This window comes from Metabacillus sp. GQ13 (genome assembly GCF_059758525.1).
Genome location: NZ_JCAXET010000013.1, coordinates 57,672 through 173,014 on the forward strand (window position 1 = coordinate 57,672; position 115,343 = coordinate 173,014).

Here is a 115,343-nt window from a genome sequence, read left to right on the forward strand (position 1 = left end):
TGACATATTCACTAAAGTTCATCTTTGCTTGTTCTTTAAATAAAACGCTAAAATAACTTGGGTTTAAATGCACATAATTTGCTACTTCCTTCAAGGTTAGTGGCTTATCTATGTTTGCATCAACATAGTTTATCGCCATTTGAATAGGTGAATCCTCAACACGATCATCTACTTTCACATCTACCAATATATCGTCAACAATTTTGTGGATCTTTCCTTGACGCTCCTTCTTTTCTTGAACCACAATCGCTTGTTCCACTGCCTCTATTAATTTCTCTTTGCCAATTGGTTTTAGTAGATAATCTAACACGCCTAGTTGGATTGCCTCTTGTGCATAGTTGAATTCCGAATAAGCAGAAATAATAATAACAACTGGATATTGTTGCTGGATTTTCAACATTTTCAACATTTCTATCCCACTTATTTCAGGCATTGATATATCTGTTATTAAAATATCTATCTTTCTTTCACTTAATATTTTAATCGCAGCTGCAGCACTGTCTTCACTAATAACCTCATAACTCCCATCTGACCAACCCTCTAAAGTTTTCTTTAAGCCTTGTCTTGTTTTAGGCTCATCGTCAACAATTAGAATCACTTTGTTCATCATTAGACCATCCCCCATTAATTGGTATCTCAAAAGTAAAACAAGTCCCTTTGTTTATTTCACTCTGAATGTCTATATTATTCATCTCATCACTTTTATAATAGAGTTGTAAGCGTTTATGAACATTAGCAATCGCCATCCCATTTCCTTTCATAGAGGAAACCTTTCCTGTTTCAATTAAACTCCTAATTTTCGCGATCTTATCTTTGTCCATCCCAGGTCCATTATCTTTTACTGATATAACTAAGTTATTTTTAAATTTCGAAGCCTCTACGATAACCTTTACATAACCCTGACCTATTTTATTTCCGACTCCGTGTAAAATAGCATTTTCAACGATTGGTTGAATGAGTAGTTTTGGAATTTTAATCTGTTCGAATTTAGCAGGTAATTCCACACTCCATGAGAAACGTTCACCAAACCTCATTTTCATTAGCTGCATATACAATTCAACATGCTCAATTTCTTGTTTCATTGCCATCCATTCATTCTGATTTTTGTTGCTAATCGTATAGCGGAATAGCTCTGACATAGCAATAACAGATTCCGCTAGTTCATCTTCTCCTTTTTCATCGAGTGACCAATAAAGTGCATCCAATGTATTAAATAAAAAGTGAGGATTGATTTGTGCCTGCAATGCTTTTAATTCTGCCTGACTCTTTACAATTTCTTTTTCATATACCACTTGAATTAAATGATTGGTGTTTTCAACCAATTCATTATAGGTTCGATTTAATTCATTTATTTCAATTGTTGACGAGATTTCAGGATTTAATGTTAACTCCCCATCACTTGCTCTTTTCATTGTTTTTGTCAATTTTAAGATCGGGTTCGTGATCATTGTAGTAAGTAAAAATGATGAAATAACGAATATAAGAAACCCAAATGCTCCTGATAGGATAATAGCACCTCTTAAAACAGATATACCTTCCATCAATACATTAACTGGGGTTAAGATGTTCAAAGTCCAACCTGTTATTTCAGATTCTTGTTTTATTAACATGTAATCGTTTTCATCTAATGTCAATAATGCCCCATCCTCAGAGATAACCCGATCTATATCACCTTGATAATTTGATGTGATTTGTTTATTACTTTTGTCCAGTAATAACATATAATTATCATCTTGGCTTGATTCCGTGAATTGGAAATAATTTTTGTTAATTTGTACGACTAAATATCCACCATTTGAAAACCAACGATCCATTAAACTAATCCTTCTGATTGCAAGGAAAAACTCCGGCTCCTTTGGATCTTGTCCAATCCATACCAACTTTCCCCCTGCTTTATCAGCTTCATCTATCCATTTTGAATGGACACGGCTGATCAATCCCTCATCGTCTAATGGGACGAGTTTTCGGTATTTTGCAGAAAAAATCTCAAATGAATTTATTCCGTTTGAATACGCTTGATACCTGTTACCAATCTTTGATAACCTTTGTCTCTCCGTAAAATCGGCTAATTTCCCTTGTATTTCGGTTAATAAAACTTGTTGAACATACGAATCTGTTGAGATTTGCTTTGTTAGCATATCAATTTGTTGATATAAGGACTCCATACGTCCATTCGCTTCAATCGCTGTTTGTTGAATTTGTTTTTCTGCATTATTTTTCAATAAGCCTGAGACAATGTTATATGTCATTACCCCAACAAAACAAAGGACAATAATCATCACACTCAAAAATATCAGCAAAATTTGATTACGTAGTGTATTATATTTACCTAACATTACTATCATATAAAAACTCCTTTGGAGAAAAATCCAAGAAGGGCACAAGCACCCTATTCAGCTCCGACAAGCATTGACCCTCAAGAATAAAAAATGTTCTTTACCTTCTATTCCTAGGTGACTTATGACCTAGGAGGAAGATTTTGAATTTCCCCACTCTCTAGACATTCTCATTTTTCAAAGACGAACTATTGGAGCTAGACATCATACTACTGACAAAACAAATATAAATTTAGATACTATGACAGAACAACACATGTCAATTATGAAAATGTCGGTCATATTAGAACGAAGCTGATACACCAAAATATCTATCCATCCACAAACTAGTAGTAGGATAATAGTTATAGAACCTCTTTTCTTTATCATACAATATTAAACGCTATCATAGTTAATTAAATAGAAAAAACGATTAAAAAAAGGGGCTGTCCTATTAGTGGCCCCCCCCTCAAATGTAATAATCAAAAATGCTGATAAATCAGGGTTTTGAAATATTAAAAGGGGTATCCAAAAGTCGAAAATACGACTATCTGGACAGCCCCCTTAAAATTCAAAATTTTTAAAGTTGTTTTTTGATTAACATTTTATAATATTTATCATACAAGTAATCAACTATTCTTTTTTTTAGCTAAAAAAAGTGATATCTAGAGATATCAAAGAGCCTATTCTTTAAGTGATTTTTGATCAACGTTAAACTCAATTAAATTCAAATCAGGATCCATACAAAAAATCTGTGCGAAACCACTATCACTATTTGGTTTTTCTTTTAGTTTAATTTTAAGTCCTTTGAGATGATTTAATGTTTCATAATAACTCTTTACTCGAATCGCAAAGTGTCCCTCTTTTGAATTTATTTCATTATCACTTCGTAATGTCGCTGATTTTTCGTGTACGATTAAGTGAAGTTGTTGGTTTCCCACACGATACCAAGCACCTGGAAAGTCAAAATCAGGACGTTTTAACTCCTCGAATCCCAACATTGTTCCGTAAAAATGCTTTGCCTTTTGTAAATTGGTAACAGAGAGGCTAATATGGTGTAAACTTTCTAATTCAATCATATTTGAGGACTCCTTCCAATGTTTGAATTCTTTGATAAACACTATGTTATTTATTCTATCAAAACTCTAAATCGTTGCCTATTATTTATATTCATTCTCTAAAAGGGTAAATGAAATTGATTTTTCCCCATAGCATTTTACATTATGCCTAATACCAAGTATGTTTTTTACTGTAGCATATTGAAAAAGGACTGCCTAAAATAAAGGTCTGGACCCGATAATCCCTAATTTAATAGAACTATTCCTAAGAAAGTCATTCAATTAAATTTGCAATTTATTGGGTATAGACCTATATTAGACAGTCTGTTATTTCAGTGTTATAGAGTCTCTACACTATCTTTTTCTGGGAAATTTTCTTTGTTTTCTTCAAGCCATAAAATACTTGTTACACCTCGAGGGTAATATTTACTTCCAGTAATTTCCCCAGAAATAATTTGATCACTCCAACTCCATACAGATAATGTCGGGTGAGTTAGCCATTTTACATGAGCCTCATCAGATTTTGCTCCTTTTTCATCCCAGCGTACATGAAGAATTTGTCGAGCAATAAATTGCGATAAGTAAATCTTACTTAACCATGAATTATTACTTGTAGAGGAAATTTTCCAACCACCGTCTTCAAAAAGACATACTCCATCTACTAAAACAACTTCCAGGTGTTTTTTCAACACTTGTACATATGTTCCAAAACGACCTTCCGGATCTAGTGCTTCTTTACAATTGGTGAAATAAGGGAAAAGTAGGCCTTCAATTGCAGGAATAATTTTGGAGTCATTTCCTTCGCCAACAACAGCGGGAATATAGCCATCGGGTGTTACAAAACCTACGATACTTCCAGCACACTTATCTGCTTGCTCTCCTGCCAGCTGTGCACTATCTACCATACCATTTTCGTTTAGAACTTTTTCCAGAGCGACGTAGGCTGCCCATGATTTACCTGCTAAGTAAATATTATTTCTAGCTTGACCAAGAGATACATCAAGACTATCATAAGTTGTTATTTCTGCCCCGCCCATAACTCGAGAAGAATCCAAGCTCATAATTCCGTTTCTTTTTTCAGGCTCTGGATGGTCTCGGTTTACCATACTCGTTAAGCATTGTACAAATATATCTAAATTTTCTTCTAACCACTTTTCATCACCTGATTGTTGCACATACACTGATGCAGTTAACACCCAATTAACAAGTTGTTCAGAAGTCATATGAGAAAAACATCCATCAATACCATACATTTCATATGAAGAATAATGTGGACGAGAAATAGTGTTAGCTACACCCATATCATGAGTAAAACTAATACCACCAGGATATTCTTTGTCATCATTTTGAAAACGTACCCGGTCATAATAACTAAATTCATTGACGAACATATCCAATTCATTTTTTACTGTCCAGGGATTCATTTTTAATTCAAAAAAAAGTTGATCCACGGTTAAATCGAACGTATTCATCATTCGATATTCACCTTCATTAACTACCCAAAAAGGTTCACCTGCGACATCAAGCAACTGTGTACATCCATAATAACTACGAATTGAATGAGCCATCATAAACTTTTGATCCTCAGATAGGTGCTCCACATTTAGTAGTTCATTAGATTTAAGCGCACGTTGCTTTAATAATTCAAAGTTATCCAACGTAAAACGTGAAACATCCTCGATATTCTTAAAATAATTTGTATAGTAATAAGTTGAATCTAAACCTGCTGTGACAAAGCCAGCACGGAAAAAGCTTATCGCAAATTGATACGTTTTCTTTTGTCCTGCAGGAACGTCCATAACCATAGCACCCAATGGGCCTAAACCAAAGGTCCAATTTTCTTCAAGTTCTGTGGTTAAAATATTTTCTAAGCTAAAGTGAAGAGCCGATTTAACTTCTATGTCTGAAGAAGTTAATGCTGTAAGTCTTCCCTGACCTACACCTGATAGACTTTCGCAAGTATCATCAAGTCGTCTCATTGAACTATAAACATCACTACCTTCATATCCGAAAAAGGCACGACGTGTTTTTGTTCCTTTTATATTATCTATGGTAACTTCTGCTAGTACGGCAGGGACTAAGGCTAACATCATTTCTCTATCTGTAGCAGTCCCTGGTTCTGGGATAGACGATGCTTGAGAATAGATCGTGAATGTTAGATCCCCGGCTTTCCATGTATCAGTACCAAGTTTAAATTCTCGTTCAACGTGTCTTTTATCATAAGGAAAGATGATTTTTTGTTTATTTTGATCTGGGTCAGGATTTTCAATATCATAACGTTTACTTTCATCCTCACCTAAATCAAAAAAAGGTAAAGCATCATATACCCCTTCTTTTTCTGAAGATTCCACCCCTACATAGACACTTTTTTTGGGTGAACGACCTAGTTCTAAGTCTAGTCCTCCACCACTTCCAGGAAAACCTAGTGTAAAACTTGAAAATGATCCAATTGGAGAATGATGTGCATTAAAAAATTGATTTTTCGTCATTTTATAATACTCCTTTGAATTTATTAACCTTTTACAGATCCAGCCGCAATACCGTCTACAATACGATTACTTAATAGAAGAAAGGCAATCAAAATCGGAACAATACTAATCATTAAGGTAGCTCCTATTGCACCCCAATCGGTCAAATATTGTCCAACAAAGTTATTAACACCAACAGTTAATGTCTTCCACTTATCAGAGCTTATAAATGTGTTAACAAACACAAATTCATTCCAGTTATAAATCATATTAATGATTGCAGTAGTTGCGATTACTGGTGTTGTCATTGGAAGAGTAATTCGGAAAAAAATCCGATGAATAGAACAACCATCCATAACAGCAGCCTCTTCAATTTCACGAGGAAGTGCCTGATAAAACCCTGATAAGATCATAATTGTTAATGGTAAATTAAATGCAGTATAAGATAAAATAATTGATAGTGGATTGTCAATTAAATTCAAATTATTATAAAAACTAAATAATGGAATTAATGTTGAATGCAAAGGGATCATTATACCCACCATAAACAATCCAAGCACAAGCTTACTAAACTTCCAATACAATCTAGTAATTGCAAATGTTACAAAGCTTGCTAAGATAATAGTTAAAAATACAGCTACAATCGTGATCCACACACTATTAATAAAATAGAGGCCAATATCTCCCTGTGTCCAAACTTTTACGTAATTTCCCCATTGAGGATCTTTTGGTAAAGCGAACGGGGACATACCAAAGACTTCTTGATTTGTTTTCAATGAGAAAAAGAATAACCAAACCAATGGGTAAATCTGAAAAATTGCGATTATAGCTAAGACTAGGTATAATACACCAAATCCAATACGTTTCCCAAAAGAATTATTCGTTTTGGGTGATGTGATCTGGGTATTTTTTGTTTGCTTTCCTGCTGCAACCTCACTCACCTTTTTCACTCCCCTTTTTAAAATTGTCCTGCGTCTTTTGATTGAGTTAGTTTACTGATAAGCCACGTCATGACTAGACAAATTACTAGCAATGCAAATCCAACCGCACTTCCGTAGCCAAAATCATACGTTTTAAATGCTTCTTTATACATATAAGATGCGATAACCTCACTTGCACCATTAGGTCCTCCGCCTGTCAAAACAAAGATTAAGTCAAAATACTTTAATGAACCAACAATAGCCAAAACAATCGTAACTTTAAATACAGCTGAGATCAGAGGTAACTTTATTTTATAAGCAATTTGAAATGGGCTAGCACCATCAATTTTAGCAGCCTCGATAATTTCCTCTGGAACATTTTTTAAGGCAGCATAATAAATAATGATGTAGAAACCGGCGTATTGCCATATGATCGGAATAAAAATAGCAAATAATACAATGTCAGGATCAGCCAACCACAATGGTGTTTCTTTCATACCTAATGTAGTAAGTAAGCTATTAAGCATACCATTTGCTGGGTCAAAAATTTTCGACCAAAGCTGTGCAATTGCAACAGACGATAATAACATTGGAATGAGATATATTTTCCTGAATAGATCTGCTCCCTTTATATTACTAGCTAGGACCATTGAGATAATTAAATAACCAATTAAACTAATAGTAGAGAATATTGCTAATAAAAACGAATGGTAGGTACTATCCCAAAACATTTTATCTTTCATTAAATTTATATAGTTTTCAAGTCCAATAAACTTCATCTGTCCAATTCCATCCCAGTCCATCAAACCATAATAACCAGTTAAAATAATAGGAATATAGATTAAGACTAAAATTAGAAGTAATGCAGGAAGTACGTAAAGAGCAATGACAAGTTTGTTTGACATTACATTTTTCATCTTCTAAGCTCCTCTCCTCTATGATGAATACGTTGACTCAAAAAGGTCTGACCCCCTCTACAATCACCAATTCATTGAACCCTTTTTTAAGTAAAGATTCTATTTAGTGAGATTAGGGGTCTGACCCTTGATTACTTTGAGTCATTCACTATTTTTCAAAAAAATATTATGATTTATTCTTCACTAGCAAGTGCTTCCTCTTGCTTTTTAGCGAATTCTTCCGGTGTAACTTGATCACCGAACAATGCCTGAATCATGTCTAAATGAACTTCTGCAACATTAGGACTCATTTGAACATCAGCATATAATGTAAGATTAGTTGCATTACCTAAATCATTAAGAATGTCGATGTACATTTGATCAAGATCTGTATTAGATGTATCTACAACTGTTGCTGGAATAACACCTGCATCTGTAACGGAACGTTTACCCCATTCTGTAACTAAGTAAGACACAAATTCTTTTGCTTCTTCTTTAACTTCAGATTTTTCTGATACAAATAGACCAACACCAGGTCCACCTACAAAACTATCAATGTCACCTTTTCCGCCGTCATAGGTAGGGAACTTAAAGTAACCAACTTTATCTTTGAAAGCTTGATCTACATCAGGACTCGTTGTATAGTTTGGTAATTCCCAAGTTGCCATTAAGTACATAGCCGCTTGTTCATTCATGAAATAACCTTTTGCTTCATCGTTTGATAAGCCGTTAAATCCTTTTTCAAATGCTCCCATTTTTACTAGCTTTTTAATTTCATCAGCTGCTTTAATTAGACTTGGGTCTTCAAAACTACCAGTACGGTTGATCGCATTTGTTAATGTTTCTGGACCACCGATTCGATCAGCAAGGTACATATACCACATAGAACCAGTCCAACGATCTTTATTACCAACTGTAATAGGAGTAATCCCTTTATCTACGAGTGTTTCAACAACAGTTAAAAATTCATCATATGTTTTTGGTACTTCTAAATTATTCTTCTCAAAGATTTCTTTATTGTAATAAACAGGTGTAATATTTAATTCAAGTGGCAATCCATAAGTTTTACCATCCAATGCATATGCTTCTGTAGTACCTGATACAAATGAATCTTTGAAATCACTTTCGATTACATCATCAAGTGGTGCAAACATATTCCCATCAACGAAAGGTTGTAGGTAACCAGCTGCCCAAGTAATACCAACGTCTGGTAGCTCATTTGAAGCGGAAAGAACTTTTACTTTATCTTTGTATTGTTCATTTCCTAATATTTCTGTTTCAATTTTTATATCTGGGTTTTCTTTTTCATACTTTTTAATAATGTCATCAACAATTGTGTACTGTGCTTTTGAACTACCTTCAGGCCATAAATGCATAAATTCAATAACCTTCTTTTCACCCTTTGAATCTCCCGAATCACTTCCACCATCAGAATTTGATGACGACGAACACCCTGCCAAAACCAGCATCGCCATTAATGCCAATGACACTAACGATGTAATCGCTTTCTTACTAAACAAATAAAAAACCCCCTCAGTCATATTCTTTAGTTTTTGTTTACATTTAAATTCTATCACCGACAATAACTTGATAATAGGTCACTATGATTAGGAAAAATACTACTATTTTTAGAAAGCCCTTTCATTTTCTGTTTCATCATTTGTTTAACTCTATAATTTACCACTAATAAAAAAAGGCAGAGTTTTCTTCCACTGAGTTTCCAAACTGCTACACTAATTTTTAGATTGCTCATCTTCAGTACTCAAGTTAAATTTCTTTCCTTCCAATGTATGAAATTTTGCTTTTTGATTTAAACTAATAAACAGGAGGTTGATGATGAAACATATTTATGTGTTACTTATAAAATTCGTTACATGTTTGATAGCCTTTGGAATTGGTCTTGATTTATTCTTTGATGCGACCATCATTGATATTCTTTCTTTTAGTTTCTTTGTTACACTCGCTTCCTACCTTCTTGGTGAGTTAGTCATCCTACCTCAGCTTGGTAAAAGAGCAGCAGCAATTTCAGATTTTTTGTTAGTATACTTGAGTGTATGGATATTCGGGACAATTCTTTTAGATAGTTACCTTCAAATAGCATGGGGAAGTATAATTTCTGCTACAATCATTACGGCTGCAGAGGTTTTTGTTCACTTATTCTTGCAGGATCGTGTAAATGCTGATCAATCAATCGAAACTAGATATTCAGGAATAAATCCCTCTCTTGCTTTTGGAACTGAATTTGCCGAGGAAGAAGATATCCATGCAATTAGTAAAACGAATATGGAAAAGAAGAATGAACCTTAATGAGCAACTAGATTTGCTGAATTTTATTATTTTCATAATCAGAAAAAACCAACCCCTTATGTTAAGGAGGTTGGTTCGTCTATTTTTTTCGTTTTACATGACTTGGTTCCTGACTCTTAAATTCCGAAACAAGATGATGCTTAAAATAGAACATAAAATACCACATAACCCGATAAATACAAACCCTGCCTGAAAACCGCGAGTTAATCCAACTTCTGCTCCATATAATGTACTAAACCAATTCTTGAAAAACTCGATTATGGCTCCGATCAGGAAATTCCCGATTACTGTTGAAATCCCCATTACTGTTACAGTGAATGATATCGCTGTATCGATACCATTCGAATAGCGTTTCGCTAATAAAGCCATAACTGTAGGATAAATAGGAGCTACCCCTAATCCAGCCAGTGCGAATAACCATACAGCTGATGATCCAATTATGGTTCCAAGGATTGTCGAAATCCCAGATATAGCTGCGAAAATGATAATTGATTTCATAAAACCAATTTTATCCGTAATGATCCCTAGTAATAATCTCCCTAACATAAAACATAAAAAAAACACCGATAGCATTATTGAAGATGAAGTTGCGCTCCAATGGTAGGCTTTCTCTAAGAAATTAACAAGCCAGCCAGCTATAGACAATTCAACAATAACTCCTAATGACAGAATGCTAATAATAAACCATGCAACAGGATCCTTTACAAATACTTTCAAAGGGATCCTCTCCGCCATCGTTACTTCATTCTTTGGAAACTTACTAAAAATTGTCGGTATCATAGGAATGAGGCATAGCGAAAGAACGAATATATACATCCCCCGCCAACCTAACTCAGGGCCAAAGAGATGCAATCCCATTAAGCCTGTTGCCAACATCGGTGCAATTGTTGAACTAAGACCATAGAAGAAATGTGATAAATTCATCATAAAACCTGTATTTCTAGTGAAAATTCTTGCCGTTAGAATTGCCAATGCAATTTCGAGCATTCCATTTCCGATATACATAAAGAAATAAGAAAGAGAAAATGTGAAATAATGGTTAGAAAGATAAATAAGCACGCCAGAAACAGTCATGGATCCAAAAGCAAGTAAACTAGCTAATTTTATTCCATACCTAGCTGATAATAAGCCAGTAAAACTACAAGCTAATAAAAAGCCTAATGAATTAAATGCTAGAAGAGTTCCAATTTGAAGCTCGTCAATCCCAAAGTCTGCTTGAATACGTGGTATAGCTGGTCCTTTAATATTTTCTGAGAATCCGAAAACCAGATAACCAATAAAGATAACTAGGTAGGGAAGTAATACGGATTTTTTTTGAGTTTGTTTTTGAATCTGAGTTATAGCATCCATTGAAAAACCTTTCTTAGATCATTTATTTTTTGATGAGTAAATTCTTTGCCCTAAAGGTAATTAAACATGACTGTTTTGCAAGGTTTGTTGTTTCGTTCAAGGAATGACAAAACAGTTCAAGCTTATCATCGTGCTTTTCCGCTTAGGTACTCCTCTACTTTCTTTTGAAATAGCTTCTAGTTTAAATAGAACTAGCCAAAAGTCGATTTCTCCTGTATTAAAGAACATATTTTTAGAAAAGAGACTAAAGCAATGTTTTCCTTCGTCAATTAATATGTATAAATTTAGTATACTATGATTATAGTTTTAGATCATTTTATATTTTTTGGATATTTTGATTAGGAGAGTATTTTCCTTAATTAGGAGAATGGATTTAGGTGATTGGTGAGTATTTCACCTGATTTGGAGATGAATTTAGATATTAATTTTGCGGGGACAGACCCCATTCTTTAAAAAGAATGGGGTCTGTCCCCGCTACTCTCTACTTTAAAACTGCTGATCTATTATCGATAAATTGTGGGAGCCAGTCTCCGTGTGCTTTAATTAGCTCGTCACACATTGAGATGATGTCATCTATTGAAAGTTCTGCACTTGTATGTGGATCTAACATTGCAGCTTGGTAGACATGCTCACGTTTTCTAGTCATTGCTGCCTCAATTGTTAGTAATTGGGTATTAATATTTGTTCTGTTCAGTGCTGCTAATTGCTCTGGCAAGTCACCGATATATGTTGGCATAATCCCACTACGATCAACAACACATGGTACTTCGACAACTGCCTTCTCTGGAAGATTGCTGATTAAGCGACCTTTATTTAAAACATTCCCTCCAAATTTGAACGGTATATTTGTTTCCATTGCTTCTATTATTCTTGATCCATATTCATGTGACCGAGTATGTGTAAGTTTAGTATTATTCACCATTTCTTCGCGCATAGATTCCCATTTTTCAATTTGATTTACACATCGACGTGGGTATTCATCTAGCGGAATATTAAAACGGTCAATCAGTTCTGGATACTTTCTCTTGATAAAATACGGATGGTATTCTGCATTATGTTCTGATGACTCGGTGATATAATAACCGAATTTATCCATTAACTCATAGCGCACCATGTCTTCATGATTTGTCTTTTGTTTTTCCTTGGCACGCCTTTTTATCTCTGGATAGAGATCCTTGCCATCACGTTTAACCTCAAGTAGCCAAGCCATATGATTAATACCAGCAATTTTCTCCTCAATACCTTCATGATCCATTTCTAAGTCCCTAAAAAGATGCTCTGTACAAATTTGAACACTATGGCATAATCCGATTGTTTTAACGTTCGTATATCGCAACATAGCACCCGTCAAGCTAGCCATTGGATTGGTATAATTTAAGAAAAGCGCATCAGGACATACCTCTTCAATATCCTTTGCAAAATCTAGCATAACCGGAATCGTCCGAAGCGAACGAAAAATCCCGCCAATACCTGTTGTGTCAGCAATTGTTTGTTGTAATCCATACTTCTTAGGAATCTCGAAATCTATAACTGTACTTGGCTTGTAGCCCCCTACCTGAATCGCATTAATAACATATTTCGCTCCTCTTAAAGCCTCTTTTCGATTCGAATACGCCTTAATCAAAACGTTACTTTTCGAGTTATTTTTTAAGTTATTTAACATATTCTCTGAATCTTTCAATCTTTGCTCATCGATATCAAATAGCGCAAATTCAAACCCTGCTAATGCAGGAACAGTCATGCAATCTCCTAGCACATTTTTTGCAAAAACTGTACTTCCAGCTCCGATAAATGTAATTTTTGACATAATTGATCTTCCTTTCATTTTTAAGAGAGTCATTTATTTATAAGAACATTGATTTAATTGCCTTTACCTAAGAATTAACCTTTAACAGAACCTGATGAGAGGCCTGCGATAAAGTACTTTTGTAAGAGGAGGAATAAAATCACCATAGGCATCATTGCTAATAGGGCTGCCGCCGCTACTAAGTTTAAGTTACTTTGATTCGATCCAAAAAAACCTGCTAACGAGACTGTTAACGTATGCATACTTTTGTCTTGTAAAAAGAAAATAGCAAATTGATAATCGTTCCAAATGAAGACACAAGCGATAATAAGAATCGAAGCAGTCACCGGTTTTAATAACGGGAACACAATTCGAAAAAATGTTACTAACGTACTAGCCCCATCAATTTTAGCCGCTTCCTCTAGCTCCTTTGGAATCGTTGACCGTATGAAGCCTGCATACAAAAAGATTGTCAGTGGCATATATGCTGCGACATTATTTAATATAGCCACTTCATACGTATTCAACATTCCCACACTAACAACTAGTTTATATAATGGTACCAATGCTGTTAATGGTGGAATAATCATGATCGAAATAAATAGAAAGTAAAAGAACTTATTTAATTTCGTTTGACGACGTGCCATAGGATAGGCTGCCATTGCCCCAAAGAATATTAACAATAGCGCTGCAAATATTGTAATAACAAAGGTGTTGAAAAACGATGAACCAAGGTTTGCTTGTTCCCATGCATCAGTAAAATTTTGTAAGCTTACTTCCTTAGGAAAAACCCACTTGGAACTAAAATCACCTTTTGCTTTTAATGAAGTTGTCACTAAAATATAAAAGGGAATAATATGTAGAAGCAAAACGATTATTGACAAACCTGTTAAAAACGATTTGTTTTTCTTTTTCATTCTGTCCATTATGCTTCTACCTCCTTGCGTTTGAAATAAACAAGCGCCATTAAGCTAAAGATTAAGATAATGACTGCCATGAAAACGCCCTGAGTTGCGGCATAACCTGCATCTTGTCTTAAAAAGTATAGGTCATACATAAATGTCGACATTGATTGAGATGCATTTCCTGGTCCACCACCAGTTAGCGCAACTATCACATCGAATAACTTCAAACCACCAATAATATTTAACACCACATTAATCGTGATCGATGGCATTAATAAAGGAATGGTAATTTTCTTAAACTGTTGAAAACCAGTTGCTCCATCAATTTGGGCTGCCTCATAATAATCTTTTGAAATGCTTTGTAGTCCAGCTAAATAGATGATCATAGCTATTCCAACAAATTGATAGGTATTAACAAACACGATAATCCAAGTATTTAATTCAGGATTGGCTAAAGCATTCACTTTTTCTAATCCGAAGAACTGCAAAGCGTCGTTAAGTGCTCCTCCCTGAAACGAAAAGAAGAAATACCATATATACCCCATTACTAATGGACTAATAATAACTGGAAGATAAATGACTGTACGAGTAATCGCCTTCATTCTTATACTTTGATTTAATAGTAACGCATATAATAACCCTAGAAGGTTTTGTAAAAGTGTACTACCAATTCCATATAATAAGGTATTTTTGACAACAAGAAATGTCGTTGGATCTGTAAATAGTCTTTTATATTGATCCAAACCTACCCAATCATACTCTTGGGAAAATCCATTCCAATTTGTAAAGGAAAGCTGGATCCCATTAAAAAATGGATACAAGATAAATAGAAATACGATAACAAAGCTTGGAAGATACATCCACCATAGAGAAGATTGCCCCTTACTCTTACGGGTTTTGTTTTTTATGGTCGTTGAGTATTGTTTTTTTGTTGCAATGTCATTCATTCTTCCAACTCCTTCATTTAGACGGTAAGAACAAGTAGAATGCAAACCAAAATGGTTGCCCCCTTCTTGCAATCTCCGCCTTTTTAACGAAGCTATTGATTTCTTAATCGCTTATATTCCTCTTCCATTTTCTTTGATAATTGTTCAGGAGTAATCGTACCTGCTAATAGTTCTTGTCCTGTATTTGCCATTACATCCCACATTCCGCTTGGTAAATAGACTCGGTCAAAATACGGCTCAACAGCTATGTCTTCATACTCCTTATAGTATTCAGAGAAATAATTCTCTGCATCGACAGTTGTTAATGCATCTGGGGCTGATGTTCCTTTCGCCATAACTTCAATATTTTCAGGCTGGGACATGAATTCGATAAAGCTTTTTGCTTCTTCTGGGTATTTTGTATCTTTCCAAAGGGCAAGTGTATGACGTTCGCCACCGATCCAGCTTTGTGTGTCACCTTCATGAATGGCAGGAACAGGCATTGTCCCAACCTTTACCTCTGGATTCAATTCAGTTGCATCAGGACCAAGTGAGCCTGCAACAAAAGTAAAAGCAATTTTATTTTGGGCAATTAATTCTGTTGCTTGCTGTAATTTTGCTGTTAATACGTCCTCATTAAGTAACCCCTTTTCCTGGATTTCAATCATTTTCTCAGCTAGGAAGGTGTACTTAGTCCAATCAAATGATCCATCAGTTAATTGATCTCCATAACTGTTTTCTTCGTCTGTAATTAATAAAGGTGTGGCTAATTCATCAAAAATTTGAGCAATTGTCCAATTCTCTCCACCTGGGATCCATAATGGTGTGACTTCACCATTACTCTTTTCTTTTACTGTTTCTAAGGCAACAATGAATTCATCGAGTGTTTTCGGAGGCTCAACTCCATATTCTTCAAGTACTTGTACGTTATAACTAATCCCATCCTTTGCTTGGTTAATAGGAAATGCATATACTTTTCCATCTTCATCCTTAAGGATTTGATCTAAAGCTGGGTCAAGATTTTGGACCCAGTCCATATCCTTTTGATCTGCTACATATTCACCATACCGAAGCTGTGACCAGCCATGTGTATCAAACAAATCAGGCATATCATTCGCTGCCATTTTTACACGTAGCATATCCTCATACCCTGAACCAGGTAAATTTAGATCGATATTGATATCAGGATTTTCCTCTTCGAATTTTGCAACTACACTATCAATCGCCTTTTTTTCTCCTTCATTTGACATCGATAAGAAGACAGATAATGTTACCTTTCCATCGGTTGATGCCTTTTCAGAGGATCCTTCGCTAGCTCTGGAACAACCTGCAGTGATCATTGCAAAAGCTAAAATAAAGATAAATAAACTCATTAACTTTTTCATTTTTATCCCCCTTATCTACTAAGAACGAACAACCATTGGAAGTATAAAGCGTTATTTTTGCATAGAGTGTAACCTTATCGTATAATTTGTTTCTAGAAATTCCCGACAAAGGGAAAATAGAGAAAGAGATTAAGAAGTGATGGTCCTGTTATTTATAAGCTCAATTCTGCCAAATTGTCTTAAGGAGAACCTTCGACTTTTTGATCTCTTTTCACTTGCAAGCACCCCCTGATGATTACAAAACAGACATGATTCAGTACGACCTTCTACTATTCTCATGAATACCTTTAGTAAAAACCACCTCCTTTAGGTATTCTCTTTTCTAAAAAATTTGTTTTTATAGTATATAGGTAGAACTTGAGACTTCTAAAAAATGACAATGTAAATAAGAGAAAAAAACCGAAGACAAGCTATTCACTTTTTTGGTTTGTTCGAAACACAACAAGCTTAACGAAACTGATTAGTTATATTACGTTTAATCAATTATTCTCGGTGCTGCTCCTGAACTTTCTCGTATTATAAGTTTTGTCGGTACTGTAATTTTCAATGGAATTTTTCTACCAGCAATTCGATCTAGAAGCAACTGTACACTTGATCGACCCATTTGCTCGGTGTAAACTCTAACAGATGTCAACGGAGTACTAGCATATTTGGCCATTTGAACGTCATTGAAGCTAACAATTGCAATGTCATCAGGAACCTTTAGATTCGCCTCTTGTAAAGCACGCATCGCACCAATGGACATCGAATCACTTGCAATAAAAAACGCATTCGGAAGATCTCCCTTGTTAATTGCTTCCTTCATTAATTGATATCCTTGAGCCATCGTGTACTCCCCAACGAAGACATGGTCTTCTTTTAATAGATCCTCTGTGAGCATCCTCTCTATAAATGTAGTATGTCGCTTATCCTCGATAACTCGCTTTGTACTATACTCACGTTCCTTACCTCCTATGTAACCAATTTTTTTGTAACCAAGACATAATAAATGATCTAAGGCACTATTGGTTGCCTTCCGAAAATCTGATACGACCGAATCATACATACTCTCATCAGGGGAATGATTCACAAACACAACATTATCTGAACAACTCTTAACGTGATCTACTAAACTGAGACTCATCACACCAATGACGATCAAACCATCAATATCATCAAGTGAATGCTCTTGTGTATCATCCGTTAAGCGAATAACCTTGTTTGAAAAGATACCACGATATAAACATTCTCTCTCTACCCCTTGTCTGATCGTTGTGAAATAAGGATCATCTACCCCGTCAACTACCTCCTCTAAAGTGTGACTTAATAAAATCCCTACTCTAGGGCTTTTTGCATTTGTAAGTTTATAATTTCGCTTTCTAACGGTTGTGTACCCCAATTCCTTTGAAACTTCTAAAATTCTTTTTCTCGTTTCAGTTGTTACAGAAATGGTAGGATCATTATTTAATACTCTTGATACAGTCGAGCTTGATACGTTTGCAAATTCTGCTATTTCTTTGATTGTCGCCATCTCATACCTCACAACATGAAATACCCAAAAGTAAAAACGCTAGGTTATTCACTAAATATTTACTTCACTAAGTAAATCCTAACAAATTATTAAAACGCTTTCAATACCCTTTCTTAAGAAAAACACCATTAAAATTCGACATTAAACTTATAATTCATTAAAAAATAGTAAATTTATCAATGAAATAAATTATCATTAAGTAAAGTTTACTAAATTTATCAGATTCTCTACCCTTCTTCATTTTATTCTTCTGTAAAATTTCACTAAATCCTGAGTAACTCAATAAAACCTTTTCAAGTATTATTAAACTCCTTTCCCATTTTCGCGTTACATTTACATTGATTATCTCCACCCATTACTATTTAAATCTAAATTAATACTAATAGTAAGTTGGAAGTTGGAATTTATTAGGTGTACAATTATTGGGATTAGTTATCTTGTGCAGTTGGGGGTTCCTAATAACATCTTTGATTCAACTTTGGATTCCAGTCCGTTCAACTGAAGAAGAAGATATAGCCCTAGACATTAGCTACCATGGTATACTAGCTGCTTATCAAGAACATGAGTTTATCAAGTACCAGGATCACTATAGTAACCATAATGAAGATGATGATTATAAATAACGGCCATTTTTTGATTCTTATTATCCAGCTACTATAGAAACAAATATTTAAATTAAAAACCTAAATAATGGAAAACCCTCCAAACCACTTTTGGAGGGTTAGTCTTTGTTTAGTAATTTAGACCTAATATTATCAAATTCAGTTTTAAAAATTCTCTTGTTCTTTCATTCGGATTTTTTCATAGATAGTCTTTTTATCCTATTACTTTTTAAGGTATAATGAATCATCCAGTAAAATAGTAGGTGATGGTACCCAAAATGACTTTACGAAAAAAAGTTTTATTAACATCTATTGGCATTATTAGTTTATTTTTACTATTAAATGTTTTAATTGTAGGGAAAATCGTTACAAAGATACATACTACCTATGAACATGATCAAGTCACAAATCAAATACAACAAACAAAAAACATATTTGAAAGCGAAATTAAAGGACTAGATCAACTAAATTTTGACTATGCAGCTTGGGATGATACATTATCATTTGTGACTAATAAGAATGAAAACTATATTAACTCTAATCTTACAAAAGAAACATTAATCCAAAACGATATTGATTTAATGTTGTTCTTTGATGAAAATAGTGAATTAATTTATGGATGTATGATAGATTCTGATGGAAATCTAATTAAGTCACTCCCTCCCTTTCATTGGTTAGAAACCAATCAACTGTCATCCCTTTTAACTCCTAATCAAAAAGTAAACGGAATGGTCCAGTCTAACGAAGAAATTCTTTTGCTCTCAGCACGCCCTATATTAACTAGTCAGTATGAAGGGCCTTCAAGAGGTACACTTTTGTTTGGAAGAGTACTAGATGATGAATTAATCAATAGGATTGGGGATAAAATTGGTTTTGATTTAAAAATCATTCCTAGCTTACCTAACATGGAGGGATCTGTAGTATCCTCCTCAAATCAAGAGGATCTTTATATTCAAGTAATAAATGATAAAACTATCTCAGGATTTAGTTCATTAGTCAATTTAGCTGGAGAAACAATAGGTTATATTGAGGTTATGAGTGAACGTACCATATACAATAACGCTCAAAAGTTCATACGTATTAATCTCTTTTCACTTTTAATTTTATTGGTTATCGTGAGTGCGGTTTTATTTTTCACCTTTGATCGAATCTTTGTATCTCGGATTATCAAACTTAAGCAAAGTGTTGATAACATACGCACGACAAATGATTTAAGTCACCGTGTTGGTGTTGATAGTAGAGACGAGATAGGTGAATTAGCTTTACAAATGAACGAAATGCTCCATGTACTTGAAGCGTATAACAATAAATGGAAACAACAGGCAAACTATGATTCATTAACAAAGCTTCCTAATCGAATGTATATTACTAATTTACTAGATGAAATGACTTCAAAATCTAGAGATGAACATTCTTTATTTGCAGTTCTCTTCATAGACTTAGATGGTTTCAAATTTGTAAATGATACGTATGGACACGACATTGGTGACATTCTCTTAAAAATAGTTGCAAAGAGGATAAATAGAATCACAAGAGAAGAAGATACTGTTTCTCGTTTAAGTGGGGATGAATTTCTTATCGTTACAGGTAATCTAACCAATGGGTCACAATCAATTGATCTAGCTAAAAGAGTAATCGACACATTAACGGAACCAATCTCAATTCAAACTTTTACAATAGTTATATCCGCTAGCATTGGAATATCTCACTTTCCTAACCATGGCACTGATCAACCTTCACTCATTAAATGTGCAGATGAAGCCATGTATATTGCAAAGAGAAGTGGAAAAAACAACTTTCATTTATGGACTAAATAACAAACCGAGAAAGTCAATCTTCATTTAACACTTAAATAGAGGATACCCTTTTTAAAATCATCTTAACCTTGATGGATGATTTTATGTTCATCAGCTAGCAGAAAACTAAAAGACGGTATTGCCAACTAGGCAATACCGTCTTTTATAATTTTATAAAGCCATTAAACTGCAAAGTATAACAATGACAGTTATATAGAATAAGACCAATGGATCAAACCTGTTTTATTGATGAACTAAATGTGTGCTACCGCTTAAATTGACTAGTGAATAATCCATGATAAAAGCCTCTTTTTATTAGTAAGTCCTGATGTGTACCAATTTGTTCAATTAATTCCCCCTCTTTCATAAACTAATATACGATTTGCGCTTTCTCGGTGGGCAATAACAAAGCTTGTTTTCCCTTTTGTTAGATTGCTAATCCCCTTTTGAATTTCAACTTCTGTTCTGGTATCTATATTAGAAGTTGCTTCATCAAGAATTAGTATATCAGAATCCGCTAAAATCGCTCTTGCTATCGGTAACAAAAACACCGCCGCCTAATCCAATAATCACAGCGACGAACATATATATCCCCATTTGAATGACATAAAGGTTGTCATCATTTGCATGATCAACGGCGATAGAACGACGAAAAGCTTGTTGTACTTAAGTATAACTCAATAGTTTTTTCACAGAATTCATTTAAAATACCCCTAGCAAGTTAACTACTATTTTCTCATGAACTGACTTTAACATAATAAACATCCAATAATCGTATTGATAAATATTATTCAATATAGGTGGAGGTTGTATTAATCATCATGTTACAATTAATAGGCGATAGAATCGGTTTTCTCAAGGGTGTCGGCACACTCCTCAAAGAGGGGGTGATGCCGTTTGACGATTTTTGAATCATTGATGTTTGCAGTTGCGTTTGCTAGTCTAATCGTAGCGATTTTGACATTTGATTCAAAAAAATAATCCACCCTTGAGTTAGTGGCTCAGGTGGATTATTGTCTTCTACCATATTGGCCGACTCCTTAACAGGAACCAACTATTGCAGGACCGTTGGTGTAACAGCACCAGCGGTCTTTTTTAGTATCTACATTTCTCTTATCTTTATTATACATAATATTGTTCAAAAAAGGCAATGATGACAATTAATATCTGTAGATGGATTTATCGATTTCATTCTACATATACCCTTTTGATCTTCCCAATCTTACTTTCATTCTGCTTTCATCATCTTCCATTTTTTAATTCCTATATAACATAACCAACCTAATGGCCCAAACATAAGCGTTAGAATTAGTAGGACTGATTGGATTGGAAGTCGAACATATCGATGTTCCATATTATCTTTATATAAATAATGCCCGACCAACTGGTCAAAGCAGAGAATATGAATCCACACCAATAAAGCAAAACCGGGATCAGCTAACAATTGAATGACCCCTAACTCAGAACCGAAATTCCCAATAAAACCGATGCCATATATCCAAATGGCCGCAATGATCCCAATAGTATAAAGAATCGCTAAATAAATTGGGATGATTTTTATCTCTACAAGGAAACGAGTAACTCTCCAAGTGGGTAACAGAATCATCATCAGCCAAAAAAAGATTGCGATACCCGATAGTGAAAATAACAAGGGATACACTTATTTCCCCTCCTTCTCTAATGAAATTTGATTCGTTTGCTTAATTGTTTTGGGTCTACCTTTTATAAAATTCCTAAAGCCGACCAGTACTGTCCCAAGCCAAAATAGCAACAAAATAACAATTATGATCGGTAACAAAGTGGGTTCAAAGACCGTACGACCCATAGCAGTCTGAATACTCATTAAGATAAGAGAAAGTAACCAGGCAAGACTCCCATAATGGATTAATGAAAGATTAGATTTGTTTAATAAGGTAACCCTATCCAATATCCATGCAGGAAAAATAAGGGCTTGTAGTGAATGAAAGCCCATACCGTGTAATGCAATTAGATTTCCCGCATCCCCAGTAAAACGCCCTTGAAGCAATATCATCCAAACTCCAGCTAGATTTGCAATGAGGACTGAAAGAAATGCATAACGAATTCCGATTATTAATATTGGACGAACTAGAGGTTTTTTCATTCGAAAAAAATGGATCATCAGGACTAAGGATAGTACAACGAGTAACATTGAATCAATCGCAAATAAGATCCCTGCTACAATATCTAAAATGGTTCCTTCATCAGAAAATCTAGGATTTAAACCTCGGAAATTCTGAATGGTTTCAACAGAATAAGCATATAAAACTGCCACAATAAATAACCATCTGATCTGTCTCCTTTTTCTAACTCCAAAGTTTGCAAGCGGGAGAATCGCTGCTATAGAAAGAGTAAATATGCCAATTGCTGCATTAAATGAAAAAGCATCTGCTATATTTCCATGAGGTAAAATAACTGAACCCTGAAAATAGATAAAAATAGCTATGCAAAAGGCAAGCACAAATCCAACCATACCTGTAATAACTAGTACTCTTTCTCCTTCAAATAACCCTGTCGATCGTTTTTCAACACTTATTAGATCTGTTTCTTTACGATTTGGCATCTTCTAACACCTTCCTATAAAGAATAATTTATTTATCAATAAATAAATATACTACGAAAATAAGAAAGTAGAACATCTACCTTCCTTACTCTATTTGCATTTCATTCTTTTCTTCACAAATTTGAGGTAATTCTAACACTTCAGAAACTGCAATAAGTAATCCTGTAGCAATAAATTTGCTTGCTACATCCCCAGGATTAGGTAGTTCTGCTCGATCAAACTTCAATGTTAATGATTCGTACATTTTCAAATACAATTGACGTACATGTTCACGAATCCCAGTATCTGAGATAGCATATGCTTGCATAACCATCAACACCTCATCGCGATGAGTTTCTATAATGGAAGTAAATCCATGACCCATCGTTTCAATTAGTTTTTCGACTGGTGCTTCAATCATAGAAAAAGTATCATAGATACGATTATATGCTCTATCAATCACAACCTTATATAGGTCTTCCTTATTTATGAAAAAATGGAAAACATAAGGTTGTGTCACCCCTGCCTCCTTTGCGACCATTGCAGTAGTTGCTTTATAATAACCTCTCTCGGCAAAGACACGTAAAGCACTTTGAATAATTAATTCTTTTTTATCACCTTTAACAACCATATAATTCATTCATCCTTTTTATTTATTTATTAATAAATAAATTATAGTTACTTTTCAATAATATGTAAATAGAAGATTCAGAATAATAAAAAAAGACAGCGTTTCAAATTGCTGCCATTTTCAACCTTTTCCGCATCGATTAGTCCGCTAAAAACTTTCTAAGATAAAAGCATCTTCAATCCCAGCCTTTTTAACTTCTGCCAATCCTTTACTTGCATTTTCTTTATTTGAAAAAGCCCCAGCTTGGACACGATACCATGATTGATCAGAAATAGTAATTCGATCAACAAAGGATTCAATCCCTTTTGTACGAAGAAAAAGTTCCCTTTCTTCAGCATTTACTCTCGATTTAAACGAACCAGCAACAACTTTATAGATTGTCCCAGGATCAACTGGTGTTTTTAGCTTTAGATTAAATGCCTTTGCTAATCCATTTACATGTGCTTGTGCTACTTTTTGACGCCAAGATGAATCTTTCATTAACGTCGCATCTTGACTATTATCAATAAAGCCATTTTCTGTTAAAATTGCTGGCATTGCCGACTCCCGTAATACATGAAAATTAGCCTTTTTCTTTCCACGATCTTGAAATTGATTCAATTTCATTACTTCCGTATGCAAAATTGATTGATACCTAGCAGTAGTTGAATTGTTTGCAAGACTAGTATGAATATAATCCTCGTACCCTCTTGCAGTGCCGTTGTGTGCATTACAATGAATCGATAAAAAGTAATCCGCACCCCAAGTATTTGCTTCATTTGTTCGCTGAGCTAAACTCTTGAAACTATCATTCGAACGACTTAATCTTACTTCTACATTTTCATAATCACTTAATAAAATCGTTCGAATGTTAAGAGCAATATCCAACACAATATTTTTCTCACTCAATCCATTTCCCACAGCACCTGAATCAGAACCACCATGACCTGGATCTAGATAAAGTTTCATATTAAATCTCTCCATTCTATTAATATAGTCTTTCATTAAAATAGTATGAAACGGAGTAGAGATTTGCTTGGACAAACAGCTTCTTAAGTTTTAATAGAATTAATTAATAGGAGTAGTTGAGCTACATCTCAAGCCTTAGATTCAATTAAAACTTTAGAGCATTGTAGAATTTCTGTTAATAACTTACTATTAATTAAGATACTTGCTTACTTGAATATAAATTAGTAGAAAGAAGGTATATGTTATGAAAAAACTTTTTGTCTTTTTATTCCTTATTATTGGCCTCTTTATTTTAGTCATCGCGAACACATCTTGGCTATCTTTTACTCAGAACGATAAAAAGGTAGAAGTTACCGATCTTATTAAACAGATAGATATTGATGTTTCTGGTGTTAATACCACCATTATTCCCGAAAATCGGAATAGTGTTGACGCTGAATATAATGGAAAGGGAAAAGTACACATAAAAGAAGCAGGAGATTCGATCGAAGTTGAATTTGAATCTAAAAATTGGTTTAATTTCCTTTCGTGGTTTAATAAAAAGGACGTTACAGTCTATATCCCTGAGGATTTTGATCGAGACCTGTCAATTAATAGTGGATCTGGTCGTGTAACCTTTTCTGGTAAGTCAAAGATGGAACTAAAAAACCTTTCATTAGAATTGAGCTCAGGAACTATTCATTTGAGTCATATAGCAGCAGATAATTTCGAGAGTGAAGGTTCTTCAGGTAATATGACAGTTGATTCACTCTCATCTAAAACAGGTACCTTCAAAATGAGTTCAGGGAATATGGAAATAAACAATTACTCTGGTGAAATGAAGGCAACAGTATCATCGGGAAGACTAAATCTGCAAATGGACCAATTAACCTATAACGTAGAGGTTAACGTGAATTCTGGTTTTGCAAATATTGATCTCCCCGATAATGCTGATTTTACACTAACGGGAAAAATAGGAAGTGGTTCGATTTCGACTAACTATTCGCTTACAGAAGCAACAGAAGATGAACATAAAATTACAGGGGTTCATGGGTCAGGGATACACAATTTAAAATTAGATGTTAATAGTGGGAAAATTGAAGTAAAGTAGGAGCTTAAAAAGGAAGTAACTGTTGATTTTCAAAACAGTTACTTCTCCTTGCTAATTATCAATTATAATGCAACGACCTTTTTATTCTTCTGATCATTTTCTTCTAGCTGTTCCTTTTGTTTATTAAAAAAGCGTTCTTTTACGTAAGGCACGATAAATCGATCTCCCCCCCAAATGTAGGCACCTTTACCAACAAATAATAAGATAATTGCTGTTGTGAACAAAATTGGGTTTGTACTCACTGTTCCAGCTAATAGGAAGTTTAAATTCATGAAAGCTGCCGCTAATAACGCCGGAATGGTTGCAATGCCGACGATTAAACCAATTCCGATAAGCAATTCTCCCCAAGGTATAAGCGTGTTAAAAAGCTCCACATTCGGTAAAGCAAAGCCCTCCAAGAAGTTTGCATACCAGCCTTGAACTGCAGGATGATCCCCTGCTGCATTTACTATTGCTCCTTGTAAAAAACCTCCTGCATCAAAACCATCTGCTACTTTATGCCAACCTGCCTCAATCCACTGAATTCCTAACCATATTCTTAAGACAGTCCACGCAACACTTACCTTTTCGTTTTCCCACCATTTCATAATGGATCAACTCCTTGTTTTTATTTGTGAAATATTTCACAAATCGATTTAAAAAAATACCTGTTCGCTATTGAATTATATATTGTGAAATACTTCACATTCTCTACACCCTTAATTTACTTCTTTTTCAAGCAGTTTGCAAGAAGATTTTATGATGTTCACATAGTTGTCAAAATCATTTATAATTCCGAAAAAGAAACCTCCTAGAAATTAAAATAAGAACTGGGTTTCCTAAAGTCCAGTTCTTTTTAAACCATTTGCTATATTTTTGAAATTCCAGCTCGGTTTTCAGTTCAATTTCAACTTTTTATTTAAGACAATATTGACTTGATTAAGCACAATAGCGCCAATACCCTGTATGATTGTTTTCACTAATACTTGACCAATAATAGCTGCAGGTACTGCTTCCCATGGCAAAAAGTTGGCACCAATAGGACTTAGTCCTATTATGACAAAAACGACCGAATCTAACAGTCCTCCTACTAATCCACTATAAAAAACTCTCCAACTCATCGGTAGTTTTAGACGAGAATAGATCTCTGTATCAGCTGTTTCCGCAAGTAGAAACGATACCGCTGAGGCTAATACAATAATCAATGTGTCACCTAAAAGGAAAGAAACCAGCCCAGAAAGAATTAATGCTGTACCAATGAACAGATACGTCTTTTTTCTTCCATATTTATTTTGTACTAGATCACGAAAGATAAACGTAGCACCAATTAATAATGTGCCCATTGGAACAATAAATACGCCTAATTGCAGTGGTGCAAATGCTGCAGTAATGACGTTTGCTAAAATAATTGATAGTAGATAAAATACTATTCTCATAATTACGATCACCCTTATACATTAAAATTTAAAAGTACCTACAGGAAATTAGAAAAAGCAACACTCCAAGATAGAAGTGTTGCTTCTTCTTAGTTTTTTTTAGAGGGTAGCTAGAACCTCTTCCGTAGATTTGCATTGTTATAATACCATATATTTCGATAATAGAATAATAATTAAATTTTGGTAGTGAAATATTCACTTTTCATTACCTACTTGTTTTTTAATTTTCTCATAAAACCCACATTTAAGCGTGTAATTACTCAATCTGGTTATTATTCCTTTCAAATACAATCCAATCGGAACCATTTATTTGGTTGGAAGCTTGTATGATCTTTTGCCTAACACGATCAGATTCTAGGCCTGTCAATAAAGTTGGTTGATAATTATTTCGGTTTGGAACAGATGATATCGAGAATGGTATAATAGTAATCTCTTTTTTGTCTGTAAGAATCCCGTTATTTATATGAAAGGTCTGTTGAAATACGAACGTATCCTTATCACTTGGATTTCGATTGCCCCCAAACATAAAGTTACCGAGACTATACACAATAAACTTGCCTTTATATTCTTCAATTCCTTGTATCACGTGTGGATGATGACCTAAAATAAGGTCAGCGCCTTGGTCTATCGTATGTCTAGCTAGTGACCTTTGAACGTCATTTGGAACATACTGCTTTTCAGATCCCCAATGAAAGTGAACGAGAATAAGCTCGACATTTTTATTTTGTAAGGTTTTGATGTCATCCTCAATTTGCTGACGAACTTCGGGAGTATCAGCCCAACCCTCATATCCTAATGCACCCACTTTAGTACCTTTAATTGTCTTTATTAGTTGATGTTCATATCCAAAATAACCAATTTCTTGGCTCTTCAACGCGACAATTGTATCTTCATAGCCTCTTTGTAAATAATCAAAAATATGGTTGTTTGCTTTATTTACAGCATCAATACCACCTAATTTTAGTATCTGTGCATAGGATGGATCACCTTTAAAATTAAATGTCTTCGTTGCCTTTTTACTAGCATTTGTTAGCGTCGTTTCTAAATTAACTGTCGTAAAATCATCTTCTAAAAAGATATTGCTAAGACCTTCAACAAAGTAAGGATATCCATTGACTGACGCTTCATTTACAAAGGAATCTAAATAGGAAAACGTTTCATCTGTCCCCAGTGTAAAATCCCCTGCGGCGCTTAGTTTGAGGGAAGTTTCTTCTACTATTGGTACCTCTTCCTTTAATTCATTTTTATGATCTCGCTCATTTTTCACAGGTTCTGTCGTTACTTTTTCAGGCTCAATATTTTTAAAAATGAAGATACCGATTATAAAAAGCATTAAAAAACTGATAAGAACTAGCTGTTTTACAGATTTTCTCAACCTTCTACGTTTCCGATCGACCATTGTCCTTGTCCTTGACATATTGGATTTCGATTCCATATTATCTCACCCACCACGATAGACTGATAATTCTAGTTTAATATGAATAAACTAGAAAAGTACTATAATTATACCTTATTATGTGATATTCGCATGGCTAAAGTCCTTGCATCATTATTTTTAAGGATAATAAATATATGATGGTTTATGGTTATCATTCAATTTTAGAGTTCAATTATTTTTTAGAGCAATACCTATCCACCTGTAAATGGATAAATAACAAAAACACCTAACTATATCGTTAGGTGTACTTGTTTTAAATCGCAGCTTGAATCTGTTTCGTATAGAAAAACCGAACAATAAAGAAATAAACTATCTGTATCACGAAAAAGATGCTTAACACAATTGCTGACTCTTTAAATAGATTAAATTGGAACATATGGGATAAAGCAGTTAGAGCGACTCCCCCATGAAGTAAAGCAATGATGATCGGTGTAAAGAACAGAATGGCCGTTTGTCTGTTCAATACTTTTTTAAGCTCACCATCTGTGAATCCCATTTTTGCGATCGCTTGGAATTTTTGTTTATCTTCATCTAAATCTGTGTAGAGTCGGAAATAGAGAAAGCTTCCAGCTGAGACAAAAAAGACAATACCTATAAATAGACCGATGAATAAGATTGGTCCATAAGATTTATTTAATTCATATACCTCAAAATCTGTGGCCATGTATTTAGTATATTCGGTATACGGATGCAGAATTGGTGCTAATATTTCCCCTACTTCTATTACATCCTCCGTCTTACTAGTTGTTTCCCATGCAAAGAATTTTTCTTCATTTACAGGTTCATTCAACTGTTTATATTCCTCATCTGTGACAATGTAATACGCACTGTATACAGGAATTACTGTTGATTGGATAATTTTCTTCGGCTCAGCAACACCAGTCGCAAGCTCAATTGGTTCATTCATTAATTCATCTGCAAGCTTATTATTAACACCAATGGCACCAGACTTAACAACAATTGCTTGGCCCTTGGAAAGGTCAATTAAATCTTCATCTAACAATTTAGCATACCGATTATAATCAGATTGTTTCACTATTAACATGTTATCTTCACGTTCAGATAGTTTAAAATAACTAAGTGTCATCATTTCCGTTTCGAATTTCACTTTGTTTTCAGTCAATGTTTCTTCAATTAAAGCAATATCCTTGTCTTCAGAAGGATTTCCTTCTAGTGACTGATACGTAAATGAATAAAAATTACTATCTTTTATTGGACTAGTAAGTAACGTCTGAAAGCCATAAAGGGCGCCGATTGCACAAAATGAAACAGTTGAAATGATCGCAACCATAAAAAATGTACGTGCATTATCCTTCATTCGAAATGAGAGATCAGAGAAAAGAACCATATTTGTTTTCTTCCAAAAAATCGCTTCATTATTTTTAAGCTTTCGAATCACATAAACATTCAATTGCGTAAATAACAAATAGGTACCTATGGTCACAACAATTACTACAGGAAGCATGACAACGCTAACAGCTAATCCCTTTGCTGTTAAAGCTACAATGTAACCTCCACCTAGTAATATAATTGCTACTATCGTTAAAAAGATTGATGCTTTTGGTTCACCTTTAGATTTTTTATTTCCTTTAATAAGGTTGATTAATTTCCCACTTCGTAACAATATTGAGACTGAAAAGGAGATAATCAAAAATAAAATAGTAAAGGAAGCAAATGTTAAACCGATTGCTTTAACTGGGAGATAAAAATTAAGTGCCGTTTCAATAATAAGGACATTTTCTGCTATAAGTAGAATTCCCTTTGAAAACACCAGACCTAGGACAATCCCCCCTAATGTCGCAAAAAAACCAATTAACATGTTTTCCATAAAGATCATTGAGCGAATTTGCTTTGTTGACATTCCTTGGATCATCAGTATTCCAAATTCCCTTTTACGTGATTGGATAAAGGAACCCATAGAATATAAAACAAAGAAAAATGAAAATACATAGATTATTCCTGAAGCAACATTTAGACCATTGGTCACACTATTGTTTATTTCTACTCCATTTAATGATGGGTGAAAGGCAAAAACCGCAAATGTAAAGAAGACCATAACTGTAAACATGCTACTAAGAAAATAGGCTGCATATAGACGTTTATTACGAGTTACATTTTTAAACGCGAATTGACGAAAGGTCATTTGCATTACCCCCTAACAGCGAAAGAGTATCAATAATCTTTTGGAAAAACGCTTGTCGGTTGTCACCGCGATGAATCTCAGAATAAAAGCTTCCGTCTTGGATAAACACTACTCGATTGCAATAGCTAGCAGCTAATGGCTCATGTGTAACAAGCATCATCGTTGTTTGCTGTTCACGGTTAATGGTTTCTAGCATTTCCATCACATCCTTAGATGATTTGGAATCAAGATTACCTGTTGGTTCATCAGCTAGTAGCAATTTTGGTTGATGGATCATTGCTCTTGCAATGGCCGCTCGTTGCATTTGCCCACCAGAAATTTCGTATGTGCGTTTTTTCATAATTTCTTTAATACCAAGTTTAGTTGCAATCTCATTTGCCTTCTGTTTCATTTCATTAACATTATGACCGTCCAAGGTTAACGGGAGGACCATGTTTTCTTCAACTGTTAACGTGTGGAGCAAATTAAAATCCTGAAATACAAAGCCTAATTCTCTTCTCCGAAATTTGGCAAGTTCATTCTTTTTTAGCTGATGTGGATTTTTTCCACCAATTAAGATTTCACCTGTGGTAGGCTCATCAATGGTTGCAATCATGTTCAAAAGCGTTGTTTTCCCACTACCAGATGGACCCATTATCCCTACAAATTCTCCATTTTCAATCGTTAGATTAATTTCAGATAAAGCTCTATATGGAATTTTACCTTCATAAATTTTACTGACATTTAATACATTTAACATCACGCATTCTCCTTTTAAAATCGGTTATTTGATCTGTAATCAGTTTATCGCTATCTACTAACTACAAACTATCGATTCGTCTTTCAGTTTCCTTACAAGGTTGTAAGGTTTTGAGTCTGCGTGAAGATAATCCGTACTGAAGTCCCTTCACCTACAATAGATTCTATCTCAATTCGATGTCCGAGATGGTCCACGACTTCCTTTGTTAAATAAAGACCCATCCCTGTTGATTCTCTAAATTTCCTGCCATTTTCACCTGTATAAAATGGATCAAATACCCGTTTAATGTCAAATTCGGGAATTCCAACGCCAAAGTCAGTCACTTCTAATACGGCTTCATTCTCTTTTTCATAAAGAGAGAGAATCAATTTATTACTTTTTCCTGTAGAATACTTAACTGCATTTTGAACTAGTTGAGAAAGGATAAAAAAGAGCCATTTCTCATCAGTTTCTACTAACATACTCTGTGTCCTTTCCTCTAGTTTAGGATAAACCTGATTACGTATATATAGACGGCGATTATCTCTATTTACTTCATCGACTACCTTCTTTACTAACACCTGTTTCACATGAAAGTCCTGTTCAATTGTACGAAGCCGAGCCATATAAAGGATTGTGTTTAATCCGATTTGCATCCGTTCGGTCTCTTCGCGTATATCAGAAGATTCCGGTTCATCTAAATTCTGTGCTGTCAGTTCAATAACTGATAACGGTGTTTTCATCTGATGGACCCATTGATCCATAAATGTAAGATGTTCCTTTTGTTGATGATCTACAGTACTCAGTTGTTGGTGGTAATGCTTGTACTGCATTTTCATGAGTTTATTTAATGCTTCTGATATAGGTGCTTGCTCCATCCTTTGGAAGGCATCATCTGGTGAAAGTAAAGGCTTACTAAGGCGCTTATAAAACTCGCGACGGCTATAATAATGATAAAACAGATAGCATCCTAAAATAAAAAAACCAAGAAATGATGCATATAGGGCCGGCTTTAGATTATGATATCCGTCCAGCCAGTAAATAGTGAGAATAACACTAAATTGCAAACATTGAATCGCAATTAATAAGAAGTGCTCCTGAAAGAATAACTTCATTTTTCATTTACCTCACTCCAAGTAATTGCTAATCTATAACCCGCACCTCTTACTGTTTCAACTGCATCTTTAATGCCTATTTTAAGGAATTTTTTGCGAACACGTGTAATATTCACATTTAGCGTATTTTCATCTACATAAGATTGATCTTCCCAAATCTTTTCAAGTAAATCCTCACGACCGGTCACACGTGGGTATCGTTCGATTAGACTTTCGATAATATCTGCTTCGTTCTTTGTTAGTGTGATCGTATTTCCCCCAAGCTTTATCTCCAACCTTTCAGGATAAAGCTCTAACCCTTCCATTTTAAGAACTCGTTCTTCTGACTTATTTGCATATTCACCGTATGCACGACGCAAGTGACTACGAATCTTTGCCATGACAATTTCAGCGTGAAATGGTTTGGTTATAAAATCGTCTCCACCGTTTTCAAGCGCCATAATCTGATCCATTTCACCAGTTCGTGCAGATAAAAATATTACCGGGCAAATCGATGTGTTCCGTATCTGTCTACACCAGTAATAACCATCAAAGCTAGGTAGATTGATATCAAGAAGAACAAGATCTGGTTTATTTTGATTAAATTCATCTAATACATGATTAAAATCCTTCGCTATGTATACCTTATAACTATATTTACTTATATAATTGTGCAGTAATTCAGCGATTTTAGGATCATCTTCTATAATCATTATTTTTTGCATAATTTGTAACCACCTCTTCTATGTCGAAGTTATTATGACATGAATTGGATGATTTTTCAAAAACTTGTGATCTCTTCTCCCATTTGGTCACCTAGACTTTTTACCATCCCCCTTCTTTACAAAATACAGACATAATTCGTTTACCACTTCACACTATAAATAAGAACATACTATTGATCGGGATCAGCTGATTACATTGATATTGTGAATATGATTAAGTAGAGGATTCACTAACTTTCCTCTATCTAACACCAGGAAATCCTATTCGATATGATTACTATTTTTCCCACAACCTAATCATCTTAAAAGTTTATTTTTTGGGGACATTAACATAAGCATGGAGGTGTCAATATGACAAACGAAAGAGATTTCATAATCGTCGAGGACGAAAATGGGAGAGAAATGAAATTTTCCGTTGAGGCCTTATTAGCTATAGAAGATCAAACGTACGCATTATTAAGATCAAACGAGAAACAAAATGATCCAGTGGTTATGCAGGTTGAAAATGAGGAGAACGAACAATATCTAATTGGCATAACTGATCCCAATAAAAAAGAAATGGTTCTTGATGCCTATCAAATTGCGGTTGATGCAAATCCAGCAGATTGAGTATAAGGAGAAGGTATGCAAAATAAGATCATTGATGTAATAAGCGAAGAATTAAAAATACAAATAGAACATGTCATAAAAGGGATGACATTCACAAAAAATTTCAGATCACCTACCGCTGAAGAATGGTATGTTTTTTTGCCTTTCTATAAAGATCCCCTCACTGGTGGGGCTCCTGGAAAAACAATTATTCATTACAATCTTTATGATACGAAACATGTCTTTATTAATACGACGATTATATTTGATGATCCAGCCCTACACAAAAAAAAGATGCATCAACTAGTTTATACGGTCTCAGATGAAATTGTTAATCGACTTGTTGGATATGCTGATACTTTATTGTCGGTACATTCAGGAGAGAATTCATATCATGCAGAATATAAGCAATAGGTTGATTTAAATCTGTTAGCAATCTCGTTTCAATTTGATCATTGAAAAAAATATAGGTGATCTTAATTTTTTTAAGTATAACCACGTTGCAAGATTAGCCAGTAATAATTGGGAGATGAAGATGATTAATAAATTGATACAAGCGATAGAAGATTATGCAAAACCTTTACTCAATCCAAGCGATTTAAACTCATTTATTCAAGAGATAAATCAACAATCATTTGTTTTGCTTGGTGAGTCATCACATGGTACTTCGGAATTTTATAAACTACGGGCTGAGCTTACTAAACAGCTTATTATAGAGAAAGGATTCACCTACTTGGCAGTTGAAGGAGACTGGCCCGCTTGTGTTCATGTGAATCGCTACATTAAGGGGTTTGATCAAGAATCAACTAATGCTAGAGACGTATTAAAATCGTTTAACCGTTGGCCTACTTGGATGTGGGCGAATGAAGAAATGATTGAATTAATTGAATGGTTAAAGGAATATAATCAAAAACAGCCAATAGATAAACTTGTAGGATTTTATGGAATTGACATTTATTCGTTATGGGAATCACTTGATGAAGTGATTAAGTATCTAGAAAAAACAAATTCACCATTTCTCGATTCAGCAAAGAACACATTTGCTTGCTTTGAACCCTTTAATCGACAGCCGGAAAGCTATGGCGTTTCTGCAGCTTTTTATACGGAAAGTTGCTATGACGAAGTAATAAAACTATTAACTGATATTAGGCTACAAAATGTAACACTCTCAAATGAAGATGTCCTTAGTCTTGAAATCAATTCACTCATTACAGCTAATGATGAGAACTACTACAGAACAATGGTCTTAAATGATAATGAATCATGGAATATTCGCGACCGTCACATGGTTGAGGTCATATATAAAATACATGCCTATTATGGTAAAAATGCAAAAGGAATCATCTGGGAGCACAATACCCATGTTGGTGATGCAAGAGCAACAGATATGGCAGCTGAAGGAATTGTAAATGTTGGACAACTATTGCGGGAACAAAAGGGTGAAGATGATTTATTTATCGTCGGTTTTGGTACACATCGTGGGACAGTCATTGCTGCGGATCAATGGGGTGTGAATTTCGAAAGAATGATGATTCCCCCTGCCCAAGATGGTAGTTGGGAGGATGCCATGCATAAGGCTGGACCTAGCGATAAACTATTACTATTCACTGATGATAATCAGCATTTTTTCAACGATACTATAGGTCATCGCGCAATAGGTGTCGTTTATAACCCACTACACGAACAATACGGGAACTACGTTCCATCAGTGATGTCAAAGCGGTATGACGCATTTATATTTGTGACCCATACAAATGCACTTCATCCACTCGAAGTCGAAAAAGTTTTTTTATAGGGCCATTTTGTTTTTGGTATTCATATTGCTAATAATCCCCGCAGGAATACCTGTGGGGATTTCGAGTTTAATTTAAATAGCTCCACTTCTTCTCTGTATCTAATTTGATTACTTCCCCTCCATTACCATAAATGACCATGGATTTAATTTTAATGGTTCATCTCGTTTATAAGATAATTCACTCACTAACTCCACACAATTTTCAAAAGGGTTGTTAATTACTTGGTGTTCAGATGAGTAATTAAAAATAAAGTTAATTGTTTTTCGGTCATCGTTTTCAGAGCTCTTTATTATAATTGGAAAACGTATCTCCTGTATTGTTTTCCATAATCCAGCACGTTTGAGAGCTTGAGTTAGAATGGCTGACATTACTTCTTTTGATACAATACAACCTACGTACGTTGCATAACCTTCACCAAATTCATTGCCAGTAATAGCTGAATATTCCCCCCATGCGGGATGGTCATACTTAGCAAATGTACTAGCTGTTGTTGGTGTTAGTAACTCCATCCAAGTGTGAACTTCATTTTCCCTTTCTGTCACATGATATGGGTTTCCTGCTAAATGGACTTGATTTGGTTCCACAAACATTTGGTATTGCACACCACATACCTTTTCAATGATCCCTGGTTGTGCGGTTGTACGAACTTTACTATATTCATTTGTAAACCCTGATTTAAATGTAAAGATTGCATGTCCACCCTTTTCAACAAATTGATTTAACCTTTCTAGCAATTGATCAGAAGCTACATATAAACCTGGAACGATAATCAATGAGTAGTCTTCTAAGTCCATCGTATTTAAATGGATAAAGTCACATTCTATATTTAATTTATACAATTCATCATAGATCAGTCGAAGTATATCATTATAATTCAGTTCAGATTTTTGATTAAATTTAAACCAGTTTAACCCTGTAAGAGATTCATTACTAACTAGTATAGCTGTTTTGTTTTTCTTTTGAAGATTGACTAGTTTTGATGATAACCGTTTAAAATCAGAACCAATTGTTTTTGCTTCATTGTAAACAGGATTTGGCTGAAGATCGTGACTTAATAGTCCTTTCCAATACGTTTCAAACGAATTATGAATGGAGTGCCAATGCCAATATGAAACCATATTAGCACCGGATGCAATATGACTGAACGCCTGTAAACGAAGCTGGCCTGGATAAGGTGTCCAATTTGAAAAAGCCTGTGCCTCCGTCTCCATTACTAGGTAATTTTGTTGTTTGGTTGAACGAGCAATATCACCACCAAACGATATTTCAATACCTGTTAAATCAGCTTGAGAAGGATGGTAAATATCTACCCCTGTAACATCAAACGGTCTCGAAGCCGAGAAATGATTGACATTAGGTTGCAATCCAAAGGAATATCCTCTCCATTCAAAGTCAAAGTTTTGTGTAATAAATTGATCTGCGTGGCGATACTCTTTTACAATTTTTACTTGCCAAGATAGAAAATCTTCGACAAGCTTGCGTTGAAATTTAGAAAATTCAGCACCTAGACTACCATTAATTGTACCAATAACAGAAGGCATATCTTCCCATGCGTGTACGTCATTACTCCAATATGACAGTCCGAATGCATCATTTAACGCATTTGTTGTTTTAAATTGTTCTTTTAAATACTTTACAAATTGCACTTGTACATTTGGACCGCTGGTATCATAATGCTTCGTTTCATTGTCAATTTGGTATCCGATAATAGCTGGATGATCTTTGATATTTTCCAATAATTTGCGAACGATTCGCTCTGCATAAAATAAATAGGTTGGACTCGTAATATCCATAATTTGTCTAGCACCATATTTCCCTGCACCTTTTTTTGTTTCTGCAAGTACTTCCGGATGTTCTTTTACCATCCAGGTTGGCACAGCATACGTTGGTGTCCCAACAATGACATAGATACCAGCTTTATACATGGCATCTAGTACTCTATTAACAGATGTAAAATCAAAAACTCCATTTTGAGGTTCATGTGTGCTCCATGTTGATTCAGCAATTCTGACAACGTTGATAGTTGCATTTTTCATCATTTCAATATCTTTATCAAGACGATCATATGGCATATATTCTTCATAATAAGCAACACCATAAAGCAATTCCTTCATACTATGTCTCCGTCCTTTCTACAGTTTACTTAATTGCACCATCAGCAATTCCTTCAAGAATATATTTTTGAAAGAATGCATAAAAAACGATGACAGGGAGTGCTGTTAACACTAATGCAGCCAAGATTTTTGGCCAATCAGCTACATACTGTCCAAATAACATATTAATAGAAAGCATAAGTGTATAGTCATTTACGTCAGTAAGCATGATCAATGGTAATAAAAAGTCATTCCAAAGCCAAAGTATATTTAGGATTAGAATAGTTGCAGTGATTGGTTTTAATAAAGGGAAGATAATTTTCAAGAAAATCTGCAAGTCATTACAACCATCTATTTTCGCTGCTTCCTCAAGTTCGATAGGGATTGATTTCACAAATCCATGATAAAGAAACACCGCCATATTAACACCAAGCCCAATATAAATTAATCCAAGTCCGTATAGGGAACCTTGTAACCCTAGACCCTTGGCCATTTGACTTAACGTAATCATAATTGAGTGAAAAGGAACAAGCATAGATGCAATGAAAATAGTGAAAAGGAAATTACTGAGTTTCCCCGATGTTCGTGCCAACTTATAACCAGCCAGTGATCCACAAAATACAATACCAGTAAGACCAATAGTGGTAACAATCAAGGTATTGAATGCACTACCGAATAAATTTAATTCAGTAAAAACACCGATATAATTATCAAAAGAAAAGGATTTAGGTAGCGCTAATACAGAACTAAATATTTCTCCCTGTGATTTAAACGAGTTAATGATCGACATATAAATTGGAAAAAATGAAACAGCCGCAAACAACGTTAAGATTAGATTGATGGATAGCGAAGTAGCACGATTTTCTCTCATGCTTCTACCTCTTTTCGTTTTAATATACTCACTTGAATTAGAGTAATAATTAATACAACCAAGAACAAAATCATTGCCTTCGCATTGGCATATCCGAAACGGAAGTTATTAGAAAAAGCTTCCTCGTATATATTTAAAGCCATTACTTGAGTTGAAGTACCAGGCCCACCTTGTGTTAAGGCATACACAACATCAAATACTTTAAACGCACCATTCAATGTAAGGAATGAACAAATTGTTATCGCATGCATAATCATTGGTATGACAACATGTTTTAAGCGTTGGAAAACATTAGCTCCATCTATCATCGATGCTTCTTTTAGTTGTTTTGGAACCCCCTGAAGTGCTGCCATATAGATAACCATCATGTATCCAATACCTTGCCAAAGTGAAACGATAAGAATGGAGTAAAACGATACACTTGCATCTCCTATCCATGGTTGATCTAACACTGAAAAAATCGTCTTTTGTGAGAGCTCTGGAAAAACATTTGTAAAGATAAATGAAAACATTAAGGAACTAATTATCAGACTAATCATATTTGGCATAAAGAAAATTGTTCTAAAAAATCCTTTTGATTTGATTCTTGATTCTATTAATAATGCTAGAAACAAGGCAACTACATTTTGAATAACAAAAAGAAAGATCGTGTAGCGAAGAGTAAACCAAAAAGAATGTCTAAATGCTACGTCATCTTTAAAAGCTTCAATATAATTGGTAAATCCAACAAAATTATATGTTTGATTTAATCCATTCCAGTCTGTAAAACTATAAACTCCTGCGCCTATAGTAGGTATAAAGAGGAAGACCAGGTAAAAAATGAACGCAGGTAACACAAACAAAATTAAACTTAAATGACTACTTTTTGTTTTTAACTTTTTTTTTGTTGTCAATTCTTTAACCGGCACATTTATTTCTTTAACAGCCACCACTCTCACCCTCTCAATCTTTTAATCTAAATTGGTGAAAGACAGTTTTTCAGACTGTCTTTCAGAGATTTATTTGTTAACTTTGTTGTATTCCTGCCAAGAACGGTCTAAACCTTTAATCACATCTTCCCTTGTTGCATCACCGGCATAGTAACTTTGCAGTAATTTTTCAGATGCTGATTTAACAGCTGCTGGTATAACTGGATCTTGATATACTTTTCCTTCTTCTACATACTTTGCCGATTCTGCTAACCAAGGGTACGTATCAAATGTATGTACGTCAGAAATAGGATTAAATCCTAGGTTTTCATAAAAGACACTTGAATCTTGATCATCCAAAATATAGTTCACAAAATCTATTGCTACGTCTTTTACCTCACTGACTTTTGAAACAGCCAAAGAAGTAGATGTACTAACATTGATAAGTGTTGCATTTGGATCTTCATTCACCGGAAGTGGAGCAACACCAAAATTAAATTTATCATTTGTCGCTAGCATTGACTCTGCCATCCATGGTCCTTGTACCCACATTGCAGCTTCACCACTAGCAAAAGCAGCAGCTCCCTGATCTTGCCCAACCTCAAAAGGTCTGTCTGTACCATGTTCGTGAACGAGGTCTATTATTTCGAACATTCCTTTTAGGTCAGCAAATGATCCGTTACCCTCGTTCATACTATTGATAAAACCTTCGTTACTAGTACCTTCAAGTGCACCAACCGTTAGAGGAAGAAATAACTGTGGAATGTATGAATCCTTATAAGCGCGAATAAATGGTGTTATTTCTTGTTTTTCCAACTTTGATATTACCGCTTTCATTTCTGAGAGAGTCTTTGGGACCTCAATATCATTTGCTTCAAAAATATCCTTATTATAAACAAAACCCCATTGTAAAGTTTCAAGTGGAACAGCCAATACACGGTCATCTTTTGTTACTGTTGGCGCTATCGTGTCATAGAGTTTTTTTGCAAAGGGTTCATCAGATAAATCCTCAAGATAACCTGCATTATCATAGACTGGAATATCGTTTATCGCATGAATTGCGAACACATCCGGACTATCACCAGAGGCAAGTCGTGTTTTCAATAATTGATCTGCTTGATTCACACTTGGTAGTTCAAGCTTTACAGTGACAATTCTTCCCTCTTCCTCTTTTTGTTTTTCTACAAATTGGTCAATGTATGTTTCATATTGCTCCTTAAATCTTGGCTGTCCAATAAATACCTTTAATTCTACCTTTTCCCCATCCTTGGAACTACTAGGTTGAGAAGAACTGCTCTCTCCTCCAGTATTACAGCCTGCCAATAGACTTGCTAAAAGAATAGACACAACGCCAAATGTAAACGCTCTCTTCATTTTCAACTCCCCTTTCTAGCTATATCATAAATCGCTTTTCATTTTTATCATATTGATAATATTAACGCTTACATTTGGACAATATTAATCTTTCCGAATACCTCCTGGAGCTGTACCATGGTATTTTTTAAATACTCGATAAAAATAAGAGACATCTTCATAACCAATCATTTCTCCAATCGTTTTATATTGTAATGAAGTAGAAGTGATAAGCTCCTTTGCCGTTTCCATGCGAGTTGAAATAATATATTCAGTAACATTACATCCAAACTCTTTTTTAAAAATTGTTGTTAAATACTCTTTGCTAACAAAATATTTTTTGGCAACTAAATCAAGAGACATCTTCGATGAAGTGGAATTCTTATCAATATAGTCCTTAATATGACCCAAGTTAATTTTTGATTTTTGTTTATTTATTTCCTTGATTTTTGAAATGACTTGCTCTCCTATTGTTAATTGATGGTTCATTTCATCAATCATTGTTCGATTTTGCTGAAATCTTAGCAATTTTCTGTCTAGACCAATATCGGTATCTAGAACTGTATGTTCTTTCATTGTCTCTTCAAGAAGTAATAGGAATTCTTGATGCAATTGAAATGCATATGGATTATATTGATTAATCTCTTTATTTATTTTACTGAGGAATTGCTCTATACTTTCGGTAAATTGGGAAGCGTTTAATTCCTTTAAAGAAAAAGAAATTGTCCGTTGAAAAGGTTCAATCATCTCTAATTGGGGACTATGTTCACTAAATAATTGATAAACTCCTTGTTGTTGGTCCATTTTCATCTTTTCTAAACTGGCCTTTTCTAATGCATTATTCAATTCTATTTCATCCACAGGTTTAGGTAAGTACTCGATTACTCTCGATTTGATTGCTTGTCTGGTATAAACAAAATCTTGATAACCACTTAATACAATTACTAAAATATCTGGATAGTCTTTCTCAAGCGTCTCAAGCAGTCTAATTCCATCAACTCCTGGCATCTTCATATCTGTCAAAATATAATCAGGTTTAATCGTCTTTATGATCTCAATAGCCTCTTCTCCATTTGTTGATTCTATTAATTGTGAAATCTTTAATCGATCTAAATCTATTAATGCTTTCACCGTTTCTCTAGTCCAGCTTTCATCATCAACGATTAATAATTTACTCATCAGGTCTCACCCTTTTCTCTTTTCGGTATTCTGATCATGATTCTCGTATATTCGGATTCCCTGCTAAAAACATCTAGTCCATATTCGTTTCCAAAATAAAGCTTTATTCTACCATCGACATTTTTTAGACCTATGCTTCTATTTTCAGTTTTTATGTCTTGTGTCAGTTTATCCTTTAATTCAGTTAATGCTTCTTTAGAAATACCGACGCCATTATCTTCGATGACAATTTCAATTTCATTAAAGATAGATTGAATGTCAATTTTAATACACCCTTTTTCTATCATCGATTCAAAACCATGTTTGAAAGAATTTTCAATAATTGGTTGTAATGACAAAAGAGGAATAAGTGCATTATTAACTGATTCATCAACATATAAATGAATGGACACTCTATCACCAAACCTTACCTTTTGAATATATAAATAGTTTTTCAGATGACTAACTTCTTCACGAATGTAAACTAGATCTCCACGTTTATTGGTAATATAACGAAACATTAGTGCAAGACGTTGTGTCATTTTATAAATTTCTTTTGATTTTTCTTAAGAGCCATTCCCCCGACCACTTGGAGTGTATTGTAAAGAAAGTGGGGATTAATTTGTGCTTGAAGAGCAAGAAATTGAGCATCTCGATTTTCCATTTCACGCTTATAATCCTTATCAATTAGTTCCCGGATTCTTATGATCATTTCTTTAAACTTATGATGAAGGATACCAATCTCATCTGTACGTTTTGTTTCTATTAGAACATGAAAATTATTTTCTTCAACATACTCCATTGTTTTTGAGAGGGCAATGATTGGCTTTGCAACTTGATTCGAAACAATGATTGATAATATAATCGTCAAAATGATCGAAACAAATAGAATAATTGCACCTGACCTGCCAATATAGACCGCTCCAACCATCATCACTTCTTCTGGTACATACTTCACCAAGGTAATTTGTTTATCTACTATTTCTTGAAAAAAATAATAACCTCGGTCATCTTCTATATACTTATTACTTGTCCCCGCAATTTTTCTGCCAATATTTCTAGTTACCTTCTCATTTAAATGATAATTACCTGGGTTGAATAAGAGCTTCCCTCCAGAATTAAGCAACAAAACGTATTCTCCCTCGTTACTCTGTAAGTTTTCAGCTATATGATTCATAAATGAAAAATTAGTCTGGATTTTTAATTGACCAACCAGTTTTTGATCTTCAAATCGATAAATATTACGTGCAAAGGAAAAACTGTCATTAACCGAATCCACATCAAAAATTGCATTTTTATTTTCTACCTTTTTCGGTGATTGTAGATAATTACTTACATAAAAGTCATTGTTTTCAACTAGATATAATTGGTGATCTTCATATGAAATTAGAGAAACTGACATAACATGGTCATTTCGATTATATAATTCAAAAAGTTTATCTGTAATGTATGATTGCGTATTAAACGCATTAGAAGAGTTGACATTATCATTAGTGGTAATACTTGGTACCAGTTTTTCATCTACAAGAGCTGTAAATAAAAAGTCTTCATACATATCCATCTGTTCTTCAATATAACTACTTGAAAGCTCCATTCTTGAAAGATTTGAACTAATCTCAGAGGATTCAACTGCACCTCTTGAAATATTGGTTGAAATTAACATAAATATGATCAGTGGGACCATCATTACTAAGAGAAGAGTCCCAATTAACTTACGTTGAATGCTTTCGAGAATATACTTATTAAAGTAATGTTTTATTGTACTTACAAGTTGCAATATTTCATCCTCCCTTGAGCAAAATCATGTTAAATACTTGTACCAAATAAACCAACTTACAAACTCCTACTATGTCTCCATTATCGGGTTCTTTATTTTTTATTAATCTACTCTATAATTCTATCATCTCTCTTAATTAGTAAACCGATTGCTTGAACCGTTTATTTTTTGAAGAATTATAGATAAGCCATTAATAATTTGTTTATTTATTTTCAGCCCAGAAACTAAAAGTTGGTCTCTTCTAGACCGATATTACTACTGAGATATATTTTTATAGAATAAATGGAGGTAGGACATGAATTCTTTAGACGAGTTAAAGATATTAGATATAAAAAACAAAAATAAGCTTATGCTTATTATTTACTTGGCTTCAACTATTTTAGGTATATTAGGTATGCTGACACAACAATCAAATGTTATTTATCTATTCCTATTGGAAATAATCCTTTTCCCAATTGTTTATTTCTATACAATAAAAACAGAAAAGGTTCACTTATTCCCTTATATTTTTGTAATCGGAATAAACATTTTAAATATGGTTGCTATTGTTATCGATGGTGGAAATTTATCTAATATGATGACGGTGTTCTTCTTTGCAATTTTTGCGATCATTCCATTTAATAAAATAATTTATGGGATTGGTTATATTTTTGGATTCCTTACACTATTCGTCAACAATTTATTTTTAACAGCACAATATTCTTACCTAAGTGAGGAACTAATCACTGTTTTATCTATTTATCTGTTATCTGGTATTTTGTTATATGTACTAGTCTATTTAAACCAAAAGCAGTTTGATAAACTACAAATATTTGTTGAAAGCGCCGAAAAAGAAGCTATCGATAAAGCACAACAAAAAGTTCAACTTGAAAAAGAAATTTCAACTATTGTAGATAGTCTTCATAAAGCTAATGAAAAGGTTCAATATAGCGTCAATTCACAAGATGAAATGCGAATTGCAATAGCTGAAGTTTCAGCAGGTAGTCAAGTTCAAAACGAACAAATTTCTACGATCGCAGAAAATGCTCATGGAAATTTACTTGTAATTAATAAGATGAATCAGACAACAAGCGATCTGATTAATGATTCTGTAACCTTCAGCACGATTACCGTTGAAGGAAAAGAAAAGGTTAAGCATCTTTCAAATGAGATGGATCAGCTTCAAAACATTGTTGCCAATCTTAGTGATAACTTTGCAATATTAACAAAAAAAATCGAAGAAACAAATTTATTCGCTAACAATATTCATCAAATTACTGAACAGACAAACCTGTTGGCACTAAATGCCTCTATTGAAGCTGCACGAGCAGGTGAAGCAGGTAAAGGTTTTTCTGTGGTAGCACAGGAAATAAGAAATTTAGCTGAACTAACAAAAGAAACAACAATTAAAATATCTGAGAATTTAAAGGAAGTAAACGAAACAAACGAATTGGCACAAAAGAATATGGAATTTAGTGGGCTTAGCTTAAATCAAAGTGTTGAAGCTACAAAAATTGTTGACGAAAGGTTCAACCAACTTGATAGTATGCTAAAAAAAATAAATTCTCAGTTTAAACAATTTGAAGAACTTTCTAGTGAAGTAGGAACAAACAGTGAAAGTGTCGAAACAGCAACTAATGAGTTCGCAGCTATCATTGAGGAAGCTTCTGCAAGCCTGCAACAGGTTAGTGCATCAATTGAAAGCCTTGCGGAAGACAATAAATCCATCGCTTCACTTATGAAGGATACTGCTTCAAGTGCAGAATATATTAAGAAGAGTTTTCAATAATAAGTAATACCTTTTGCTGACTCAATCTTTAGGAATATTCCCCTTAAATTCAATAATAGACTAACGTTTAATTATTGGTTAGGTGGGAGTAAGATTCTTGAGTCAGCCTTTTACACATTTGGCTTAAAACAAAAACAAGAAAATATCAAGGTTATTGATAGAAAGCTACGTTCTGATGCATATTTGAAAAATTTTCTCTAAAGGAAATTTTGGTAGGGGTGGGGTGAAAGAAAGGATAGGTTGTTCCAGATAACACTTTTACCTATTTAATAACTCAGGGTTTATAAGAGGTCTTTTTTAAAAATTGAAACGATTGTTGTAGATTACTGATGTTAATTAGAGAGGTGGGCTACATTCTCCATCTCCATGGTATGGCTTCGTCCATATTTTTGTTTATCTATCCATACGTTTTCGTTATAAACATTCTTACTTTTTGTTGACTTTAGAGTCATAAAGCAATCAAGTTTAGCTTGATCGCTCGATGGCTCCTCTTCTATTGCCTATCACCCCATCAAAAGAAGGGAGAATGAAGTCATTCGTACGGATAAAAGACTATTCATCCGTTCCACACCAGTCAACAATTGTTAACGCAATAATCTCAGCCACTTTAAAAACATTTTCAATATCAATATATTCATTTGGAAAATGTGCCTTTTCTGTTACACCAGGTCCAAATACGATAGTTGGTGTTCTTCCAATACTTGTTAACAGACCGCCGTCTGTCCCCCACGGTGAGGCTTCAATAACCGGATGATCACCAATTACTTCTTGATAGTTTCTGGTTAAAGTCTTTATGAGCTTATGTTCAATGTCAATTGCACCCGGTACCCATCTTGCCCCAAACCACTCAAGCGTAGCGGGCTGGAGTTCAAACCAATCATCGCTTCTTTTTAATTGACGAATCCAGTTCTCCATTTCATTTTTTGCTTCTTCTATTGTTTCATCAGGTGAGACACCCATTCGGCCTTCCATTTTTACAAGATCTGGTACAGATGAAGGCCAATCACCACCCTCTATTTTGCCAATATTAATTGGAATCGGAATAGGTATATTATGATAGAGTGGATCGGTAATCCGGTCATTTCTGTTTTTTTCTAGTTCACGAATATGATCAACAACGAAGAGTGCCTTCTCAATCGCACTAACACCCTCATACCTAGTGCCACCATGTGCTGAACGCCCTTTGATCTGAATTCTAAACCATAATGAGCCTTGTTGTTTCGGAAAAAACTTCATATTTGTGGGTTCAGGAATAATCGCTGCATCCGCCTTGTAGCCTCGTAATATAGCAGCAAGTGTCCCCAAGCCTCCGCTTTCCTCCTCAATAACACTTTGAAAGATTACATCTCCTTTTAATGGAATTCCCAGTGCCCGAAGAGCAGATAAAGCTAATAGCAAAGAAACATTCCCGCCTTTCATATCAGTCGCTCCACGACCAAACACCCTACCATCAATCACCTCGCCACTATATGGGTCATTCTCCCACTGCTGCCTATCGCCTTCAGGTACAACATCTATATGGCCATTTAAAATAAGAGAACGTCCTTCTCCTGTTCCTTTTAAAAGCCCAACAACATTCGGGCTCCCTTTAAATTCATTCCTAGTTGAAGAAAAATAAGGATGTTTTCTTAATTCTGTCCCATCAGGTTCCCATACATCAACCCGCAAACCTATCTTTTTTAATGTTTCAATTACAATCAACTGGACTGGCTGTTCATTTCCTTGGACACTGTTCGCCTGCACTAACTTTTGTAAAAGCTGGACACCATGTTCTTTATTCAAATTAAGCCATTGGTTGATCTGAGTTTGAAGCATTTTCCCTTTTATGCTCAAGCTAATCCCCCCATAAAGAATCCTTACCTTAGTTTATCGTTTCTAGGTTTTCAGAAATTTTTAAGGTTGCCTTAGTTTTGAGTATGACCTCTTCAGCTGTAAAAGGTGCCATCACTTCTTGCAATATCAATCCCTGTTCAGATACTTCTATTACAGCCATATCTGTAATGATCAAACTAACACACTCTTTAGCAGTTAAAGGCAAGCTGCATGTTTTTAAAACTTTCGGTTCCCCATTTTTATTACAATGGTTCATTAACACAATCACTCTTTTTGCTTTCATTGCCAGTTCCATTGCACCACCAATACCTGGCACTCTTTTTCCTGGAACAATCCAATTAGCTAAATCTCCCTTTTCACTCACTTCTAAACCACCAAGAATCGTAACATCCAAATAACCGGCACGTATCATTCCAAATGCTGTTGCACTATCAAAATAGGAGGCCCCAGGAACAATGGTTACAGGAAGGCCCCCAGCATTACAGAGTGTTGGATCCTCCGCTCCTTTTCTCGGTGATTTCCCCATACCCAAAATGCCATTTTCAGCATGAAACATGACATGTTTATCATTTGGTATGTGATTGGGTACGAGCGAAGGAATACCTATTCCTAAATTCACAATCATGCCATCAGTGATTTCCTTTGCTGCACGTATCGCAATCCGATTTCTTAGATCTACTCCCATGCCCATTTCCAATCAACCCCTTTACTTGGAATAACAAGGTCCACGTAGATTCCTGGAGTTACAACCATTTCAGGGTTAAGTTCACCTAATTCAACAATTTCTTCGGCTTCTACAATCGTATATTTTCCTGCCATTGCCACTAATGGATTGGTATTACGTGCACTTGTTTCGAAGATTAGGTTGCCAAATACATCTGCCTTTTTTGCGTAGACAATGGAAACATCTGAGGTCAACGCAGTTTCTATCAAATAATCATTTCCATTGACTGTTACTTTTTGCTTTTCAGCCTCTACCATACTATCAAGGCCTATATCTGTTAAAATACCACCGAGTCCAACTCCCCCTGCACGAATTCTTTCTGCTAATGTTCCCTGTGGTGAAAACTCTACTCTTAATTTCCCTTCCATCATTAATTTACCAGCGACAGGATTTGAGCCAATATGGGAGACTACTATTTTTTTGGCCCTTCCGAGACTAACAAGTTTACCAATCCCAATATTAGGAAATCCTGTATCATTACCAATTAGCGTTAAATTCTTCACCCCTTTTTCAAGCATCCCATTGATTAATGTTGGCGGATTGCCTACACCTCCGAATCCTCCAAACATAATTGAACTGCCATCGTGAATGTGTGAGACCGCTTCTTCAATGCTTCCTACCTTATTGATTCTTTTTGTGGGAGGTTTTTTCGTCACAGGATTTTCCTCCTTAAGATCTTATTTCACTTTGAACATCCGCCAATGTCTTTTTTAAAATAGCTACTAATTGATCAATCTCTGATGTTGTGATCACAAATGGTGGTGAAATGATCACTGCATCTCCATTCACTCCCTCTATGCCTGCGGATGCTGGATAGACAAGTAATCCATTTTCCCTTGCTTTTCTGACAATTTTGTTTGTTACTGACAGGTTTTGGCTAAATGGAACTTTTGAAATTTTATCTGCAACAAATTCGATACCAATTAAAAGACCTTTTCCTCTTACATCACCAATCATCTCAAATTCCACAGCCAACTCTTCTAGTCTTTTCATTAAATAGATACCTTTTTCTTTTACCTTTGGGACTAAATGATGATTTTCAATATAGTCAAGTACCGCTAAAGCTATTGCAGCCGATTGTGGATTTGCACTATAAGTATGGCCACTCATGATTGATCCGGATCCTTGTAATATTGGTTCCATCACTTTATCACTCGCAAGTGTAGCTGCGATAGAGGTATAACCTGCACTCATTCCCTTTCCAAGAGAGATAATATCCGGTTTCACTCCCCAATGATCCATTCCAAACATTTCCCCTGTTCGCCCAATACCTGTCATCACCTCATCGGCGATAAATAAAATATTATATCGTTCACATATGTCTGAAATTTGTTGATAGTAACCGATTGGCGGGACAATGATGCCGCCAGCTGCACCTACTATTGGTTCAGAAATAAACGCCGCAATATGCTCAGCTCCAACTCGCTTAATAGCTGTTTCCAAATCACTCGCGCAAAACAACTGGCATTGTGGATATGTTTTATTGAAAGAACATCGATAACAATATGGTGCAGCAACACTAGGAAAATCTTCTAGCAATGGAGTAAATCGTTCACGTCGCTTAACATGACCTGACATTGATAATGCGCCTAATGTTATACCGTGATAGCTAACCCATCGTGATAGAACCTTTTGTTTGCGATACTCACCCTGCTCCTGCCAATGTTGAATAGCAATCTTCATGGCTGTTTCTGTTGCCTCTGAACCACTATTAACGAAAAAAGACCAATAGTTCTCCTCTGCATTGACTAGCTGATTTAATTTTTGAGCCAGCATTTCCGCTGGCTCTGAGGTAAATTGAGAACGATACACAAACGATATTTTATTCGCCTGTTCATTCATGGCATGAATGATGTCAGGGACTCGATGACCGAGGCTTGCTGTAACAGCACCCGATGAACCATCTATATATTTTTTTCCAGTATTATCATATAAATAAATTCCATCCCCATGGGTTACTGTCGGATACAATTCATTCATGATCGGTTTAATCAATAACGATTGTTTCAAGATAATCCCCTCTTTCTATTGCACACTAATCGGAATCCGAAGTCCCTCGAGGTCTTTTTTCGTAAAACAATTCGTTACTCTTTGAATTCCCCCTAGAATTTAAAGTAGTTCCGCTTAAGAAGTTTCGGCTGGGCCATGAGTTCTTGGTACTCTATTTCCTTATTAATTTTTTTGGTATCAATTAATAAAAGCTGATCCTCTAGTGCTTCTATCGTTACTTCTGTTTGATATTCCATTCCACAAGAAGTACACTTCATTCCTGGCGTACCGTGTATTTCAATTGCTCTCGAACCATCAGGAAGCTCCCAAAAAACTGTACAGGTGATTTCTTCTGCTACTGAATCTTCACACCATTCACATTTCATATCATTTAACCTCCAAATCGGTTAGTTCTGGTCTTTGTTATCCTTCTTTAACTGTGCTTGGTATTTTTTCTCTTTCAGCTCATCTCGTTTATCCCGCTTATCTTTCAAAGAAGAATAAGTTGGACTTTGTTGAAAACTTTTCCTCCGGTCATGGCGTTCCAATGAATTGGGAACGAGGTTAAACTGTTCTTCATTTAACAAGGATGTGATTCCAGTCTTCGATGGTTTAGCATCATGGTCTTGATACACTTCATTAAAATAATCATCTGCACGATCAGCAACATAGTTTTCAGGCTCTGGGTAAGTGGTTATGACTCCCTCGAAATTCCGCAATACAGTCTTTGTTGGACTTTGAGAAATGAGATAGTTGGGCTGTAGGGTTATTTTCCCTCCCCCACCTGGTGCATCTACAACGAAGGTTGGTACTGCATAACCACTTGTATGACCTCTTAATCCTTCAATTATTTCTAATCCTTTAGATATTGGTGCTCTAAAATGACCAATCCCTTCAGAAAGGTCGCACTGATAAATATAGTAAGGTCGAACACGAATTTTCACTAAATCATGCATTAATTTTTTCATAATTCCTACACTGTCGTTAATTCCTGCTAAAATAACTGCTTGGTTGCCAACAGGCACTCCAGCATTTACAAGCATTTCACAAGCAAGTTTGGATTCTTCTGTGATTTCAATTGACGTATTGAAATGAGTGTTAAGCCACACAGGATGGTATTTTTTTAGTATCGTACAGAGATTTTCAGTAATTCGTTGCGGAAAAACCACAGGGGCTCTTGTTCCAATTCGGATAATTTCTACATGAGGTATTTCACGTAAATTCTTTAAAATATATTCAAGAATCGTATCATTAATTAACAGGCCATCTCCTCCTGAAAGAAGAACATCTCGAACTTCTGGTGTATTTCGGATATAGTCAATTGCACCATCTAACTGTTTCTTCGGTACACCCATACCAATCTGCCCTGAAAAACGTCTACGTGTACAATATCGGCAATACATTGAGCATTGGTTTGTAACTAGAAATAACACTCGATCTGGATAACGATGTGTCAATCCAGCAACAGGTGAGTCTTCATCCTCTTCAAGCGGATCTTCCAGGTCATATTTTGTTTTGTTGATTTCTTCACCAATTGGTACTGATTGCATTCGAATTGGACATCTGACATCTGTTGGATTCATTAAAGCAGCATAATATGGAGTAATATTTAACGGAATTGTCTTCGTGGAGATCCGAACCCCTTCTTCTTCTTCTGGTGTTAAAACGATGACCTTTTTTAAATCATCAAGGGTCCGAATAGTATTTGTTAGTTGCCAAATCCAATTATTCCATTTCTCTTCCGGAACTTCCTTCCATAGTTCAATGTCCTTCCAGTGACGATCAGGCTTATACAAATCATCAAACATGCTAAATTCCCCCTTAATTGGCTCTTCATCTTTATAGAAGCAAGTTGTGTGCCAACTTAAGAACTACCATGAGGTATAAAGGAAAAGGAGGACAGATGACTATGCCTTTAGCTGATATACTAACTCTTTAAGTAGTTGATCCGACTAAGAAATTCAAAGTGAATTTTTCGATACCTATTAAAATTAAGGGATGGATATTAACTTAGACAGAAAAATTTTGAAAGGATTGAAGTGACACGATAATTGCCAACTATCGAGCATGTGCCATTGGTGAGAGTGCTGAAAATCAGGCATAGTGCCTAAAAGTTAGCTTTGTTAGTGGTATTAGGAAGATAAATCTTTCACCCATACATTCATATCCTCTAATTTATCAAAAATATAACAGTTATTTATCAATCTGCCATTATACTGATATCCTAGCTGATAAAATGCTTTATTCATCCCGAAGGAGAGTCCTCGTGCAATAGAAAAGACAGAAAAGATCCTCTTATTCTTTAGGTCAGATTCAAGTTGCATAAGTAAATGTTTCATCAATCCATATTTCCGATGCTCTGGTAATGTCGCACAATCAGTTAGTTCTGCATGGTGAAGTGTTTGATTGATATCTGCCGAAGCAGCACTAATCAGCTGTTTTTCACATTCAACGATATAGAAAACAACTCCTTTTCCGATCATTTCCTTTACATATTCTGTGTTATTCATAGGTGTTGGATAAATTTCAAATACCTTGCCATATAGCTCAGAAAGCTTTTGTGCATCTTTTGAGGTAGCTTTACGAATCTGATATTGATTAGAGGTCAGTGCATCTTCTATGTTTTGATTAGTAGTAAAAATCGTTTGGAGAATTGAATCCTGTTGGATCCAAAATTCACTCGTTTTCCGTTGATTATTTTTATAATAGGCCATTATATAATTATCCGTACCATTAAAATAACCTTTGATGATCGCTTCTAACACAAACCCTTTTGATAGTAACTGGTGCCAATGCTCTGGTCGTGTATAAAAAATGATCTTCGTGATCGAGTGTTTCTCCACCATTCGATCAATCTCATTACAAATCAATGTCATATTTCCCCGGTAATTATCAATACGAAGTCTCTCATTAAAAATATCAATATATACTTCTAGAAAATAATTAGTCGTTTTTATCTGTTTCGTTACATTCTTTGCTTTCACATACATTCTCCTTTCCCAGATTATTTTCCGATTTGAACCCTATACTTTTTCATCTTATATTGAAGTGTTTGTCTGGGAATTTCTAGGATTGAAGCTGCTTTTTGAACATTACCTTTTGAGGCATCTAACGCTTGATAAATTAGTTTTTTTTCTGTTTGTTCAATAGTGATCCTTAGAGGTTTTAAGTTCACCATAACTGTGCGGATTTCTTTCACTAAAGATGGAAGATGATCAAGTGTAATCGTATCGCCATCTGTCATATTCATCGCGTATTCAATGACATGATCTAATTCACGAATATTCCCAGGCCAGTGATGATTTTCAAGCTGAGAAGATACTCTTTCGTCCAGATTGATGACTAATTTATTTAATTGATAATTGTATTTTTTAATGAAAAAGCTAGTTAATAGATTTATATCTCCCTCTCGTTCACGTAATGGCGGGATTTCGATAAAAAAAACATTTAAACGATAATATAAGTCCTCCCGTAAAAGCCTCTTTTTGAGACAATCAAATGGATGCTCATTCATTGCTACGATCACTCTAACATCAACTACATATGAATCAGTACCTCCTACTCTACGAATCACACCATCTTCTAGCACACGTAATAATTTGGTTTGAAAATCGAATGGCATAGTGTGGATTTCATCAAGGAATAAGGTCCCACCATGTGCTAGCTCAAATAAACCCGGTCGGTCAACTGATCCAGTAAAACTGCCCTTTTTTGTCCCAAATAATATGCTTTCCAATAAAGATTCTGGTAAAGAAGAACAATTCTGTGCAATAAATGGTCCATTTTTGCGCATAGACGAATTATGAATAGATTGAACAACTAACTCCTTTCCAGTTCCTGTTTCTCCATAAACCATAACTGGGGAAGAACTTTCTGCGGCTCTCTTTGCAAGTTTTATGACATTTTCCATTTCTTCACACCTGCTAATAAGATGATTCCAATTGTATTTAGCCCCTGAGATTACTTTGGGATTCGTTGTCTTCCTAGTTACTTTTTCTTGAAGATCATGGAGTTTTTGCGCTAATTGCTTAACCTTTGATAAATCCTTTGCTATTTCAACTGCCCCAATCATTTTTTCGCCAACAAGTATAGGAAGTGTTGTATTAACCGTATCAATTAACTGACCTTTACTATTTTTATACGTTTGAGCTAGTTGATAAATAGGTTTTTTCGTTTCAATCACTTTTAAGAGTGTACTTGTTTGTTTAGTTAAAGATGGGAAAACATTGAGGACATGCTTTCCTAATACTTCCTCTATCTCAACTCCATCATGCTTTGCAGCGACCATATTATAAAATATAGTGATGCCCTCAGAATTAACGACATGAATTGCTTCATCAATGCTACCTAATATGGCTTCAAGCATTTGCTTAGTCTCAAAAGACTCTAAAAACATCACAAATCACCTCAATTAATACTAAATGTGGGAACCTTTTATCAATATTCAATAACAAAGGAAGTTGGCGGTGCCAATTTTTCTATCCTTATATATATTGTTATTACATTTTGGTAGGATCTATTCACTGATTATTAATCCTAATAGCTGTCTAAACTAGGGTTAATATGTATAGAATATATAGTGTATTGGAATCCTCGCTTTTATTTTAAAAGAAAAGAACATCGTACATTTTAAAAAAGATTTTAACTTTTTTAATCTTTTTTTAAAAAATATTTGCTTTTCCAAAATTTATCTGTTATTCTTAAGAAGAATTATTTTTGTTCGGTATGTAAGGAAAGAATAAGTGTTTAAACTTTTCGCCTTTGATATCTAATTGAGCAACTATAGTAATAAATTGTGGATTATACCACGTAGGAGGAAACAAACATGCAAGAAGGTACAGTAAAATGGTTTAACGCAGAAAAAGGATTCGGTTTCATCGAGGTTGAAGGTGGAGAAGACGTATTCGTACATTTCTCAGCTATCCAAGGCGAAGGATTTAAATCATTAGATGAAGGCCAAAAAGTTACATTTGACACTGAACAAGGTCAACGTGGACTTCAAGCTACTAACGTAAACAAAGCATAATTATTAAAGGACTCTTCTAGAGTCCTTTTTTATTTGCCTTCTAGGCATTTTTCTAAATGTCTGTTGCCATTAAACTACCTCGAGTTATTTCACCATACTACTAAAAATAAGTTCCCTTTCACACGCTTATCCATAACTCAAATAGCTACACCGATAAAAAAGAGGCTGACTCATAAATGTCTAGCTCCTTCAGATTGAAGGGCAGATATTTATGAGTCAGCCTCGAAGACAACATGTTGCAAGTAATAAAATGGTTAGCTAAATCATAACACACTAACCTTGGAATACCTAAACATATTTAAAGGATACTTGCAAAGATTTAATTTCACAACATATACTATTATCTGCTATATTCTTTCTAAGTAGAATCTAAGCTAAGAGTCTTTCTAAACTTAAACTGATAGAGTCTCTCTTGACTTTATAAGAGGATACGTAATATAGCTTACCACTACGTACGCAATAAACGATAAAACAATTGGCAATACAACAGTATGCATACCTAATGCATTAGGTATTAATCGATCAAAAAAGATATAAGAGCCCATGCCAATTACCATAGAAGTAATCGCACCGAACTTATTTCCTTTGCTCCAATAAAGCCCAAAGACTACCGGCCAAATAAATACAGATTCTAATCCACCAAACGAAAATAAATTTAACCAAATAAGTAAATCTGGGGGACTTAATGCAAATAATATGACAGATACCCCGATAACCGATGTTACCCAGAAACTTACCTTTTTCACCTGCATCTCTGTTGCATTTGGTTTTATATAGTTTAAATAAATATCCTTTGTAATGGTTGAACTTACAATAATTAATAACGAGTCAACCGTTGACATAATCGCAGCCATCGGAGCAGCTAAAACAAGTCCTGCAATAAATGGTGGTAATACCTTTAACGTCAAGGCTGGCATAACAGTATCGCCTACTTCAATACCTGGAAGAATCGGTCTAGCGAATACTCCAATTAAATGCATTCCTAGCATAATGAAACCAATCGTCAATGTTCCAATAATTATTGCTCTATGCATCGCTTTCGAATTTTTATAGGACATCGCCCTTACTGTTATTTGTGGAAGTCCTACAACACCCACACCCACTAATATCCAAAACGAGGAAACATAGAGCGGGGTTAAATCCCTCTGTGCACCATATGGAGACACTAAATTAGGGTTCTCAGCTACAAGATCAGACATAATATTTGTTATTCCACCACCTGCAATAATTGTTGCTATCAATAGAATTGCCGTTCCGACAAACATGATCACACCTTGAACAGCATCTGTGAGTGCTACAGCTCTAAATCCGCCAAAAATAACATAGACTAGAACCGATAAAGCAAATATGAACAGTGCTGAGGTATATGATAACCCTGTTAAGGACTCAATTAGCCTAGCCCCACCAACCCATTGAGCAGCCATAGCTGAAAATAAAAAGATAAGAATACTTCCCGCAGAAATAAAAACAACTGCTTTACTTTGATACCTTTCTTTTAGGAAGTCGATTAACGTAACTGCCTTATACTTACGTGCCATGATCGCAAACTTCTTCCCTAAAACCATAAGGACAAAATATCCTGTAGCTAATTGTGCCATAGACAGAAGAACCCACCCTAGACCTCTCGTATAGGCTACGCCAGGACCACCAATAAAACTACTAGCACTGCCATAAGTAGCCATCATCGTCATTGCTAATACAAAACCACCTAACTGTCTTCCTCCTAAAAAATACTCCTGTAAAAAGGAATCAGTTGATTTAATAAATTTATTTGCCCAAAACCCGATAAAGAAAATAACAAGTAGAAATAATAATAATGGTATAATGACATGCCAATTCATACGCTGTCCCCAATTTCTTCTTCCTCATCATCAAACGGTACTTCTGTAAATAGAAACTTTACTGCTAATATAACAAGAATTGATACGACAATAAAACCCAGAACACAACTATAGAAAAACCATTCTGGTAATCCGAATATGTATCTATATTCAGTAGGATCCCCGGATCCTAAGCCATAAGCAAATCCAAACCACCATATAAAATTAAAAATAACAAGTGCAATGCCAATCTTAGCTTCCTTATGTGCAATTTTAAACCGTTTATCGCCCAATGTAATCCTCCTCTATGTATGATAACTAAACCCGCTGACAAATTAATTGGTTCCTAGTAATAATATAGTGATTTATAGCCGTTCAGGCAATACTCTACACATGATTTCTACTCATTTAATCATACTATCTCCTTTATACTCCCAGTATTTAGTCGTACATAAAATAAAAATATAAAATGACACTATTTCTACTTGGACTTTTTAGACGAAATAAAAAACCTTTCTATTTGAATAACTACAGTTTTCAAATATCTGTAATTATTCATATAGAAAAGCTTCAATTTAAATAAAATTATCTGATTCATTATTATGGCTTATTTTGTTGACTCATCGCAATAGCTTGTGCCTGTTGGAGTTTTTGTTGTGCATTTAGAACATCTCGTTGTTCTTTCTCAACTAGTTGTTGTGCTTGTTTTAATTCATGGGTTTCTGTTTGTACCTGCTGCTTTGCAGTAAGTAAATCTTGATTCTCACTTTGCAATTGTTGATTTGCGACTTGAACATCTACTTGTGCCTGCTGTAAATTCAATTCTTGATCTTTATCCATGTTAAAGCCTCCATTAATATATGATAAGTTAGGAAATTTCCCTGTCATTATCATGCTCATTAAAAGCTATCCTATTCTCTTTAAGGGAATTCCTCATTGAAAATAGACTGTAAAATCAAGATGAATATGTAAAGTAGTCGTTTGGGCCAAATGCAGTCATTTTTACAAAAACAGTCATCAATTAATTTGGCTCAACATGTACATGTACGTCATATACCCCATATTCTAGTTTCAGCACATCTTCTACCTTTGTTGAAATATCATGAGCATCTCTAATTCCTAAATTCGAATTTACAAGGATGACGATATCAACTACAGCATTATTGCCATAGCTTCTCGCTTTAATATCCTTTACACCTTTTACACCGTAAAGGGATTGAACAGTATCTTTATACACTTGTATTTTTTCGATATCATATCCGTCGGTCAAATAGTGGGAGGCATCACGGAAAATATCCCATGCCGTTTTACAAATAATTAATCCCACTAATACTGCTGTTATTGGATCAAGCCAAGGAAGACCAAATTGCGAACCGATTATACCAATAACTGTTCCAATACTAACCAAAGCATCTGAAAGATTATCTTTTGCAGCTGCCATTAATCCTTGACTATTGATTTTTCTTGCTAAGTTATTGTTATACCGATAGACCAAAAACATAATAATTGCGCAAAAAATCCCTGTCCATGCAGAAATGAGATCTGGTGCTTGATGATCGCTAGCAAATACAGATAAAATAGCTCTGTATAAAACTTGTATACCTACGACCACCATAATAAATGATGCAACCATTGATGCAACTGTCTCAGCTTTCCAATGGCCATAAGGATGATCTTTATCCGCTGGCTTTCGTGACACTTTTAATCCTATTAATACAGCAATAGAAGCTATAATATCAGTTGCATTATTTAAACCATCAGCTCTTAGTGCTTCTGAATTTGCAGTATAACCAATAAGTAACTTTATTGATGATAAGAATATATAAGCAATTATACTGATGAGTACACCGCGTTCGCCCAATTTTAAATCATTATATTTTTCTTCCATTTTATGTTTAGGCCTCCACTATTCAACTACTTGAACATCATAACAAGTAAAGATTGAGTGGGTCTATAGCAATCTTGTTTCGCTTTTCTATACTAGTAATAGATACACAAAATTCTTTCCTATAGTAAACATTTGCTAGTTCAGCGTTTGAAGATGTTGTTGGTTATCCCACATACTTTTTAACATTGATTTTCAATACACAAATTTTATCATTCTTTTATAATGGCTCTTTTCTAAAAGTTTGTTGCTCTAGTACGAATATTGATCTAAATTTAAGCTATGTCTAAAGGGATATCAGACTAATTTAGCGAAAAGAGCACGAAGGTATCCTTAAAACGTGTACATTAGTACTTTGTACGGAAAACAACAATCTTTGCGAAAACAGCCTTTATCATTTAACAAATAGAGTTATGTACAGATTTAAAGCTTCTTTAAATAGGTACGACCATTCTCCCAAGTAACGGTAACATTTGTTTCAAATAGTTGTGATAACTTTTCATCCGATAACATCTTCTCCGTTTGACCAGAGCCAAACACCTTACCCTTTTTCAGTAACAATGTATGTTTAAACATCGGTAAGATCTCCTCAACATGATGTGTTACATAAAGAAGCGTCGGAGCATTTTTTCGTTTGTTAATCATTTCTAGTGCTAGTAACAATTGCTCTCTTGCGAGAAAGTCCAAACCGGTAGTAGGTTCATCTAGAATTAACAGTTGGGGATCCCCCATTAAAGCTCGTGCAATTAGGACCCGTTGACGCTCCCCCTGAGAAAGGGTTTCATAGACTCTGTCAGCATAAGATAAACAATGTAGTTCCTCTAATAATCCAATTGCTTTTTGTCTCATTTCATTGTTTGGAGTATCATATAAACCAATTGAAGCAAAAGCTCCACTTAGGACAATCTGAAACGCTGTATCTGAAGGATAAAGCTTTTGTTGTAACTTCGCAGAGACAATTCCAATTTTTCGACGAAGTTTTTCTGCTAAATAATCTTGTCCAAAAACTTTTCCTAATACTGTAACACTCCCTTCAGTTGGAAAATAATAAGCACAAAGCATGTTTAGTAAAGCTGTTTTCCCTGCTCCATTTAATCCATATAACACCCAATGCTCATCTTTATGAATTTTCCAATTAATATCGTTTAAAATCCATTGACCGTTTCTTTTTAACGAAACATGTTCAAGCTCAATTATTATGGTCATATAGCCACCTCATTATTATCTTTTTTCCTTATGTTCGATATTATCTTATTTGTTTTCTTATCGCACTATTATTTTCAAAAGAACGTATCATACCTAAGGTCCTTAATAATTTACTAATAAAAGGTCAAACTAAATAAAAAGGTGGGTGATAAAATGAGTGATAAGGACGAAGAATATACTGACTTTTCAAATGTAGAAACCCAAAGAAACTTCTTAGCAGCTGAAGAATACCCAGAAGGACCTTTTGGTTCACCTATAGGTAAAAATAATCCTGTTGAAAATAAAAACACACCGTGGAAAGAGGATCAACAATACTATAGCAACTTCGCATACGAAGCTCGAAATTTTCATGAAGACCTCCCAAGACAGTTACCAGGTGCTCACCCGACACATGATGATAAAGGGAAAGATACAGAAGAACCGTATAAAGATTCTCCATAATATCACCCTTTCTGTTTCTTTAGAATAATGTTTGATCAATTTGATACTGATTAACTTGATAAACAAAAAAGAACTAGCGTGTTTTAAAAGTAGATGGATTAAAACACGCTATTGATATATTTATTTTTTTATAAAAAAGTTCGTTATTTTTGTGTAAATCCCCTTGGTCTGATACTTAAGAGTCCTCTATTAGCTACCTTTCTCTTCTTCAATAAAGGCTGTTTCGCTAAGATTATTGGGGTTTTCCATACAAAGCAATTAATGTACACGTTTTTTTCATGAAGAAATGAAGATCTATTTCTGGATACTACAAAAAGACACGCTATATATATGCGCGCCTCGTTTGATAAACATTATTCTAAGTAAAAGAAGATACTCAAATTTAAAATATCTCTTTAAAAAGCGAGTTAATTCCCACGCATTCTTCTTTGAATATTGATCATTTCCGCGGCCAATTTTCCAATTCTGTTTTTAACATCCATATCTATTAAATCGTTCTCTTCATTGAAATCATTATTTAGGACAAACACATTTCCGACAGGTACGACTCCTTTTAGATAAGTAAGGATTGGTTTGAGATGATATTCGGTCACCAGAAAATGTTTGTCTGTTCCTCCAGTTGTAATCATCCCTGTGACTTTTGATTTGAACGCATCAATCGGTAAATGGTCTAAGAGATTTTTCAATGCACCTGTAATGGAAGCTTGATATATAGGTGTACCAAATACAAGAAAATCTGCAGATTGAATTGTATTTACAACCTTAACCGTGTCAACATTGTAATAACTAAGTGGCGTTCCTTTTACAAATTCAATTTCGTAATCCTTCAGGTCTATTAATTCAACTTGAATACTTGGATCATGCGATTTTGCTGCTAAAAGAACTTCATGTACAACCTTGGATGTTTTCGAACCAATGAGTGAACCTGAAATACCAACGAGTTTCATATCTGTTCCTCCTATTAAAAAATACTCTTGTACTGTGAAGGGGTTACTTTTCGTCATAGCAAATCTTTATGTGCAGCCTTTTACTATTCCGGATAGTCGTCAAGTAAACCTGAACTATTTAGGGAGCGACAACCCCTGAAAATAACTTACCTAAATACCGCTATTACCCCTTGATATCCGAAATACACTCCGAAACCAATTAATGAAACGCCTGAAATAATTGAAATGACCTTTAAACTACCATCGTTTAAATACCTCCGAAAACCACTTGTTAAGGCAGCTACAAAAATGTCCCATATTGTTAATCCAACAAATATCATACAGCTATATATTAATAATTGGCTTGTACCATTCATTTGAGCAGTTTTAGCTAAAATCGAACCATAAATCCCCAGCCAAAACAAAATCGATAAAGGGCTAGTTATAGACATGATGAACCCTGTCAGAAAGCATTTTATTAATGATTCCTTTTTCCTACTATAGGTTAACGTGACAGAATTAACACCTAAAATACATTCGATTCCAGAATATATAAGAATAAAACCACCAAATGACCATAAAAAGATTTGGACTATTGGAATGCCTAAAAACTGTACCATTCCTAAATATACGAGTAGCATAAAAAACGCATCTGCTAACATAGATCCTGCCCCAACGACCCAAGCGTGCCAGAATCCATTTTTTATTCCTTTATCTAAACGAGCAGAGTTTACAGGACCTATTGGTGCTGCCAGGGATATTCCTAAGAAAATGTAGCTGATTAAAATGCTAATGCTCAAATAACACCACTCTCTTCTACAATGATAGATAACTTGTACATTATATGAAATACGTTGTCCACTATGACTAGAAGGTTCAATAAAACCTAGATATTCATTAAAAAATACTGTGCATAGTAAGCTTGCTAATTTTAAATAGCCACTATTTCTTTTTGCGATACATCGGTTTATCTTTACGTTTATGGGCAAGATAATCGTACCAATTTTTTTACGAGGTGAATGATATGGCAAAAAAGGAACAGGAGCAAATAGCAACAGATGATGCGATTGTATTAATGTTTTTAGATTTAGTAGAAAAAGATGGGGTTGAAGTTCAAGTCACCCTTAGTATGAATGGCGCTATCATTTCAGGAGCCCTTATTGGTCCGAGTGCATACTATGAAGGAATCACAGAAAAAGCGAAGATGTTATCAGATAAAACAATGGCAAATATCCTATCCAAAAAATTCGGTGACTTAAAAGAAGCCTATGCTAAACAAAAGGGAGAAGATGAGGGAGAAGAAGATAAAGATACTAAGGAGAATTCATATACCTTCATTCACTTGAAAAATGCAAAGTATCTTTCCGTAAGTAGCCAGCCCACTACTGGCAGTGGAACATGGTGGAGAGGAAAAATTTCCTCTATTGATGGATTTTCTTTTAATTCCCTTGATTAAATTAGAACTAAGGAAAAGACCCCTTGAAACATTGAGGAGTCTTTTCGTTTCTTCATGTATAAAAACGACTAGCTTATTAACACATACTCGGAGGTGGTGTCATATGATCCTGTAAAACAGCAGGTAAGGTATCATGGATGTATGGCGGAGCTGGTTTTAAAACTGGTTTTTTCGCTAATGGCTGTGGATGTTCGACATATTGGAACGTACCCTCTCCATCCATACTAGGACCGCTTGCCCATCTCCCCTTAGCACTTTCATTACCTCTTGAAAAATTGAATAGCACATGTGATACTTCTCGTTTTTCTAGATCTCTTGGAAAACTACTTGGCACAACGACGTTTTCTTTAGCTTCTAATTCCTTTATTGCAGCTATCCATTGATTTTGATGCATTGTATCACGTGCAATCAGCCAAGAAAGCATATCCCTTACACCTGGATCTGTAGATGATTCATATAATCGTACAGCTTGAAGTCTCCCTTGAGATTCTGCATTTAAATTTGCCCGAAAGTCAGCAAGTAAGTTTCCACTTGCAATAATATAATCGGCGGTCCATCGATTACCTACACTATCTGCAGGCATTGCACCTAGACCAGATACAATCGCATGCTGGGGATTCATTCCACCAAGAATAGCCCCAATTATTGGATCCTTTGCAGCTACTTCAAGATCCCCAACAGGTGCCCCATCTAATAATCTCGCTATCATCGTTGCCAACATTTCGATATGTGCAAGCTCTTCTGCACCTGTATCCATTAACAGGTCTTTGTATTTTCCATTGCCACGAACGCTCCACCCCTGAAAGAGATACTGTAATGCAACAGAGATTTCTCCAAATTGGCCGCCTAATATCTCCTGTAATTGCTTTGCGAATAATGGATCTGGTCTTTCTGGCTTAGCATGATACTGTAATTCTTTAATATGATAGAACATTATTTCACCTCTTTATTTAATTTCTTGTTATCTTATTAGAGGATTTTTAAATAGGTGTTTGTCTATACTGAATTTGTTATAGCATTAGGTTCGCCAAAAGATCTACAACAACACGACCTCTTTAGCAAAATTTACCTTCTCTATTTGCTTATGAACCAAACATCCACAATGAAATCCATACAACTCATTTTTTTACATACATAAACAAATACTATCTACTAACACTAATACCTATGGTGTTTATGGAGGAGGTTTATTTATGAGTAAAGTAAGCTGTAGTCCTGGTGGTAATACTAGTCATTCTAATAAAAGTTCTAATAAAGGTAGTCTAAAATGGTGGCAATTATCATTAGTAGGCATTGGATGTACGATTGGAACAGGTTATTTTCTTGGTTCAAGTATTGGAGTAGGCATAACTGGACCTTCCATCGTTTTTTCATTTCTCTTGGCTGCAATCGGTACGTATATTGTTTTTAATGTTTTAGCAAAAATGACTGCACAAGACCCACAAGACGGATCCTTTTGTTATTATGCTGGGAAGGCTTATGGAAAGTGGGCAGAATTTAGTTGCGGCTGGAATTATTGGTGTTCCAATATTCTTATTATGGGAAGTCAATTAACGGCACTTTCCATTCTCTCACGTTTTTGGTTTCCTAATGTCCCTTTATGGATTTTTGCAGCAGGCTATGCCATTCTATCGATTATTGTTGTCATTTCGGGAACAAGTGGCTTTGATAAAATTGAAGATATACTAGCAGTTGTCAAATTCGCAGCAATTATCATGTTTATTATTCTTGCTATTGCCGCAATAGCAGGTTGGATTAATGCAGGTAATGCAAAACCTACAGGTCTTCCGAATACATCCAACGAACTTTTTGCTGGAGGTTTTAAAGGGTTTTGGTCATCCCTTATCTATGCATTTTATGCCTATGGCGGAATTGAAGTTATTGGCATTATGGCCATGAGGCTTAAAAACAAAGCGGATGCACCTAAAGCCGGTACAGTCATGCTATTGGCTTTAGCATTTGTCTATGTTTTATCACTAGGTCTGGCTGTAACACTAGTACCGCTTGATTTATTTCATGAAAAGGAAAGTCCATTTGTAACAGCTTTAACAAACTATCGAATGGCCTTTTTCCCTCATGTCTTTAATGGTGCAATTATTATTGCTGGTTTTTCAACAATGACAGCATCATTGTATGGAGTGACAAATTTACTTGTCACTTTAGCAGAAGACAAAGATGCACCTAAACTTTTCGCAAAAAAACTTAAGGGCTTTAAGAATCTTCCATTACCATCGTTAGGACTTGCAACAGTAGGGTTACTCGGATCAATCATAACGGCATTATTACTTCCTGGAAAAATTTACGAATATATAACAACTGCTGCAGGAATTTTATTACTTTATAATTGGTCATTTATCATCCTAGCTTCCTTACGAATTCTAACTTTAAAAACCAGGAACAAAGTCCTTGCCTATTTTGGTTTGTTACTAATCATAGCAGCCATTACTGGAACGTTGTTAGAGAAATCAATCAGACCTGGTTTCTTTGTTAGTGTCTTATTCGTGCTCGTGATTGGTATCGTCTGCATGCGCATGAAGAAATATTGGAAAAAACCTAAAGATAGTAAAGTACGATATTATTAACAGGTTTGTATTTATGAACTTTGATTAATGTCATTCAATATAACGATGATGAGGTGAACTCTTTTCCAGAAGAGTTCACCTTTATTTAAAAAATGGATCTTCTGAAAAATGCCCCTTAAAAGGAAATAACACTTTTTCACTCTCGAATGCATACGTTTCCTTCTATACTTTCTTCTAAAACGGATAAATTAAGAAATTATTAACTTTCTGCAAAGTTCAAAAAACAAAGGTACAGTGTTTTACAATATACCTTTTTAACAACATTTGTTATTTACTTATTAATTGTCCTTCATCTTGTATTTTTCCCTATTGACGTCAACATCGGAAAATATGCGAATCAAACGCCTTGGTATAACACATTGAACATAATACCAATTATTACGATCGACATAAAAACATTTCTATTAAATATAATTATGCTTATTCCATTTGGGATGTATTTACCTTTATTAAACGGAAAACTTGATTCCTTTCGAAAAGCTATTCAATATGGGTTACTGTTAAGTATTTCATTTGAAATTATACAGTTATTGATCCGGGTAACCTTAGGAAGTTCAAGAAGTAGCGATATTAATGATTTAGTCGCTAATGTATTGGGAAGTGTTTTAGGCTATCTCTTTATAAAACGTTTATTAGAGGTAAAAATACTAAAAAGCCTGTTACCTAGGTTTTCAGTAGGCATTTAACTATTTATTTAGATAAAAATTTCTCGCCCACCCAATAATATCCACTTTGATATGACTAGAATTAATTTGTATATAAGGTAATGACAAAAGGAAACGTTTGTTCTATACTAGATGTAAATTACATGGGGGAGTCATATATGAGACCTAGCCTTACAACGAAGATCAACATCGAAGACTTTAAAGCTTATTATTGGCTGAAAAAAGAGCTTCAAACCTTCTGCAATGAAAATGATCTGAGTGCATCAGGTTCGAAAGGAGAAATTACAGAAAGAATTGAAACATTTTTACTAAGCGGAGAGATCAAAAAGCCAAGGAGGAAGTCCAAGAAGAAGCCATTAGCATTAACCCCAAATGAACTTAATCTTGAAACGGTCATTACTGAGGGACATCGCTGTAGTCAGGATGTTAGAGCCTTTTTCAAATCGGTAATTGGTCCAAAATTCCATTTTACTACCTATATTCAAAATTTCTTTAAAGACAATATTGGAAAAACATACCTCGATGCTGTTGAAGCTTGGCTAGAGGAAGAAAAAAGGAAAAAATTCCCTACATACAAAAAAGACATTGCTCCCCAGTTTGAATACAATCAATTCATTCGAGATTATTTTGCAGATCCCTCCAACAAAGGAAAGAACCGGAAAGAGGCGATCCAAGCATGGAGTAGTTTAAAAAAACTTCCTGGAAGCAACAAATATAATCCCTATTTCTAAATAATCACCTAAATTGGTAGATAACTAAGAATGACCTTTATTAAATGACATCATTATATATATTCATTTGTGTGTATCAAAAATTAAATCAACGTAAATACTGATAGGAGGACTTGTAGCTCAACTGTTAGAGCGGTCAACAGTTAACCTGTTAACTATTGTACATCTTGTGGGTTCAAATCCCACCAAGTCCTAGATCAGGATTTAATAAAGTTTGTTTTATAAAACTATACCTCTCCCTTACTGCATTTTAATTACTAATATGAATGACCTCGTAATACAGGCATTGTACAACAACGAAAAGAGCCTCCCGATTTTATAATTTCACTAAAATCAACTTCAATAACTTCATAACCACGTAACCGCAATTTCTTATTAATTGATTTATTTTCTGGTAAACTTATTATTTTTCGGTTACCTAATGACAGGATATTTGTCCCTAATGAAAATTGTTCTGTTCCTTTCACTTCAACTAAATCATACATCGATGATAATTGTTCGAGTTCGCCTGTTTGAAAGGCTGGTTTATATATTAGTGCCTCTTTGGGAGAAAGAATATTAAATACACAGTCTAAGTGTAGATGTTTTTTATTAAATGGGAGTGTTACTACGTTGTAACCTGGGAGAATCCTATTCAGTTTTCTAGTTGCTTCATCAGTAGTTCTATCACTTACTCCGACAAAAATTGTTCTATTATCAACCAATACATCTCCACCTTCTATACTATTTTCACTGAAGGTTTGTATAGACATCCCCCTCTTATCAAGCCAATTTTTTAATACCGCTTCCTCGCCTTCTCTGATGGCACTACTCATTTTTGAAATATATACCTTTTTTCCAATTGTAAAGCCAATATCGCGTGTGAAGACTTGCTCAGGAAATTGACTGTTAGCAGGTAATTCTAGTACTTCCACTCCATTTTCCTTTAATATGTCACGAAACTTCTCATGTTGCTTAATTGCTATCTTTTTATTTATATTTCCCTTAACGTAATGCTTTTGTGTTTCATTGATTACCTCACTAATTTCCATGTGTAACGGTGGGCATACAATCACACGATTAAGTTTTTCATATTCAGTTGTACATGAAACTTTATTTCCTAGATGTAATAGAGAACCCAACATAATTTCCTCCTGTTTTTACTATGTTAATATATCATTTAAAGGAGAGACTAACCAAGTCAGTCTCTCCTTTAATATAGCATTTTCGATGTATTAATTTATATGTTACGCACGTTTCCGCATACTTTTCATTACAAAACTTACAATAAACACAAGAACAATTGCTCCTATCAGTGCCGGAATAATATAAAATCCTCCTGTTTCTGGTCCCCATTTACCTAGAATTAATGAACCAACCCAAGCACCGATAAATCCAGCTATTATATTACCAATGATGCCTCCAGGAATATCACGTCCTACTATTAAACCTGCTAACCAACCAATAATACCTCCGATAATTAATGCCCAAATAAATCCCATCAATAAACACTCCTTTTTAAAATTTAATTTTTATTTTATGATGTTGATTATTAAATACCCCATCACGGATAAGCTAAACTATTATTTTAAAATTTCTTTTCTACTAGTGATTTTCACCCCCAAAGACTTTCTCAATATCATGTTCACCTCCAAATAAATACAATTGATCACCCGTCTTTAGTTTTTCTTGATCTAGCTTATTCCTTATTTTCACATCACCTCTTTTGATAAATAGTAGGGCAAAGCTGACTGTTTCTTGCTTTTCCATTATCTCTTTCAGAGTATTGTTAATATAAGGAGAGTCACCATTTACCCGGAACTCAAAGACTCGATATTCTTCTTCAAGTGTTACTTCTCTAAGTGGAATTGAGGGTATTTTCTCCTTTTTCTCCTTTTTATATTCAAAATACCTTAAAAGGAACTTTTTCACTAAAGGAGTCTTTAACACAGCAAAAAGAAAGAAGACAACACCAGCTACATAAAGGATTCCACTATTTCGTAAATCGTCTTCCAATAAGCTACTTACCGAAGAAATAATAACAGCTAAAGAAAATGCACCAAATAATATTAAAAAGATACCCATCTTTCGACGAAAGGGATGAGATAAGATTTGCTCTGATTCACCTGTTGTAAAGCCTGTCCCTGTCATCATCGAAATAACCTGAAACCTTGAAACCCGCTCCTCCAATCCTGATAAATGAAACAAGATCACATGAATTTCAATTACAGTCATAATGATTGTAAAATAGATAAGCAGAAATAGAAGGGTCATCACATCTCACCACGTATTCTATAATTTAGAAGAAAAAAGTTGGCTGGGATAATTGCACGCCCCAACCAACTGTAATCATACCTCCTTACCTCTATTACTGTTTTATCTCATTGTAATATTTCACCGAGTACATTGCTCCCTCACTTACCATTTTATTATCTTCAAGGTCATGAGGATCTGGATGTCCTCCTTTTTCGACTGGTAGTGACTGACACTTATCAATTGCAGATGGCTTTACTTTTCGTTTCCAATCTCTAAATACATTTTCCATTTTAATTCTATTTTTTTTAGAAGAAACCCATACCATAACTGACGTTCCCATTCCTACCATCACCATTGATTTTACTTTTATCATTCGCTTCATGGTATACACTTCCTTTAGGGATTTTTTTAAATTCTATTTTGTTATAACCTTTTGTGATTTCTTGTTAAATACCCCTTATTCAACAATCAAAACATATAACCCAATGAACGTTGTGCTAATAACAACAAAAATATTTAATAATCTTACAAAAAATCTAATAAAAGGTTTCATTTCCACAAGTCATGGGCATTGTATAGAGCATAAAAATCTAAAAAATAAGTAGGGATTATATGAACGAAAATAAATGGAAGTGGCAGCAATTAACTAGTCATGATATAGAGGAAATGAAGAAAGAAGGAAACATTGAGTCTAGCCATTTAAATATAAATATAATAGAAGAATTTCAAGAAAATACAGCAAATTCTTTGAGAATTGAATTCCCTGAGGATGATTCCTACTATATTATGAAAGGTTCTCTTGTTTATGATCAAAACTTAGAGGATGAAAAAGATTATAAAATTTTCCATTTTTATCTTTCAAATGAAACGTTAATAACAGTTGATTTCGATCTAACTATTTTTAAACATTGTGATACAAATAGTATAACAAATCATATGAAGATAATAGATAAACCTATTGAGGGGTTTTCACTCATTGTTAGAGAGTTACTAACTGAATACTTAGTAAGCATTGATGATTTTGAAGATAAATTGAGAAACCTAGTTTGGGGAATTCATCAGAAAAATAATACAGATACTCTTGACAAGGTTTTTAAACGACGGCAGGAATTGCTTGTTTGGAAGAATCTCCTTATTCCGCTCAGAGAAATAATATTTGCCATTGAAGAGTTATGTCTTGATGAAATCAGTAACAATAAAATCTATAATCACACCGAAATCCGCTTAAAAAGAGCCTTGTATTTAATCAATGAATATGAACATGAAGTGGATTCGATTATCAATTTAGAGGAAGTTATTTCTTCACACCGTGGTAATGAAATTATGAAAACTTTAACAGTTATGACAGCTATCTTTACCCCTGTAACAGCATGGGGAGCACTATGGGGAATGAATTTTAAACATATGCCTGAGTTAGAATGGACCTACGGTTACCTATTTTCTTTAACTCTCATCATTCTTTCAATGGTTGCAGTTTATATTTATTTAAAAATGAAAGGTTGGACGGGTGATCTTCTTCGAGGTAAAAAGAAGGGCTCTTTTTTCAAATAGAAGTTTGTTAACTTCCCCCCTACAAAGTTGGGAAGCACCATTGTGGGAAATAAGCCACAATGGTGCTTTTACTTCCTTCATATTTTCTCTTGTTGGTCGACTTCTATTCATCTAGTAATAATTGATAAATCACTTCTTCATCTTTCCATATGCCTTTCATTCCGCGTTGTCCATACATCACTTTTGCTTCATCAATTGTTCCCTTAAATTTGAGTACGCCCTTCTTTAAGACAACAATTCGATTGCATAGAGTTAGAATTTCACTCATATCATGCGTTGTATAGACAATTGTTTTTCCCTGCTCAGCTAGAAACTTCATATATTCATTTATTTCTACCTTTGTTTGTAGATCTATACCTACTGTTGGCTCGTCCATTAATAAAATATCTGGATCATGAAGTAATGCAACAGCAATATTTAGCTTTCGCTTCATTCCTCCTGATAAAGTCGATACTTTATCACCCCACCCATCAAGTAACCTTACATCTGTACAAACTTTGACCATTCTGTCATTTGTTATTTTTCTCTTATGGAATTTACTCCAAAACTGCAAATTTTCTTTTACTGTAAGATCCTCCCAAAGTGATATTTCTTGAGGTACATAACCAATTAATTGGCGAATTTCCCTTTTCTGTTTTTCTATAGAATAACCATTAACTATGACTCTTCCTTTTGTTGGTTTCATCGTTGTCGCCAAAATTGATAAAAGCGTAGATTTTCCAGCACCATTTGGACCTAACAACCCTACAATTTCACCACTATTTATTTGCAATGAAACATCCTCCAATATTCTCCTTCTTCCATAGTGACTATTTATGTTTTCAATCGATATCATGAATTCGTAACCTCCCAATTGAAAATCCCAATAGTAAGGTACCAGCAATAAAGGGATAAATTAGACCTAATAATGATACATCCATTTGAAAAAGTATTGTCTGTGGTAATAAGTTAGTCAAAAATTGATATTTACCTAAAAGGTCACCAATAGGAAAGAAACTCCCACCAAATACAGCTACGATTAAACTAACAAAGACTCCAAAGACATAATAACTACCAATATGTTTGAACATACTCGCTGAATAACTTGCTAACCCAATACAGAAATACAAATAGATAATCATAAAAATAAATAATAATAAATCATACTCTATTAAATTAAAATAGAAAAATAGGTAAAAACATAAGCCTGCTTGCACGCCTTGCAATAAAAAATTTGTTGTTGATGTTTGAAGGAGATAAGATGGTAATCCGGTATAAGTTGTTCGAACTCTCATAATCACTTGATGCTCTTTGATTATCCAATCCGAAAGAAGGAAACAGGTTACCATCGTAAAGAAACTCCATAGTCCTAAAAATGGATTGAATGGACGGTGATTATTATCCTTAACTTGTTCTACAACTTCTGTTGATACTTCACTATAATCTATCGTCATCAGAGGTTCCGGATTCCATTGATCATCCGTGTAATCATACGCTTCATTCCATAAACTCTTTCGTATTTCCCCATCTAAATCAGCTTGTTTATTAAGACGTAGCACTTGATTAGCAGCTTTAATAGAACTAGTTATTCTTGTCACTTCACTTCCAAGTACTTCTTGTACAAATGAACTTGCAACAGATGAAGATGATGTTTTAATATCAATAACATCTTCCCTCTTCTCTTTCAGTAAATTCTTTTGAAAGTCCTTATTTATTACAAAAATACTGTCGATCTCACCTTTTTCTAACATATCAGCTGCTATCTCCTCTGAAGACGGATGGACCACTAGTCTAGATTGCTCTTTCATTCTCTTGATAATTATCTGTGATAGACTAGATTGGTCTTGATCGACAATTGCGATCGGTATAACCAAATCCTGCTGTTGCTTTTGAATCAGTCCACCAAATATGATCGTTACTACTAACGGTCCGATCAAAAAAAGAAGAGTCGCAGGTTTATGTATCAAATGTTTTAACCTCTCGATCATGATATCCATTGATACTATACTCCTTTCCTAGAATGGAAAACATTTGCTGTCTTTGCCATGAAAGTGCCAAAAATAGAAATGATAAGAAATCCATATATATACAGTTGTAATGGATATGGAGAAGTTTTCTCAAGTAGTACTAAAAAAAATTCAAACACCCAAGTATTCAATGAATAATAGCTTAGCTTTTCAAGCCAGTCAGGATAATAAATAACCGGAATAAAATGTCCTCCTGATATTGTACCGAATAGAATGTATACCACACCTACAGCTTGGTACCATCTTTCATTCCTAAAAATGGATTGGAGAAATGTAAAAACTGCTGAGTACATAAAGGATATTATGAAAATCCCTCCAATAAAGCCAGTCATATGTTGATCAAACATTTGCTCTTGCCAATAGAATAAAGGAAATACAAGAATAAGTGCACTTATCAGAACAAGAATAAAACTGGATAAACCTGTCGAAACAGTGGTTTGAAAGGCTGTTACTCCCATCGATTGCAGTCTTGTCCTAATAGGATATTTGATCACTTTATTAAAAATCATTTGACCAATAAAGCTCCAAATCATTAGGAGAAGAACATAAAAGGAGATGGCATAATATTGAAGAAGGCTTTGCTGAAATAAATAATTTTGCTTACTATCTAAAAACAGTTCACTTCTTCCTAAAACATGTAATGAAAAAGATACGATTGTTCGCTTAATCTCCTCATTTCGCTCAGAATGTGATATGCCTATCTTTTTCATAAAATCATTAACTGTGTTAATTCCACTTTGAGCAGCAGATGTATAATTAGCTGCACTCTCCAATACATACCGAACAAGTTGTGCCTGCAAGGGACGATGCTTATTACCGACAACTTTTACTGGTGTATTAATTCCTTGCGCTACATCTTTACTAAAATCTTTTGGAATATAGATAATGGCTGCTAGTTCATTTTTTTCCATTAATGATTGCGCATATCCTTCATCTACCTGCAGAGTGGTCATTAATTTATTCATCTCTTCATTCTCAGTTAGTTGCTGAATAACAAGCTTTGTCTCAACTGTATTGTCTTTATTAACAATGGCAATTTGAAAAGATGATACGCGACCTTCTTCTTCTAATGTACTTTTTCCAATAAGTACAAAGATCAATAAAAAGAAAATAGGACTAAGCCACAAAATAGTGGCTGTTCTCCTATTTTCCCAAAGGATCTTTAGTTGAAATAACGTAAATAATAGAATATTTTTCACATAAGACCTCTCTCTGACTTTTTGTACTCATCCAAAATATGAAGGAAACAAGGTCAATTGTACTTTGACGAAGTTTGATTCCACCTTCTTTTTAATCCAAATCGTCTACCTGTACATTCCCTAGTAATCTTAATAGCTCTCTAAATTTTCTTCATCATAGAATGCATCTTCGTAATACTCTTCTTCAAAGTATTCTTCTTCATAAGACGAACCAAATAAATCTTCACTACTTAATCCAAACTTTTCGGCTAACGTTATGATATTCGTACCGACTGCCTCTTGGATTTCATAGATTTGTTCTTCCGTTATTTCAGCAACATTTATCGCTTCAGATGATTCTGAATCTAACTTTGGCATATCAGCTTTCTTTTTCAATTGAGTTTTCGAATCAACAGTCAACATGACTGTTCCTGTATCATACTCATCCTCAACATTAATTTCTACATCATATTTTTGATTCGCGTATTCCTTTTTCAAATTAATGTCCCTTGTTTCAACGATCGTTCCGGTAATTCCGCTTGGTACATCAGAGAATTCACCACCTGATGCATTTAACTGAAATTCACGGTTAATCGTTTGTTTACTGCCCTGTTTCCCTTTGAACTTCGAGGTCATATCTAAGTCTATTTTACCATCTAGCTCACCATATGTTTCAGTGTAAAATGATAAATTTAAACCTTCAACTTTATTGTCTGACTTTTCATTTTCTATTTCATTGCTCATTTCAAATGCCATTTTATAATCTTCATCTTCAGATGTTAAGGAAATCTCTAATTCTTCCATTCTCTTATTATCTTTACTAGGAACATTCTTCCCTAATATAGAAATTTTTACAGGCTCTGATCCATCATTAATAACCACCGTCATATTACGGTCAATAATTTGCTCATTGTTATCAATCAACAATACAGACTTAAAGCCTTCTGTGAATTTAACATCTTTTAGATCTGATTTTACATCCTTTAATCCTTGAATAAATTCTGCTTCCAATTCTTTCGTATTAAAATCTTCTTGGTTAACGTCATCAATCACTGCTGCATTTTCTGCTAATTTTTCTACTCGTTTCATTATCATAGAATGTAACTTTTTGTCATCTATAATCGAATCAATAAAATCAACCATTAATTGATTGGTCTCAGATGGCGACAGCTCGAACGTCACTTTTGTTAATTTCAATCCTTCATAATTAATCCCTTTATTTTCACTGAACTGTTCATCCTTCAATTTTGATAAAAGAAATTCAGAGTACCGCTTTTGTAAGTGTTCTTTTTCTTTATCTGTTAACTGAAGTTCTTTAAATTCAAGTTTTGATAATTCTAACGTTTCAGGACCATTGTAAGCCGGATCTGTCATTCGCATCAATTCACCAAATTGATTAAAATTCAGAAAAAGAAACTTCTCATATAATAATGGCACTTTTAGTCCAAATTGATCAGTAGATTGATAAACTTCAATATCAATCGCCTCTTCCTTCGCTACATTAATGCCTACGGAGTAAAAACCCTCATTCGTTAATGGGCTTACTTCAGATTTTGCTGTAATTGATGCTTCGCTTAATAGATCTTTTAGTAATTGTACATCTGGATCTGCCTCTAAGGAATCAATTTCAAAATTCCCACTTAGTGTCACTTCATTACTCGATGGCTGTTCCAATGCCTTTTTTTGAAATTCAATGGAGTTCCCATATTCTTTGTCAACACTTTCAATCATTTGCTGATACGATTTGTATTCCGCAAGTAAGTACAAGTCCTTAGGTGATTTATTTAGTAAGACAGCAGCTGCCGCTCCCATCCCAATAAGTACAATAACGGCTACGATTAGAATTGGCATCTTTACTTTAAAAATTTTCTTACCTTTCCCCATCACTGGCTGCTGTTGGTTTTGATCTATCTCCAAATTTGCAGCAACCTCTTGCTTAGCTGTTTCAACTTCACCTTCGAATTTCGCACCACAGGATGTACAAAACTTGGTATTTTCTTCATGTTGTATTCCGCAATTCGAACAATATTTCATTTTTTCCTCCCTAATTTATAAGCTTATTTATTCTCTAAACCTACTGTTTTTCTGCATCTTCTATATCTGTATATGCAGAAGTAATAGCGGAAAATTTGTAGGATAAGATTCTTTTTACTGCTTCATTGATTCTTTCTTCAGATAATTTGTTATCTAACACAGCCATTTTTATTCCTTTTATGACCTCTTGTTGGCTTTCTAACGTGTGACAAACTAATAGTAGATCTGCTCCGGCTTCAACTGCTCTGAAGCCTAAATCTTGATAGCTAAAATATTTATTTACTGCACCCATTTCCAGGTCATCTGTGACAACTATACCATTATAACCCAATTTATCTCTTAATAGGTCCTGAATTATTATTTGAGATATACTTGCTGGATTTTCCTTGTCATATGCGGGGTACTTAATATGTGTAACCATTGTAAAGAATGATTGGTTATTAACTTCTTCTATCATTATTTTAAATGGATAAATATCATTATTCTCAAGATCTAATCGATTAGCCTCTACCGAAGATGTTTCATGATGTGGATCGATATCACTTCGTCCATTACCAGGAAAATGTTTTAATGTTGCTGTAATACCTGAAGCCGTAAAACCGGTAATAGCTCGTTTTCCTAGTTCACTTACTGTCTTTGGATCTTCCCCGAAAGATCTACTATCTGTTGTTGATAAATCTAAAACTGGAGCAAAGTTGACATTCACCCCCATCGCTTTTAACTCCTGACCATTCTTAAGTGCTGTTTGATAAACCTTCTTTAAGTCTCCACCTTTTCCTAACTCTTGTTGTGAGGGGATATCAGAAACCTGGTTTTTCATACGAACAATTTGACCACCTTCCTGGTCAATGCTGATTATTAGTGGGATTTGGTTGTCAGTCTTTAACGCTAAATGTTGGAGATTATTTGAAAGTTTAGCTACTTGTTTTGGTGTCTCCATATTTCGATCATAATAAATAATTCCACCTACATTGTATTCCTCGACCATTTCTTTCACATGCTCATCTACCTGTTTGCCAGGAAATCCAATGACCATTAGCTGTCCGATCTTTTCCTCTAATGTCATTGATAGAAGAAGTTCATTCACCTTTTGTTCGATAATCTCTTCAGTTTCACTTGGCTTAAATAAGGTAGTTGTTTCATCCGTGTTATCTACTGGTTGATTTTCATCAAGGAGTCCTTTTGATTCAGTTCCTCTCACTGACACTTGCTTACCTTTATCGGACTGGTCTTCGGCTTCTTTTTCTTGTTGCGAAAATATGAAACTAATTATTCCAGCCCCGATAAAAAGGAATACTACAAAAATATATTTCAGGCGATTATTTGTGGTTTTTTTTCTCATTATTCCGTTCTGGTTGCTAGTTTTTCTAATTCTGACTTATCAAGTTTCCAGCCTTCATTTTCTTCAACTAGGTTCCAGTTTCCACCCCATTCTTGAATTAATGTTGAAACATCTTCTTTCATCATAAGATAACATTTTAATTTATAAGCTTTTGTAGATGAATCTTCTATCCTTTACAATTTCTAGATCAGTTACTGCATCCTTTATGTTTTGCTGAAGACCCTTCGTCCAACCATCATTTGTTATCATGAATTTTCGAGAAGATGAAAATAGTTGATAAGCTATTGTAAAATCACTTGTGAAATTTGATTATGATACGCAAGGATCATATCCCTATTTGCTTCTTATCGTTGTATTCATCAGCATCTTCAAAGAATTCTTCATAAGCTTCTACTTTTTCCACTTCTTTAAATACAATGATTAGCTCTACATCTGTTGTATCCTTCTTCAAGGTTACAGCTTTACTCTTTTTGGTACCTTCATCAACTTTCCTTTTTGCAAAAATTTCAACTGAGCCATCTAAAGGAACTGGAACAAATTCGTTTATCTCCCTATTTCCTTTTTAGTACTCTTTTCTTTTACAAATAAACCAGTATCATCTTAATTAGGATATACATCAACATAATAATCATTCCAGTTAAATTGAAGAGACAGTGATTGATCTTCTGTATCTTATTTGTCAATCTTTCCGTATTCTTCATTTCCAATTCCTTTTACTTTATATTCTCCGGGGAGTAGTGGACCAATTATTCAATTTTAACTTGGAGGTGATTTTTATCTATAAATGGATTCGCTTACTGCAGAAACAAGAATTTACAGGAGATAACCTTACACATAACGTTATATAATCTAACCATGTAGTTTATAACTTAAGTAATAAATAGACGGACGATTTCATTCAGCTACGTTTGTTGACCTTCCTTTAAATGAGGGGAACATGCTGTGCTCTGGAACTGATACGGATGTAGAAACGAATTTCCTCAGCACCAGAATTTTTACAATTCACTAAGAATTCGTGATGTTATGGAACGGAAACAAATAGAGGATGAGCGTTTCCGTAAAATATTCGAAGCGACACCATGTTTGATATCACTACGATCTTTAGAAGATTGGCGTTTTATCAATGTGAATAACAGTTGGCTAACCTACTCAGGTCACATAAATTATGAAGAGATTCTTAATCAATCTACCGATTCTTCGAAGATATATTATGAAACATGAAGATAGTGGTGAGGCCGTTATTGAGATGTATGATCTAATCCACCCTATTCAAAGTGTTAGAATTTAATATTTAAACAAATCAGGGGAATTGCGAGAAGGGTTATTGTCCACTGAGATTATCAAATTGCATGGAGAAAAAAGCCTACTTTCAGTTATTACTGATATAACCGAAAGAGTGTTAGTTGAGAAAGAAATGGCACGGTTAGACAGACTAAACTTAGTCGAAATGGCCTCAGGTATCGTTCATGAAGTCCGTAATCCAATGACAACAACCCTCATATCCAAGCGAAAGCCATGTACTTCGGTCACCAGGTCGTGCTTGAACTAACGTCATGTCCAGAGTTACAAGTCAATGAAAGAGAAATACGCCAATTAATACGAATCCTTTCACTAAATGGACTTGAAGCGATGTCAACTCGGGGAACTTTAACGATTAAAACCTATCATTCTGATGACAACGTTGTATTTTCTTTACAAGATCAAGGTTCTGGAATAAAAAAGGACGCCATCGATAAAATTGGAACACCTTTCTTTAGTACCAAGAAAAATGGAACTGGTCTTGGCTTATCAATTTGTCATAAAATGTTTATGAGCACAATGGTACAATCAAAATTGATTCTAGTGACAAAGGGACAACATTTACGGTTTGTTTCTCTTATAAAATAATATAATTATTAGCTTTCTACTCAAAAGTATAATCACCTATAATCACCCATAGTACCTTATCTACTAATCGAGTTATCCCAATTAGGTTGCTGAGCTGAGCAGCCTTTTATTAGAGAAATTCTCGGTCTTTCAAATCGAGAACAGTACCTTTACCATATTGGCTAGTCACATGGCTTGATGGACCAAGAGTTTTGAGAAGTTCCCCTTCATTTTCAGATTACATCTTAAATCTCCACTTCTAAACTCGTTAGTACATTTCTGTATTTCGTGGGAGTTGTTGACGTACATTTTTTAAAAATATGAACAAAATATTTGTAATCTTTATAGCCAACCATTTCTGCAATTTCAAATACACGGTATGGAGTTTCCTTTAAAAGAATCTTTGCTTGGTATAAGCGAACTTCATGTAAATAATCATTAAAATGTTTCCCTGTTTCCTGCTTAATAATCTGGCTGAAGTAATTCGGTGAAACATTGATCACATTTGCAACTTCAGAAGCCTTCAAATCACTAGCATAATGCTCTTTTATATAATGAAGTGCTTTCTTAATTAACCAACGCTGACTTCCGTCTGCAACAGAATGTTGATAAGAGATATAATCCTCTATATCTTTGATAAATAACTCCTTAATTAAGCAATAAGAATTGTAGAATGTTACATTGACATCTCCAAATAATCTTAACGGTTGTTTAATAGGCATCGTTAATTGTTCTACCACTATCTCTCTTAAACTAGAAACAACATCCTCGAGAAGCCAACTATTTTTTTCGAAATAAATAAAAAGGTTGTTCACAAATTTATCGAAAGACGATTCATCATTATGTAGGATTTGTTTGAATTCCTTTTTTACCTTGTTTAAATCATCTTCCCTATGATTTAAACAGATTTTTGAAGCGTTAAATACATGTTGCTTTTTTGTATGAGCAATCTTAATCCCATCCAAGCTTGTTTGATAGCTTTTTTTTATTTCAGTCAGATCCATTGCAACATCAGAATAGCATAATCGAATTTCTATCCCTAATAAAAGACTAATAGAAGCGGTTATTTCGACATATTTATCGTTTGCTTCCAAAGAAGCTTTACAACAGGTCAATAACTGGTTTTCATCCGTAAATATTGATACCGCTACTATATCGTGTGTTCTAAGTTCCTCGTCCATTTTCTCTTTCCACTTACTTTTAACACTTAGTTGTTCATCTCTACTCATATATTCCATCGTATTTGCACAGTCTTTCATTTCACTGCAAAGAAACTGATATCCACCTATATCATTAACAGTTGTATTTTCAAGAAAATCTAACTCTTGCTCCAAAACGATTGAAGATAAGAGCTGCTTGATCAAAGAGATTTGTTGTCTCTCTCGATCTTTTGCTAATTCTAATTGAATTGTCTCTACAAGCTTGATAAGTTCATCAATATCTACTGGTTTTAAAAGATAGTCTCTTACCCCCAGCCTTATTGCCCGTTTCGCGTATTCGAATTCATCATATCCACTAATAAAAATCATATGAATATGTGGAAAGTGATTTGAAACATTTTCTGCTAAAGCTAAACCATCCAATACCGGCATACTAACATCCGTTATAATGATATCAACATGCTTCTCTTTAATAATAGATAGAGCCTCTTCCCCATCATATGCCTCTCCTATTACTTCCACGTTAAGCCCTTGCCAAGGTATAGTCATTTTTAAACCTTGGCAGATAATAGGCTCATCATCAACAATTAACAATTTCAGCGTCAAACTATTCACCCACTTTATTATTCGAAGCGTTTTCATTATAAGGAATAAACATTCTTACCCAAGCTCCATGGGTATCCTTTTCGATAATTGAAATACCTGCTTTATCCCCAAACGCTAAATATAATCGATCTTGAATATTATTTAATGCGTAACCATCGCTAATATTTTGTTGGAAGTTCTTCTTTGGAAAGCCTTTCCCATTATCAATTACATCAATAAATAAGTGTGAATGTTCTCGATAACATCGCAAATATATGTTCCGTGTCGTACGAAAATCTTCAAAGCCATGGTTAATACTATTTTCGATGAGTGGTTGAATCATTTGTTTTAAAACAGTTGCCTTTAATACCTCGTGATCACAATAAAAAGTGAAAGTTAACTTATCACCTAACCTCCGCTTTTGTAGCTCTAGATAGATTTGACTATATGATAACTCATCCTTTAATGAGATCCAATACTTGCCTCTATTCAAACTAATTCTAAACATTTTTGACAGCTGCTCAATTAACTTACTTGTTTCCATGGCGTTTTCTAGCCTTGCAGTCCAACGAATCATGTCTAGAGTATTATATAAAAAGTGAGGATTAATCTGACTTTGAAGTAATTTCAATTCAGATTCACGGCTTCTTATTTCCATTTTATATTTACTATCTATTAGATACTTTAAGCGATCAACCATTTGATTAAATCTAGATGCCAGTACTCCAATTTCATCACTTGATCCCTCAGGAACTTTCGCATTAAAATCACCTTTTTCTACTCGCTCGGTCTGCCTAGTTAAATGGACAATTCGCTTAATATTAAAATGATAGAAACCAACCATTGCAAGTATGCCAAACATTGTTAAGGCAAAAATCATCAGTTTAATTGATTTTTGAAGTCCTGTTAACCCTTCTGCAACACTCCCCTTATCTACTACCGCAACTAGAGATAAATTCGTGTCCTTTAATGGTTGTGTGACAAGAGTAAATGTCTCTTTATCCTTTTCAAAATTGATTGTTCCTGCTTTATTTTCTAGTGAGTTAATCGCTGTTAGTAAGGTTTCATCGCTATATCTTTTACCAACGTAATGTTCATTATAATGTAGCACTACTTGATTGTTTTCACCAAGTACAAACAATTGCTTTTGTCCCCGAGAGCCTGTTTCCATTAGCTCATATAATTTGTTCACATCTAGTCGTATTGTGACCATACCTATAGGTCTAGAAACATTATTGATATCATTAATAACTCGAAATAAACTAATCACCTTACTTTTCCGTTGCCAATAGTCGGTTACTGTATAGGCACCACTCCAGAAGGCCATACCTTCTAATTTAATTGCTTTTTTATTCCATTCTTTTTCATCATCATTTAGTAAGGGTGAGCCTATATGAATTCGGTTCTTCATCATACCTGTTAGAGTAATAGAATTCATATACGGCTTAGAATTCAAATGAAAAACAGAATAACCAGTAATTCGATCCTCCAAGTCCTTTAAAATGATTTTATGTTCAGGGGTATTACTCGTATTCAAAAATCTACTAAAATCTTCACTATAGATCATATATGAAGAAATATCTTCTATATCCTGAAGAACAGTAGTCAAATTCTTTTCCGTTTTTTCTAAATGGCTTTTCGTATTATTAATTGCCTGTAATTGAATGGCATGGTTGGCTTTTGAATATATAAACAAACTAAACGCAAACATTGGGATAATGATTAATACAACAAAGATTAATAGGAATTGCCAGATTAACTTCCAGCGTGAAAAGAACAGGAGTCGTTCCATACTATCTCCTTCTCCTCTTAGCTTTAATTTACTTTATCTGTATAGCATTAATACAGTTTTCTATCCTTTTACTGCACCTGCTGTCATCCCTTTGACGAGATGTTCTTCAAGTAACAAATATATAACAACAGTTGGGATAATTGCAATTGAAAGTCCAGCCATTTGTGCTCCATAGTTTGTCGTAAATTGACCGGCAAAGTTTGCTAGACCAAGTGGCAATGTTTTAAGAGCTTCATCATTTATCAACACTAACGCAAAAGAAAATTCATTCCAGTTATTTATAAAGTTCAATATGACAACAGTAGCAAGTGCAGGTTTTGTCATTGGAAGGATAATTGACCAAAAAATCCGAAATACTCCACAACCATCCATGATGGCTGACTCTTCAATATCATTAGGGAATGCTCGCATAAAACTGACCAAGATAAAAATTGTGATAGGTAAATTAAATGCTATATAAGGTAAGATTAACCCGATATGTGTGTTTAATAAGCCTAAATTCTTCATCAATAAAAACATTGGTACTAACGTTGCATGAATTGGAATTAACATCCCAAATACAAAGAATCCATACATAGATTTACCCCATTTAAACGTAAAGCGTGCTAAAAAATAAGAGGCAAGTGCACCAGCTAAAACTGTGATGACGACTGCAGCTACTGAAACAATTAAACTATTTAAAAAGTAGGTATCAAGTCTTGCCGTTTCCCATGCTGCTGCATAATTTTCAAACATCCATTCTATTGGTAGTCCAAAGGGATTTTTTGCAAATTCAATATTACCTTTAAATGAATTTAAGATCATCCAAAGAATTGGATAGGCATTAATTAGCGCATATATACTAAGTAATAGGTAAATGATTGTTTTTTTTGTGTATTTTGTTGCTCGTAGTTTATGATCTTCGATACTAACTTTCTTCTGATTTTTGATAACGGTTTGTGGCAAAAGAAATTCCTCCTCTCAATCCTTAATCTGACTTTTTTCTAAGAATGATCGTTGATAGATAAACGAGACCTAAACTAAAGAAGAAGATAAATAAAGATAACGTACTTCCATAACCATAACGTGTGGAAGAAAATGTTTGATCGAACATATACATAGCCAATACTTCAGTTGAATGACCTGGACCTCCTGCTGTCATGACATAAATAAGATCAAACGTTCTAAGGCTCCCACTAATACATAAAATCACCGCCACAATAATCGTTTCCCTCATCATAGGAAGGGTGATATGCAATGTCTTTTTAAAACCAGATGCCCCATCAATTTCTGCCGCTTCATATAGTTCTTGTGGGATGTTTTGTAAGGCAGCTAGAAAGATAATTAAATAGAGACCTACAAATTGCCAAATAATTGTGATACAAACTGAAATCATTGCCCATTCTGGGTCACCAAGCCAATTTTGCGTCCATTTTTCTAAACCTGCATTTTCAAGTAATTGGTTGAACAACCCTCTTCTTGAGTTATACATCATCCCCCAAACTAACGAGATGATGACCGTTGAGATGACAACTGGCATAAAACCTAACGTTCTAAATATCTTTCCACCCTTAAGACTTCTATTCAAAAGCAATGCAAAGAATAATGCTATTGGTATTTGCCCAAAGACTGAAGCAGCCACGACAAATAAATTATTCTTAAGAGCTAGCCAGAAAACTTGGTCAGTTAAGGCTTCTTTAAAATTAGCTAGCCCTACAAACCGCATATCGGTAAATCCATCCCACTCCATGACTGAATAATAAAAGGAGATAATGATAGGAATAATCGCAAATAATATATAAATGATAAAAGCCGGAGCTAAACCAATTATAGCTGGCCATTTATTACGACTTAATAAATGCATGGTTTCCCTTCCCTCCTTGGTAAGAAAAGCGCAAGCGCACGTTTAGCGACGTATGAACTGGAGCACTCCGTATGAGATAAAGGAAACACGAAGAGCAATAGGATTCGATGTTGACTTATCATAAGGAGGAGGGTGAAGTTCACTAGTCACTGGGCGCTGGAGCTAGACACCTAAAAAATATAAAATAACATATGAATTCTGCTATTGGTAAAAAGGGAAATCAAGATCCCGTTGTCCTGATTCCCTCCTATTTAAATTAGATAAGTTAAATTATGCTTGTCGGACTGAACAAGTCGCTTACGCTTTTCTTAATTATTTGTGTTTATCGACAGCTTCTTGTAGCTTTTCACCAAGTTCTTTTGGTGTCATCGTTCCAATCGTTACTTCTTGTAAGCCGGAATTAATCACGTCTGTTACATCAACTGGAACTGTTGCATCATAAACAGGTGTTGTTTGCTCGCTCATAATATCAGCAACTTCTATAAGTAAGGGACTGACACCTTCAGGTGGTTCTATGTCAGCAGGTACCAATACATCAGCTTTCATTAATTCTTTGTAATAATCCTCTGAATAGAATTCCTTTATAAACGTTCGGGCAGCTTCTAATTTATCTCCCTCAAGCTTACTATTTAAAGCAATTCCAGTTCCTGTAACAGCAGATACAGCTGCTGGATTACCATCTCCACCTTCAAGAGAAGGGAACGGTGCTATCCCAATATTTTCTCGATCTTCAATTCCTTCTAATACAGGTCCTAACGACCATGCTCCATCAATCATCATTGCAGCATCACCTAGAATGAAAAGATCTCGATGTTGATTGTTGTCAATTGAATTGTAATCCTCATTAAATGCTTCTAGCTCAGCTAATTCTTCAATAACTTCAACCGCTTTTATAAATCGCTCATCGGTAAATTTAGCTTCTCCGTTTAATACTTTATTTAAAAAGTCACTACCAGTCATTCGATCACCAATTGTTGAGATATAGCTTGATTGTAATAGCCATTGACCTTTATTTCCGAGTGCAATTGGTATTGTATCACTTGTTTTTAACTTCTCAATCAAACCTTTGAAATCTTCATATGTTTTAGGAAATTCATCGTAACCTATTTTTGATAGCATCTCTTTATTATAGTAAACAAGACTTGTTGGTGTTATGTTTGCCGGTACAGCATATTGATTATCTTCAACCTGATAATCCTTTAACATACTTTCATTTATTAACCCATCCCAATTACTCATAATATCATTAAGCGGCTGGATTAATTCCCCGTCTACTAATGGTGTTAGTTCTGCTCCCGGCCAAACTTGAATTAAATCTGGAAGCTGTTTCCCTGCTGCTTGCGTTTTTACTTTTACCTTAAATTGATCATGTGGTATGTTTTGCTGTTTTATCACGATATTTGGATTATCCTTCATAAATTGCTCAACCTGGGCCAAACTTGCTTCATTCTGGGGAGATGGATCGGTCCAGATATTCCAAAATGTTAATTCTATTTTTTCTTTATTTTCCTTTGTCGTACCAGAAGTTTCATTCTTACTGTTACCTGAACATGCTGTCATAATGGATAACATCAAAACCATCATAATAGCAACTAGACTTATAATCTTATTTGATCTCATTCTCACTTACCCCCTGTAAAGAAAATTTTATCTCAACTAAATTGTAAACGCTTTCTACTAGATTGATAATCCTAAAAAATTAAGATCTTATCCTAAAATTTCACTAACTATATAAGATTTTTATACATGTTATTAATTTTGCACTTTTCTCCAAAAAACGATGATACAATCAACTATCAAGTATATGGAGGCTAGGAGTGGCATGCGAACAGTAGCGTAGCAGTGGATGAAACAAACGGTGCAGGTTTGAAACAGAATGGTCGTTAGATTAACACTGTATTTTCTGCAAGGAACAGGGGTATGAAAGAATCTAATTTAAATGCATGGGGAAATCCTGCTGTTTCCTAATTACCAATTAAAGAGGGGCCATATGATTCAAAGGAAGGAATCGGATCAGTAAAGAGGAATCAAAAAGTGACTATCATTTCAACAAATGGATCTTGGCATAAAATTAAGTTTGGTAAGACATATGGTTATGTATCAAAGACCTATATTAAGTAACATACATTTAAACAAATACAAAAAAAGGACCTGATTTGGTCCTTTTTTTGTATTTAACATCAAATCAATGGTGAATAAGTTCCCACCCCTTACACAACTAATAAGAGTCTTCTTTAGCATAGAGCCAATGAGAAAAGTTACTTACTTTGAGCTTCAATCATTATCGCCAGTTCTTCTTTTGAAGGTCCATACACGCCAGGTACTACTAATCCAGCTTGTCTCATAAGTACTGTCATTTGACCTCGATGATGGATTTGATGTTGCAACAATGATACCAACAATGTCCCAATGGACATCTCTCGACCAAATACAGTTCTTACTGCACTTAGAGTCTGATCAGTCCATTCCGAACTGACTGCCTCAACAAAAGCATTACTTGCTTTTTCATAGCTTTCAGCGATATATTCTGCTGAAGTTGGAACGGGTAATTCCTCAGTTGGTGCTTCAAAAATTAAACCTGATTGGGAACCAATGTTTTTAATCGCTGTCACAATATGCCATGAAAGACGGCCTAAATCCCAATTATCTGATGTAATTTGTTGTTTAAGTGATTCATCGGTTAGTTTGCTATATACTTTTATAGTTGTCTCTGCTTCGAATTTCCATGACTGTAAAAATTCTTCCTTTGATTGGAACATTATTCGTAACCTCCTCAAATTATCTTCCCTACTACTTTCGTTACAAAGAGATGATTACCTTCTCTATGTAGTCAAATCTTTGAAGTATTTTCCATTATTTAATTCATAAAAAGTGTTCAAAGTTTTCACCTTAATACATTAAAAACAAATAAAACATAGTAGATAGACGAATGCGCTACAAAGATTCTAACTTGATAACGATAGATATAGCATAAAAAATCATCCATAGATATCCGCATCCTAAATTCTAACATGAAATCTCTTATTATTTTTATTATTCTAGATTTTATCATTTTTCTTACAAAAAATAACGTAAAAAGGTAAACAAATTAGAATTCTAATTTGTTCACCTTATCCTGTGTGACCGTTTCTATACTTAATACAAAATGAGCTGAATTGTTAGCTTACAAAGGTTAGATTCTGTCTGACCAACGACTTTTTATTTGTGCGTCTCCATAAGAATAATGTATACGCAAGTAAAACAGCGATAATGAGATAATTAAATAGGAACGGGCTTTCATTATGTCCCATAAAGTTAAAGAAATTATTCAATCCATGGAAGGCGATTGTAATGATAATAGATTGATTATTAACGATAAGTAAAGACAGGACAAGTCCAACTAAAAAGGCATATATAATTTGTAGACTTGTATCTTCAATTGATTGTCCACCTAAAATTTGTAAGGAATGGGTGATACCAAAGAGAATACTAGATACTAATACTGCAATTTTTACACCTTTAGAAAGCAACATCTTGAGCATAAAACCACGAAAAATGGTCTCCTCAATAAATGCAACGACAAAAATTTGCATGATGAACATATATACCAAATCCGTGATAGATGAGGTATCTAATCCTTTAGATCCCACTAGTATGAATATTAATACTAGTATTAATGGAGAAGATAGAAGAAGGTTGCTCATTGTTAATTTGGGCATTAATTCAAAGAAATAATGATTCCATTTCTTTTTCACTATGAGATAAATGAAAATACCTACTGCCAAAGGAACTAATCCGATAAATTGTAATAGAGGGCTAGTTGGTTCTGTAATTGATGCATATGCTCCGTTGGCCGTAAAAAAAATGATTAATAGTACTTCTAACCCAATAATGTTTAAGATAATATTTTTCAATAACTTCCTCCATTCTGGTGAATAGCGATTTGGTTCCATATAAACATCGGACATTTCATTACCTACACAACCAAACTTTATATCATACAATTCACATCATTAATACGATTTGGAAAATATGAGGTTTCACTTTCTTTGAAAATAACAAATAAATATCTCTTCGCTTATTAATTCCTGAAAAATTTAAAAAAGTGTTTTACCTTTTTTAAAAGTAGAACACCTCATATCAAACATATTTTAGCCATAATAACCGAAGACATTTAAGATAATAACTCCAATAACGGTAAAGCTTAAACCTCCAACAATTATTAAGACAGAAGTTCTAATCCTTTTCGTATCAAACCAGGCAATTAACCCTGTTACAATTGTGAAAATAACTCCAAAAAATAATGAGGCATACGGATTAGTCGGTTGAATCCAATCATACCAATCTAAAAAATTCATTAAATCACCTCGTTTGAATTTAATTTTTTATCTATGAACAAATTATTCGATTAACAAGAGTTCAACATATCATCAAGTTGAAAGGCAAATGAAAGGAACACGAAGTCTTGCCCTCGAACAGGAAACCATTCCTAGACAACTATAACTTCGTTCATTCCACTAAACTTATCAATACAGGTAAATCATACCATATTTTCGTTAAATTACCATTAAAATAATATGATTTCTAGATAAAATGTCAGTATCTTATGTTGAACATGTTTAAACCTGAATACTTATAAACAGTTAGAAACATATTAAATTTCAACGACTAAAGTAAAGTTATTAATTGGTTAATAGTTAATTAGAGCAAGGCATCCTTTTAGTCCGGTTTCTAAGTTCATAAAATTTCTATCTTCTTGTAAACGAAAAAAAGGCTTAAAGTGAATCAAGCCTTTTCATATATGGATTGGGTTTATTTTTGTTGATTTACTGAGCTATCTGTATCCTTTGTTCTTAAATAGTTAAGGTAGTTTGTTTTATCTTCAAGCTCTCTTTCCAGATAACCAAGATACGCAAATAACAAGCTAATATCTTTTGTTAATTCTCCCTCTTCATTTATATACTTTTCTCTTATTTTTTTGACTTCCTTTTTCACAATCCAACTTTCTCTACTGTCATCCTTCTCGCTAACATCAAAGTCTTTTACATCAATAGTTGGTATAAGTTCAATCCCCATAAATCGTTTCACAGGCTTCTTTGCGTCTTTATTTATCGAGTAAACGAATTTTTCCGTTTCTAGTTCTACTAATGCATCAGGGTGTATTTTAATTGATTTTGGAATAACATCCTGATTGACTATAAATTGCTTTAATTGATCGACAACCTTCATTACAGACACCCCCATTTATAAGCTACATTAAGCTGTACCTTACAACTTATTCACATTGGGGCTAAAAAAGTACAACCACTATAGAGATAGATTAACAAGTGTTAGATATTCAATATTTTACTGTTTCAACGTTTCAAAATCAACCACACGATGACAAAGTCTCTGGATTAACTTTGCATCATGACTTACAACAATCATTCCCATTTGCCTCTTTTTCACAATTTTCAAGACTGCATTCCAAATCTGTGCTTGTGTAATAGCGTCGAGCATCGTTGTCATCTCATCCGCTATTAGTATCCTTGTATTTGGACCGAGAGCACGGGCTACACAGAATCTTTGAAGTTCCCCACCAGACAATTCATTTGGCCATCTTTTTAACCATTCTTGCTCAATCCCTAAACAATCCAGCAACTCTCTATCTGGATTCCATCCTTCATTTAAGGTTTTCTCCATTTTCCACCTAGGATTTATTGCCTTTTCTGGATGTTGAAAAACTAATTGGATGGGATAATACTCATTCTCCTTAGGTCGTGTTCCATTTAATGTAATACGACCTTCTTGTGGGAGCTCATAGCCTGATAATACTCGACAGATAGTTGTTTTTCCACAACCACTTGGACCAGTCAATCCGACTATTTCACCTGGATCTACAGTTAAAGAAACATTTTTAAAGAGCCATGGTGCTTCTCCATATCGAAAGGAAATCTGTTCCGCTTTAAGTTGCATGTATACACCTTACCATTCCTCCGCGCACTTCGTTCATCTTTGGACGCGCTTTTCTACATTCCGATGTAGACATTCCACAACGTGGTGCAAATAAACAACCATCAGGCAAGTCATTTGGATGGGGACTGGAACCTGAGATTGGAATAAAATCATTTTGAGGGAGTGCATTCCATAACGCCCTAGTATAAGGATGGCGTAACTCTTCACCTTTCCCATTAAAGTTTGCAACAGGTGCAATTTCAACAGTTGTACCTGCGTAAAAAACAGCGATCCTATCAGCAATCGTAAGTGCTGATTCAATATCATGGGTAATCAACATGACAGCACGGCCAATATCAGCAAATTCTCTAAAATGGTTTAGGGCTTCGGCCATCACTATAGGATCTAGACCTGGTGTTGGTTCGTCAGCGATAATAAGACGTGCACCACTAACCATCGCCGTCGATAACAGTGTTCTTCTTGCCATCCCACCTGATAATTGAAATGGATACATTCCCTCAACATTTGACTTTAATTGATACCGTTTGAAGACTTCTCTCTGCGAAGAAATCCTATCATTGTTATTCGCTGAGGTACGTACTTGTTTTCCGACACGCATTAATGGATCTAAATAATTCACTGATTGAGGTACTAGAGCAATCTCTGTTCCGCGTAAAGCACTTTGACGACTAGATGTAAGCTCTTCACCTGCAAAGTTTATTGTTCCACTCATCCGAGCATTGCTAGGCAAGATACCTAGAATTGCGTGAGCGAGTAAGCTCTTTCCAGAACCACTAGCCCCAACAACGGCTAGGATCTCACCTTCCTGAATCGATAAAGTCAAACTAGAAATGACTTGAAGTGTATGTTGCCGGAGCCCACTTGTATATTGCTTAAATGATATAGATAAATCTTCTACTTCAAGGATTGCCATAACAAATCTCCTTGCTTCTCTAAGTATCCTATTCTATTCATGCGCTCTATTTGGGTCAATAAGCCATCGAACCTTTTCCCCAATCACATCAAACACCTGAACAATGATTAGTAAACAAAGGCCAGGAAAAAATGCAAGCCACCACATACCTGAAGATAAGTACTTCATAGATTCAGAAAGAATAATCCCTATAGCAGGTTCATGTGGCGATAGACCAAGACCTAAGAATGTTACAGCTGCTTCGTGTAATATCACATGAGGAAACAATAAAATGAATCCAACCAAGATTTGTGGAAAAATATGAGGTGAAATATGCTGTGTCGCTATCCACAAACGTGATTTCCCCATTTTCTTAGATACATGTACAAACTCATTTGTTCGGGTTTGCATCACCTCTGCCCGGATGACACGAGCTAAACTAGGCCAATGAGTAAGGGCAATACCAATAACAATCCCCTTGAATCCCCCACCTAAAGTAAATGAAATGAGAATAAGTGTGACGAGATGTGGCACACTCAAGAATAAGTCGATAAGCCATGAAATAACCTGATCAGCAACTTTCCCCATTGTTGCAGCAATCACTCCGAATAGGAGCGCAATAAAAGTACTTCCAACAGCTCCTATCAGACCAATTCCTATACTTAAAGAAAGTCCCATAATCGTACGAGAAAACATATCTCTACCTAACCAATCAGTTCCAAAGAGATGGTCTAAAGATGGTGAGGTATTTCTGAGATTTAGGTTTGTTGAAATCGTCTCCTCATCAAGAATAATGCCTCCTACTACAACACATACTAAAAGAACTAAAGCAAGAACAGTAGCAATAAGTGTTCTTGTTCTCTTAGATATTAATTTGAGGGAATGAATCATAATGTCCTTCCCTCCCTCATCCTCGGATCAAGTAGATGATAAATAAGATCAGCGATTAAATTTCCAATAAAAACAAATAGTGCACTAAAAATAACTAATCCTAGTAAAAGAGGTACATCTCCGCGTAAACCTGCTTCCACTGTTGCTTGTCCAAGTCCTGGATAGGAAAAGACCTGTTCTGCTAGAATTGCTCCTCCAAATAACTCGCTAAAAGCCGCAAATTGTAAAGTGATAGCAGGAATAGCAATATTGCGTAGCCCGTGTCTCCAAAACAAGATAAATCCTTGTTCTCCTCTAGCTCTCGCAAACAAGACATACTCACTATCAAGTACATCCATTAACTTCTGGCGCGTGTGCAACGCAACATTCCCTACCCCAACAATACTGAGTGTTGCGGCTGGTAAAACGAGATGTCTTACTCGATCCCAAATCGTGACATCATCAGCAAGAACTCCTACTGGAACCCCCAATCCGATTGGGAACCAACCTAGTGACACCGCAAAAATGATCAACAATAATAATCCCATCCAAAAGGTAGGTGTTGATGCAAGTATATAGCAGTATCCTCTAATCAATCGATCGATCCAGGTATTCCTTTTCATCGCCGCAATAACACCCATCACAAACCCTATTACCCCAGAAAAAATCCAAGCTGTTATCATTAATGAAAGGGAATGTAGAAACCTTTCACCAATAATCTCTGAAACTGGTTGACGGTATATCATTGACGTTCCTAACTCACCTGCAAGTATGGCTGTACCCCAGCTCCAAAACTGCTCAATAACTGGTTTGTCTACACCCCAATATTCAGCGATTTTCTCTCGTTGCTCAGGACCTACCTTCAACATATCAGCACCTACATATGCCTGTATCGGATCAATTGGAGAGCTTTTCATTAACAAAAATGATATTAAACATATCGCAAATAAAAGCGAAGCAATTCTTAACACTTTCTTTAATAAATAGATTCCTATACTAATTAGTGCATGTTTGGTCATTTATTTATTCCATTTCCAGTCAACAAGGTTATCTGTCACTGGCCAACCATGGCCATGAGGATGAATTCTTTGATTACCTATATCCAGCCTTTCATTTACTAGATATAAATGATCAATATTAACCAACCATGCCCAAGGTGCATCTCCTTTTGCACTTAACCCAGTGCTTCCATCCCATTGCGCCTTTTTCCAGTATTCATTTGCATCCTTTTCATTAGTAGCATTTAGAGCCTTTTCAAGGTATGTATCCACTGTTTCATTTTTATAAAATCCAGTATTATAATAATCTACACCTGCTTCTTCGCTACTATAGACGTTATACATTTCAAGAGGATCATGACTTCCCCATCCCATCAATACAGCATTCGAATACATCTTCTTTTCAATCGTATCCCAGCTTTCACCTTCGATGTTTATGTTTATACCTAATGGTTTCATCATATCTGCTACAGTTATTGCAAGAGATTGTCTTGTTAAATCATCTGCGGGATAATATAAGGAGAATTCTGCCTTTAAACCTTCTTTCTCGAGAGTCCCATCATCATCGTCATCCTTCCATCCTGCTTCAGTAAGAAGCTTTTGAGCTCCATCAAGGTCTGCATCTGCATGGACGGTTTTTGGATTCCACCATGGAAGTCCATCTACTGATGTATATGCTGGTGTTCCATGGCCATTTAATACACCATCAACAAGTGCTTCGCGATCGATTGCTAAATTAATTGCCTTTCGAATAGCAAGGTCAGCTGTTACATCATTTCCAACAGATAAACCTGTACTCGACAACTCTCCGGATTTCACAAAAGGAAAGGCGATCCCACGGTTATCAACTGTTTTAACTGCTTCTAAGCGCATATTCGATACATCTTGTTGGCTAAATGAAGCAGGAATATAAGCAACATCAACCTGACCTGCATGTGCAGCAGCAAATGCTGCATCTTCATTTAAAAAGATAAAGGTAACCTTTTTAAAGAAAGGAATAGGGTCATAATACTCTTGATTAGCCTCTACGATTAGTTGTTGACCCTTGTCCCACTGTATAAGTTGAAATGGACCAGATCCAATCGGATTCGCCGCATAATCATCACCATAAGCATGCTTTGGTACAATCCCTGTCGCAATTAATGAGTTAATAAATGTTGATTGTGCTTCCGTTAAAGTGAATTTTACTGTATATTCGTCAGTCGCTTCCACTTTCTTTACTACGTTAAAATCAACAACAGAACCATTCGTTAAAGCTGTTTCAAATGTAAATTGTACATCAGCTGCTGTTAAGGGCACACCGTCTGAAAATTTCACATCATCCCGTATCTTAACGATCCATACCTTACCATCGTCACTTACATCGTAGCTCGATGCCAAATCATTTACGATAGCAAGCTCATCATCTCTTTTAAAAAGGGTACTTTGGAACAGCGGTGATCCATATCTACCCCAACCTGTTGTCGGATCAAATCCTGTTTCTGGCTCCGCTCCAACAGCCAGAATTAGCTCCTCTCTTTTCATCGTGACGCTATCCTCAGCTTTTTCAGAAACATTTTTCGAGGTTGAGCAAGCTACTAAGATGAGACAACAAACTAAACAGGCCAATCCAAAACTGAATACTTTCTTTTTCAAATAAATCTCTCCTAAAACGACAAATAAACTTAAGAACATCATTTTATTAAACTATATTTCTATTTGGCACGTGCGTTTTAAGGATATCTTCGTGCTCTTTTCGCTAAATTAGTCTGATATCCTTTTGACATAGCTTCAATTTAGATCAATATTCGTACTAAAGCAACAAACTTTTAGAAAAGAGCCTTATTAAAAGTGCTTAGCGATGTCAGATGCTAATCTTTCATATTTCTGAAAAATAGCTGTATATTGTTTATGACTTTCTTGATCTGGTTTTACCGGTGCTCCCATAGGAATGTTATTTTTTATTTCCTCGAAGGATTGAACCTTGCCAATTCCGACTAATGCAGTCCAGGCTGCACCCCATGCCGCACTATGGTGACTCTCAGGTACGTAAACTTCTTTCCCAAAGACGTCAGCCAACATCTGTAGCCAAAGCGGTGATCTAGCTAGTCCTCCATTGACAAATAGTTTTTCTGGTTCTCCAGCTAAATTTTCTAACGCCTTGCCAATTTGATAAAGATTAAACGTAATGCCTTCTAGAACAGCACGAACAAAATGTTCCTTTTTATGTGTAACCGTCATTCCAAAAAAATTACCTCTAGCTTGTTGATTCCAAAGTGGGGCTCTTTCTCCATTTATATAAGGAAGAAAAAGCATACCTTCTGCACCTGGTGGCACTTCCGTCGCTAATGCGGTAAATTCATCAAAACTACCTTGATCATTTAAAAGTTCCTTCAACCATTGTAATGCAATCCCACCATTATTTGTTGGACCTCCAATAATTGATGTGCTATCAGTAAATGCATAGCAAAACGTTTCACTATGCTTACTAATTTGAAAACCCTCGGTAAATTGTCTAATTGCACCGCTAGTACCGACAGTCACAGCAACCTCACCTAGTGAAATGGCACCTATTCCTAAATTAGCTAATTGTCCGTCAGCTGCACCGATTACAAAAGGCATTACTGGTGAAATCCCCATCCTTGTTGCTACGTCTACCTTAATCTCTGTTAAAGGATAAGTCGGCGGAACAATTTCCGATAGTTGATTACTCTCAACATTTACATGGTCAAGTAGCTGTTCGTCCCACTGTAATGTTTTCGCATTGAATAATCCAGTTGCAGCTGCCATAGAATAATCAATCACTCTTTTATCAAACCATTTAAGGATTAAATACTCTTTTATTGATAAAAAGTAACTTGCTTTTATGTAAGGTTCATACTCCACTTCTTTCATCCATACTAGTTTTACGAGCGGTGACATCGGGTGGATCGGCATCCCTGTTTTCGAATAAGATTCGAATCCATTTATTTGCTTCAATTTATCTGCCTGTTCACTACTTCTACCATCTGCCCAAATGAGTGCCTGAGATAATGGTTCACCATGTTCATTTATACAGATAAGTGAATGCATAGCCGATGAAAAACCAATCGAAACTACTTCATTCTTTTCGACCTTTGCTACTACCATGACATCACTAATAGCTTCGATTGCTGACTGCTCAATCTCAACTGGATTTTGTTCAACCCAACCTTGTTGTGGATAATATGATGTAATCAATTTTTCCGTCTCAGCGATTACATGGCCAACTAAATTAAATACGACTGCCTTAACACTTGTGGTACCGATATCAAGTCCGATTACAAATTCTCTATTCATTCGTTCATCTCTTTTCAATAAATTCTTATTTACTATCATATCAAAACTATAACGATATAGACAAAGGCAATTTAGATTGAATGTCTTACTATTTTTAAAGTTTCGAAGCTGAAGATGATACTAAGCGGATATAACTAAGCTTTATTGATGCATTATTTTTGGTTATTTTCTAAAAGTTGGGTAACACCTAGTAATATCTCCTTATAGATACGACGAAGATTTTAAGAGTGAGAATCTTTTTTTAAAACGCAAAAAAGAGGCTGACAAAATTGTCATCCTCTTTTTTAGTTGATTAGGTTTTATATTTTTTGAACGTTTGCTGCTTGTGGACCTCTGTTACCTTCTTCAATATCGAAGCTAACTTCTTGGCCTTCATCTAAGCTTTTGTACCCTTCTCCTTGAATAGAAGAGAAATGAACGAATACATCTTCTCCACCATCAACTTCAATAAATCCAAAACCCTTTTCTGAATTAAACCACTTAACTTTTCCTTGTGCCATTTACAAATTCCTCCTAAATCATTCAAAACAAGTTTGATGATAATTTCGATTATTATTATACCCGTCATTAAACTTATTAAACCAAAAATATAAATTTTTTTAGATTGTATTTTCCCAACTCAATAAATTCCACTTAGAAATACAGCTACATACTCGATTTGTAAGTGATTCTTCTATTTTTCCCGTTTAAGAATTTTCACTCTTTTGCATTTATATGTTAAAATTTCATTATACTTTTGGTAATCATTCTTTTGAAAAGTTTGTTGCTTTTAACTAATTTTTAACACCAAAATAAAAATTCTGGAGTAGATGATGACAAATTATAAAATATTATTTCTAGACATTGATGGAACTATTTTAAAGCCTGATGATACGATCGAAGAATCTACAAAACATGCTGTCTCAGAAGTAAAGAAAAAAGGAATCGAAGTATTTTTAGCGACAGGCAGGCCTTTACATGAAATTGAACATATTGCTAATGAATTAAATATTGAATCGTTTATCGGCTACAATGGAGCTTACGCTATTCATAAAGGAAAGGATATTTTCAGAGAGCCAATGAGCGCGAAAACAGTAGAGAGCTTTGTTCAAATTGCTAAAAGTAACGGTCATGAGCTAGTATTGTATACTCACGAAAAAAATATATTCTCGGATTTAAATAGTGAAGTGGTAAAAGGCTTTCTACATGCTTTTCATTTACATAAAAACGAAAGTTATTCTAAGGAGTATATCGACTTAATACTAGGAATTACATTAATTAACCTAAGTGAAAATGAACCAATTCTATATGAAGAAGACGACAAAAGTATCCATTTATCACAAGTAAATGTAGATGGATTACGCCATTGTTACGATGTTATTCGTGATAATGTAAATAAAGGAATTGCTGTTCAGCATATTCTTAAAATGCTTGATATCCCTAAAGAATCGTCTGTGGCTTTCGGTGATGGAATGAATGACAAAGAAATGCTTAGCGTCGTTGGAGAGGGCTTTGCAATGGGTAATGGACACCCTGACCTCTTTCAGTATGCAAAGCATACTACCACAAAGGTAACAAATTCCGGCATTTATAATGGCTTGAAGTCAATTGGCATTGTCGAATAATGAGCAGTATTTACGTGCATATATTCTTTATATGCGCGTTTTCTCATATCTAATTCGTTCATATTTTGAACTCCTTACTTCTTTAAAGAATCTGTATATTTTCAAGTAATGAAGGAAATAATAGTTAAAAACTTTAAGGAGTTATAATGATGGTAGAGTTTACGAATGTGGATTTCCAAGAAAAAAGATTGCGAGTTTCAAAATTAACAAAAGACCCAATACAACAAATTGAACTATTTGATAATGAACCTGCTTTTGAACGGTTATTACAAATAGTAACTGTAGCTCAGGAAACTCTCTTATATACAAGAGATAAGATTGAAATACACACTTCCGAGTTAATATACCTATACAAAGCATTATCCCACTTATCACGGTTAACCAAAATGGATATAACTGATTTAGACTATTGTTATGTGTTAAGTAATTTGGATCGGGTAACAACAAATCTCATAAAATCCTGTGAAGCAACTAATACCTATTCCGAATCACCAATGAGCTTGAATAAACCTAACTAGACTAAATAGTTTAAGGTTGGTTGCCAAAACCAAAGAGTCAGACCCCTCTATCTCAAAATATAGGCCGTTTATAAATAAAATACCCAATATATTAGTATTTGTTAGAGGTGTCAGGCCCTTATGTTTCAACCTTTTTAACTTATTTTCATTAGTGTAAAAATCCTTTTAATTCGTCTAATTCTTCTTTAGAAAGTTCTCGCCATTTCCCCGTTGGCAAATCATCTAGATTTATATTGATAATTCGAATCCGTTTTAGTTTAATAACCTTATATCCAAACACCTTAGACATTCTACGGATCTGCCGATTTAGACCTTGAGTTAAAATGATTTTGAATACTGTATCACTGATTCTTGTTACGATACAGGGTTTTGTTTGAACACCGAGGATTTCAACACCATTCGCCATTCCTTCTATAAAAGAATCTGTATATGGTTTATCCACTGTAACAGTGTATTCCTTCTCATGATTGTACTCAGAACGCATGATTTTGTTGACAATAGCACCGTCGTTAGTTAGGAGAATAAGACCTTCAGAGGCTTTATCTAAACGTCCAATCGGAAAAATCCGCTCTGGATAATCTACAAAATCAATAATATTCCTTTCTACATGTTTTGCTGCCGTACATGTTATACCAATGGGCTTATTTAAGACTAAATATACGGGAGCACTTTTACTAGAAGTAATTGGATGACCATCAATCAAAACGATATCTCCAATTTCAACCTCGTCTCCCGACAAACACACAGTACCATTTATAGTTATTCGTTTTTCTTTAATTAGCCGGTCTGTTGTTCTACGTGAACAAAATCCTGTTTCACTTATATATTTATTTATTCTCATTCCACACACCATTTCTAGATGTTTTGACACTTCTTATTTATAACCATTCAATCTATATTCTACATTTTTGATCAAACTTACAAGTTTTACTCTCAACTTTATCTTTAACCGACTTTCAGCAGTCTTAAAAAAAGAGAAAGGAGCAACTTCAAATGTTTGGCTACTCCTAATTTATGATTGGTTCTTTAGCTTTCTCTATTCGCTTTTACTACCTTCTTTATCCTTTTCAAATAATACAAGCAATCCAGGAAGTAATACACCTCTTATTAAAAATGTATCTAATATAATACCTACAGCCACAATGAAGCCAAATACAAATAATATTTCGATAGGTTGTGTCATAAGAACAGCAAAGGTCGCTGCAAGAAGGATACCAGCAGATGAAATCACCCCACCAGTAGTTGACACAGCAATTTCAACAGCATTCTTTACGGAATGATGCTTTCTTTCTTCCATAAACCTAGAAATTAAGATGATATTATAGTCTATTCCGAGTGCTACTAAGAAAACAAATGAATAGAGTGGAACTCGGTTACTAATTGAGTATATATCAAAGAATAAACTAGTTAAAAACATACCTAAACCAAGTGCTGCAAGAAATGATAGTAAAATCGTTCCCATCATATAAATTGGCATTTTAATTGATTTTGTTAAAAAGATTAACATAATCAGGATTAACAGTGTTTCTAATAAGACAATAACCACTAAATCTCTATTATTTACTGATCGATCATCCACTTGATTAGCTGTTTCTCCAGCAAAATATAATTCACCTTCAAGATGAATGTCACTTAATAGTTGATCGTCATTAATTAGTAACTCTAAAGCATCCATCGTCTCCGTTGAATAAGGGCTCTCTTCAAATGTTAGACTATATTTAATAACCTTTTCATCCTTTGTAAGATTATCAATACGGACATTGTTTACTAGTGGTTGATCTATAATCTGATTCATCAATTTATCTTGTTGTTCAGGAGTAATCTTAGTTTCTGATTCAACTATTACAGTTGTTGGAGCCAAGTCACCTTTTTCAAACTTTTCTTCTAAAATTTCATATCCTTGTCTAGAAGGCATATCATCTGGAAAAGACTTCAATGTATCAAATTGGTACGTTAAATTAAATATATTACTCGCTGATAGTAAAAGAATAGCAGCGACTGCGATAGTAGATATACCAGGTTTTTTCACAACAAATCTTCCTACTTTACTCCAGAAAGAATTAGTGAAAACCTTGGGGTCACCCACTTTTGGCACTTTAGGCCAAAATGACTTTCTACCAAATAGTGTGAATAAAGCTGGAACTAACGTTACTGATGCCACCATAATAACTACCATAGTCGTTCCAAATGTAGGGGCGAAATTTCGATAATCCGCAAATTCAGCAAAGAATAATACTAGCATCGCAGCTAATACGGTTCCTCCAGAATAAAATACAGGTATTCCCGTTTCTCTCATTGCAGATTTCATCGCTTGATGTTTATCATCATGATTCTTTAGCTCTTCACGAAAACGAGAAAAGATAAACAATGAATAATCAATAACAGCCGCAAACAATAAAATACTCATAATTGATAGTGTTTGCTTATCTACTACTAATCCAGCTTTACCCATCAAGCCAAGTATTTTATTCACCACTTCATAAACAAAACCTGCTGCTAATAATGGGATTAATGCTAATAATGGTGACCGATATATCACAATTAATAAAATTAATATTATTCCCACTGTTGATAAGATAAGAACTACGTCTGCTCTTGAAAACAAGTCTAACGTATTTACAGCTATTCCAGCAGGACCGGTGATATACAACGTTAAGTCTGTTGATTCATCAGCTATCTTTTGAACCTTTTCTTGAGCTTCCTTCATTTCATTTGTGTCTAATGTTGATTCAAAAGTTAAAGGGATAACAGCTGTTGTTTGATCCTTGGAAAAAAATCCAGCTGTAGCTTGTGGTGGTAAATCAGCCAAAGAAACGATTTCCTTTACTCCCTCAATCTTTTCTCTTTTTACCTTTTCTAGTAATTCAGTTAATTGATTTACCTTTAATTCTTTTCCATCATTTTGAAAAACCAACAATGCTGGAAGCCCATCATTTTCACTAAAATACTCATCAACTTTACTTTGGGCAATCACAGATTTTGCATCCTTAGGAAGAGAATCAATACCTGAAACTTCGTAATCCTTAGCACTTGGAGCTAGCCCTGCTAATAATAAAGTTGCGATTAACCATGCTCCAAGAGTTATCCACATTCCCTTTTTGGATGTTACCTGATCTGTAATTGAATGTAATAGCTTTTTCAAATGCTTCCCACACCCCTTTTTGAGTAGCTATTTTTCATTATGTATCATAAAGTGTCTTCCTTCTAGAAAATCTCATCATGCTAAAACACTTCTGTTAAAAATGACACTAATGTCACTTTTCATTATCTTTCAATGTGACGTTAGTGTCAATTATCATTCTGTGAACATTCCATGACTAATTATTTGTTTAATCGATTCTACCCATTCCTCATGCGGGGTACCAAAATGGTTAGGAATTGCTATTGATTGGAAAATAAAACCTAAAATCAACCCATCTGGTATAGATTTTTTTAGAATATCTTTTTTCTTTCCTAAATCTACAAAGTCTTGAAGATATCTATACATTTCGAGATGTAGCTTTCCTAAATTCTCTATATTATTTCTGACTACTTCATTTTTTGTTGCTGAAATTTGTTTCGTTAAATCAAGAAAGTGCTGTACTTCATGGTGATTAAATATGATAGTTAATAGGAACTCAAATTTGGATTCAAAACTACCAATTTTATCAATTTGTTTTAATTCAGCAAGAAAATTATCCATTTCATACAACATAAATGCAGTAATTAATTCATCCTTATTCTCGAAATATTTATATATTGTTCCTCTTGCAACATTTAAGTGTTCAGCCAGTATACTAAAGGTAAATCCTTCGTATCCAATCTCAAGTAATAGATGCTTTGTTGAATGAAATAAATCTACTGTTGTAAACTTTCGTTCTCTTCCCATTTCCTCACCTCAATACTTAGTATAATACGAATACTGAACATTATAAAAGCAACTAATTTTCCCAAGATTTGTGAGGAAGGATTTCATTGCGTTTTAGAACAATCATTTATGCAAAAAGGATTGATCGTTAGTTAACTTTATAAAACAGGACAAAATAATTACCAAATTTGACCTTATGATATTCTAGTTTGTCCCTACATTTGTTATGATATAGGTAATTAACGGAAGTTAGTTACTAGTAGGAAACTACTTTTTCTGAATTGTAATTAAAAAGTAATAGTAAGATTCTAATACCGATAAAATGAGCTAGGAGGATACTAAATTGACAGGATTAGTCGCAGTCATTATGATTTTCTCTATTCCTATTATTGCAATCGTGACAGATCATTTCAAAAGCCAGGCAAAATTAAAACATAAAATGATCAAAGAGGAATTGGAATTAGAAAAGCTTAAACAAGAAAACTACTTGATTGAAACAGAAAAAATGAGACTTGAACTAGAACGTATGCAAATAGGCGATTCAAAACGGGATTCAAACATACTTTAGTAAAATGGGATAATGAACAATAATATAGAAATTCCAAACAATTATTGCCTATCAATCAAGGTTATTGTGAAGGTAACGCACAACAGATACATTCGAAATCAACTCCTTATTGATGTTTTCACCTCTATTTTGCCATGCATTTAATATACTATAATTGATGACTTTGGCTTTTGAACTTCATTGTTAATGATTGAACCACTTAATAAGTGTACCGCTTTGCCTAGATTAACCACCACAATAAGATAACCTTAAATTACCTCTGATTGAGATGATAGAACAAAACAAAAAGACATTCACCACGAGGAATGTCTTTTTGTTACCTTACTTAAAGCTGTTCGCTAATTGTTTTTGCTTGCATATGCAGTGTTAAATAGTCTGGTCCACCAGCTTTTGAATCTGTTCCAGACATTTTAAAGCCTCCAAATGGGTGGTATCCAACAATAGCTCCTGTACAGTTTCTATTAAAATATAGGTTTCCTACATGGAATTCTTGTTTTGCCCGTTCGATATGCTTTCTATTTCTTGTTATTACCGCACCTGTTAATCCATATTCTGTGTTATTTGCAATTTCAAGTGCTTCATCAAAGTTCGATGCCTTCGAAAAAGCAACGACTGGTCCAAATATTTCTTCTTGCATTAACCGAGAATTTGGGTCTAGATCAGCAAAGATTGTTGGTTCGATAAAGTAGCCTTTTGAATCGTCCCCTTTTCCTCCCGACATTAAGCGACCTTCCTCACCACCAATACGAATGTAATCGATTATTTTATCATAGGATGCTTGATCTATTACAGGACCCATATATGTGTCAGCACTTTCAGGGTTACCGGTAATTTTATCCTCCGTTATTTCAACGACTCTCTCAAGAACCTGCTCATATACATCCTCATGAACGACGGCTCGTGACCCAGCGGAGCACTTCTGCCCAGCAAAGCCAAAGGCAGATGTGAAGATTGCTTGTGCAGCTAGTTCTAAATCAGCATCTTTGTCTACAACAACGGTATCTTTTCCGCCCATCTCAGCGATGACTTGTTTTAATTGTTGTTGCCCTGGTTGAACCTTTGCAGCTCGCTCAAAAATTCGCGTTCCCACTTCTCGAGAACCGGTAAATGTTATGATACTCGTTTTCGGATGATCTACCAAGTAATCACCCACTTCTGCCCCACTGCCTGGAACATAGTTTACTACACCCTTTGGTAGCCCAGCTTCTTCTAATACATCTACAAATAATGCTGCAATAATAGGAGTTGTACTAGCTGGTTTCAAAACAACTGTGTTTCCAGTTACAATTGGGGCTACAGTTGTTCCTGCCATAATTGCAAATAAGAAGTTCCAGGGTGGGATAACAACTGATACTCCTGTAGGTGTATACACATATTTATTGATTTCACCTTCACGACTCATGATCGGTTTACCTCGTGCTAATTCAATCATTTGCCGAGCATAATATTCCAAAAAGTCGATTGCTTCCGCTGTATCTGCGTCAGCCTCATTCCATGGTTTTCCTGCTTCCTTTACTAAAAGTGCAGAAAAATCATGTTTTTTGCGACGAATAATGGCTGCGGCTCTAAATAAGATGTTTGCTCTCTCCTCTGGATTCCAATACCTCCACTCTTCAAAAGCCTCCGCAGCTGATTGAATAGCCATTTCTGCATGTTCCTTCGTTGCTTTCGAAACAATCCCGACGACTTCTTCTTTATTAGCAGGGTTATAGGAAACAATTTTATCATCTGATGTTATTTTTTCACCATTTATAACCAGTGGATATTCTTTTCCCATGATTTTATCCGCGTTCTCTAATGCCTTTTCAAAAACAGCTCGATTTTCCTCAGTAGTAAAATCTGTAAATGGTTCATGTTTGTAAAGTGTTGTCATCGTTATCTACTCCTTATCATTTTTATTTTCATCTATGAAAACAATGGTCATAAAACCATTATTTTTTTGCCATACCTTTCAATGCAAATGCAATATTTGAAGGGCGTTCTGCAAGCCTCCTCATAAAATATCCATACCAATCTTCACCATATGGTACATAAACTCTAACTTTGTAGCCTTCTTCTACTAATTTCATTTGTAAGGACGTGCACATTCCAAATAGCATTTGAAACTCAAATTGTGTTTTTGGTACGTTGTGTTCTTTGACTAATTTCTTCGTAAATTCAATCATATCTTCATCATGTGATGCTATGGCCGTATAATTCCCATTTAACAAATGAATTTTGATCAACTTTTTATAGTTTTTATCTACATCTTCTTTTTCAGGAAAAGCTACAGACGGAGACTCTTTATATGCTCCCTTCACTAGCCGTAAAAATGGATTGTATTGATTTAAGTCAACGATATCTTGCTCAGTTCGATATAAATAAGCTTGTAATACAGTACTTACAAAGGTATATCGTTCTTTAAATTCTCTGAAAATATCAAGCGTTCTTTGACAACGTTGCGCATCTTCCATATCAATGGTAACCATAATCTGGTTCTTTTCCGCTGTATCTAAGATACTTGTCATATTTTCATAGACGAATTTTTCATCAATATCTAAACCTAGAGAAGTCAATTTCAATGATACTTGAGAATCTAGTTGTTCTTTAGCAATTGTCTCGATTGTTTGAATGCACTCATCTGTTCGTTTCTTTGCCGTTACTTCACCCGTGACAAATTCACCTAAGTGATCAACTGTAACAGATAAACCTTGTTCATTTAACGTTCTTATAAATTTAATAGAGCTTTGAAAATCAATACCGCCAACAATCTTACCTGCAGCAATATTTCCTCCCCATGTTTGAGCTGCACGATTTAATAATTTATTTTTAGATAAATATAAAAAGAAGTCTCGTGTGATAACCTGCACTTGAAAACACCCCCATTGAATCGAAACTTTATGAAGTTCACGATCAATTAACTTTTTAATAGATCCAAATTTGTCAGATCAATATAGCAACTACCTTTTAGATTTACTAAAACAGCAATGTAATTGTTATAGAGACTTGCACTCATGAGAGCTCTATATAACTGCTTTTCCACTTTTCTGTCTTCCTTAAACTACCTACAAAAGAATATCGATGTTTTTCCACAAACAAGAATAGACCCAATAGCGAATAACTATGGGTCTAGTGCAAAAAATATAACTTTAAATTGGAAAGCTAATTGTGTAAATTTCTACTGTTACATTTTATAATGTTACAAGACGAAAATGACGATCTTGGTTTCTAGTTTATACGAGCTAACTTTAATACAAATGGTCAAAAAAGTTTTTGGGTTTATCAGCACTGAAATATAGAAAATCTAATTAAACTAAGATACTATTAGTTAATAACGGGTATGATGTAATTAATATTACATTTTGTATTGGAGGGGAAACCATGGAAATTGCAATTATATTAGTTATAGGTATTGGTTTATTAGCCCTAGTTGGTACAGTCGTATTAGGTGGAAAAGGTGATACAAACTATGATGATTCTACAAAAGGGAATATTTCTCGGCTTTCATGGATTTATATCATTCTTGGACTTGCTATTATTATCGCCTTTGCTGTCTATCTTTTCTAATACATTAATAGTATAAGGGGTTCTTGATTTTAAATATAAAGAGAACCTCTTATAATTGAAGCAGCAACGTTTGAAAGTAAATCCAATTATGAAAACGCATTCACAAAATGTACACACTTTTTTTATTAAAACGCTTACACAAATGCCGGATTTTATCTTATAATGAAATTAATAATATTTAACCATTTCTAAAATAGTCTGAATTACTCATTAAAACACCATATAATTATCCTATACAAAATAAACTAAGAGCTTCTAAATTAAACATCTGAGGAGAATGCAACTATGAAACAGTTTGTCTTTTTAATCGATACAGGTAATGAAATAAAGGAACATAAAATTAGTGCTTCAGGAATGACTGATGCAGTCAAGCGAATCAAAGATATTAATAATCTTTTAAAAAGGGAGAGTCATTCTAACCTAAAAATTCAATTTAAAGGCGTTATTTATGAGAACGCTTACTGAATTTTCAGTTTGTGAATAAAAAACAGGCTAACGACATATCGTTAGCCTGTTTTTACATCTAGAATTTTATCTCTTCAGGGTTACTCCTTAATAAACGTATTCGTTAACTGCCCTATTTTTTCAATATCAACGGTTACTTCATCACCTGGTTTAAGATAAACTTGTTTTTCTAACGGATATCCTAAAACAACTCCTTCTGGAGTTCCGGTAAGAATAACATCTCCTGGTGTGAGAGTCATATGTTGAGAGATATAACTGACAATTTCCTCTACATTGAAGATCATATCTGATGTATTCGAATCTTGACGTAACTCTCCATTCACAGTAGTTTTTAACTGTAAGTTATTTGGATTTTCTACTTCATCAGCCGTTACAAGATAAGGGCCCATCGGACTAAAGTCATCACATGTTTTTCCTAGTAACCATTGCGGGGTTTTCATTTGCAGATCACGTGCTGATAGATCGTTAACAGTGCAATAGCCGAAAACATGGTCTAACGCATCTTCTTTACTCACATATTTTGCCTTTTTCCCAATAACAACTCCAAGTTCTACTTCATAATCTAGTTGCTCGGTAACCTTTGGAACAGCTATTTGTTGCTTGTGACCTGTTAAGGTATTGTTAAATTTGTTAAATAAAATTGGTACTTCTGGATAATGTGCATTTGTTTCATCAGCATGCTTGCGATAATTTAGCCCTACACAAATAATTTTATTCGGTTGTGTAACACAAGGACCCCATTGAATTTCATCCTCATGATTCAAATAAGCTGCCTCGGCTTCTAATGGAAGGGTTTCAATGTAGTTATTTATAGCTGTAACAGTGTTCTCGCCACCTGTTATTACTTCCATTATATTTGTTGGAACTTCAGCATTTGGATTTTTATTTAATGCTGCTTCTAGATCAACAATTCCTTTGTTTAATTTCACTCCCAAAGTATTCTTTCCTTCTTTTTTAAAGGTTACTAGTTTCATAGGTATTCCTCCAATTTATTATTAAGCGTCCTTTCCAAATACAACGCCCCCGTCTATGTAAAGCGGAGAGCCCATCATAAATTTCGACTCTTCTGATGCTAAAAACAAGGCAGCATAAGCAACATCCTCAGGCCTACCTAGCTCACCACTTAATTGTCTCGTTTTAATTTTCTCGATCGCTTCAATAGGATCATCGTACGATTGTTTTAAATAATTTTCTACAAATGGTGTTAAAATCGTTCCCGGTAAAATAGCATTCACCCTGATATTATAAACAGCATAATCCACCTGCATCGACTTCGTTAAGGATAAGATAGCCCCTTTTGTCGTAGAATAGGACGCTCGATTTGCTAGTCCTATTTCTGCTATACAGGAAGACATATTAATGATGGAACCCTTTTTTTGTTCCATCATATGGGGGAGAACAAACTTACTTGGCAGCATCACCCCATTGATGTTAACATTTATTGTTTTTTCCCAGTCATCAAGCTCTATTTCATGAAGCATGCCAACTCCACTAATACCAGCGTTGTTAAACAAAACATCTATTCGTTTATATTTATCTATTGATTCTTCAACCATAGCTTTTACTGACAAGGGATTCGTCACATCTGCTTCTATGAACCAAGCTTCACCACCTTGATTGCCAATTTCACTAACCGTTTCATTGCCACTTTTCGCATTTAAATCATTGACAATGACGCTCGCACCTTCCTTTGCAAATAGAAGTGCTGTACTTCTCCCAATACCTGAACCAGCACCTGTTATTAGGATCACTTTATCTTTTAATCTCATAACTTCATAGATCCTCCTTTTAATGGTCTAGATGATCATCTGGTTGAGCTGCTTTAACCGTTAATCCACCGTCTACCATCATTAAATGGCCATTTATTTGTTCTGCTTCAGTTGATGCTAGAAATACGACTGCATCACCAATTTGTTTAGCTGTTCCTAACCGTTTCATCGGATTAGCTTCTATTTCTTTTCGGCGTATTTCCGAATCTGCTAAAAAATCGGTACACATATCTGTATCAACAGTACTTGGACCTACCGCATTGACATTGATACTGTATCTACCAAGTTCGATTGCCATTCCTTTTGTTAACATATGCCCTGCTGCTTTTGAGGCTTGATAATGTGGAATTACTGGACTTGTCACCATAATACTTGCTGTTGATAAAATGTTAATGATCTTTCCGTTTCTTTTTGGAATCATACGTTTAGCTGCAAGTTGAGAGGTTAGGAAAATTGCTTTTACATTTGTATTAAATGTTCTGTCCCATGTCTCTTCTGTAGCTTGCATAAATGACTCAAAAGGAGCGATACCTGCATTATTAACCAAGATTTCAATTTCCCCAAGCTGATCCTCAATTGCTACAAACATATTCTCTATTTCTTGTTTACTTCCAACATCTGCTTTTATTACAATCGCTTTTCTACCAAGTGCTTCAACCTTTTTTTGAACCTCTTTGGCTTGTTCCAGATAAGAATCAGAATGGAAGTTAATTGCAAGGTTAGCTCCCTCTTCAGCTAACCTTAAAACTATCGCTTCTCCGATTCCACGGTTTCCACCAGTAACTAAAGCAATTTTATTCATTAAGCGCTCCACAAATAGATCCCCTTTTCTAAAGACTAATCCCTATTCTGCTAATACTAAATTCTTGATGTCCAAGAATCTCTGCCTTTGTTTGTTCTCCAGACGCCACACTAACTATTTCATTAAATATTCGGTTCCCCGCCTGTTCTAGACTCTCTTTTCCTTGTAAGACTGGACTTGTATCAATATCAATATTATCAGCCATCCGTTTAGCCATTTCTTCATTTCCTGAAATTTTGATAACAGGTATAATCGGATTTCCTGTAGGTGTTCCCCTACCAGTGGTAAAACAAACAAGATGTACCCCTGCAGCAGCCATACCTGATACACATTCTATATCATTACCTGGTGAGTCCATAAAATAAAAACCCTTACCCGGTATTTCACTAGCATAGTCTACTACTCCTTGTAGAGGTGCAGTCCCTGCTTTACTTATACATCCTAATGATTTCTCTTCAATACTCGATAATCCTCCTTCAATATTTCCCGGACTTGGATTACCACCACGCATATCAACACCCATTCTCTCTATTTCTTTCTCAAATTGTGCAATCGAATCATATAATTTTTTCTTTACACCTTCATTTACTGCTTTTTCAGCTAAGATATGTTCTGCACCGATAATTTCAGTCGTTTCTCCCATGACAATGCCTCCACCTATCTCAATGATCTGGTCTGAGGCTCTTCCTAATGCTGGGTTACTGCATAGACCTGATGTGGCATCAGACCCGCCACATTTCACACCTACTATAAGCTCTGATAGGGAAATATCTTCATATGGGGTGCCTGCAATTTTTTGTGAAAGCCCCTTTGCGATTTCTGTTCCCTTTTTAATCGTATTCACGGATCCGCCTACATCTTGGATATCGATCCACATAACTGGTTTTCCAGTTTCAGCGATTTCATCGCGAATTTGCTCGGCATTCATGACCTCACAACCTAAGCTAACGATCAAAACAGCGCCTACATTAGGGTTTTTTCCCATACCAACAAGTACCTTATGTGTTTGCTCTTTATCATCTCCTACTTGACTACAACCATGTTGATGGGGAATGGCAACCGATCCTGGTACCTGCTGTTGAATTCGATTAACAACTTGATTTGCACAAACTACTGTTGGTAAAAGTAATAAATGATTTCGTATCCCTACTTTTCCATCCGTTCTTCGATATCCTTTAATCATTGTCATTTCCAACACTCCTCTACTAATTATTGATCACCACGCCCACGAACTCCAATAAGGTTGTGAACATGAACATGATCTCCTTCTTGAATCAATGCAGATGCAATCCCGATTGACTCACCATACTTAAGGATTGTTTCACCTGTTTCGATTCTTCTAAGGGCAATTTTATGGCCAAACGCTACATCTTGAGTAGCAGTTAATGTACAAGGAGTGCCTTCTATATCAAATGTTATCACTTCACCTTTATTGACCGAGCGTAACAACGTGAGAACGCTATCATTTTTATTCATGACAATACATGTTACACCTTCACCAAATGATTTCTCTTTTGTTCCCATTCATTTCTCCCCTTCTTTGCAAAAGACTTTTGCCTGCTTTTTCTATTTTATCATCTGATTTCTGCTATAAAAATCGCTAAATTTGACTATTTTGTATCATATTTTGATATTATATAAAAAGTAATGAAAGAGAGGTGTATTTTAAAATGGTACCGATTCGTAAACAATTTGATACTGAAAAGTTATTTCCGTTTCACATCGTCTACAAACAAACCAAAAGTTTACAACATGAACTTCCTGAACATACTCATGAGTGGTTAGAAATTGTCGTTATACATGAAGGACACGGTACTTTTTTTATTGATCAAACCTTCTATGATATACAAGAAAATGATCTTATTATCATTCCTAGCAACACGATTCACCGTGCCATACCAGATAAGGATAACACGCTTACCTCCACAGCTGTTTTTTTCAGTCCTGCACTACTTAATCATTCTTCATTTGGGAATAGCTTTTTATATTTGAAGATTTTCGAGGAATCAAAAAAAGAAAAAAACTACAAATACACATTAGAACCAAAGCATCTCAGTCATTTAAATGACTATATAGATACTCTTATGAAAGAGGTAGAGACAGAAGGTCCTGATCAGTCAAATGCTATCCTATTGTGGTTGCATATAACTCTACTACATCTTAATCGGAATTGTCTTACAAGGCAGCTAGACGAAGCAAAGTCTTCTTTTGGACCTGAGTGGTTTAAAGAATCTTTAATCTATATTGATCAACATTTAGATGCAAAAATTGATTTGAATTTTTTATCAAAACGCTTTTCTGTATCAGCCGCTCATTTTAGCCGTGTCTTTAAACAGCTGATTGGTATTAATGTCACAGACTATATTGCAATGAAGCGGATTGGATTAGCAAAGGATCTACTAAGTAACTATGACGAGAAAATATCCACTGTTGCAGAGCAATCCGGTTTTACAAGTATGCCGCATTTTTTTCGTACATTTAAGAAGCTAGTACAAATGACTCCATCAGAATATCGAAAGAAAATGGAGTTAGCAAACATAGTAGTGGCTAACTGTAATTAGAGCAAGCCACTTATCACTAGAGCCTTTTATTATATATAAACCACTCATTATTTTATAGAATAGAATCTAGCACAATTCTCTCCAAGTATCAGATTCTCAAATTCAGGAGCAAATTGTTTCGCATAATTCAAGACAATTTCTATAACTGTTTCGTAGTGATTACTAACTGTGCAAACTGGCCAATCTGACCCAATCATGACCCTATCTGGTCCAAATCCTTGAAACACAATGTCTAAATATGCTTTAAAATCTTCTTGTTTCCAATTTTTCCAATCTGCCTCTGTGACCATACCCGATAACTTCACATAGACGTTTTCGTATGTTGCTAGTTTTGCTAGATCTTCCTTCCATGGAGAAATCACGTTATTTTTGATATTTGGCTTACCGATATGATCTAATACAAAAAACTGGTTAGGGAATTTTCCAACAAGCTCAATGGCATATGGTATGTGCTTTGGGAAAAGTAAGAGATCATAAGTAAGGTCAAATTCCTTTAGCGCACGGATCCCTCTCTGAAAATCTTCTCTTAACATAAATTGATCATCTTCTTCATCATGGATAACATGGCGAATTCCTTTAAGATAAGGGTTACCAGCGAATTGTTTTAATTGTTCAGTTACATTAGGTGAACACAGGTCAACCCAACCAACAACTCCTTTGATACAATCATATTTTTGAGCTAATTCTAAAAGCCAGCTTGTTTCTTCTAAGCTTTGTCTAGCTTGAACAGCAACTGCACCATCAAAGTGAAGAGAGTTTAATATTTTCTCCAGATCTTCAGGCAAAAAATCATGTTGTAATTCAGACATATCTTCACTAATCCAGTCATATTCTTTTTTGTTGTATATCCAAAAATGTTGATGTGCATCAATTTTCATTATTGCATTTATCCTCTCTTTAACTGATTTTTCCTTGTTTATCGTTCGATCATTGCCTTAATCACTTTTGACTACTGCGGTGATATCAACCTATCAAATTGGCCTGTTAACTCGTTAAAATGACAACGATGTGTCATTAATTTTTCTAAATTAATCTTAGCAGATCTTACTACTTCAATAACTTTGTTAAAATCCTCTCTCGTGGAATTTCGACTCGCCATAAGAGTTATTTCCCTTTTGTGAAATCTGGATCAAAGAAGGGAATATCACCTTTATCAATCCAACAAACAAATACTAATGTTCCGCTATGTGCTACATACTTAAAAGCTTTATTCATAGAATGCATGTTTCCTGTCGCGTCAAACACTACACTGGAAATTCTCCATTTGTGATATCAGCTAAACTCTTTATTGGGTCACTTTTCGCATTTACTATTTCATCTACACCGCCCAACTCCGACAAAACTCAAATCTTTCATCATTAATATCCTTACCGCATGTGCACCTATTGACATAGGCTCTAGCATTGCAGATTCATTTAGTGAAAGTCCATCTGTCTTAATAATATGAGTTAACGGTACAGAAATTATTTCACACATTCCTCCATCCTTATGAACGCCGATTACATCCATTTCGGTACAGCAATTCGTTTTCCCTTTTCTACAAGCGATGCAATTCCCACAATGCATATAGCTAATAACAGCAACCTTGTCACCTTTACTTATCCGACAATCATTTTTTTCAACTTCTTGAATGATTCCTGATAATTCATGACCTAGGATACGTGGATATGTAAAAAAAGGTTGTTTCCTTGATATGCATGGATATCTGTTCCACATATCCCGATTCGTTTAATGGCTATCAATGCTTCATTGCTTCTTAGAGGAGGTATTTCTGCTTCAATGATTTTTAAATCATTAGGACTTTTACAAACGATTACTTTCATGTTTAAACCTCCCTTTTATTGTTAAAAATCACATCTACTTTTTGGTCATATTCCTTTATTTACTCCAACTACATAGCACTCACAAAATTTTATCATGGGAAATACTAGATAAAAATTGCTTATTCTGATGTATTTATACCTTTTCTTGTTAATTTAATAATTCATGTGAAAAATTTATTATATGTGACCTTCTTAAACAAAAGAATAGATTTTTGATACTAAATGAACCAAGAAAATAATTCGCTCGTAAACAACCTTTTTACGAAAATCAAACGCCTTCTATGACTTTAAGCCTTAAATCATAATAGTGAAATTTTTTAAGTGTGATTTGATATTTTTAATAATCTGTTATTCTAGATTATGGTAAAATCAAAAAGGGATAAAATGTAAGGATCCTAAATAAATAAAACCGTTTACTAGGGAGGGAAGTTGCTTGAAAATTACCTATATTATTAGTTATTTTGCTGCTATCTTATTTACTGCATTTACATATTTCTTTGCAGATATCACTCTGTTCAATAAACTTATTTGGTGGGAACCACTTGTTATAGGGGCAGTTGTTGTAACAGCAGGCGCTTTAGTAGAGAAGTTTAAGGCACCAATGTGGTTAATAATTTTTATACCTTTTTCGTTCGGGTTAGGTTTTTTATTTTACTTTTTAAATGTAGAAGTGATTGATTGGCTTATCACTTATAGCCTGACTTTAGTCTATTACACCATCTTACATATACTAATAAGTAAATTTTTAAAGTTCCATTCGTTAATCCCAGCTTGGAAATTATAAGCTGGTCTATTTTTATCCTTTTTATTACCTCTGTTATATTTTGTGAGTGTCTATAAAAAAGTAAACTAAATATAAATATTATTAAAATTCTTATCCTGATAACATGGCCATACATAAAGTTCGTGTTCCTTAGATAACTGGTTCTCACATAAAAAACGTTGATACCAAATTTGGTATCAACGTTTTTTGACTATATTGATTAACTATCATTCTTCCGTTATATCTTTTTTATCCCCATGAATTTTCTCTACCTTTTGATAATAACCCGCAAACGAAACGATCGCGATGAGAGACCCCATAAAGAACGGGATGAGGAATGTAAATGTTGAAAGGCTAAGATAAAAGATAATACCATTTACGACAATCGTTAATAGGTTGTTCAATGGAAACACTAATGTTAAGAAAAAAGAATTTTTTATGCTTGTCTTTAACGATAATTCCGCGTGAACGGTATTGGCAAAAAAGTTAATCGTAAACAGAAAAAGAAAAAAGAGTAATCCTATAAATATAGAACTAACGACTATATTTATTTTTGAGAAATAGTAGAAATCTACTCCCCAAATGAACCAGATTAACGTGAAGATTAATCCACCACTCATACTTCTAAGGTAATTCTCTTTATAAAATGTCCAAAATGATTTAACTAAAGGGACATCTAAATCTCCCATGATCCACTTACGCGCAACTCCAAACATTGCTGTAGTGGCTGGGAAAAATAAGAATGGAGCCAATATCATAATCGACAGGATTAACGTTAATACGAAAGATTGGTCATTTGCATATAATAATGAAAAAATAAGATAACAGATTGGTAGGTTAAACACAATCCATAATACATTAATCACGGATAAACGCATGACCCATTCAAATATCCGATTTAGTCCACTCATA

Annotated in this window: 112 protein-coding genes, 1 tRNA gene, 3 pseudogenes and 1 riboswitch (1 of these 117 only partly in view); of the genes and pseudogenes, 27 read left to right on the forward strand and 89 right to left on the reverse strand. The window is 34.7% G+C overall.

Translation table 11 applies throughout. The annotated features are described in order from the left end of the window. The 7 genes from AC6CHR_RS16545 to AC6CHR_RS16575 all read right to left on the reverse strand — a co-directional run. Nucleotides 1-610, reverse strand: the 5' portion of a protein-coding gene (locus tag AC6CHR_RS16545) for a response regulator transcription factor (protein WP_498250104.1). The gene continues 176 nt to the left of window position 1, outside the view; the window shows 610 of its 786 coding nt (coding positions 1-610); the start codon lies at nt 608-610; the stop codon falls past the left edge of the window. After that, nucleotides 582-2,345 carry a cache domain-containing sensor histidine kinase gene (locus AC6CHR_RS16550; RefSeq protein ID WP_498250105.1) on the reverse strand — a complete coding sequence of 588 codons (1,764 nt, stop codon included), beginning with the start codon at nt 2,343-2,345 and terminating at the stop codon, nt 582-584. The genes AC6CHR_RS16545 and AC6CHR_RS16550 overlap by 29 nt, the downstream gene beginning before the upstream one ends. 653 nt (nt 2,346-2,998) lie before the next feature. Continuing rightward, on the reverse strand, nt 2,999-3,394 hold the full coding sequence (locus AC6CHR_RS16555) for a VOC family protein (RefSeq protein ID WP_498250106.1): 396 nt from the start codon (nt 3,392-3,394) through the stop codon (nt 2,999-3,001). A 317-nt stretch (nt 3,395-3,711) separates the two neighbouring features. Continuing rightward, a complete protein-coding gene (locus tag AC6CHR_RS16560) occupies nt 3,712-5,862 on the reverse strand; it encodes a glycoside hydrolase family 52 protein (protein WP_498250107.1) in 2,151 nt (716 codons plus the stop codon). Nucleotides 5,863-5,885: 23 nt separating this feature from the next. Then, nucleotides 5,886-6,740, reverse strand: coding sequence for a carbohydrate ABC transporter permease (locus tag AC6CHR_RS16565; RefSeq protein WP_498250225.1), 855 nt, complete (start codon nt 6,738-6,740; stop codon nt 5,886-5,888). Between the two features lie 59 nt (nt 6,741-6,799). Beyond that, a complete protein-coding gene (locus tag AC6CHR_RS16570; protein WP_498250108.1) occupies nt 6,800-7,678 on the reverse strand; it encodes a carbohydrate ABC transporter permease in 879 nt (292 codons plus the stop codon). A 173-nt stretch (nt 7,679-7,851) separates the two neighbouring features. Further along, nucleotides 7,852-9,177 (reverse strand): extracellular solute-binding protein, encoded by a 1,326-nt coding sequence (locus tag AC6CHR_RS16575; protein ID WP_498250109.1) that lies wholly within the window; start codon nt 9,175-9,177, stop codon nt 7,852-7,854. Between the two features lie 316 nt (nt 9,178-9,493). Between AC6CHR_RS16575 and AC6CHR_RS16580 the strand changes: the two genes are divergently transcribed. Beyond that, complete coding sequence (locus AC6CHR_RS16580) at nt 9,494-9,964, forward strand: YndM family protein (RefSeq protein WP_498250110.1); 471 nt, start codon at nt 9,494-9,496, stop codon at nt 9,962-9,964. A gap of 93 nt (nt 9,965-10,057) precedes the next feature. Here AC6CHR_RS16580 and AC6CHR_RS16585 read toward each other — a convergent pair whose 3' ends face one another. The 6 genes from AC6CHR_RS16585 to AC6CHR_RS16610 all read right to left on the reverse strand — a co-directional run bounded on the left by AC6CHR_RS16585 (nt 10,058) and on the right by AC6CHR_RS16610 (nt 17,826). Beyond that, entirely contained in the window at nt 10,058-11,314 is a 1,257-nt protein-coding gene (locus AC6CHR_RS16585) for an MFS transporter (protein WP_498250111.1), read from the reverse strand. Nucleotides 11,315-11,795: 481 nt separating this feature from the next. Then, on the reverse strand, nt 11,796-13,121 hold the full coding sequence (locus AC6CHR_RS16590) for an alpha-glucosidase/alpha-galactosidase (RefSeq protein ID WP_498250112.1): 1,326 nt from the start codon (nt 13,119-13,121) through the stop codon (nt 11,796-11,798). 74 nt (nt 13,122-13,195) lie between these two features. Next, a complete protein-coding gene (locus AC6CHR_RS16595; protein WP_498250113.1) occupies nt 13,196-14,026 on the reverse strand; it encodes a carbohydrate ABC transporter permease in 831 nt (276 codons plus the stop codon). Then, entirely contained in the window at nt 14,026-14,952 is a 927-nt protein-coding gene (locus tag AC6CHR_RS16600) for a carbohydrate ABC transporter permease (RefSeq protein WP_498250114.1), read from the reverse strand. Before AC6CHR_RS16600 ends, AC6CHR_RS16595 begins: the two co-directional genes overlap by 1 nt. A gap of 92 nt (nt 14,953-15,044) precedes the next feature. Next, nucleotides 15,045-16,316 (reverse strand): ABC transporter substrate-binding protein, encoded by a 1,272-nt coding sequence (locus AC6CHR_RS16605; RefSeq protein ID WP_498250115.1) that lies wholly within the window; start codon nt 16,314-16,316, stop codon nt 15,045-15,047. A gap of 475 nt (nt 16,317-16,791) precedes the next feature. Continuing rightward, the gene (locus tag AC6CHR_RS16610) at nt 16,792-17,826 is read right to left on the reverse strand and encodes a LacI family DNA-binding transcriptional regulator (RefSeq protein ID WP_498250116.1); all 1,035 of its coding nucleotides are present in this window, start codon (nt 17,824-17,826) and stop codon (nt 16,792-16,794) included. Nucleotides 17,827-18,293: 467 nt separating this feature from the next. Here AC6CHR_RS16610 and AC6CHR_RS16615 point away from each other — a divergent pair, with 467 nt between their 5' ends. Then, entirely contained in the window at nt 18,294-18,449 is a 156-nt protein-coding gene (locus AC6CHR_RS16615) for a hypothetical protein (RefSeq protein WP_498250117.1), read from the forward strand. Nucleotides 18,450-18,706: 257 nt separating this feature from the next. Further along, a complete protein-coding gene (locus tag AC6CHR_RS16620; protein ID WP_498250118.1) occupies nt 18,707-20,245 on the forward strand; it encodes a sensor domain-containing diguanylate cyclase in 1,539 nt (512 codons plus the stop codon). A gap of 244 nt (nt 20,246-20,489) precedes the next feature. Here AC6CHR_RS16620 and AC6CHR_RS16625 read toward each other — a convergent pair. From AC6CHR_RS16625 to AC6CHR_RS16645, 5 genes and pseudogenes are all read right to left on the reverse strand, one after another. Beyond that, nucleotides 20,490-20,769: pseudogene (locus AC6CHR_RS16625) on the reverse strand (multidrug ABC transporter ATP-binding protein); the annotation flags it as partial. A 683-nt stretch (nt 20,770-21,452) separates the two neighbouring features. Next, entirely contained in the window at nt 21,453-21,884 is a 432-nt protein-coding gene (locus AC6CHR_RS16630) for an ABA4-like family protein (RefSeq protein WP_498250119.1), read from the reverse strand. Next, nucleotides 21,885-22,805, reverse strand: coding sequence for a hypothetical protein (locus AC6CHR_RS16635; RefSeq protein ID WP_498250120.1), 921 nt, complete (start codon nt 22,803-22,805; stop codon nt 21,885-21,887). A gap of 85 nt (nt 22,806-22,890) precedes the next feature. Further along, entirely contained in the window at nt 22,891-23,415 is a 525-nt protein-coding gene (locus AC6CHR_RS16640) for a TetR/AcrR family transcriptional regulator (RefSeq protein WP_498250121.1), read from the reverse strand. A 147-nt stretch (nt 23,416-23,562) separates the two neighbouring features. Next, nucleotides 23,563-24,363 (reverse strand): N-acetylmuramoyl-L-alanine amidase, encoded by an 801-nt coding sequence (locus tag AC6CHR_RS16645; protein WP_498250122.1) that lies wholly within the window; start codon nt 24,361-24,363, stop codon nt 23,563-23,565. A 244-nt stretch (nt 24,364-24,607) separates the two neighbouring features. On the opposite strand from AC6CHR_RS16645, the gene liaG reads away from it, so the two are divergent. After that, on the forward strand, nt 24,608-25,453 hold the full coding sequence (liaG, locus tag AC6CHR_RS16650; RefSeq protein ID WP_498250123.1) for a LiaG family protein: 846 nt from the start codon (nt 24,608-24,610) through the stop codon (nt 25,451-25,453). Nucleotides 25,454-25,515: 62 nt separating this feature from the next. Here liaG and AC6CHR_RS16655 read toward each other — a convergent pair whose 3' ends face one another. The 7 genes from AC6CHR_RS16655 to AC6CHR_RS16685 all read right to left on the reverse strand — a co-directional run bounded on the left by AC6CHR_RS16655 (nt 25,516) and on the right by AC6CHR_RS16685 (nt 32,986). Beyond that, on the reverse strand, nt 25,516-26,040 hold the full coding sequence (locus tag AC6CHR_RS16655; protein WP_498250124.1) for a DoxX family protein: 525 nt from the start codon (nt 26,038-26,040) through the stop codon (nt 25,516-25,518). A gap of 288 nt (nt 26,041-26,328) precedes the next feature. Next, nucleotides 26,329-26,868: a VUT family protein gene (locus tag AC6CHR_RS16660; protein ID WP_498250125.1), complete on the reverse strand. Its 540-nt coding sequence runs from the start codon at nt 26,866-26,868 to the stop codon at nt 26,329-26,331. A gap of 83 nt (nt 26,869-26,951) precedes the next feature. After that, nucleotides 26,952-26,994: riboswitch (PreQ1 riboswitch) on the reverse strand. A gap of 130 nt (nt 26,995-27,124) precedes the next feature. Then, nucleotides 27,125-28,303 (reverse strand): CapA family protein, encoded by a 1,179-nt coding sequence (locus AC6CHR_RS16665; RefSeq protein ID WP_498250126.1) that lies wholly within the window; start codon nt 28,301-28,303, stop codon nt 27,125-27,127. Between the two features lie 256 nt (nt 28,304-28,559). Next, a complete protein-coding gene (locus tag AC6CHR_RS16670) occupies nt 28,560-30,449 on the reverse strand; it encodes an ABC transporter permease (protein ID WP_498250127.1) in 1,890 nt (629 codons plus the stop codon). After that, on the reverse strand, nt 30,424-31,188 hold the full coding sequence (locus AC6CHR_RS16675; protein WP_498250128.1) for an ABC transporter ATP-binding protein: 765 nt from the start codon (nt 31,186-31,188) through the stop codon (nt 30,424-30,426). The genes AC6CHR_RS16670 and AC6CHR_RS16675 overlap by 26 nt, the downstream gene beginning before the upstream one ends. 92 nt (nt 31,189-31,280) lie before the next feature. Next, nucleotides 31,281-32,282 carry a sensor histidine kinase gene (locus AC6CHR_RS16680; RefSeq protein ID WP_498250129.1) on the reverse strand — a complete coding sequence of 334 codons (1,002 nt, stop codon included), beginning with the start codon at nt 32,280-32,282 and terminating at the stop codon, nt 31,281-31,283. Then, entirely contained in the window at nt 32,279-32,986 is a 708-nt protein-coding gene (locus tag AC6CHR_RS16685; RefSeq protein ID WP_498250130.1) for a response regulator transcription factor, read from the reverse strand. Before AC6CHR_RS16685 ends, AC6CHR_RS16680 begins: the two co-directional genes overlap by 4 nt. A gap of 351 nt (nt 32,987-33,337) precedes the next feature. Here AC6CHR_RS16685 and AC6CHR_RS16690 point away from each other — a divergent pair, with 351 nt between their 5' ends. The 3 genes from AC6CHR_RS16690 to AC6CHR_RS16700 all read left to right on the forward strand — a co-directional run bounded on the left by AC6CHR_RS16690 (nt 33,338) and on the right by AC6CHR_RS16700 (nt 35,369). Next, nucleotides 33,338-33,595 (forward strand): DUF1292 domain-containing protein, encoded by a 258-nt coding sequence (locus AC6CHR_RS16690; RefSeq protein ID WP_498250131.1) that lies wholly within the window; start codon nt 33,338-33,340, stop codon nt 33,593-33,595. Between the two features lie 15 nt (nt 33,596-33,610). After that, nucleotides 33,611-33,988 (forward strand): hypothetical protein, encoded by a 378-nt coding sequence (locus tag AC6CHR_RS16695; RefSeq protein ID WP_498250132.1) that lies wholly within the window; start codon nt 33,611-33,613, stop codon nt 33,986-33,988. A 121-nt stretch (nt 33,989-34,109) separates the two neighbouring features. Further along, nucleotides 34,110-35,369: an erythromycin esterase family protein gene (locus AC6CHR_RS16700; RefSeq protein WP_498250133.1), complete on the forward strand. Its 1,260-nt coding sequence runs from the start codon at nt 34,110-34,112 to the stop codon at nt 35,367-35,369. A 108-nt stretch (nt 35,370-35,477) separates the two neighbouring features. Here the strand turns inward: AC6CHR_RS16700 and AC6CHR_RS16705 are convergent, their stop codons facing one another. The 7 genes and pseudogenes from AC6CHR_RS16705 to AC6CHR_RS16735 form a co-directional block, all read right to left on the reverse strand. Continuing rightward, nucleotides 35,478-37,484: a beta-galactosidase gene (locus AC6CHR_RS16705; protein ID WP_498250134.1), complete on the reverse strand. Its 2,007-nt coding sequence runs from the start codon at nt 37,482-37,484 to the stop codon at nt 35,478-35,480. Nucleotides 37,485-37,509: 25 nt separating this feature from the next. Further along, nucleotides 37,510-38,334 carry a carbohydrate ABC transporter permease gene (locus tag AC6CHR_RS16710; RefSeq protein WP_498250135.1) on the reverse strand — a complete coding sequence of 275 codons (825 nt, stop codon included), beginning with the start codon at nt 38,332-38,334 and terminating at the stop codon, nt 37,510-37,512. Further along, nucleotides 38,331-39,263, reverse strand: a complete 933-nt coding sequence (locus AC6CHR_RS16715; protein WP_498250136.1) for a carbohydrate ABC transporter permease — start codon at nt 39,261-39,263, stop codon at nt 38,331-38,333. The genes AC6CHR_RS16710 and AC6CHR_RS16715 overlap by 4 nt, the downstream gene beginning before the upstream one ends. 69 nt (nt 39,264-39,332) lie before the next feature. Then, nucleotides 39,333-40,616: an ABC transporter substrate-binding protein gene (locus AC6CHR_RS16720; protein WP_498250137.1), complete on the reverse strand. Its 1,284-nt coding sequence runs from the start codon at nt 40,614-40,616 to the stop codon at nt 39,333-39,335. 84 nt (nt 40,617-40,700) lie between these two features. Continuing rightward, nucleotides 40,701-41,774 carry a response regulator gene (locus tag AC6CHR_RS16725; RefSeq protein WP_498250138.1) on the reverse strand — a complete coding sequence of 358 codons (1,074 nt, stop codon included), beginning with the start codon at nt 41,772-41,774 and terminating at the stop codon, nt 40,701-40,703. Further along, nucleotides 41,774-42,166 (reverse strand): sensor histidine kinase, encoded by a 393-nt coding sequence (locus AC6CHR_RS16730; RefSeq protein ID WP_498250226.1) that lies wholly within the window; start codon nt 42,164-42,166, stop codon nt 41,774-41,776. The genes AC6CHR_RS16725 and AC6CHR_RS16730 overlap by 1 nt, the downstream gene beginning before the upstream one ends. 57 nt (nt 42,167-42,223) lie before the next feature. After that, nucleotides 42,224-43,440, reverse strand: a pseudogene (locus tag AC6CHR_RS16735) (sensor histidine kinase); the annotation flags it as partial. Nucleotides 43,441-43,825: 385 nt separating this feature from the next. On the opposite strand from AC6CHR_RS16735, the gene AC6CHR_RS16740 reads away from it, so the two are divergent. Beyond that, nucleotides 43,826-45,298, forward strand: coding sequence for a methyl-accepting chemotaxis protein (locus tag AC6CHR_RS16740; RefSeq protein ID WP_498250139.1), 1,473 nt, complete (start codon nt 43,826-43,828; stop codon nt 45,296-45,298). A gap of 552 nt (nt 45,299-45,850) precedes the next feature. Here AC6CHR_RS16740 and AC6CHR_RS16745 read toward each other — a convergent pair. The 8 genes from AC6CHR_RS16745 to AC6CHR_RS16780 form a co-directional block, all read right to left on the reverse strand. Continuing rightward, on the reverse strand, nt 45,851-47,113 hold the full coding sequence (locus AC6CHR_RS16745) for a peptidase (protein ID WP_498250227.1): 1,263 nt from the start codon (nt 47,111-47,113) through the stop codon (nt 45,851-45,853). Between the two features lie 46 nt (nt 47,114-47,159). Then, entirely contained in the window at nt 47,160-47,822 is a 663-nt protein-coding gene (locus AC6CHR_RS16750) for a 3-oxoacid CoA-transferase subunit B (protein WP_498250140.1), read from the reverse strand. Next, entirely contained in the window at nt 47,807-48,511 is a 705-nt protein-coding gene (locus AC6CHR_RS16755) for a CoA transferase subunit A (protein WP_498250141.1), read from the reverse strand. Before AC6CHR_RS16755 ends, AC6CHR_RS16750 begins: the two co-directional genes overlap by 16 nt. 13 nt (nt 48,512-48,524) lie before the next feature. Then, nucleotides 48,525-49,865 carry an aspartate aminotransferase family protein gene (locus tag AC6CHR_RS16760; RefSeq protein WP_498250142.1) on the reverse strand — a complete coding sequence of 447 codons (1,341 nt, stop codon included), beginning with the start codon at nt 49,863-49,865 and terminating at the stop codon, nt 48,525-48,527. Nucleotides 49,866-49,957: 92 nt separating this feature from the next. After that, entirely contained in the window at nt 49,958-50,230 is a 273-nt protein-coding gene (locus tag AC6CHR_RS16765; RefSeq protein WP_498250143.1) for a YokU family protein, read from the reverse strand. A 21-nt stretch (nt 50,231-50,251) separates the two neighbouring features. After that, nucleotides 50,252-51,652: a lysine 2,3-aminomutase gene (gene kamA / locus AC6CHR_RS16770; RefSeq protein WP_498250144.1), complete on the reverse strand. Its 1,401-nt coding sequence runs from the start codon at nt 51,650-51,652 to the stop codon at nt 50,252-50,254. 324 nt (nt 51,653-51,976) lie between these two features. Beyond that, entirely contained in the window at nt 51,977-52,828 is an 852-nt protein-coding gene (gene ablB, locus AC6CHR_RS16775; protein ID WP_498250145.1) for a putative beta-lysine N-acetyltransferase, read from the reverse strand. A 20-nt stretch (nt 52,829-52,848) separates the two neighbouring features. Beyond that, complete coding sequence (locus tag AC6CHR_RS16780) at nt 52,849-54,240, reverse strand: sigma-54 interaction domain-containing protein (RefSeq protein ID WP_498250146.1); 1,392 nt, start codon at nt 54,238-54,240, stop codon at nt 52,849-52,851. Nucleotides 54,241-54,669: 429 nt separating this feature from the next. Here AC6CHR_RS16780 and AC6CHR_RS16785 point away from each other — a divergent pair, with 429 nt between their 5' ends. Further along, the gene (locus AC6CHR_RS16785; RefSeq protein WP_498250147.1) at nt 54,670-54,870 is read left to right on the forward strand and encodes a cold-shock protein; all 201 of its coding nucleotides are present in this window, start codon (nt 54,670-54,672) and stop codon (nt 54,868-54,870) included. A gap of 392 nt (nt 54,871-55,262) precedes the next feature. On the opposite strand, the gene panF is transcribed toward AC6CHR_RS16785, so the two are convergent. The 5 genes from panF to AC6CHR_RS16810 form a co-directional block, all read right to left on the reverse strand. Beyond that, the gene (gene panF / locus AC6CHR_RS16790) at nt 55,263-56,711 is read right to left on the reverse strand and encodes a sodium/pantothenate symporter (protein WP_498250148.1); all 1,449 of its coding nucleotides are present in this window, start codon (nt 56,709-56,711) and stop codon (nt 55,263-55,265) included. Beyond that, nucleotides 56,708-56,989 (reverse strand): YhdT family protein, encoded by a 282-nt coding sequence (locus AC6CHR_RS16795; RefSeq protein ID WP_498250228.1) that lies wholly within the window; start codon nt 56,987-56,989, stop codon nt 56,708-56,710. The genes panF and AC6CHR_RS16795 overlap by 4 nt, the downstream gene beginning before the upstream one ends. A 301-nt stretch (nt 56,990-57,290) precedes the next feature. Continuing rightward, complete coding sequence (locus AC6CHR_RS16800) at nt 57,291-57,530, reverse strand: hypothetical protein (protein ID WP_498250149.1); 240 nt, start codon at nt 57,528-57,530, stop codon at nt 57,291-57,293. Between the two features lie 181 nt (nt 57,531-57,711). After that, complete coding sequence (locus AC6CHR_RS16805; protein ID WP_498250150.1) at nt 57,712-58,578, reverse strand: cation diffusion facilitator family transporter; 867 nt, start codon at nt 58,576-58,578, stop codon at nt 57,712-57,714. Nucleotides 58,579-58,998: 420 nt separating this feature from the next. Next, nucleotides 58,999-59,775, reverse strand: a complete 777-nt coding sequence (locus AC6CHR_RS16810; protein WP_498250229.1) for an ABC transporter ATP-binding protein — start codon at nt 59,773-59,775, stop codon at nt 58,999-59,001. 159 nt (nt 59,776-59,934) lie between these two features. Between AC6CHR_RS16810 and AC6CHR_RS16815 the strand changes: the two genes are divergently transcribed. After that, nucleotides 59,935-60,222, forward strand: coding sequence for a hypothetical protein (locus AC6CHR_RS16815; protein ID WP_498250151.1), 288 nt, complete (start codon nt 59,935-59,937; stop codon nt 60,220-60,222). Nucleotides 60,223-60,629: 407 nt separating this feature from the next. Here AC6CHR_RS16815 and AC6CHR_RS16820 read toward each other — a convergent pair whose 3' ends face one another. Next, on the reverse strand, nt 60,630-61,169 hold the full coding sequence (locus tag AC6CHR_RS16820) for an NADPH-dependent FMN reductase (RefSeq protein WP_498250152.1): 540 nt from the start codon (nt 61,167-61,169) through the stop codon (nt 60,630-60,632). Between the two features lie 146 nt (nt 61,170-61,315). Beyond that, nucleotides 61,316-61,948, reverse strand: a complete 633-nt coding sequence (locus AC6CHR_RS16825) for a LysE family transporter (RefSeq protein WP_498250153.1) — start codon at nt 61,946-61,948, stop codon at nt 61,316-61,318. 212 nt (nt 61,949-62,160) lie between these two features. Here AC6CHR_RS16825 and gvpU point away from each other — a divergent pair. Further along, a pseudogene (gene gvpU / locus AC6CHR_RS16830) lies at nt 62,161-62,604 on the forward strand (gas vesicle accessory protein GvpU); the annotation flags it as partial. 76 nt (nt 62,605-62,680) lie between these two features. Here the strand turns inward: gvpU and AC6CHR_RS16835 are convergent. Then, nucleotides 62,681-63,538, reverse strand: coding sequence for a manganese catalase (locus AC6CHR_RS16835; protein ID WP_498250154.1), 858 nt, complete (start codon nt 63,536-63,538; stop codon nt 62,681-62,683). A gap of 259 nt (nt 63,539-63,797) precedes the next feature. Between AC6CHR_RS16835 and AC6CHR_RS16840 the strand changes: the two genes are divergently transcribed. From AC6CHR_RS16840 to AC6CHR_RS16855, 4 genes are all read left to right on the forward strand, one after another. Then, nucleotides 63,798-65,186, forward strand: coding sequence for an amino acid permease (locus AC6CHR_RS16840; RefSeq protein WP_498250155.1), 1,389 nt, complete (start codon nt 63,798-63,800; stop codon nt 65,184-65,186). A gap of 269 nt (nt 65,187-65,455) precedes the next feature. Then, nucleotides 65,456-65,872 carry a VanZ family protein gene (locus tag AC6CHR_RS16845; RefSeq protein WP_498250230.1) on the forward strand — a complete coding sequence of 139 codons (417 nt, stop codon included), beginning with the start codon at nt 65,456-65,458 and terminating at the stop codon, nt 65,870-65,872. Between the two features lie 137 nt (nt 65,873-66,009). Further along, nucleotides 66,010-66,582 carry a DUF6434 domain-containing protein gene (locus AC6CHR_RS16850; RefSeq protein WP_498250156.1) on the forward strand — a complete coding sequence of 191 codons (573 nt, stop codon included), beginning with the start codon at nt 66,010-66,012 and terminating at the stop codon, nt 66,580-66,582. 109 nt (nt 66,583-66,691) lie between these two features. Further along, a tRNA-OTHER gene (locus tag AC6CHR_RS16855) sits at nt 66,692-66,776 on the forward strand. 63 nt (nt 66,777-66,839) lie between these two features. On the opposite strand, the gene AC6CHR_RS16860 is transcribed toward AC6CHR_RS16855, so the two are convergent. The 4 genes from AC6CHR_RS16860 to AC6CHR_RS16875 form a co-directional block, all read right to left on the reverse strand. After that, nucleotides 66,840-67,703: a dimethylarginine dimethylaminohydrolase family protein gene (locus AC6CHR_RS16860; RefSeq protein ID WP_498250157.1), complete on the reverse strand. Its 864-nt coding sequence runs from the start codon at nt 67,701-67,703 to the stop codon at nt 66,840-66,842. Nucleotides 67,704-67,808: 105 nt separating this feature from the next. After that, nucleotides 67,809-68,063: a GlsB/YeaQ/YmgE family stress response membrane protein gene (locus AC6CHR_RS16865; protein WP_498250158.1), complete on the reverse strand. Its 255-nt coding sequence runs from the start codon at nt 68,061-68,063 to the stop codon at nt 67,809-67,811. 103 nt (nt 68,064-68,166) lie between these two features. Next, complete coding sequence (locus AC6CHR_RS16870) at nt 68,167-68,796, reverse strand: cation:proton antiporter regulatory subunit (RefSeq protein ID WP_498250159.1); 630 nt, start codon at nt 68,794-68,796, stop codon at nt 68,167-68,169. Between the two features lie 133 nt (nt 68,797-68,929). After that, entirely contained in the window at nt 68,930-69,199 is a 270-nt protein-coding gene (locus AC6CHR_RS16875) for a YbyB family protein (RefSeq protein ID WP_498250160.1), read from the reverse strand. Nucleotides 69,200-69,429: 230 nt separating this feature from the next. Here AC6CHR_RS16875 and AC6CHR_RS16880 point away from each other — a divergent pair, with 230 nt between their 5' ends. Next, entirely contained in the window at nt 69,430-70,368 is a 939-nt protein-coding gene (locus AC6CHR_RS16880) for a magnesium transporter CorA family protein (RefSeq protein WP_498250161.1), read from the forward strand. Nucleotides 70,369-70,471: 103 nt separating this feature from the next. Here AC6CHR_RS16880 and AC6CHR_RS16885 read toward each other — a convergent pair whose 3' ends face one another. The 7 genes from AC6CHR_RS16885 to AC6CHR_RS16915 form a co-directional block, all read right to left on the reverse strand. Next, on the reverse strand, nt 70,472-71,203 hold the full coding sequence (locus AC6CHR_RS16885; protein ID WP_498250162.1) for an ABC transporter ATP-binding protein: 732 nt from the start codon (nt 71,201-71,203) through the stop codon (nt 70,472-70,474). Then, nucleotides 71,190-72,344: an ABC transporter permease gene (locus tag AC6CHR_RS16890; RefSeq protein WP_498250163.1), complete on the reverse strand. Its 1,155-nt coding sequence runs from the start codon at nt 72,342-72,344 to the stop codon at nt 71,190-71,192. Before AC6CHR_RS16890 ends, AC6CHR_RS16885 begins: the two co-directional genes overlap by 14 nt. A gap of 5 nt (nt 72,345-72,349) precedes the next feature. Next, nucleotides 72,350-73,573, reverse strand: a complete 1,224-nt coding sequence (locus AC6CHR_RS16895; RefSeq protein WP_498250164.1) for an ABC transporter permease — start codon at nt 73,571-73,573, stop codon at nt 72,350-72,352. A 129-nt stretch (nt 73,574-73,702) separates the two neighbouring features. After that, nucleotides 73,703-75,586: a zinc-ribbon domain-containing protein gene (locus AC6CHR_RS16900; protein WP_498250165.1), complete on the reverse strand. Its 1,884-nt coding sequence runs from the start codon at nt 75,584-75,586 to the stop codon at nt 73,703-73,705. Nucleotides 75,587-75,626: 40 nt separating this feature from the next. Beyond that, nucleotides 75,627-76,928: a beta-N-acetylhexosaminidase gene (nagZ, locus tag AC6CHR_RS16905; RefSeq protein ID WP_498250166.1), complete on the reverse strand. Its 1,302-nt coding sequence runs from the start codon at nt 76,926-76,928 to the stop codon at nt 75,627-75,629. After that, entirely contained in the window at nt 76,928-77,053 is a 126-nt protein-coding gene (locus AC6CHR_RS16910) for a hypothetical protein (protein WP_498250167.1), read from the reverse strand. Before AC6CHR_RS16910 ends, nagZ begins: the two co-directional genes overlap by 1 nt. A gap of 200 nt (nt 77,054-77,253) precedes the next feature. Then, nucleotides 77,254-77,475 (reverse strand): TcaA 3rd/4th domain-containing protein, encoded by a 222-nt coding sequence (locus tag AC6CHR_RS16915; protein WP_498250231.1) that lies wholly within the window; start codon nt 77,473-77,475, stop codon nt 77,254-77,256. Nucleotides 77,476-77,951: 476 nt separating this feature from the next. Here AC6CHR_RS16915 and AC6CHR_RS16920 point away from each other — a divergent pair, with 476 nt between their 5' ends. From AC6CHR_RS16920 to AC6CHR_RS16930, 3 genes are all read left to right on the forward strand, one after another. Beyond that, a complete protein-coding gene (locus AC6CHR_RS16920; RefSeq protein WP_498250168.1) occupies nt 77,952-78,149 on the forward strand; it encodes a PAS domain-containing protein in 198 nt (65 codons plus the stop codon). Beyond that, nucleotides 78,094-78,216: a hypothetical protein gene (locus AC6CHR_RS16925; protein ID WP_498250237.1), complete on the forward strand. Its 123-nt coding sequence runs from the start codon at nt 78,094-78,096 to the stop codon at nt 78,214-78,216. The genes AC6CHR_RS16920 and AC6CHR_RS16925 overlap by 56 nt, the downstream gene beginning before the upstream one ends. 248 nt (nt 78,217-78,464) lie before the next feature. Further along, nucleotides 78,465-78,815, forward strand: coding sequence for an ATP-binding protein (locus AC6CHR_RS16930; protein WP_498250169.1), 351 nt, complete (start codon nt 78,465-78,467; stop codon nt 78,813-78,815). A 224-nt stretch (nt 78,816-79,039) separates the two neighbouring features. Here the strand turns inward: AC6CHR_RS16930 and AC6CHR_RS16935 are convergent, their stop codons facing one another. The 5 genes from AC6CHR_RS16935 to AC6CHR_RS16955 form a co-directional block, all read right to left on the reverse strand. After that, nucleotides 79,040-80,560 carry a response regulator transcription factor gene (locus tag AC6CHR_RS16935; RefSeq protein ID WP_498250170.1) on the reverse strand — a complete coding sequence of 507 codons (1,521 nt, stop codon included), beginning with the start codon at nt 80,558-80,560 and terminating at the stop codon, nt 79,040-79,042. Between the two features lies 1 nt (nt 80,561). Further along, nucleotides 80,562-82,331 carry a sensor histidine kinase gene (locus AC6CHR_RS16940; protein ID WP_498250171.1) on the reverse strand — a complete coding sequence of 590 codons (1,770 nt, stop codon included), beginning with the start codon at nt 82,329-82,331 and terminating at the stop codon, nt 80,562-80,564. Nucleotides 82,332-82,391: 60 nt separating this feature from the next. After that, a complete protein-coding gene (locus tag AC6CHR_RS16945) occupies nt 82,392-83,237 on the reverse strand; it encodes a carbohydrate ABC transporter permease (protein ID WP_498250232.1) in 846 nt (281 codons plus the stop codon). 61 nt (nt 83,238-83,298) lie between these two features. Beyond that, complete coding sequence (locus tag AC6CHR_RS16950; protein ID WP_498250172.1) at nt 83,299-84,174, reverse strand: carbohydrate ABC transporter permease; 876 nt, start codon at nt 84,172-84,174, stop codon at nt 83,299-83,301. 312 nt (nt 84,175-84,486) lie between these two features. After that, nucleotides 84,487-85,794 carry an extracellular solute-binding protein gene (locus tag AC6CHR_RS16955; RefSeq protein ID WP_498250173.1) on the reverse strand — a complete coding sequence of 436 codons (1,308 nt, stop codon included), beginning with the start codon at nt 85,792-85,794 and terminating at the stop codon, nt 84,487-84,489. 354 nt (nt 85,795-86,148) lie between these two features. Between AC6CHR_RS16955 and AC6CHR_RS16960 the strand changes: the two genes are divergently transcribed. Beyond that, nucleotides 86,149-86,295 carry an SH3 domain-containing protein gene (locus tag AC6CHR_RS16960; protein ID WP_498250233.1) on the forward strand — a complete coding sequence of 49 codons (147 nt, stop codon included), beginning with the start codon at nt 86,149-86,151 and terminating at the stop codon, nt 86,293-86,295. Nucleotides 86,296-86,432: 137 nt separating this feature from the next. On the opposite strand, the gene AC6CHR_RS16965 is transcribed toward AC6CHR_RS16960, so the two are convergent. The 11 genes from AC6CHR_RS16965 to AC6CHR_RS17015 all read right to left on the reverse strand — a co-directional run bounded on the left by AC6CHR_RS16965 (nt 86,433) and on the right by AC6CHR_RS17015 (nt 96,665). Continuing rightward, a complete protein-coding gene (locus AC6CHR_RS16965) occupies nt 86,433-86,933 on the reverse strand; it encodes a DinB family protein (RefSeq protein ID WP_498250174.1) in 501 nt (166 codons plus the stop codon). A 399-nt stretch (nt 86,934-87,332) separates the two neighbouring features. Then, a complete protein-coding gene (locus AC6CHR_RS16970; protein ID WP_498250234.1) occupies nt 87,333-88,106 on the reverse strand; it encodes a CPBP family intramembrane glutamic endopeptidase in 774 nt (257 codons plus the stop codon). A gap of 198 nt (nt 88,107-88,304) precedes the next feature. Beyond that, complete coding sequence (locus AC6CHR_RS16975; protein WP_498250175.1) at nt 88,305-88,511, reverse strand: hypothetical protein; 207 nt, start codon at nt 88,509-88,511, stop codon at nt 88,305-88,307. Between the two features lie 454 nt (nt 88,512-88,965). Continuing rightward, nucleotides 88,966-89,382: a hypothetical protein gene (locus tag AC6CHR_RS16980; RefSeq protein WP_498250176.1), complete on the reverse strand. Its 417-nt coding sequence runs from the start codon at nt 89,380-89,382 to the stop codon at nt 88,966-88,968. Between the two features lie 117 nt (nt 89,383-89,499). Continuing rightward, nucleotides 89,500-90,108 carry an ABC transporter ATP-binding protein gene (locus AC6CHR_RS16985; RefSeq protein ID WP_498250177.1) on the reverse strand — a complete coding sequence of 203 codons (609 nt, stop codon included), beginning with the start codon at nt 90,106-90,108 and terminating at the stop codon, nt 89,500-89,502. Beyond that, a complete protein-coding gene (locus AC6CHR_RS16990) occupies nt 90,098-91,021 on the reverse strand; it encodes an ABC transporter ATP-binding protein (RefSeq protein ID WP_498250178.1) in 924 nt (307 codons plus the stop codon). Before AC6CHR_RS16990 ends, AC6CHR_RS16985 begins: the two co-directional genes overlap by 11 nt. A 33-nt stretch (nt 91,022-91,054) precedes the next feature. After that, the gene (locus tag AC6CHR_RS16995; RefSeq protein ID WP_498250179.1) at nt 91,055-91,891 is read right to left on the reverse strand and encodes an ABC transporter permease; all 837 of its coding nucleotides are present in this window, start codon (nt 91,889-91,891) and stop codon (nt 91,055-91,057) included. Next, the gene (locus tag AC6CHR_RS17000; RefSeq protein WP_498250180.1) at nt 91,888-92,889 is read right to left on the reverse strand and encodes an ABC transporter permease; all 1,002 of its coding nucleotides are present in this window, start codon (nt 92,887-92,889) and stop codon (nt 91,888-91,890) included. The genes AC6CHR_RS16995 and AC6CHR_RS17000 overlap by 4 nt, the downstream gene beginning before the upstream one ends. Beyond that, the gene (locus tag AC6CHR_RS17005) at nt 92,890-94,503 is read right to left on the reverse strand and encodes an ABC transporter substrate-binding protein (RefSeq protein WP_498250181.1); all 1,614 of its coding nucleotides are present in this window, start codon (nt 94,501-94,503) and stop codon (nt 92,890-92,892) included. A gap of 189 nt (nt 94,504-94,692) precedes the next feature. Beyond that, nucleotides 94,693-96,165 (reverse strand): gluconokinase, encoded by a 1,473-nt coding sequence (locus AC6CHR_RS17010; protein ID WP_498250182.1) that lies wholly within the window; start codon nt 96,163-96,165, stop codon nt 94,693-94,695. A 299-nt stretch (nt 96,166-96,464) separates the two neighbouring features. Further along, nucleotides 96,465-96,665, reverse strand: coding sequence for a cold-shock protein (locus tag AC6CHR_RS17015; protein ID WP_498250183.1), 201 nt, complete (start codon nt 96,663-96,665; stop codon nt 96,465-96,467). 312 nt (nt 96,666-96,977) lie between these two features. Here AC6CHR_RS17015 and AC6CHR_RS17020 point away from each other — a divergent pair, with 312 nt between their 5' ends. After that, on the forward strand, nt 96,978-97,769 hold the full coding sequence (locus AC6CHR_RS17020) for an HAD family hydrolase (RefSeq protein WP_498250184.1): 792 nt from the start codon (nt 96,978-96,980) through the stop codon (nt 97,767-97,769). Nucleotides 97,770-97,918: 149 nt separating this feature from the next. Next, the gene (locus AC6CHR_RS17025; protein WP_498250185.1) at nt 97,919-98,287 is read left to right on the forward strand and encodes a hypothetical protein; all 369 of its coding nucleotides are present in this window, start codon (nt 97,919-97,921) and stop codon (nt 98,285-98,287) included. A 148-nt stretch (nt 98,288-98,435) separates the two neighbouring features. Here the strand turns inward: AC6CHR_RS17025 and AC6CHR_RS17030 are convergent, their stop codons facing one another. From AC6CHR_RS17030 to AC6CHR_RS17040, 3 genes are all read right to left on the reverse strand, one after another. Then, nucleotides 98,436-99,128: a pseudouridine synthase gene (locus AC6CHR_RS17030; RefSeq protein WP_498250235.1), complete on the reverse strand. Its 693-nt coding sequence runs from the start codon at nt 99,126-99,128 to the stop codon at nt 98,436-98,438. 195 nt (nt 99,129-99,323) lie between these two features. After that, entirely contained in the window at nt 99,324-101,429 is a 2,106-nt protein-coding gene (locus AC6CHR_RS17035) for an MMPL family transporter (RefSeq protein WP_498250186.1), read from the reverse strand. Nucleotides 101,430-101,582: 153 nt separating this feature from the next. Further along, nucleotides 101,583-102,155, reverse strand: a complete 573-nt coding sequence (locus AC6CHR_RS17040; RefSeq protein WP_498250187.1) for a TetR/AcrR family transcriptional regulator — start codon at nt 102,153-102,155, stop codon at nt 101,583-101,585. Between the two features lie 322 nt (nt 102,156-102,477). On the opposite strand from AC6CHR_RS17040, the gene AC6CHR_RS17045 reads away from it, so the two are divergent. Continuing rightward, complete coding sequence (locus AC6CHR_RS17045) at nt 102,478-102,702, forward strand: hypothetical protein (protein WP_498250188.1); 225 nt, start codon at nt 102,478-102,480, stop codon at nt 102,700-102,702. Nucleotides 102,703-103,027: 325 nt separating this feature from the next. Here the strand turns inward: AC6CHR_RS17045 and pruA are convergent, their stop codons facing one another. After that, entirely contained in the window at nt 103,028-104,575 is a 1,548-nt protein-coding gene (pruA, locus tag AC6CHR_RS17050) for an L-glutamate gamma-semialdehyde dehydrogenase (RefSeq protein ID WP_498250189.1), read from the reverse strand. 58 nt (nt 104,576-104,633) lie between these two features. After that, nucleotides 104,634-105,551 (reverse strand): proline dehydrogenase family protein, encoded by a 918-nt coding sequence (locus AC6CHR_RS17055; protein WP_498250190.1) that lies wholly within the window; start codon nt 105,549-105,551, stop codon nt 104,634-104,636. Nucleotides 105,552-106,062: 511 nt separating this feature from the next. On the opposite strand from AC6CHR_RS17055, the gene AC6CHR_RS17060 reads away from it, so the two are divergent. Both AC6CHR_RS17060 and AC6CHR_RS17065 read left to right on the forward strand, forming a co-directional pair. Beyond that, nucleotides 106,063-106,248, forward strand: a complete 186-nt coding sequence (locus AC6CHR_RS17060) for a hypothetical protein (RefSeq protein WP_498250191.1) — start codon at nt 106,063-106,065, stop codon at nt 106,246-106,248. 285 nt (nt 106,249-106,533) lie between these two features. Then, nucleotides 106,534-106,713, forward strand: coding sequence for a hypothetical protein (locus AC6CHR_RS17065; protein ID WP_498250192.1), 180 nt, complete (start codon nt 106,534-106,536; stop codon nt 106,711-106,713). A gap of 80 nt (nt 106,714-106,793) precedes the next feature. On the opposite strand, the gene AC6CHR_RS17070 is transcribed toward AC6CHR_RS17065, so the two are convergent. Genes AC6CHR_RS17070 through AC6CHR_RS17090 form a run of 5 tightly spaced genes read right to left on the reverse strand, consistent with a single transcriptional unit; the run spans nt 106,794 to nt 110,808 of the window. Next, nucleotides 106,794-107,687 carry a fumarylacetoacetate hydrolase family protein gene (locus tag AC6CHR_RS17070; protein ID WP_498250193.1) on the reverse strand — a complete coding sequence of 298 codons (894 nt, stop codon included), beginning with the start codon at nt 107,685-107,687 and terminating at the stop codon, nt 106,794-106,796. A gap of 21 nt (nt 107,688-107,708) precedes the next feature. Further along, nucleotides 107,709-108,482 carry an SDR family NAD(P)-dependent oxidoreductase gene (locus AC6CHR_RS17075; protein WP_498250194.1) on the reverse strand — a complete coding sequence of 258 codons (774 nt, stop codon included), beginning with the start codon at nt 108,480-108,482 and terminating at the stop codon, nt 107,709-107,711. Between the two features lie 19 nt (nt 108,483-108,501). Beyond that, nucleotides 108,502-109,296 (reverse strand): SDR family NAD(P)-dependent oxidoreductase, encoded by a 795-nt coding sequence (locus AC6CHR_RS17080; protein ID WP_498250195.1) that lies wholly within the window; start codon nt 109,294-109,296, stop codon nt 108,502-108,504. A gap of 16 nt (nt 109,297-109,312) precedes the next feature. Then, nucleotides 109,313-110,473, reverse strand: a complete 1,161-nt coding sequence (locus tag AC6CHR_RS17085) for a UxaA family hydrolase (protein ID WP_498250196.1) — start codon at nt 110,471-110,473, stop codon at nt 109,313-109,315. Nucleotides 110,474-110,493: 20 nt separating this feature from the next. Then, complete coding sequence (locus tag AC6CHR_RS17090) at nt 110,494-110,808, reverse strand: UxaA family hydrolase (protein WP_498250197.1); 315 nt, start codon at nt 110,806-110,808, stop codon at nt 110,494-110,496. A 146-nt stretch (nt 110,809-110,954) separates the two neighbouring features. Between AC6CHR_RS17090 and AC6CHR_RS17095 the strand changes: the two genes are divergently transcribed. After that, nucleotides 110,955-111,845, forward strand: coding sequence for an AraC family transcriptional regulator (locus tag AC6CHR_RS17095; RefSeq protein ID WP_498250198.1), 891 nt, complete (start codon nt 110,955-110,957; stop codon nt 111,843-111,845). 47 nt (nt 111,846-111,892) lie between these two features. Here the strand turns inward: AC6CHR_RS17095 and AC6CHR_RS17100 are convergent, their stop codons facing one another. From AC6CHR_RS17100 to AC6CHR_RS17110, 3 genes are all read right to left on the reverse strand, one after another. Beyond that, the gene (locus AC6CHR_RS17100) at nt 111,893-112,723 is read right to left on the reverse strand and encodes an amidohydrolase family protein (protein WP_498250199.1); all 831 of its coding nucleotides are present in this window, start codon (nt 112,721-112,723) and stop codon (nt 111,893-111,895) included. A 436-nt stretch (nt 112,724-113,159) separates the two neighbouring features. Next, entirely contained in the window at nt 113,160-113,561 is a 402-nt protein-coding gene (locus AC6CHR_RS17105) for an alcohol dehydrogenase catalytic domain-containing protein (RefSeq protein ID WP_498250200.1), read from the reverse strand. Then, nucleotides 113,498-113,668: a hypothetical protein gene (locus AC6CHR_RS17110; protein ID WP_498250201.1), complete on the reverse strand. Its 171-nt coding sequence runs from the start codon at nt 113,666-113,668 to the stop codon at nt 113,498-113,500. Before AC6CHR_RS17110 ends, AC6CHR_RS17105 begins: the two co-directional genes overlap by 64 nt. Before the next feature lie 433 nt (nt 113,669-114,101). Between AC6CHR_RS17110 and AC6CHR_RS17115 the strand changes: the two genes are divergently transcribed. Then, nucleotides 114,102-114,452, forward strand: a complete 351-nt coding sequence (locus AC6CHR_RS17115) for a hypothetical protein (RefSeq protein ID WP_498250202.1) — start codon at nt 114,102-114,104, stop codon at nt 114,450-114,452. Between the two features lie 206 nt (nt 114,453-114,658). Here AC6CHR_RS17115 and AC6CHR_RS17120 read toward each other — a convergent pair whose 3' ends face one another. After that, nucleotides 114,659-115,342 (reverse strand): YesL family protein, encoded by a 684-nt coding sequence (locus tag AC6CHR_RS17120; protein ID WP_498250203.1) that lies wholly within the window; start codon nt 115,340-115,342, stop codon nt 114,659-114,661. Nucleotide 115,343: the final 1 nt, after the last annotated feature.

Bases quoted from the DNA above. Each gene is read 5' to 3' on its own strand.
- AC6CHR_RS16550 (WP_498250105.1), bottom strand. From the start codon at position 2,345: ATGATAGTAATGTTAGGTAAATATAATACACTACGTAATCAAATTTTG.
- AC6CHR_RS16555 (WP_498250106.1), bottom strand. From the start codon at position 3,394: ATGATTGAATTAGAAAGTTTACACCATATTAGCCTCTCTGTTACCAAT.
- AC6CHR_RS16560 (WP_498250107.1), bottom strand. From the start codon at position 5,862: ATGACGAAAAATCAATTTTTTAATGCACATCATTCTCCAATTGGATCA.
- AC6CHR_RS16570 (WP_498250108.1), bottom strand. From the start codon at position 7,678: ATGAAAAATGTAATGTCAAACAAACTTGTCATTGCTCTTTACGTACTT.
- AC6CHR_RS16580 (WP_498250110.1), top strand. From the start codon at position 9,494: ATGAAACATATTTATGTGTTACTTATAAAATTCGTTACATGTTTGATA.
- AC6CHR_RS16585 (WP_498250111.1), bottom strand. From the start codon at position 11,314: ATGGATGCTATAACTCAGATTCAAAAACAAACTCAAAAAAAATCCGTA.
- AC6CHR_RS16590 (WP_498250112.1), bottom strand. From the start codon at position 13,121: ATGTCAAAAATTACATTTATCGGAGCTGGAAGTACAGTTTTTGCAAAA.
- AC6CHR_RS16595 (WP_498250113.1), bottom strand. From the start codon at position 14,026: ATGGACAGAATGAAAAAGAAAAACAAATCGTTTTTAACAGGTTTGTCA.
- AC6CHR_RS16600 (WP_498250114.1), bottom strand. From the start codon at position 14,952: ATGAATGACATTGCAACAAAAAAACAATACTCAACGACCATAAAAAAC.
- AC6CHR_RS16605 (WP_498250115.1), bottom strand. From the start codon at position 16,316: ATGAAAAAGTTAATGAGTTTATTTATCTTTATTTTAGCTTTTGCAATG.
- AC6CHR_RS16610 (WP_498250116.1), bottom strand. From the start codon at position 17,826: ATGGCGACAATCAAAGAAATAGCAGAATTTGCAAACGTATCAAGCTCG.
- AC6CHR_RS16620 (WP_498250118.1), top strand. From the start codon at position 18,707: ATGACTTTACGAAAAAAAGTTTTATTAACATCTATTGGCATTATTAGT.
- AC6CHR_RS16635 (WP_498250120.1), bottom strand. From the start codon at position 22,805: ATGCCAAATCGTAAAGAAACAGATCTAATAAGTGTTGAAAAACGATCG.
- AC6CHR_RS16640 (WP_498250121.1), bottom strand. From the start codon at position 23,415: ATGGTTGTTAAAGGTGATAAAAAAGAATTAATTATTCAAAGTGCTTTA.
- AC6CHR_RS16645 (WP_498250122.1), bottom strand. From the start codon at position 24,363: ATGAAACTTTATCTAGATCCAGGTCATGGTGGTTCTGATTCAGGTGCT.
- liaG (WP_498250123.1), top strand. From the start codon at position 24,608: ATGAAAAAACTTTTTGTCTTTTTATTCCTTATTATTGGCCTCTTTATT.
- AC6CHR_RS16655 (WP_498250124.1), bottom strand. From the start codon at position 26,040: ATGAAATGGTGGGAAAACGAAAAGGTAAGTGTTGCGTGGACTGTCTTA.
- AC6CHR_RS16660 (WP_498250125.1), bottom strand. From the start codon at position 26,868: ATGAGAATAGTATTTTATCTACTATCAATTATTTTAGCAAACGTCATT.
- AC6CHR_RS16665 (WP_498250126.1), bottom strand. From the start codon at position 28,303: ATGGAATCGAAATCCAATATGTCAAGGACAAGGACAATGGTCGATCGG.
- AC6CHR_RS16670 (WP_498250127.1), bottom strand. From the start codon at position 30,449: ATGACCTTTCGTCAATTCGCGTTTAAAAATGTAACTCGTAATAAACGT.
- AC6CHR_RS16675 (WP_498250128.1), bottom strand. From the start codon at position 31,188: ATGTTAAATGTATTAAATGTCAGTAAAATTTATGAAGGTAAAATTCCA.
- AC6CHR_RS16680 (WP_498250129.1), bottom strand. From the start codon at position 32,282: ATGAAGTTATTCTTTCAGGAGCACTTCTTATTAATTGCGATTCAATGT.
- AC6CHR_RS16685 (WP_498250130.1), bottom strand. From the start codon at position 32,986: ATGCAAAAAATAATGATTATAGAAGATGATCCTAAAATCGCTGAATTA.
- AC6CHR_RS16690 (WP_498250131.1), top strand. From the start codon at position 33,338: ATGACAAACGAAAGAGATTTCATAATCGTCGAGGACGAAAATGGGAGA.
- AC6CHR_RS16695 (WP_498250132.1), top strand. From the start codon at position 33,611: ATGCAAAATAAGATCATTGATGTAATAAGCGAAGAATTAAAAATACAA.
- AC6CHR_RS16700 (WP_498250133.1), top strand. From the start codon at position 34,110: ATGATTAATAAATTGATACAAGCGATAGAAGATTATGCAAAACCTTTA.
- AC6CHR_RS16705 (WP_498250134.1), bottom strand. From the start codon at position 37,484: ATGAAGGAATTGCTTTATGGTGTTGCTTATTATGAAGAATATATGCCA.
- AC6CHR_RS16710 (WP_498250135.1), bottom strand. From the start codon at position 38,334: ATGAGAGAAAATCGTGCTACTTCGCTATCCATCAATCTAATCTTAACG.
- AC6CHR_RS16720 (WP_498250137.1), bottom strand. From the start codon at position 40,616: ATGAAGAGAGCGTTTACATTTGGCGTTGTGTCTATTCTTTTAGCAAGT.
- AC6CHR_RS16725 (WP_498250138.1), bottom strand. From the start codon at position 41,774: ATGAGTAAATTATTAATCGTTGATGATGAAAGCTGGACTAGAGAAACG.
- AC6CHR_RS16740 (WP_498250139.1), top strand. From the start codon at position 43,826: ATGAATTCTTTAGACGAGTTAAAGATATTAGATATAAAAAACAAAAAT.
- AC6CHR_RS16745 (WP_498250227.1), bottom strand. From the start codon at position 47,113: ATGCTTCAAACTCAGATCAACCAATGGCTTAATTTGAATAAAGAACAT.
- AC6CHR_RS16750 (WP_498250140.1), bottom strand. From the start codon at position 47,822: ATGGGCATGGGAGTAGATCTAAGAAATCGGATTGCGATACGTGCAGCA.
- AC6CHR_RS16765 (WP_498250143.1), bottom strand. From the start codon at position 50,230: ATGAAATGTGAATGGTGTGAAGATTCAGTAGCAGAAGAAATCACCTGT.
- kamA (WP_498250144.1), bottom strand. From the start codon at position 51,652: ATGTTTGATGATTTGTATAAGCCTGATCGTCACTGGAAGGACATTGAA.
- AC6CHR_RS16780 (WP_498250146.1), bottom strand. From the start codon at position 54,240: ATGTTTTTAGAGTCTTTTGAGACTAAGCAAATGCTTGAAGCCATATTA.
- AC6CHR_RS16785 (WP_498250147.1), top strand. From the start codon at position 54,670: ATGCAAGAAGGTACAGTAAAATGGTTTAACGCAGAAAAAGGATTCGGT.
- panF (WP_498250148.1), bottom strand. From the start codon at position 56,711: ATGAATTGGCATGTCATTATACCATTATTATTATTTCTACTTGTTATT.
- AC6CHR_RS16800 (WP_498250149.1), bottom strand. From the start codon at position 57,530: ATGGATAAAGATCAAGAATTGAATTTACAGCAGGCACAAGTAGATGTT.
- AC6CHR_RS16805 (WP_498250150.1), bottom strand. From the start codon at position 58,578: ATGGAAGAAAAATATAATGATTTAAAATTGGGCGAACGCGGTGTACTC.
- AC6CHR_RS16815 (WP_498250151.1), top strand. From the start codon at position 59,935: ATGAGTGATAAGGACGAAGAATATACTGACTTTTCAAATGTAGAAACC.
- AC6CHR_RS16820 (WP_498250152.1), bottom strand. From the start codon at position 61,169: ATGAAACTCGTTGGTATTTCAGGTTCACTCATTGGTTCGAAAACATCC.
- AC6CHR_RS16835 (WP_498250154.1), bottom strand. From the start codon at position 63,538: ATGTTCTATCATATTAAAGAATTACAGTATCATGCTAAGCCAGAAAGA.
- AC6CHR_RS16840 (WP_498250155.1), top strand. From the start codon at position 63,798: ATGAGTAAAGTAAGCTGTAGTCCTGGTGGTAATACTAGTCATTCTAAT.
- AC6CHR_RS16850 (WP_498250156.1), top strand. From the start codon at position 66,010: ATGAGACCTAGCCTTACAACGAAGATCAACATCGAAGACTTTAAAGCT.
- AC6CHR_RS16865 (WP_498250158.1), bottom strand. From the start codon at position 68,063: ATGGGATTTATTTGGGCATTAATTATCGGAGGTATTATTGGTTGGTTA.
- AC6CHR_RS16870 (WP_498250159.1), bottom strand. From the start codon at position 68,796: ATGACTGTAATTGAAATTCATGTGATCTTGTTTCATTTATCAGGATTG.
- AC6CHR_RS16875 (WP_498250160.1), bottom strand. From the start codon at position 69,199: ATGAAGCGAATGATAAAAGTAAAATCAATGGTGATGGTAGGAATGGGA.
- AC6CHR_RS16880 (WP_498250161.1), top strand. From the start codon at position 69,430: ATGAACGAAAATAAATGGAAGTGGCAGCAATTAACTAGTCATGATATA.
- AC6CHR_RS16885 (WP_498250162.1), bottom strand. From the start codon at position 71,203: ATGATATCGATTGAAAACATAAATAGTCACTATGGAAGAAGGAGAATA.
- AC6CHR_RS16890 (WP_498250163.1), bottom strand. From the start codon at position 72,344: ATGGATATCATGATCGAGAGGTTAAAACATTTGATACATAAACCTGCG.
- AC6CHR_RS16900 (WP_498250165.1), bottom strand. From the start codon at position 75,586: ATGAAATATTGTTCGAATTGCGGAATACAACATGAAGAAAATACCAAG.
- nagZ (WP_498250166.1), bottom strand. From the start codon at position 76,928: ATGAGAAAAAAAACCACAAATAATCGCCTGAAATATATTTTTGTAGTA.
- AC6CHR_RS16910 (WP_498250167.1), bottom strand. From the start codon at position 77,053: ATGATGAAAGAAGATGTTTCAACATTAATTCAAGAATGGGGTGGAAAC.
- AC6CHR_RS16920 (WP_498250168.1), top strand. From the start codon at position 77,952: ATGGAACGGAAACAAATAGAGGATGAGCGTTTCCGTAAAATATTCGAA.
- AC6CHR_RS16925 (WP_498250237.1), top strand. From the start codon at position 78,094: ATGAAGAGATTCTTAATCAATCTACCGATTCTTCGAAGATATATTATG.
- AC6CHR_RS16940 (WP_498250171.1), bottom strand. From the start codon at position 82,331: ATGGAACGACTCCTGTTCTTTTCACGCTGGAAGTTAATCTGGCAATTC.
- AC6CHR_RS16950 (WP_498250172.1), bottom strand. From the start codon at position 84,174: ATGCATTTATTAAGTCGTAATAAATGGCCAGCTATAATTGGTTTAGCT.
- AC6CHR_RS16955 (WP_498250173.1), bottom strand. From the start codon at position 85,794: ATGAGATCAAATAAGATTATAAGTCTAGTTGCTATTATGATGGTTTTG.
- AC6CHR_RS16965 (WP_498250174.1), bottom strand. From the start codon at position 86,933: ATGTTCCAATCAAAGGAAGAATTTTTACAGTCATGGAAATTCGAAGCA.
- AC6CHR_RS16970 (WP_498250234.1), bottom strand. From the start codon at position 88,106: ATGGAACCAAATCGCTATTCACCAGAATGGAGGAAGTTATTGAAAAAT.
- AC6CHR_RS16975 (WP_498250175.1), bottom strand. From the start codon at position 88,511: ATGAATTTTTTAGATTGGTATGATTGGATTCAACCGACTAATCCGTAT.
- AC6CHR_RS16980 (WP_498250176.1), bottom strand. From the start codon at position 89,382: ATGAAGGTTGTCGATCAATTAAAGCAATTTATAGTCAATCAGGATGTT.
- AC6CHR_RS16985 (WP_498250177.1), bottom strand. From the start codon at position 90,108: ATGCAACTTAAAGCGGAACAGATTTCCTTTCGATATGGAGAAGCACCA.
- AC6CHR_RS16990 (WP_498250178.1), bottom strand. From the start codon at position 91,021: ATGGCAATCCTTGAAGTAGAAGATTTATCTATATCATTTAAGCAATAT.
- AC6CHR_RS16995 (WP_498250179.1), bottom strand. From the start codon at position 91,891: ATGATTCATTCCCTCAAATTAATATCTAAGAGAACAAGAACACTTATT.
- AC6CHR_RS17000 (WP_498250180.1), bottom strand. From the start codon at position 92,889: ATGACCAAACATGCACTAATTAGTATAGGAATCTATTTATTAAAGAAA.
- AC6CHR_RS17010 (WP_498250182.1), bottom strand. From the start codon at position 96,165: ATGAATAGAGAATTTGTAATCGGACTTGATATCGGTACCACAAGTGTT.
- AC6CHR_RS17015 (WP_498250183.1), bottom strand. From the start codon at position 96,665: ATGGCACAAGGAAAAGTTAAGTGGTTTAATTCAGAAAAGGGTTTTGGA.
- AC6CHR_RS17020 (WP_498250184.1), top strand. From the start codon at position 96,978: ATGACAAATTATAAAATATTATTTCTAGACATTGATGGAACTATTTTA.
- AC6CHR_RS17025 (WP_498250185.1), top strand. From the start codon at position 97,919: ATGGTAGAGTTTACGAATGTGGATTTCCAAGAAAAAAGATTGCGAGTT.
- AC6CHR_RS17030 (WP_498250235.1), bottom strand. From the start codon at position 99,128: ATGAGAATAAATAAATATATAAGTGAAACAGGATTTTGTTCACGTAGA.
- AC6CHR_RS17040 (WP_498250187.1), bottom strand. From the start codon at position 102,155: ATGGGAAGAGAACGAAAGTTTACAACAGTAGATTTATTTCATTCAACA.
- pruA (WP_498250189.1), bottom strand. From the start codon at position 104,575: ATGACAACACTTTACAAACATGAACCATTTACAGATTTTACTACTGAG.
- AC6CHR_RS17060 (WP_498250191.1), top strand. From the start codon at position 106,063: ATGGAAATTGCAATTATATTAGTTATAGGTATTGGTTTATTAGCCCTA.
- AC6CHR_RS17065 (WP_498250192.1), top strand. From the start codon at position 106,534: ATGAAACAGTTTGTCTTTTTAATCGATACAGGTAATGAAATAAAGGAA.
- AC6CHR_RS17070 (WP_498250193.1), bottom strand. From the start codon at position 107,687: ATGAAACTAGTAACCTTTAAAAAAGAAGGAAAGAATACTTTGGGAGTG.
- AC6CHR_RS17075 (WP_498250194.1), bottom strand. From the start codon at position 108,482: ATGAGATTAAAAGATAAAGTGATCCTAATAACAGGTGCTGGTTCAGGT.
- AC6CHR_RS17085 (WP_498250196.1), bottom strand. From the start codon at position 110,473: ATGACAATGATTAAAGGATATCGAAGAACGGATGGAAAAGTAGGGATA.
- AC6CHR_RS17090 (WP_498250197.1), bottom strand. From the start codon at position 110,808: ATGGGAACAAAAGAGAAATCATTTGGTGAAGGTGTAACATGTATTGTC.
- AC6CHR_RS17095 (WP_498250198.1), top strand. From the start codon at position 110,955: ATGGTACCGATTCGTAAACAATTTGATACTGAAAAGTTATTTCCGTTT.
- AC6CHR_RS17100 (WP_498250199.1), bottom strand. From the start codon at position 112,723: ATGAAAATTGATGCACATCAACATTTTTGGATATACAACAAAAAAGAA.
- AC6CHR_RS17105 (WP_498250200.1), bottom strand. From the start codon at position 113,561: ATGTGGAACAGATATCCATGCATATCAAGGAAACAACCTTTTTTTACA.
- AC6CHR_RS17110 (WP_498250201.1), bottom strand. From the start codon at position 113,668: ATGAAAGTAATCGTTTGTAAAAGTCCTAATGATTTAAAAATCATTGAA.
- AC6CHR_RS17120 (WP_498250203.1), bottom strand. From the start codon at position 115,342: ATGAGTGGACTAAATCGGATATTTGAATGGGTCATGCGTTTATCCGTG.